This is a genomic window from Brevibacillus brevis (assembly GCF_031583145.1).
Classification (GTDB): Bacteria; Bacillota; Bacilli; order Brevibacillales; family Brevibacillaceae; genus Brevibacillus; species Brevibacillus brevis_E.
In genome coordinates, this window is record NZ_CP134050.1 from 3,743,073 (window position 1) to 3,858,415 (window position 115,343).

Consider the following 115,343-nt stretch of genomic DNA (forward strand, 5'->3'; position numbering starts at 1 on the left):
TTTTCGTTCTGCAAGTAGCTGATGAAAATGGCCTTGTCGGAAACTGCCTTCTGAAACAAGGTAGTGAGCAGCCAAATCCCTATCAAATATTGGAGGGGAAAGACCAGCAAGTGCTCGAGAAGATAGACCGTGACGTGGTCGGGGTGATTCAGATAGAGAATGAGGGAGGGGTGAACGGCGAGAACGAGGCCGGCCAGACATGTGACGAAGGTCTTTCGTCTGGAGATTTTGTGCAGCTCCCGTAAGAGAAGGGACAGGAAAAACGTACACACAAAAATAAACGATCCCGTCCATAAGCCGTCCCCTCCCAAGTACAAGCGGTAGACAAAAAATTCAGAAAGCAGCACGCAACCAGCCCGCACACCGCCAAATAGGACGCCGAAATACATGATGATATGGCGGACATCAAAGAAAAATCCGTCTACCATGCTGCAGGAGAACGTCATGGCCAAAAACAGAGACAAAGCGCTGGAGACGATCACGAATTTCTGGCTGTAATTTCGCAGCTTATCCCGATAATGCACGTTAAAGAGGATGAATGGCAAAAGAGCGATGAAGAGCTGCAACATCACATGCTTGATCAGAATCACCCGTATCGCCTCTTCGTCTTCATTTTGGGGAAATCCCTTTTTGGTACAAATTGGATGTCAGCATCTTCTTCGCTACGCGTTTCCGGGATTCCTTCCAACTGAAGAGGGAGTCTGCGTGCATATTTTTGCATAGGGGGAGCCATTTACGCCGGAACAAACGGCTCCATCGGTCTGTCTGTCAGGAATGCACTACCCTTACGAAGTGACGGTAATCCCTTCAAACAAGAGCACCCGAGCAGGCGAGGCATCCGTTCCGAGCAGCTTCAATGGTGCTGCTACCATGAAGTACTCTCCCTTCGGCACTTCCTGCAGGCGCAAGCCCTCGATAATGATGATTCCGGCGGCAAACAACGACTTGTGCGTCGGATGGCCTTCCTGATTGCGCTCGATCCCCAGTGCGTCCGTTCCGACGCCGCGCACCCCGATGTCAGCCAAATATTCGGCCCCGTCGCTACTCAGGTACACAAAGGTGAAAGAAAATGCCTCATCCCACGAATTTTTAGTCTTGAACAGCACAAAATCGCCGGGCCCGATGTCCAATGGCTCGAGATCAGCGCGGGTAATGCAGTCCTCCACGTGAGTAAGGTCAAGTACCTTGCAACTTCCCACCAATCTCTCCAAATCGATGGTCTCGAATGTTTCGCCCTTCGTCACCATATGGAGAGGGGCGTCTATGTGCGTGCCGGTATGAACGTCCAGCTCGATCCTCGATTCCGTCACATACCCGTTTGTGACAGGCTTGATCCTCGGCTGCTTCTCCGGCTTGTTCTTGTACACCGTCATTCCTTCGAAAATCGCTCCGGTTACATCGTACATCTTCATCGCAACATGACCTCCTCCAGGATTTTTCGGGACAATCGGTGCGACAGCCTGCTTTCTCCAGCTTGCCGCCCTTCCCCTTGATTCCAATCAGCGGGCAGGGAATCCTTCTCTCCCTTCCAGATCCGCAGGAAACACCAACCCCACCTGCCTGCGCGCCTCGTCCATGATCTCCATGGTGATCAAGCTGCTTTCATGCGAGTTTGTGGCGGATTCCAGCGCTCCTGCCTTGGCGAGAGCGAGAAACTCCTCGATCTCGTAAGGCATCAGCTTCGGCTTCTGCGGCCTTGTTACATCTTCCACTCGCCCGTCCCTGTAGCGAATTTCGATCCGGGTGAGGTGATTGATCCTGTCGATGACCATCGTTCCGGTTTCTCCCTGAATTTCGGCCGGCAAATACGAGTCGGTTATCTTCGAATAGATGACGACCGCTTCTTTGTCTTCATATTTCAGGAGGATGCTTCCTTCTCCATCGACGCCAGACTCCAGCAAGACCGCCTCCGCCTTGATAGAAATCGGCTTGCCGAAGAGGACCGCCAGTGGATAGAGACAGTAGATGCCGATATCCATCAAGGCGCCGTTCGAGAAGGCCGGGTCAAACGCATTCAGTATGGTTCCGTTCTTGTAAGCGTCATAGCGTGACGAGTATTGGCAGTTCGCGGCGACATACTTGCGGATTTTGCCCAGCTTGTGGAGGTTGTCGCGGATCGCCTGAAAATTGGGGGCGAGCGTCGACTTGACGGCTTCCATAAGCAGTACGCCATTTTCTCGCGCTGCCGTGATCATGGCCTGCACTTCCTGAGCATGGGAGGCCATCGGCTTTTCGCACAGTACGTGCAGCCCGTGCTCCATGCAGAGGATGGCTTGCCGGGCATGAAAGGAATTGGGACTGGCGATGTAGACCGCATCGATCACGCCGCTCTCCGCCATCCGGGCGACATCCGTAAACACATGCGGCGCTCCGTGTTTTTCTGCGAACTGTTCGGCCCGCTCCCGTGTCCGGGAGTAGACGGCCGCAAGAGAAAAGCCCGATACCTCCCTGCCTGCAGCAATGAATTCTTCGGTGATCCAATTCGTTCCGATGACGCCAAACCGCATCGCGAGTCACTCTCCTCACATCTGTACCTCTGTTCGCCTATGAACGCACTGTCCTGCTGTTACGAATGCACCGGGATCGGCTGACGTTCCGGCTCTTTGTCCAGCCACCACGAAAATCCGTCTGCCGCGAGCAGGTCACGTGCTTGCTTTGGACCATGGGACCCGGCAGTGTATTCGTGCAGCGGCACAAGATTCTCCCGGAATGCCTGCAAAATCGGCTCCACCCATATCCAGGACAGCTCGACCTCTTTCCAGTGGGCAAAGTACGTGGAGTCTCCTCGCAGCGCGTCGAACAGCAGCAGCTCGTACGCCTCAGGGACATCCTCCGTTCCTGCCGAGAAGTCCACGGTCACCGGCTCAATTTTTCCGCGATTGGACGGATTCTTACTATTCACTTGCAGGGCGATTCCTTCATCCGGATTGACACTGATGATCAACAGGTTGGGCGCAGGCTTCTCCCGCTTTTGTCGATACAGCTTTTCCAGCGGATTTTTAAATTCGATGACGATTCTCGTCGATTTCTCTTTCATTCGCTTGCCCGTGCGGATGTAAAACGGGACGCCTTGCCAAAATGGATCGTCAATCCAGACGCGGGCAGCTACGAACGTGTCGGTCTGAGAGTCTGGCCGGACACCCGGCTCCTCGAGATACCCGACCACCTTCTTGCCAAGTACCTCCCCAGCCCCGTACTGACCGCGAACGACATGCTTCCATACATCCTCCGTTTTCAGAGGACGGACGGCTTCCATCACCTTGCGCTTTTCCGCTCGAATATCACTCGCCGTCATTCGCTTCGGCACGTGCATGGCGGTCATCATCAGCATTTGCAGCAGGTGGTTTTGCACCATATCGCGGAGGGCACCAGCCTGATCATAGTATCCGGCCCGCTCCTCCACGCCTACCGTTTCCCCTGCGGTAATTTGTACATTGGCGATATACTGGTTGTTCCACAGCGCCTGAAACACCGGATTGGCAAATTCCAACGCTTCCAGGTTTTGTACCATCGGCTTGCCCAAATAGTGATCGATTCGGTAAATCTCCTCTTCCGAAAACGCAGCGCTCAACTTTTCGTTCAGCTGTCTGGCTGAGTTCAGGTCGTGCCCAAACGGCTTTTCGATAATCAGCCGCTTCCAGCCGGTCGTCTCCCCCAGGCCGCATGCCTTGATATTCGCTGCGATCACGTCGAAAAACTCGGGGGCGACAGACAGGTAAAACATCCGGTTTTCCGGCAGCCCGAGCTCGGTTTCGCGCTGTGTCACGACCGACAGCAGCGGGTGGAAGGCCTCTGGATCCGTCACATCGACAGCACAGTAACGAAACGCAGCGAGAAACGTCTCCAGCTCCGACGGGTCCGGATGGGGACGTCGAGAAAACGTGCGGATGGACTGTGCGATGCTCGCCTGAAACTCTTCGTCGGACCATTCTCTTCTGCCTACGCCTACAATGGAAAAAGCGGGAGGCATTTTCTTGTCGAGATACAAGTTGTACAAGGCAGGGTAAATTTTTCGCTTTGCCAGGTCTCCAGTCGAACCAAAGAGCACAAAGGTCATCGAATCCATGTGCGATCCCGCCTCCTTCCTGCAATTTTTGCTGCGAGTAAGTAGTACATGAGTACATCGTTATTATTAGAGAAAACGCGTCCGTAATCAAGATCGTTCTTTTTTCTGCCTCCGTAGTTTTCCCGAACGAAGAAAGCAGATTCCCTTTCGGCTGCCCGCTGTCGTTTTCTTCCTCCCTGCGCATGGGACGTCAGGGGCGTTTCATATACATGTACAAAGTGGAATTGTTCTTTCCACCATCATCACGATGTTCGGCCGAACGCCACGAAGGCGAAGCACAAAGGAGGTCTTGGCATGCGAATGAGACTGCGTCCCCGGGAACCGATCGACAGCTTCCGAGAAGTGCGGGTGCACCCTGCCACGATTGATTTACATCTGCAAAAATGGCGGTTTCGAATGCGATGAGGTTGCATGTATTCGTAAATAGGAGGAGGACTGTATGCGCGTCGCAATCTTGGGAGTCGGCGGAGTAGGACAAGTAAGCGCATGTGAACTCATGAAGTCTGCGTATGTAGAGAAGCTGGTCCTGGCGGATATTTCGATCGGACCTGCGGAAGAGCTGGCGGCTGAACTGCGCCGGGAAACCGATGTGGAGATTCAGGTCAAGCGCGTGGACGCCCGCGACGTCTCCAGCGTGACAGCTATTTTGGGAGACATAGACGTGTTGCTCCACATCGGCCTTCCTGAAAACAACTTCGCCGTGATGAAAGCGTGCCTGAACACCAGGACGCACTACATTGACACCGCTTCCTGCGGGCCTCGCTGGCTGCGCAAGCAACTGGCATGGAACGATCAATTTCGGGCGGCCGGGATACTCGGAATCATGGGTCTGGGCTGCGATCCCGGTTTTTCCAACATCGCCGCACGCTACGCGGTGGACCAACTGGACGAGGTCGATGAAATCCTCATCCGCGACGGCGACAATTCCGTCGTGGACTACGACGGCTTTTGCTCGTTTTTCAGCCCCCAGACCGCCATCCAGGAGTGTCTGGCGAAGCCGAACTATTGGACCGCGGCGAAAGGCGAGCAGTATTTGCCCACGCCTTTAGCCAACAAGGAAGAATTCGAGTTTCCCGAGCCCATCGGCTGGCTCGATTGCTACCATGTCGAGCACGAGGAAGCGACTACTTTGGGGGAGACCATCGGCAGGGCCAAAGGCTGCAAATACGTCGATTTCAAATACGCCCTGCACCCTGACTTCGTGAACACGTTGAAGGTACTGCGTTATTTGGGGCTGGACAGCGACGAGGAAATCGAGGTGAAGGGCGTGCGGGTAGCCCCTCGCGACGTGGTCGTGACCTCGATGCCCAAGCCCGTGGATCTGGCGGGGAAAATTCACGGCTATTCCAGCGTCGGAGCCCTCGTCAAAGGAAAGAAGGATAACAAGCGAAAAGACATTTACGTCTACACGATCGCGAACCATGACGAGGTATTTTTCAAGACCGAGTTCCAGGCGACGATCTGGCAAACCGGCATCCCGCCGGTCGTCGCTGTCGACATGATCGCCGAGGGGTCCTTGTCGGCCACAGGCTGCATTCCACCGGAGCTGATCGACCCGATTCCGTTTTTAAGCAAGCTGAAGGCGCGCGGCATGGTCTGGGACGTGATCGAAAAAACCTCTCCGCTCCTGCAAATCACGTAAAGACGTAAGTTGAGATACAAAAACCGTTCGGGCCACTCTCGCGCTCGAACGGTTTCTTTGGCATGTGCCTGCATATCGCAGCCATAAGTGATTTCCCTCCGAGATGTCCTGATTGGAGGGGCCTTAAACGGAACGCAGTACGGCCCGCACCGGGCTCCCGTCTGCCTCCGCAAGCGGAAGCGGCAGCGCGATCAATTCGTAATCTCCAGGCTGAACATGGTCCAATTCAAGACCCTCCAAAATGTGGATATCGTGCTCGTGCAGTCCGTGATGAGCGGGCAGCTCCTTGCTGTCCAACGGATCGACAGACGGCACGTCCACACCGATCAGCCGGACTCCTATCTCGGCCAGGTACGGAGCCAGATCGGAGCGTAGATAGCAAATCTTTTCCGGAAAGCGAGTCGGATCCTCCCATGAGCTGGTGCGCAACAGCAGCCGTGTAACTCCTACCAGATCGAATGGCCGCAAGTCTTCCGCTCCTATGCTCGGCTTGCCCGAGACATCGATGAGTCTGGCGGGTCCCACGTACAGCTGAACATCCAGCTCGAGCATTCTTCTCCCGTCGTCTGCAAAATGAAAGGGGGCATCCACATGGGTGCCGGTATGAATGCTCATCGTCAGCTTCCCTACATTGACGGAACCGCTCTCTGCCATCGGCCAGTTCACTTCATACCGGAACTCCGTATCGCCTGGCCATGTCGGAACGCCCGGCAGCAGCGGCCTTGAAATATCGAATATTTTCATGTCTGTCTCTCCTCCGCTTCCATGGATCAGATTCGCTTGTGTGCCGTCAAAAACTGTTCGACTCCGTCGTACAATCCTTCATCATTGGCGTATTTGACGTAATTTTTCGCCGTTCGCAGCCATTCGATCGTCGTCGGACGAGTCGCGGCGATCGATTCCCGCAAGTCGCTCATGCGAATCGGCCGCTCGATCCCTGTCGCCAAGATGTCGTGGAGGACTTGTTCGGTAGCCAATTCGACGACATACTCGATGTCGGCCCCGGAATACAGCTCCGTCCAGCCTGCCAATTGGGCATAGTCGATGGGCTCCGTCGGCCGCCCCTCCAGCTTCAGCCGGAAGATCGCCGCGCGTGCCTCGGAGTCGGGAGGTCCGACAAACACGACCTTGTCAAAGCGCCCCGAGTGAAAAAAGGCAGGATCGACGTCCCACGGCAGATTGGTGGCGCCCAGAAGCAGCAGCCGGTCCAACTGTCTGGCCGCTCGCTCCATCTCCGCCAACAGCTGATCGATCATTCCCCTCATCCACGGCGATGCCGATTTGCCCCGATGATACCCCAGTGCATCCATCTCGTCGAGAAACAGGACAGCAGGCCGATGCTGGCGAGCGGAGGCAAACAGGTCGCGGATGTTTTGCTCGCTGGCACCGACGTACGGATCCAGAATATCCGCCACTTGCACGTGGTAAAGCTTGGCGCTGCACTCGCCGGCAGCCGCTCTGGCCAAAAACGTTTTCCCGCAACCCGGCGGCCCGTACAGGAGCACGCCGCCTCCAGCCCGTTTGCGGAATCGCTCGTACAACTGGGGCGTCAAAACCGGCTGGACCATTTTGATCCGAATCGCTTCTTTTACATCGTGCAATCCACCTACTTCGGAAAAGTCGACGACCTTTTCTGTCAGCGGCTGATCGGAACGGTTTTTTCTGTTTTTGCCTCCCTCGATGACGCGCATTACAGCAGGAGTGTGCTTCCCTTTCGACAGCAAGACCTCCGTTTCCTGCACCTCCGCACCCGTGCTTTGCGGCGCTTCCCGGCTCAGCTTGTTCAATTCCCTGATGACCGACTGCTTCAATTCCTCGTCCCCGTAAGCCAAGGCTTGGGTAAAAGCGAGCAACGCTTCTACGCGGTTATGTTGCTCAGTGTACTCCAGCCCCAGGAGATACCATGCCGCAGCGTTTTTCTGATCGCCGCGGACCATGGATTTCAAGATCTCGATCTTCGTCATCCGTTTCATCCTCTGCGTGCCATTTTGCATGACCATTTGTATAAAAACGGCGAAAGCCAGATGTATCCTCCGATCAGGAGGAAGAGCATGCCAGCGGCAGCGATCGCCGCCTGCCAGCTCGCCTTGCCGAGAGCGAGCACACCGAAAGCCAGTGAGATCCACCACAAGTCGGGGCCCCCCGCCTTCAGCACCAGACGCTTCGGCAATGCCAGAGGGTGGAGCAGTCGATTCAATTGCTCCAGTGCCGTGAGCAGGTGCTCGTTCAACGGCTCCATCTGGTACGCCTGCAAAAAATAGTCCCTCGCTTCCGCGTACGAGCCCCGATCCAGCGCAAGCAGCCCCAGCTTGACCAGCTTGTCTACCCGGTTGCCCGCAAGCTGCAAAACATCGCGAATCGCCTGCCCCTCCCAGCACGGTTCCGCATAGGCCCGTTGAAACACGTAGCCGTAATGCAGGACAGTCTCGTCCCCTGGTCCGAGGCGCTGTGCTTCTGCGAGCAGTCTCCGGGCCTTTTCTTCGTGTCCGGTCCTGAGCATCAAGTACGCGTATTGCGCCAAGATTCCAGCGTTTTCCGGTTGGGCGGCCAGGGCGGCGAGCAGCCACTCCTCCGCTGCCACGTATTGTTCCCTCTCGAGGCAGATGGCGCCCAACAGCGCGTACGTCATTTCCTTGCTGGATTCGCACAGGACTGCTTCCCTGGCGAATGCCTCCGCGATCTCCATCTCTTCCAGATGAAAGGCGCAAGAAGCGAGATAGTATTTGGCGACTCCGTCCGAAGGGTCATGCGCTAAAATGCCCAGAAACTTGGACTTGGCCTTGGCGTATTTGCCCAATTCGTAAAAGTAAAGGGCTTCCTTCCATCTGCCGAGGTCTTTATCCGACCAACAAACCATCATGGAAGACCTCCCCAGCGTGTATTTCCAGCAGCTCCAGAGAAACGCCGGCCGCTGACAGCAGGATGGCAGGCTTGGCCAATGGCTGAAAGCGGCCATTCACGACGGAATGAAGGCGAAAGCGTCTTTTCAGCGTACAGCGGTAAGCGATCGCCAATCCAACAGCCAGGACGCGCGAGCAAAGAAGCGCATCCAGCCAGTTGCCCACGATCCATGTATAGAAAAAGGTCGATGCAATCAGAAGCATTCCCGTCAAAAACAGCCCTGCCGTATGCGACCTTTTCGCTCGCAGCCACAAACAGTTCACGGTGCCCAATGCCAGGACCGGGAGCACTCCTCCAAAGAAACCCGCATAGACGAAGCTACTGATTTGATAGGATTTGGTCTCCTTGACCCCTCCCTTTCGGAGAGAGGGTTGCAGCAATCGTTCGTTCACTGCGTGTGCTCCTTTCCCCTTGGTACAACTCCAACCCCTTCATTATAATGGAATCTCCCAACAAGAAGAATATGGAAATTCACAAAAAATGGGGCAGTCCGCCTACAAAAGAAAACAGCGAAGAAGAGAACGGGGAAATCACGTCCCTGTCTTCGCTGTTCTGTTGGCCCCGCCATTGGGTCTGTCCGCTCATCGCCGTCGTCAGTTCGGATGCGTTTCGTCCTCTCCTTCCCGCGCAATCGGAAGCCCTTGTCTGGTCCACTCATCAAAGCCGCCGGCCAGGTTGGATACCTGTGCAAAGCCGTTTGCACGCAAAATGCTCACGCCTATGGCAGACCTTTTGCCAGTCTTGCATTGTACCAGAATCGGTCTGTCCCGCGGCAATTCCTGAAGTTTCATCGGCAAGTAACCGAGCATGATGTGTTTCGCGCCGGGAATGTATGCCTCCTCCCGCTCTTTTTTATACCGGACATCCAACACGTACATTTGTCCGGACTGGACGGCTTCCTTTCCCTCTTGAGGGGTGATGTCCTCATATTTCGCAAGTCTCGGGTCGTCATCGGGATCGAACACATTCGGATCCATCACGGACGCGACCTGATCCATCCCGATTGACTGCAAATCCTTCAAAACAAGGGGAAGGGACTCCCTTTCCGTCAACAGGTATAGCGGACGATCATAGTCCAGCAGCCATCCGGCCCACGTGACAAAAGACTTCTCGTAGGGGATATTGATCACGCCTGACACATGCTTTTGGGCAAACAGGCGTGCCGGGCGCGTATCCACGACAATGCCTTTTTTCACCCAGCTTTCGACCGTACCTACGGAAGCTTCCGCGTACGACGGGGCTGCTATTTCTCCGACCAACCGCGGTCCTTCCTTGTTCAAACGTTTCATCGTCGAAAAATATGTCGGCGGCTCTGGCTGGCCCTCCAACAGCTTCTGGATGAATTCATCCTCATCCTCATGCCGCAGCGCCCAGTTCGTTCGCTTCTCATAGCCGACGGTGGTTGACTGGACGGCCCCAATCGCCTTGCCGCACGCGCTGCCTGCCCCGTGCCCAGGCCAGACCTGCAGATAGTCGGGCAGCTTTTTGAAGCGCGCTAACGAATGAAACATTTGGCCAGCCAGCTCTTCCGCGGAGCCGCTAAGCCTTGCCACTTTCTCCAGCAGATCCGGACGCCCCACATCCCCTACGAACACGAAGTCCCCCGTAAAGATCCCGATCGGTTCTGCTTGCGATGAGCCGCCATCTGTCAAGAGCAGCGATATGTGCTCCGGTGTGTGCCCCGGTGTATGCAGCACTTCGAAGGTGAGGTTGCCGATCGAAAAGATGTCTTTGTCCCGCAAGAGCTTGTGTTTGTAGTCGCGAGCGTATGGGTAGGCCCAGTCGGTTCCCCCTTCTTCGGACAAATACAGGGTGGCGCCAAACCTCGAAGCGATTTCCCTCGCTCCCGAGAGGAAATCGGCGTGGATATGGGTTTCCGTCACGCCCACAATCTTCAATCCGTTGGCTGCCGCTGCTTTCGCGTACGGCTCGACATCCCGCGCAGGATCGATGACAATGGCCTCGCCCGTTGCCTGGCATCCCACCAAATACGAGGCCTGGGACAATTTGTCATCGTAGAAATACTTGAGTAGCATCCGTCACCCTCCTATTCGCTTCACGTCCATTTTTGCCTCACTGCCTTTTCTTGTACACATCCACCGTCAAGACAGAGTGGCCGCTTTCGATACGGGCGTCACATCCGTCCTTTGAGCATGCCCTTCCAATAAAATAGGGGCAGCACGTCTTTTTTCAGCAAATACATGCTTCTTCGTTCGCGGGATTGGTCGAAGGGAAACGACTCCCGTGGATTCAGCTCATAATCAAATTCCGCCAGAATCAGCTTTCCGTACCCCGTCACGAGCGGGCATGATGTATAGCCATTGTAATGATCGGACAGCGGCTTTCCCTGGATCATGGACATCAGGTTTTGGACGACGATCGGCGCCTGCTTGCGTATCGCAGCGCCTGTCTTTGATGTAGGCAGATTCGTGCAATCGCCTACTCCGAAAACATTGGCAAATCGTTTGTGCTGCAGCGTATGTTTATCAACATCGATCCAACCGTCACCTGCAGCGAGCGGGCTTTTTTTGATAAAATCCGGAGCGCTCATCGGCGGTACCACATGAATCATGTCGTAGGGCATAACCACGTGCTCGTTTGTGTCCAGATTTTCGAAAACCGCCTGCTTCTTTTCTCCGACGATTTCCACGAGATTATGCTTGAACCGGGTCTCGATCTGTTTTCTTTCAATCACCTTCTGCAAGGCGTCCGCATACTTTTTCACGGCGAACAGGGAGGTCCCTCCGGAGACGAAACGTATGGCAGACCGGGAACGAACGTCCGACTTGCGGAAATAGTCGTCGGCGACGTACATGATTTTTTGAGGGGCCCCGCCGCATTTGACCGGCGTGTTGGGGTTCGTAAAGATCGCTTCCCCTCCCTGAAAGTGACGAATGGCATCCCACGTGCTGTCGACAAAGTCATACGAGTAATTGCTGCAGACTCCGTCCTTGCCCATGCTCTCTTTCAGCCCTTTGATCTTTTTCCAATCCACTTGAATGCCTGCTGCAACAACCAGGTAGTCGTAATGCAGTCTGGTCCCGGACGCAGTGACGACGGCATTGTCGTCCGGTTCCAATTCGGTTACGGCATCTTGTACCCATACAGCCCCATGCGGGATTACGGAGGCTTCCTCCCGCTCCGTGGTCTCCTTGCTGACTTCGCCCGCCCCCACAAGCGTCCACAACGGCTGATAGTAGTGCTTGGTCGCGAAATCTACGACGGCGATCCTCCCGAAGAAATCGCGCGACTTGCGCAGGAGTCGCGCCGCAACCGAAATACCCGCAGTTCCTCCGCCTACGATCACGACTTTGTAATGCGCTCCCGACCTGTTCATCCATCCCCTCTCCTTTCCAAGGAGCTTTCACGGAACCAAAGCTCCACATTCCTGAACAGCGTGTACGGGGCTCAAGCCGCACACCTTGAAGCCCCTTTTGCATTACACGAAAATGTATGCAGCAAGCATCGTGCCAAGTCGCTTTTTCCGCTCTTTTTCCCCATTGCTGCCGAAAGCCATCGTCACCTCAGCATTCAGTACCTTTCTCAATGTTCAACCTTGACAAGAAGGAAGCATCGCCATAACAGACAACCTTCACTGGGAAACCTTCGTGTCTAGCCGGCTTTTTTGCTTCAGGGTCATGAACGCGACGATGACCCCCAGCAGCGTGATCCCCGCTGCAAGAATGAAAGCGGTGCGGATCGCCTGGTTGAGATCCGCCGGCATCATCGTTTCCAAGGTCGCGCTGGAACCCAGGCTTGCGGATATCATCGCCATAATTACCGCCAATCCAATGGCCCCCCCGATCTGTTGACCGGTCGAAATGATGGCGGAGGCTACCCCCTGCTCTTTGGGATCAATGCCAGTGCCTCCCGCGATAAACATCGTCGTGAAGACCAGCGCCTGACCGATCCCGATGATGACCGTCCCCGGAATGATCCCCCAAGCGGAACCGGTTGCGGATAGCTGCTGAGTAAGCAGCAGAAAACCGATCAACCCTAGTCCCATCCCGGTTGCGATTGTTCCGGCCACCCCGGTTTTCGTAAGCATTTTTTGAATCAGCTTGGCACCCAGGAACGCACTTATCGTCAAAGGCAAGAAGCTCAAGCCGGATTCGATGGCTGAATAATGCAGTACCCCCTGCGTATAGAGTGTCAAGAAATAGTACAGGGTACCGAACGATGCCGAGAATAAAAAGGCGGTCAGCGTCGCCCCTGTCAGATTGCGATTACGGAAAAGACGGAAGGAAAGCAGCGGTTCCTTCGTACGCTTTTCAATGACAAGGAAGGCGCCAAGCAGTGCGGCACCGATCAGCAGAAAGGGCAGCGTGCTTTTGCTGAGCCAGCCATCGACCGGAGACTGCACGAGATAGTAGACGACGAGAAGCATGCCAGACGTCACCGACACCGTACCTGCTACATCAAAGTGCTTGCTTTGAGAAGACATCCGGCTTTCCACGAGAACGACGGGTGCAAGCACAATGGCCAATAAACCGATGGGGACATTGACGAAGAATGTGGCCTCCCATCCGATGTAGCTGGTCAAGACGCCACCCAACAGCAAGCCAAGCGACAAGCCTACGCCGCCCATTGACGCCCAGATACCCATGGCCCGGTTGCGTTCGCTGCCTTCCTCAAAATTGGACATGATCAGCGACAAAGTGGCCGGGGATAATAAAGCGCCGCCAAGGCCTTGCACCCCTCTGGCAAGGATAAGCAGAAGCTGGGAATGGGCGAGCCCCCCCAATAGCGATCCCAACGCGAAGAGGGTCATGGCGATGACAAACATCCGCCGCCTGCCCAGCAAATCAGACAGCCGTCCGCCTAGTAACAAAAATCCGCCGTAAGCGAGGGAATACGCGCTGACGACCCATTGCAAATGGTTGGCGGAAAACCCTAGCTCGTTTCCGAGTGAGGGCATTGCCACAAAAATAATGGTGTAATCCAGAGCCAAAATTAACTGCGAAACAGCTAGAATGAACAAGGCTAATCCTTTCACTCTGCTAGGATTCATCGGTAATCCTCCTCATTGAAAATGTACGATCCGGCAAAATTCCAGACCATTCGATCTAAAAAGGATAAAAAATGAATGAAGCGGTTGCTGCGCTTCATTTTGCATCGAGTGCAGTAAGAGTCACTTCCATAAATTGTCGTAAAGCGTTCGGGTCCTCGGTCAGTTTCGCCACCTGTGTCAAAGCGTACCGGGCGTGGTACAAATACCCTGCGAGCGCACGCAATTCCTGATCGACCCCAAGCTCGCCTTGCTTTTGGCCTCGCGCCAAAGCCTGGTAAAACGCTTCTTCCAATCGCACCCGATCTTGCTCGAACAGCGCCGCGATCTCGGGATCATGAGGCACCTGGTCGATTGCGCTGTGCAGGATAAAGCATTCCTTTCTCCGCTTTTCGTCCAGCAGTGAAGCGACAATTTCATGAAAAATAGCGGAAACGGCCTTTTTTGCAGACTCTGTTCTCTCCAAGTAGGCGACCACAGCGGAAGACTTCTCATTCACATAGTGCTTCACTGCTTTCACAAAGAGATCTCGTTTCGTTCCATAGGTATCGTACAGGCTTTGGCGAGCGATCCCCAGTCCATCGAGCAACATCTGCAAGGACGTCCCCTCGTAACCGTAATGGCCGAAGATTTGCATGGCCTTGTGCAGGACGACAGTCGTATCGAATTCTTTGGTTCTAGCCATATTGGGTATCCCTCCCTCTTTTCCCATACTACCTTTTTCGGACCGTTCGATCAAGAAGAGGGAGGCTTTCCTCTCCAACGCGATCGGTCGGTGTGTGGCACTCTCGCTTCGCTCCTTCTGGCCGTTCGAACGAAGTTTAAAATAGACCATTCAGTCCGAAATGAACAAAAAAAGTTTCATCAGGATCTACACATTATCCAAGGTCAGCACCTCCTTCGCTTCACGCGTTCATGGTATCATTTCCAGACCGTTCAGTCAATAATATTTATTGCTCTTTCCTACTCGGGCATCCCGTCGTGATCCAATTGAAAACATCGGCAGCATGGGAAAGCGGAAAAGCGGAACGGGGAAAAGCCGTTTCATCATCGCCCCCGAGTCAGCGATGATCAAATGAAATCTCCCCCATTCCCTTTCGTCTCTTCGATTACAGCCCGTATTTTTTCATTTTTTGCAGAACCGCCGTGTGGCTGATGCCGAGTGAGGCAGCGGCTTTTCTGATCGAGGCATGCTCTTTTAGGGCACGAATCAGCAAGCTTTTTTCAAAGGCATCCATCCGTTCTTTCAGAAGTGCGGTTGACGGGTGAGAAGAATCTTGATCTTCGACCGATGAGTTCCGCGGGAAATCCAAATACAAATGCTGCTCCTGAATTTCATCACCCGGACATAAATAGACGGTTCGCTCCATCACATTTTGCAGCTCACGCACGTTTCCGGGCCAAGGGTACGCTTGCAGAGCGCGAATGGCGGAATGCGCGATCGGGATCACCGGCCGATTGGCGGCTCGGCATACTCGTTGCGTGAAATAGTGAGCCAGCATCGGGATATCGCCTTTGCGCTCCCGAAGCGGAGGAATGACGATGGGAATGACGTGCAAGCGATAATAGAGATCATCGCGAAACAGCCCTTTGCTCGTCATATCAGAGAGGTTGCGATTGGTGGCGGCGATGATTCTGACGTCAATGGGAATCGTTCTGCTCCCGCCCACTCTTCGCACGCTTCGCTCTTCCAATACACGGAGGAGCTTCGCTTGCAGATGAAGGGGAATGTCTCCGATTTCATCCAGAAAAAGAGTTCCGCCCTGGGCCATTTCAAACAGCCCGGACTTCCCGCCTTTCAGCGCACCGGTGAACGCCCCCTCTTCATACCCGAAAAGCTCGCTTTCCAGCAAAGCATCCGGTATGGCGGCACAATTGATCGGCACAAAAGGACCCTGGGAGCGATTGCTTTCAAAATGAATGGCCCTCGCAAACAGTTCTTTGCCCGTACCGCTTTCGCCTTGCAAAAAAACGGTCGCTTCGCTTTTGGCAACACGCTTCGCGGTGTCGATGCACTGTCTCATATTGGCGCTCTGTTGAACGATTTCGTCAAAGAGAGAACCATCCTTTTTTTGAACGGTGGAAAGCCATTCCTGTACCTGCCGATCGTCCCGAAGCACGATGACTACGCCTTGTCTTTCGCTCCGGTCCGCAGGGATGATCGGATGATAGCTGCAAAGGTAGCTCACGAGCTTTTTATGCCCGGTCCAAATTCTCACCTGGACGCTGGGCAATTCGATCGCCTCATGCAGACATCGTTTCACCTCGGCCGCCGCTTCTCCCCACCAATTTTCGATAGAGTGATGCAATAGCTGTTCAGGCTCCATTCTCAGCATGGCCTGAGCAGCGCGATTCATCGCAGTGACTCGCAGCTGATCGTCTACTGACAGAATTCCTTCCGAAACGGTGGTCAGAATCGTATGGATGCGATTTTCGCGCTCTTCAGCCGGGAGACAGGGGATCGTCTTTGCATTCTCGATGCCTTTCACCTGCTTGATCATTTCCACGATCCCGCTGAGCTGGCTGGCAGATACAGAGGGGATTTTTACATAAATATAGTGGGGTTTCACTTCCATGCCCACGATGTCGATCTCGCGTGCGGCAAAGCATGCAATGACCTCATGGGTAATTCCGACCCGGTTCACGCCTTTGATCTCCAGAGTAACTCCCGCCAATGCAACCCCACCTCGCCCGGTCTCTTTTCTATCTCCATACTAGCAAAGAAAAGCCCGGTGCGAAATGCGCCTGTCCCAACCGGACTAGGCAAAAGAAAGGGCCGTATCCAAATCATCCAGAATGTCTTCCACATCCTCGATCCCCACAGACAAGCGAATCAGTCCATCCGTGATGCCCATTTTCTCGCGTTCTTCAGGAGGAATGACGGAGTGGGTCATCGTGGCAGGATGCTGGATCAGCGTGTCGACATCCCCCAAACTGACGGCCCTTTTGCACAAGCGCACGTGGTTCATCATGCGACTCCCCGCTTCTCTGCCACCTTTCAGCTCAAACGCGAGCAGCCCCCCGAAGCCATCCATTTGCCTGCATGCCAGCTCGTGTTGAGGAAACTGGGGCAAGCCAGGATAATGCACCCGTGCCACTTTCGGATGTTGGTCCAAAAACTCGGCAACCCTCTGAGCGTTTTCACAATGGCGATCCATGCGCACTCCGAGCGTCTTGAGCCCCCGAATCAATAAATAAGCGTCAAATGGCGCCAGAATGCCTCCAATATCTTTTTGCGAGGTCATGCGAATGGTGTCCATGATGGACTTGGGACCCGCAGCGACACCCGCGATGACATCCCCGTGCCCGCCGATGAACTTGGTAGCGCTATGGATGACGATGTCACAGCCATACTCAATCGGCCTTTGCAAATACGGAGACAGAAAGGTGTTATCCACGACCACGCAGGCGCCAACCTCTCTGGCAATGTTTGCGACCAGCTGTAAATCGACCAGCTCCATGGTCGGATTGATCGGTGTTTCCACGTAAATCACCCGGGTAGTCGGCTGAAGATTTTGACGAATCGAGGCCTCATCCGTCATGTCTGAAAGGGAGTAATCGACGTGAAAGCGGTCTTTCAGCAAATTCAGCAATCCGTATGTGCATCCGTACAACCCTTTTGTGCCGAGAATATGATCGCCTGTCTTTACGAGCGCCATGAGCACGGCAGAGATGGCTGCCATTCCCGATGCAAAGGCAAGAGCAGCCTCCGCCTTTTCCAGCGCAGCGATCTTCTCCTCCAAAACCGTAACCGTAGGATTTCCCAGCCGGGAATAGATGTAGCCCGCTTCCTCGCCGGCAAAGCGTCTCGCTCCTTCTTCCGCGGACGAAAAAACAAAAGTCGAGGTTTGGTAGATGGGAGTGGCCAAAGATCCCGTTTGCGGGTCGCAATGAAAGCCGGCATGAATGGCCGTAGTGGATCGCCCCTGCTTTTTCTCCGTTTTCACTGATTGGTTCTCGTTCATGCAAAGATCACCTCATCCATTCGTTTTAAAGCGCTTTCTTGCATGAATGATGCCAATGAAGGAAGCCGGAAGATCCGAGGGATTTTACGGAAACGGGCCGACACAATCGGTATGAAAAGTTGCCAAATGGAAAGAAAACTTGCCAGTCATGAACTGCCGAGCATTCGTCCTTCGCGGTGCTCCTCTCCCCCTCTCCACTATGGAAACTTTGATTGATAACGATTTTTTCCCTATCCATTTTCTGTCTATTTCCTTGATAATCGTGTTATACGCTCAAAAAGCCCCCTTGCGGAACAGGCCAGGTTGCCTCGAAAACATCTGAGAACAGGAGAGTCTTTATGTCAGTATCCAGTCGAAGAAACGGTTTCATTATTCTTGCCATGGCTTTGGGCCGGTTGATGCCGCCCCTTGACGATACGATCACGTCCGCAAGGGTATCATGATAGCTGGAGAGCTGCTGCAAGGCATGCCCGCCAGCCAATTGGAGAGTCTTTTGAATCCGGAAACGCTCATGCGTGCAACCACGGAAATCGATCCTGCGATTCACTCGTTCCTGAAGGATCCACCGGGAACCGCGATCAAGCATGGATATTTTGTGGGGATCGCTTTTGCCATTATCGGCTTTCTCTCCGTATTAAACACGGGTCCCGACAAAGCAGAACGCCCGAAAAAGAGCGGACATGCATCGTTCAGTCCACGAGGTCAATCCCGGATACAATGGAAGGAATGATTTACTCCGGGGAGGCCATCCATGTGGCTGCGGCGATCGCCAGTTTCGCCCCACTCTCTCATCGATCAGGAGGAATTATTTTTATGGAAATGATCCAAATCGAAACCAAACAATTACGATTGCGTCCAATGGAATTGGATGATGCTCCCGCACTTTTTGCCTTTTGGTCCGATCCGATGGTGACCAGGCATATGAACATTGACACATTTACGGATCTCACCCAGGCCGAACAGATGATTGCCCTCCTTCAGAAGCTCAGCCTGGAGGACGCAGCCTGCCGCTGGACTATTACATTAAAGCAAACCGGTCAGATTGCAGGCTCGTGCGGATTCAATTCTTTTGATTTCGAAAATGAACGGGCGGAAATCGGGTACGACCTCGGGTATCCCTTTTGGGGGAACGGTTATACCCCTGAAGCATTGCGAGCATTGCTTTCTTTTGGCTTTCATGACCTCGGTTTGAACAGGATCGAAGCGAAGGTCGAGCCTGAGAACGCAAACTCGGTCAAGGTCTTGGAAAAATTGCGTTTTGTCGAAGAAGGCACCCTGCGGCAATATGAGAAGGCAAAGGGGAAATTTGTTGACGTGATCATGTTCTCCATACTCCGGGATGATTGGAATAGAGAAACCGTTTAACCTAAAATGGAGGGGAACGCGATGGACTTGGTACCTTTCTCTGCGGAAATGCTTTCCGATGCGGGGAAGCTCTTGGCCATACGGCATCGGAATAATCGAACGGTACAGGCTGGACTGCCAAACCGCTTTGAAAATGAAGGGGATGCATCCTTGGCCATCCGATCTGAATGGGAAAAGCCGAATCCTTCGGGAGTGGCCGCGGTCAAGGACGGCCAGCTGTTGGGCTATCTTCTCGGCCAAAGACACCAGGATTCGCTTCGAGGACGACATATCTGGATCAGCCTCGCCGGACATGCAATCGCGGAAGGCGCCTCCAGCGAACTTTATCGGGAGCTATATGCATTTGCTTCCCAACGCTGGGTGGACGAAGGATACTTTACGCACTATTCTCTGCTGCCCTCGACCGATTCTGGGCTGATCGACGCCTGGTTCCGTCTCGGATTCGGATATGAGCAGGTGCATGGGCTCCTTTCACTGGAAGAGGATCAAGCCCCTCCTCCCCTCCCCGTTTCTGGCGTGGAGATCCGCTTGGCAACACCGTCCGACCGTGATTCGATCCAAGATCTATACGAGATTATCCGATCTCATCAAGCAAAGGCGCCAGTTTTTGCGGTTGCCTTGCCGGAGGATGCGCAGCGCATCCGTGAGGGTTATGCGGCTCTGCTTGACGACCCATCCGTTCATTTTTGGACGGCATGGAAAGAAGGACGAATCATTTCTTTTCAAGCCTATTATCCTTCCAACCACGATACGTCGAGCATCATCACACCTGATAATTGCGTAGAGCTGGGAGTAGCCGCGACACGCTCCGAGTATCGCGGACAGGGAATCAATCGCGCCCTCACTTTGCACGGGCTGTCACATGCGAAAGAAAAAGGCTACGCCTATTGTATGACGGATTGGAGGATGACGAATTTGTCATCCTCACGTTTCTGGCCGCGCCAAGGGTTTCTTCCGGTTGCTTATCGATTGTCCCGTCTGATCGACCACAGGATTTCTTGGGCGAATCTTCCTCGTTTTTGACAATCTCTGGGCACCGGGTGTGCACATTCAAATTCCGGTGTTCCTTATAAAAAAACGCTTCCCGGATATAGTCAAAAGCTTGAATCACTGTTGCCTATTTGGCATTACCAAAACACCGCTGCCGCCGTCAGCCAATCGACGGGACAGCGGTGTTTGATTGTCTGCTTACTTGCAAAGCATTCAGTACCTGTACGCCCAGCGGGGTAATCTGTGTGCCCTGTTTCTTGATCCCTACCTCGACACAGCCGCTGCGATGCAATACGGCCAGCCTGTTGCGCAGCTTTGCATCGGAGAGCGGCGAAGCGAGCATCTTGCCTAAGGTGGAGCGGCCGATCCTCTCGCTTCGTTGATGGCACAGCCACAAATTGGCCAGGATGTCCTCGTACTCATGCAGCGAACCGTGACGTCCCAGCAAAAACACCACCTGCCCAGCTTCGTCGGACAGCGGGGATTGAACAGACAGCGCGCTGCCTGCGACTTGTGGCCTGTTTTGCATCCGCTCAGGAAGATGCTGAAGTCCCACCTGCTCGCCGTCGACGATCACGAGCAGATAATTGATAAAGTTCTCCAGTTCACGGATGTTGCCGGGCCAGTTATAGTGCCGCAGCGCTTCCTGCGCCTCTGGCAGGAAATGAAGATGGCGCCGTTTACCCTTGAGAAAATAGTCGATCAGGATAAACAGATCCTCGCTTCTTTCCCGCAGGCTGGGTATTTGCAGCGGCAGGACGTTCAAGCGATAGTAAAGGTCTTCGCGAAAGCTGCCTCTTTGAATCATCTCCAGAAGGTTGCGGTTGGTCGCCGCGATCACGCGGACATTCACCGGAATGACGCGGTTCCCCCCGACGCGCATGACCTGCCGCTCCTGCAGCACGCGGAGCAGCGCTGCCTGAATGCTCAATGGGGCGTCGCCTATTTCGTCGAGAAAGATCGTTCCGTTGTGCGCCAGCTCGAACAGACCGATCTTGCCGCCTTTGCGTGCTCCAGTAAAAGAGCCTTCTTCGTATCCGAACAGTTCGCTCTCCGCCAGGCTTTCCGTCAAACCGGCGAAGTTAACCGGAACAAACGGACCGTCTTTTCTTGGCGAGTCGTTGTGGATGGCCTGGGCGAACACCTCTTTTCCCGTTCCGTTCTCCCCCGTGATCAGGACGGTAAACTCCTCCTGTGCAAGCTTGATCGCCGTCTGTTTGGCTGCGGCGATCGTCTGGCTGACCCCGATGATGTTGGCAAAGCTGTATTTGGTGGTAAGACCAAGCTGTGTGCTCTTCGTGCGGATTTCCTGTTCGATCTGCTGCACCTTGGTGACATCCTGAAACGTCACCACCACCCCGAGGAACTTGCTGTCCATCAGGATTGGATTTTTGGTGACGAGCAGAAAGCGGCTGCCGATTTCCAGCAATTGGTCAGCAATCACTGTACGGGTGCGAAACACTTCCTCCACATGAAAGTCGGGGATCACCTCGAGATAATGTTTGCCGATACATTTTTCCGCCGCCATATGCAGAATGTTTCCGGCATCGTCGTTGAAAAATGTGACTTCCCCCTGCTCGTCGATGCCGATAATCCCTTCATGAACGGCATTGAGAATGGACTCCAGCTTTTGAATGAGCCGCTTTTCGTTATTGACGGAGATGGAGAGATTCCGGCCAAGCTGGACAAAATCGCGGAAAAATTCCGCCGTGTAAAAATGCCTCTTGTCTACGGATAGATTGAAGAGCTGGGCAATATCAAAAATGGTCGATAAATCGAGCGGCCGATTGTAGAGATTGATCACCTGCTGCACCTGCTTCGGCACCAGCTCGGGAAAGCCAAGCGTAAGCGCCAGATCGATCTGGTCGAGCTCCTCCGGTGACAAGCGGGTTTCCGGATCGAACGGAGTGAACAGGAGATGATCAAAGCCGAGCCGCTTGAGCACTTCCACGGAATCTTCCGCCGTCTCCCTGGCGTTGGTGACGAACAGGCAGCGCGTACCAGGCTCAAGATCCATGATTTTTACCAACTGCGTCATGTGAATGGACCTGCGCGACACAAGGACGGTTTTCCCCTCCGGAACCGGAGGAAGTTCGTTGATGATGTAGTCGTTTGACAGCAGAACCAGCTGCACCTGGTCGAGCGTTTCCGGATCGCACGGATTCCCTTCGTAATGAGTGTAAATGGAGATTTGCGAGCCAAAATAGGCTTGCAGATTGGACGCAAAAGTCTCGCATACTTTTTCGCTTTTGGTTGCCAACAGAATGCTATGCTTGCACATACAGCGTGCTCCTCGCAATTTTTTCAATCATTTTAAAATAACACCTATCGTTTTGCAAAGGGATTGATTTCCGCAGGTACATCGTCCGAACACGCAAAAAAGTACCCCGGACGGTTTGGTCAAGACCCCATTTAGTGGACAGTAAGAAAAAACCCGACCGTTAGACCGACAGCTGACGTCTGAATTCAACAGGCGTCAGCCTTTTTAATTTTCGTTGTGGTCGACTTTGGTTGTAGAATTGAATATATTCCTCAATTCGCCTTTGTGCCTCATCCACACTTCGGATATCATAAGGGTAGAGCCCTTCCGTTTTGAGATGCGAGAAGAAGCTCTCCATCGAGGCATTATCATAACAGTTGCCTCTCCGAGACATGCTGATTTGGGCGCCAACCTTCGGCAACATGTCGTGGTAAGCGTAGGACGTGTACTGGAATCCCTGATCGCTGTGAACGATCAGTCCAGTCACGTCTTTCGTCTTTTTAAAGGCTTTCTCAAAGGTCCGTAGGACCAACTGATTGTCGTTGCGAACTCCAATGTGGTAAGCCACAATCTCATTATTAAACAAATCCTTAATAGCAGACAGGTAGAGCCACGTATCCGCGACACGATACTGTGTGACATCGGTTACCCATTTTCGATTAGGTGCATCCGCTTTGAAATTCCGCTGCATCACATTCTCAGCGACTCGTCCACCTTCGGTTGAAGCATAGTGACCTCGATATTTGCGGCGTATTCGAGAACGGAGCTTCATTTCTTGCATCAGACGTAGTACCTTCTTATGGTTGACCCATACCCCGTGATCTCGTAAGAGAAACAGCTGGGTTTGTCGATACCCATATTTACCATCATACTTCTTATAAACTACTTTGATGAGGTCTTTCACGGGCTTGTCCCGGTCCGCTTGTTGCCGTTTCAAGTATGCATAGTATCCACTTCTTGAGACTCCAAACAGCTTGCAAAGTTCACTAGTCGTATACTCACCAGCTACTTGCTTGATCGCCTCATACTTATGGGCTGCACCTCCCGCATCCAGATTTTCAAACACTTTTTTAGCATCGAGTTCTCTCGTTTTAGCTTTTTAACATATCGATCTTGGTCAACATATTCTTCACGTCTACCTCGTTGATCCATCAACCCAAATTCGCCTAACTGTTTATATTTTTTCATCCATACTTTAAGCCGGTGGCGGTCCGGAATCCCCAGATGCTCCATGATTCGACGGTATGTCCATCCTTCTTCGATATGCAGTCGTATGGCTTCCACCTTTAATTCGTGAGAATAACTTCTAAACGTTTGCCCCTTTTTCACCATAAAAAATGCACCCCTTAAATTTCATCGGATTTACCAGGGGTTTAATCCAATGTCCATTCTAAGGGGTGCACTTCAGTTCATCAGGGGTACTTTTTGCCTCACGAACTTGTTTAAAATGGGCCCCAGCCGATGATGACGCCGATCACCAGGAAGACGATGGCAATGACACACCAGATGCCGATCAACGGCAGGATAAATTTGATCCATTTGCCATAGGGAATTCCCGTCATCGCCAAGATCGCCATCAGTACGCCGGACGTCGGGTTCACGCAGTTGACTACGCCTTCCCCGAACATGACGGCTTGCACAGCGACCTGACGGGTAATGTTCAAAAGATCCGCCAACGGAACGAGAATCGGCACGAGCATGGCTGACTCTCCGGAACCGGAGGAAACGAGGAAATGGATCAGCGCGCTGCCGATAAACATCCCGATCGCTCCGGTGATTGGGGAAAGCGACTCCAGCATTCCGGCCAGTCCGTACACGATCGTATCGAGCAGTTTACCTTCCTCGAGAATGATGATGACGGCTCTGGCCATCCCGACGATCAGCGCGCCATACACCAGCTTGGAGCACCCTTGCATGAAGGTTTTGACAATTTCATTCGCATTCATGCGGGAAATCAGCCCGGCACCGATTGCGATGAAGATAAACAGCGCAGTCATTTCGCTCTCCGACCATTGGAGCAGCAGCGTGCAGATAATGAAGCCGAGCAGGGACAGTCCGGAGAACAGGAGCACTCCTGTTTGTTGTGGCGTCAGTTTGACGCTGGTACTCACCATGTCAGTCTGGTTTGCACCGAGCTCGTTGGGAAAGACGTCCGCCCCCAATGCGCTCTTTCCGATGTCTCGCTGGATGCGGCGGGCATACCAGTACAAAAATAAAATCGTTGCCACAAGAAACACGACATAAATGACCATGCGAAAGCCGAATCCGGAGAGGAGCGGCAATTCGGCGATGCGTTGGGACAGTCCGAGCGTTTGCGGCGCCATCACGGTCGTGTTCCAGCCTGCGTAGGTTCCCAGATAAATCAGTGCGGCGCCAAAGACGGCATCAAGCTTCAAGCCTCTGGCGATGACAATCCCGAGCGGAACAAAGGCGATAACAGAGTTGACGATAATACCAGTCGTTCCCAATATCGAAAATACAACACAGACGGGAATAATCAAGAATAACAGCTTGTCCTTGCTGCTGATGACGATCTTTCGCAAAAAGGCATCGATGGCGCCGGTTTTCTCAAGGATTGCCAGCGCTCCGCTGGTAAACATGATCAGAAAGATCAAGGATGCGCCTTTGGTCATCCCGTCAGCAATCGAGGTGAACAAATCTTTTATGCTTACCGGACTCGCTTCCACCGTATGGTAGCTTCCAGACACGGTTACAGTAATATCGCCGTTTTTCACCCGGTCGTATTCTCCAGCCGGTACGATATACGTCATGATCGTACAGACCACCAAGATACAAAAGATCAGAACATAGGCGTCAATCTTGGGAAACCTGTTCTTCTTCTTTCCATCCTTCTCCACATTCTCTGCTGCCACTTGCATGTGTGCCGCATCCCCCTTGCATACTTTTCTTCTGGTTGTTCCTGGTCATAAACCTGATTCTCTCCTGATCCTTCACTCCTGTCCCCCATGTATCTTCTGTGAAAACGTTTTGAAATCTTTGCAACATTTATGCCAATCATATTTTTGTTCATTTTTCAGTCTGATCAGCAAGAACGAAGTGATCTATTGGGTTGTTTTTAAGAAATAATCATCCTAAAAAATTTTAAAAACAAACCTAAACCGTGTGTCTTACGCGGATTTTTTGGGTTTCTTTTCGTTGGCAAGTGAATTGCATGGCTACACCCTTCGATAGTCATTTTGGATCAGGAGTGAACGAAACATGAACCATGCGAACGATCTACAAGCGTATCTTCGCCAGCATCAGGAGGAGATGCTATTCGACCTAGAACAGTTTGTGCGGAAGGATTCTCCGTCTCAGGACAAGGCGTTGGTCGACGAATGCGGCCTTTTTCTCAGAGAACTGTTCGCCAAACATCTTGCCGCAGAAGCAGAAGTGATCGCACAGAATGAAGTGGGCGATCACTTGAAATTTACCCTCGGGCAGGGAAACGAGCAAATTCTCATCGTCGGCCATTTTGATACAGTCTGGGACAAAGGCCGCCTCCCCTTTCGCATTGAGGGCAACAAAGCGCACGGCCCGGGCATTCTCGACATGAAGGGCGGCATCATCCAGGCACTTTGGGCGTTGAAGGCGATCAAGGAGCGTGGACTTTCCCTGAACAAAAAAGTGGTCTTCCTCTGCAACTCCGACGAAGAGATCGGTTCGATCCATTCCCGGAAGCTCATTGAAGAGGAAGCGGCAAAAAGCGTTTGCGTCCTCGTGGCCGAGCCAGCGGAAGCAAGTACGGGAGCGCTGAAAACGAGCCGGAAAGGGGTCGGCATCTACGATCTGAAGCTGTACGGACACTCAGCCCACGCCGGCAACCACCACGAAGACGGGATCAACGCGCTGGAGGAATTGGCGCGGCAGATTATCGCGCTCCAGGAGCTGACCGACTACGAAAAAGGAACCACGGTCAACGTAGGCACGGCCAAGGGGGGCAGCAAACGAAACGTCGTTCCGGATTATGCCGAGGCGCAGATCGATGTGCGAATCAGCTCGCTTGCAGAAGCGGAGCGCATCAACGAAAAAATCCTCGGTCTGCGCCCGCAGGTAACAGGAGCCAAAATCGAAGTGACAGGCGGAATCAACCGTCCGCCCATGGAGCGAACCGAAAAGACCGCTAGTCTGTTTGCGGTTGCCCAAGCCGCAGCCGGCGAACTTGGTCTGACCCTGGGAGAAGCGAGCGTCGGCGGCGGCAGTGACGGCAACTTTTGCGCAGCGCTCGGCATTCCGACGCTGGACGGATTAGGTGCTTCGGGCGAAGGGCTGCATGCGGAGCACGAGCATATTCTCATCGACTCCCTCGCCATTCGCGCCGCCTTATTGGCCAATTTGCTCGTAAAATTGTAGGAAAATCACTGGAACAGGGGTGGGGGCTCCTCCCTTTATTCCCGCGTACGCCTTGCGGGGACAAGCTAATGAAGCCGGAACCGAATTTGTACACCTGCACATTCATACGGAATTCAGCCTGTTGGAGGCTGCACCTCGCAAAAAAACGCTTCCCCATTGATCTGGAGGAAGCGTTTCTTTTCATGATGAATCTCGGGCACAGAGGAGCACCTTAGCCGACCTTCACTCTTCCGACATGACCTTCCAGCTCGATTGTGGTCCCGTACGGCTCGCTCAGTCGCTGCACATGCTCCAGAATCGTCACCTGATTGGACAGACGCGGCCATCCTCTACTGTAGCGCGGTGTGCCGTAACCGAGCTCAATCGGATACAGGAGCAGTTCCGTAAGCTTTCCTTCCTCGATCCGCCACAGAGGTACGACCGATTCCCATACGCGCGGATTCACTCCCAGCCCCTTCTTGTTGTGATCGGTTCGCGTATCGAAGGCATCTGCCACGTTGGACTCGTGTCCCAGGCTGTATTTTTCGTAAAAATCGGCCGGAAGACGACTGACCGTCTCGTTTTGGAAAATGAAGTTGCCCAGACTGTAAAAGATCGGCCGATTTCGGTAAATCTCGATCCCGCGCAAAATGTGCGGCCCATGTCCGATCACAGCGTCGGCTCCGCCATCGATGCAGGCCCGCGCCATTTCCTCGAAGAACGCTGCGGCACGCGCCTTGTCCTCCCCCTCCATCTCGTGGGAGTGAATGCTGACGACGACGTAGTCCGCCTGTCGCCTTGCCTCGGAAATCGAGCGCAGGATCCGCTTCTTGTCCGCTTTCTTCGGTACGGTACGGCAAGCAGCCGCTTCTCCTGCCGAAAAACGGTGGGTGCCGAATCGGACGGAACCTTCCTCCACGGCGACGGCGAAGCCTTCTTTCACATCCAGATTGTAGCTGGCGTTGATCGGAATTTCGCGGCTGATTCGCTCAAGGCAGGCCAGGTCTTCCTGCGGCAGCACGTACGTCGTTTCGTAGCGCAGGGGATTGACGCCGGGACGTCCCGGCATGTCTGGCCGCTGTTCCCCCGCCGCCCACGACTCGTGAAAGGTCGACGTCGCGGCCACAAGACCTACGCGTCCGGACGGGCAATCCAGGTACACGGGCCCGCTGGCCTCTGCGAGATTCATCCCCACTCCGGCATGGACGAAGCCGTACTGATTGAGGTACCTTCTCGTCGCTTCCAGACCGCCGTACGCGTAATCCATCGTGTGGTTATTCGCCCACGCCACGGTGTTGAAGCCATACTCCTGCAGATCCTCCAGCACTTCCGGCTGGGCCATCGCCCACGTGCCTCCGCTAAAGGCAAACGGGAAGCCCTCCTGCCTGTGGGTGGTCACTTCCAGGTTGGTAAATCGGAATTCGGCTCGTCCGATCAGGCCAGCGAGCTCCCGAAACGATTCGGACGATACGCTTGGCAACCGCCGGGTAATAAAGCTGTCGCCTGTCGCAATGAACGTCATCCTGCTTCCCATTCGCGCCCCCTCCTGCTCCTCTTCTCCTCGTTCTCTCGTGATTTCTATCTAGGTCAGACGCATTCCCTGCTCTTTGATGAACGGTGTGACATGCGCCCTGCGCGGCTTGCTCACGTAGTCCGCCATTTGCATGGTCCAACCTTCCGTACGCTTTCCCTGGCTGCGCCGGGAGTAGTACTCGGACGATGCGCGCTCGTACTCCTCCAGCGCATCCGGAATGGTTTCGGTCTGATACCGTTCTTCATGGATGACGGCCCGCTTCGGCATCCGCGGCTTTTGCTCGACATCCTGGGCCGGATACCCCAGGCACATGCCCATGATCGGGATGGTCAGCTTGGGCAGCCCCAATACGGTCGCTACGTCCCGCGGGTTGTTGCGGATGCCTCCGATCATGACGCCGCCGAGTCCATGGGAACGAGCGGCCAGCAATACGTTTTCCGCCGCCAGCGCCGTGTCCACCGCCCCTACCAAGAGGCTCTCCACCTCGTCGGCAGCCAGCGTCTGGCCGTGCATTTCGCACGCTTTTTCCAGCCGGTAATAATCGGCGCAAAACACGAGGAATACCGGGCACTCCGCTACCCAGCGCTGGTTGCCGGCCAGGGCCGAGAGCGTCTGCTTCGTCTCGGGAGAGCGTACGACGATCACGCTGTACGCCTGCACGTTGTGCGACGACGGCGCCCACTGCGCGCAGCTCAAAATCTCCTCCAGCAGCTCATTTGCGATCGGCTGGTCGGTAAACTTGCGGATGGAGCGATGGGATAAAATCAATTTCGTCACTTCTGTCGGCATGACGGCCTCCCTCATCATCGTTGTTTTCTTTTCAGCATGCCCTTTTCTTCAATCCTTTTTGCCGGGACTGATCCATTTGCCGATCGGACCGCTGACGATTTTCCCGTCTTTCATGACCGTCTGTCCCCGCACGATCGCGGCGATCGGACTGCCTACTCCCGTCCAGCCGTCATAGGCCGTCACTTTGCTCTTGCTGTGCAATTGCTCTCGCTTGATGGTAAAAGGCCGCTCCATATCGACGATCGTCAAGTCGGCGTCCGTGCCCACCTGCAGGGAGCCTTTTTGCGGATAGATGCCAAATTGTTTGGCCGGATTCTCCGAAAGCACGGCAGCGACTTGCTGGAGCGTCAGCCTGTTTTGCGAAGCCGCATTCAGCATGAGCGGGGCCAGCGTCTCCACGCCGCACATTCCCGCCGGAATCGACCAGAGATCGCCGTCCTTTTCCTCTTCCGTGTGGGGCGCGTGGTCCGAGCAGACGATGGAGATGACGCCTTCTTCGATCCCTTTCCACAGCCGCTCCTGGTCCTTTTTGTACTTCACCGGCGGGTACACTTTCATCGCAGGCCCGATCGTCGCAAAGTCCTCGTTGCTCAAGAACAGGTAATGCGGGCAGGTCTCCGCCGTGATCGGGTAGCCTTCCTCCTGCGCCTGACGGATCAAGTCAACAGCTTCCCCTGTACTGACGTGCAGGATGTGCAGACGCGCTCCCGTCTCCTTGGCGAAGGCGATGCCGGTCTGCACCGTCACGATCTCTGCCAGATTGGGGCGTCCTTCGAGCAGCGCCTCATAGTCCCGGCGTCCGCTCTCCTCCACCTTTCGGGTCAAGTGCTGGATTAGGTCGCTGCTTTCCGCGTGGATGGCAAACACTTGGCCCGTCTTTGCCACCTCGCGAAACATATCCAGCACTTCGCCGTCTTCAAACGGAGGAATGACGTCTTCGTCCCCTTCCTTGTAGTTGTACAAGAGCTGGAACGTCTTGCCGTGCACCGCGTACCCCCAGAAAAACTTGAAGCCGATGACACCCGCCTCGTGCAAGGCAGAAAGCTCGCTTTGATTGAGATGCCCCAGGCAGATCGCCCAGATCCCGTAGTCGACATGCGCCTTCTGCTGCAGGTTTTGCACTTGCTTTTGCAGGTTTTCCACGTTGTTGATCGGCGGGTTCGTGTTGGGCATTTCAAAGACGGTCGTGATGCCCCCCGCTGCAGCGGCCATGGTGGAATGGGCAAAGTCCTCCTTGTAGGTCGCCCCGGGGTCCCGGGAGTGCACGTGCACATCGATGAAGCCGGGGAAAATGTGGCAGCCTGACGCATCAGTCTCTTCCCTTGCTTCTCCCGGCAGGCGTTCCTTGGAAATCGCGGCGATTTTGCCTTCCCGGATGTAGATGTCCGCTTCCAGCATTTCTTGCGGTGTGACGATTTTCCCGCCACGAATGACGTGATCCCATACCATTTACGATTCCCCCTCGTTATGTTTCCCCGTGACGACCTGCCCCACGAGGGACTGGATGTCCGCAATCCCGTACTGCATCATGTACTGCTTGATCTCCTCCAAAATATCGAGCATCGCTGTCGGCTGCACGAAGCTGGCGGTACCGACTTGTACGGCGGTGGCCCCTGCCAGAATCATCTCGAGCGCGTCTTCCCCGTTCATCACGCCACCGCAGCCGATGATCGGGAGGGAGGTGACCTGATGGACCTGGTAAATCATCCGTACAATGATGGGCTTCACGGCCGGTCCTGACAAACCGCCCAGGACGTTGCCGATGCGCGGCTTTCGGCTGTGGATGTCGATGGCCATCGCCAGGATCGTATTGGCCACGTTCAGTCCGTCCGCGCCCCCTTCCTCCGCCGCCAGCGCAATTTCCTGGATGCTGGTGACATTCGGCGTGAGCTTCGCGATCAGCGGTTTTTTCGTCACCTGACGGACTTCCCGGATCAAATCCCGCGTCGCCTGCGCGTCCATCCCGAATGCAGCGCCGTTTCCTTTCAGGTTCGGGCAGGAAATATTCAGCTCGAGTGCGGCCACTTCCTTTGCTCCCGCGATGATCGCCGACATTTCCGCAAATTCCTCAATGGACTCCGCCGAGATGCTCGAAATGAGCGGCACTTGGTAACGGCGGTAGTACGGAATGACGTGCTCCATGTAGTACTCGATGCCTTTGCTCTGGATCCCGATGGAGTTGATCATGCCGGATGGCGTCTCGCAGACGCGGGGAGTCGCATTGCCTTTTCGCGGATGCTTGGTGATGCTCTTCGGCACGACTGCTCCCAGACGGTTGAAGTCGATGATCGCTTCCATGTCTTCCCCGAACGCTCCCGAGGCAGGCATGATCGGACACGGCAAGGTGAGACTTCCGATATTCACCTGCAAGTTCAGCTCATCCGCCATCATAGCACCACCTTTTCCAATGGGAATACCGGACCTTCTTTGCATACCCGTACCGTCTTCAGCTGCCCGCCTTCGCGAACGTCGCAGACGCAGGCAAAGCATACTCCCATCGCGCAGCCCATGTGCTCTTCCAAAGCGATTTGGGCCGGAATGCCGTGAGTCGCGGCGAGCTCCTGAAGCAGCTTGGACAGGCGCTTGGAGCCGCAGGTGAAGGCAGCCTGGATCGGGTCCTCACGAAGCAATCCTTCCAACAAGCGACGCACTGCAGAAACGTCGCTCGTACCCTCCTCGTCCGTGACGTACAGCACCTTGGCGCCAAACCCTTGCAGCGTTTCGGCCGCCAGCAGGTCATTGCGCGATCGTGCGCTGAGAATCGCCACGGCTTGCACCCCTTTTTCCGCCGCATCCTGGGCCAAGGCAGCCAAAGTCGCAATTCCTACCCCTCGGGCGAGCAGCAGGATCGTCTTCCATTCGTCTTGCAGCACAAAGGGCGTGCCCAACGGCCCAAATACGTCCACGTACTCCCCTGCCTTCATCTGTGTCAGCCGCTTGGTCCCCGCCCCTTTGACCAAATACAAAAACTCCAGTGTCCGCTCCCGCCTGTTGATCCGGTAGATGCTGAACGGCCGCCGCAGGAGAGGATTCAGATCGTGCCCGCAGCGCAGCTGGAAGAACTGCCCTGGCGAGACCTCGGCGTCCAGCTCGCTCGCATCGACCTTCATGTGCCAGTAGCGTTCGCTTACCTGCTGGTTGGCGGTCACTTTCATCGGAATGGATTTCATGCGCTCTCCCCCATTTGATTTGGCTGGCTTCCCTCTTCCTCTTCGTTTAGCGGACGGCCATCTGCATCCAGAACGACGGCCCATTTTTTGATCTCCTCTTCCAACAGCCTTGCGCCGACCCCGATTTGTTCCCAGGACGTATACTCCTCCCGGTGGTGGCTCACACCGTCCTTGGAAGGGACGAAGATCAGCCCGGTCGGCCAGCGCCGTGCCATGTTCATTGCGTCGTGGCCGGCGCCGCTCGCCATCTTCAGGTACGAGATCCCCAGCGATCGGCAGCTGCGTTCCAAAGAATCCAGGACGTCTTCACTCAGAAGGACCGGCTGCTCGTCGCTCAGCATCGTCCACTCGACTTTCACGCCGCGCTTTTCTTCCACATAGCGAAAAGCGGCGTACAATTTGTTCAGCACCGTCGCCTTGGAAGTGACGTCGGTACCGCGAATATCAATCTTGAGCTCGGCGGTGTCGGGGACGACATTCATCGCTCCCGGCTTGACGACGCATGCCCCTACTGTGCCGACCGTCCCGTGTGCCTTCTCCGCGAGAGCCGCTTCCTCCAACAGCAGGCCGATTTCAGCCGCCGCCAAAAACGCATCGTGCCGCTGGTCCATCGGCGTCGTACCAGTGTGCGATGCCTTTCCCTGCACGCGCACCTGCAAGCGCGTCGGTGCCGCGATGCCGTGGACGATCCCTACCTGGATGCCGGCGCTCTCCAGGACCGGACCTTGCTCGATGTGCATCTCCAAAAATACTTTCAGATCTTTCGCCGAGCGGGCAGCTTCAGTCAACGGCCACCCGTTCAAGGAGCATTCCGCCAGCGCCTCGCGAAATGTCTTGCCGTCCCGATCCTGCAGACCCGATACTCCGTCTATGTCCAGCTCCCCAATCATCGCCTTGCTGCCGACAGTTGACACGCCGAAGCGGGAAGACTCCTCGCACGCGAAGCAGATCAGCTCGATCGGATGCTTCGTGGCAATGCCCTGGTCGTCCAGCGAGCAGATCGCTTCGAACGCGGCGACCACTCCGATGATGCCGTCGTAGGACCCGCCTTCGAATACCGCATCCAGATGGGAACCGCTCGCGACCGCCGGAAGATGGGGCTCCTTCCCTTCCCTGCGGGCGATCAGATTGCCGCTCGCATCCATTCGGACGCTCATCCCTCTCGCTTCGCACATCGCCGCCAGCCGGCGGACCGCCTGACGTTCTTGGGGCGTATAGGCAAGCCTCATGACCCCTTTGTCGGAATAGGCAATTTGGTTCAATTCCCGCCACGTTTGCTCCAGTCGTTCCAGATTCATTGCAATCCCCCACATTCCTACTATCTCTACTGGTGTACGAAGAGGATTCTTGGATGATGATCCAAAAACCTTTGTCCAAACCAACAAAAAAAGAGGTGAAACGTTATCGATAACGATAAGTGTCACCCATCAGATCCGCCAGCAAAAGCCCAATGTGCAGCATGACCTTTCCTTTTGACTGCTGCAGGCTGTATCCGGTCAATTTTTCGATCCGCCGCAAGCGGTATTTCAGCGTGTTCACGTGCAAATAGAGCGCGGCTGCGGTGTCGTTCAGCTTTTCGTCGTGCTGAAAGTAGAGCCGCAGCGTTTTGACGAGCTGCAAGTCGCTGCTCTGATCGTGCTCGAACAGCTTGCCGACCGTCTCGTCGAAAAAGCTTTTCATCTCCGTCTTGTCTTGGATGTGGGCCAACAGCCGGTAGATGCCGAGCTCGTTGTATCGGACGACTGTTCCTGACTTGCCCAGCGAGCTGCCAAGCAAGATCGACTGTTGTGCCTCGCGCAAGCTCTCTCGCAGTCCGGCCAGCCCAGCCCCGTGGTTGCGGCCGATCCCGATGCGCAGTTCCCCAGGCAGAGCCATCTGTTTTTTCCACTTTTCTGCAAGAGACTCGGCCCGCCGCTTTACCTCCTCTTCGGCATCTCCCTGTTTTGCAGGAAATAGACAGACCACGGACTGGCGGAAGTAGCAAGTGATGACACTCGGCGAAGAATCCCGCAAAAGCCGTTCGATCCGATCGGCCAAATCAAACGGATTCTCGTGCAGTTCCCCGCCTTCCGCCCGCACCATCATGCAAATGTAAGGCTCGTCCAGGGAAAAGCCGTACGGCCGCCCTCTTTCCCGGACATCTTCCAGCGTCAGATGCTCGCTGATCAAGACATCCCGCAGAAACTCGTTTTTGAATTGCTGTTCGGTATCGAAGCGGACCTTCAAGCGCAGAAACTCCAGAGCAAGCAGCGTGGACGCCTTCTCCAAGATCGCCAGGTCCATTTCCAGATGATCCATCTCGAACGCCCAGCAGGTAATGTTTCCGTACACCTTTCCGTCCAGCAATATCGGTGCGACGATGCAGTCGATCTCCCCCCTCTCGCACTTCCTCTGCAACCGGACAGGCCGTCTGATGATGGCCAGCTCGCGCACCTGCTCCGCAGACAAAGGAACGGCGGCAAATGGCAGCGGCGGCACCTCCATGTAAGAGAGCATGCTCTCCACGGTGATCGTATTTTTCGTCAGCATCCGAAGCGTCTCGATCAGAGGTTCCATGCCTTGCTCGCTCTGCGAGATTTCATTCAGTACCGCGCTCGCTTGCTCCAAGTCCTCTTGCAGCACGACTTTCCGGTCAAAAATCGCATGGCTGACCGGAGGCAGGATTTCCAGATAGCTGATTTCCTCCGGGATTTCAATGACGGGAAAGTCGTACCGATTCGCTTCGTCCAGCAAGGACTGCGGGATTTCGTCAATGAACCGGTGCGGTTTGATTGCCAGCGCCGCCGTCCCTCGCTCGTGCAGCTGCTGGATCAGGAGCTTTTGCGCCTCCGCGTCGTCTTTGATCGCAAACAGGCTGGAGAGAATCAGCTCGTCTCCCTTCAGCCATTTGACGATGTCGGGAACCTCCATGATCGTGACGTATTTGACCGGCCGCGAAAGGCCCCTGTGACCCGCCACGACCCGGCAGTCCCGCAACCCGCCTACGCGCATGAGCTGCCCAACAGAAATCGCCATCGCCCTCACCATCCCTTCCAAGACTGTTACCGTCATTGTACAGGTTTGAGCCCGGACTGCCCACATGGTTTTGCCTCGGCACCGAAACAAAAAAAGGCCGCGAGTCTTCTCGCAAGCCTTTTCTCCCCAAATCAGTCCAGTTCCACATCTTTCGTTTCCGGCACCATGGCAAGCATGACCAACAGGCCGATCGGATATACGAGGAAGACCAGTGACATGGCACCCATAATGTTGCCGCCGACTGTCAGCATCCCGATGATGGCGGGGCCGAATCCGGCCAACCCGCGCCCCGTCCCGAAAATGAAGTTTTCCGCAGTCGAGCGGGCTTCCGCCGGATAGTTTTCCGCCAGCACCGCTCCGAATCCGCCCATCATTCCGTTGACAAAAAAGCCGAGCATCGCGCTGCCCCAAAGCAGTACGTTTTGATCCGTGAAGACAAAAAAGTACAGAATGCAGGCGATCGTTCCGCCGATGTAGTAGATCGCAAACGTCTTTTTCCGGCCGATTCGGTCAGCCAGGATCCCGAAGAGCATGATCCCGATCAGCATGCCGACGGTAGAAATGAGCATCCATCCGCTCGCTTTGGCCAGACTGTATCCGTACTTTTCCGAAAGCACGGTCGGCATCCAGGAAAAAATGCCGTAGTAGCCGAAGTTTTGAATGAAGGACATGATCGTGAGGCCGATTGTGGCGATTGTCAGCTTTTTGGTCGCGAACAGCTTTGCCAAAGGGAAACCGATCATCTGCTTCAACGCTTGCCGTTCATCCTGCGTCAGCGTCCCTTGTTTTTCTTTCTGCAGCAGATGCTTTTTGTACTCGTTTTTGCTCTTCCAAATCTCCGGTTCCTTCAAGCCAAAACGCACGTACGCTGCCAGTAGCGCCGGCAGCAACCCGAACAGGAATACGGTACGCCAGCCCATGGTTGGCACGACCAAAGCGGCCAGAACCGAAGCGCCGAGAACCCCCAACTGCCAGCCGAGCGCCACGCCGGACGTCGCTTTTGCCCGCTTGTTTTTCGACCAGGTCTCCGTCACGACGGCCATCCCGATCCCGAACTCTCCACCTACACCCAGGCCGACGATGAAACGCAAAATGGCCAGATGAGAATAGTCGGAAGCAAAGTAGATCAAGGCAGTCCCCACAGAGTAGAGCAAGATGGTGAGGGTAAACACTTTGATGCGCCCGTACATGTCGGCCAAGAAGCCGAACAGATACGATCCGATCAGGGTACCGATGGTGGTGACCAGCGTCAGGTTGCCCGCCTCTGCGGGAGATAGCCCGAACTCCTTGATGATAAACACGAGGACGAACGACAGGAGCAGCATGTCCAGTCCATCGGCCGCATAGCCCAGAATGGAGCCAACCAGGGTCTTGATCTGCGTCGCTTTGCTTTCCTCCACTTTTCCATGTGGTGTCACTGTTTGTTGCACGTAAGGATTCCCCCTTCCAAATTTACAGGAAAATTTGAATGATTTCACAATGAAGAATTATGGGAATGTTGGGTGAATCCCTTTGTCCAACAAGACCATTATGATCTGCATGATTTGTTCCTTTCGACAAGGTTGGCGTCAGAAAGCCTCTCATGAGAGATCCGTTTTGACAAAAGAAACGAAAGTTACGTAAGGTTTTCTTACACAAGAAACAGGAGGAGAGAACATGGCTCACATGTCCTCTTCTCCTATCCATCTGTTCAGCCGTTCTTATGCAAAGAACGTTCGCGGAGATTTGCGCCATTCGCCCAAGATTTTCTCTTGCTCCGCCGTGATCACGCCGCGTTCGGCAGCGGATTCGAGCAGAGCGGTATATTGGGAGAGCGTGGTGCAAGGGATGCCCGCATCCGCAAACAGTGCGTCCGCTTCGGGGAACTGGTAGCTGAAAATGGCAACCACGCCCAGCACTTTGCCGCCTTCCGCCTGAACAGCCTGCGCGGCTTTCAGCGAGCTGCCACCGGTGGAGATCAAGTCTTCGACGACTACCACTTTCTGCCCGGCCGTCAGCTGGCCTTCGATCTGGTTTTGGCGGCCGTGCCCCTTTGCCTTGTCGCGGACGTAGATCATCGGCAGATCAAGCAATTCCGCTACCCACGCCGCATGCGGTATCCCTGCCGTCGCAGTGCCCGCTACGACCTCGACATCCGGGAATTGTGCACGGATGGTATCGGCAAATGAACGGGCGATCTGGCGCCGCACCTGCGGATGGGACATGGTGATCCGGTTGTCGCAGTAAATCGGCGACTTGATTCCGGACGTCCAGGTGAATGGCTGATCGGGACGCAGGTGAACGGCTCCAATCTCCAGCAGGTTTGCCGCAATTTCTTTGGCAGTTGTCATCGTCATCATTTCTTTTCCCTCCAGGTTCGATTATTGCCGACGATCGGCTTCCACAGCAGCCACGATGCTCTCCCAGGTCGCAGCCGGATCTTTCGCGCCTGTAATCGCACGACCGATCACAAGGTAGTCGCTGCCCAGCCGGAACGCTTGCTCAGGTGTCGTGATGCGGGTTTGGTCCCCTTTATCCGAACCGATCGGTCGAATCCCCGGTGTCACGGTCAAAAACGATTCTCCGGCCGCTTTCTTGATCATCGGTACTTCCAGCGGGGAAGCCACGACGCCATCCAGTCCAGCCTGCTTCGTCATTTTGGCGTAATGGACGACTACATCTTCCACATCTCCCGGAATGGCGAGCTGCTCGTTCATGGTCTGTGCACTGGTCGAGGTGAGCATGGTGACCCCGATCAGGATCGGGCGGGGTGTGCCTGCAGCCGTCCCCTGCTCCAATCCTTCGCGAGCCGCTTCCATCATCGCCACTCCGCCTGCTGCGTGGACGTTGACCATATCCGCTCCGAGTCGGGCTAGACTCTTCATGGCACCTCTGGCCGTATTCGGAATGTCGTGCACTTTCAGGTCGAGGAACACTTTCAGCCCTCTCTCTTTCAGGTAGTGGACGATCGCAGGCCCTTCCGCGTAGGAAAGCTCCATCCCGACTTTCACATAGCGAATGCGTCCTTCCAGCGGCGCCAGGCACTGCTTGATCTCTTCCAGCGTGGAAAAGTCGAGCGCGATGATCATCCGTTCTCTTGCATCAATAGCTGTTTGCACACGTCTCTCCTCTTTTCTATCCCGATCTCGCTTTTTTGTTTGGGGGTGCGTTATACCGTCACGGCTACTTTCGCTCCGGAGCGCTGCGCCGGCATCGCCTCAGTCGAGAAGGTAATCGTCTCCAGCACGTGCAGCAGGGCTGTTGCCGTATCCAGCGAAGTCAAGCAAACCGCACCGTTTTCCACAGCTTCGCGGCGGATGCGGAAGCCGTCGCGCTGCGGCGTTTTGCCCTTGGTCAGGGTGTTGAGCACGATGTTGGCCTCGCCTTTGTGGATCATATCCAGGAGGTTCGGCGTGCCTTCCGACAGCTTGTTTACGCGAGTCACCGGCAAGCCGGCCTGCTCCAGGTAATCCGCGGTGCCGGAAGTCGCGAGCAGCTTGAAGCCCAGGTGGCGGAAGCGTTTGACGATGCCCAGCGCTTCCTCCTTGTCTTTGTCCGCTACGGTCACGAGCAGCGCACCTTTGGTCGGAATGTTCATGCCCGCTGCCACCAGACCTTTGTACAAGGCCTTCGCCAGTGTGCTCTCGCGCCCCATGACCTCGCCTGTCGACTTCATTTCCGGTCCGAGCGTGATATCCACACGACGCAGCTTGGCGAAGGAGAACACCGGCACTTTCACGGACACCATTTCCTCTTCCGGGTGGTAGCCGGGCGTGAAGCCCTGGTCGATGATCGAGTGGCCGAGAATCGCCTTGGTCGCGATGTTCGCCATCGGAATGCCCGTTACCTTCGAGAGGAACGGCACGGTCCGGGACGAGCGCGGGTTGACTTCGATCACGTACGGACGGTCTTTGTAGATGACGAACTGGATGTTGAGCAGTCCTTTGATTTGCAGGGCACGCGCCAGCTTCGTCGTCATCTCCACCAGCTCATCCTTGATGGCCGCAGAGAGAGATTGCGGCGGGTATACTGCAATCGAGTCGCCGGAGTGGACCCCTGCGCGTTCGATGTGCTCCATGATTCCCGGAATCAGGACGTTTTCGCCGTCGCAGATCGCATCGACCTCCGCCTCGACCCCGACCATGTAGCGGTCTACCAGGACCGGGTGATCCGGATTCACTTTCACGGCCTTTTCCATGTATTCCAGCAGTTCATCCTGGTTGTAGACGATTTCCATCGCGCGGCCGCCAAGTACATAGGACGGGCGCACCAAAACCGGGAAGCCCAGGCTTTCCGCCGCTCCCACTGCTTGCTCTACGGAGGTGACCGTTTTGCCTGGAGGCTGGGCGATGTTCAGACCGCGCAGCAGCGCTTCGAACTTCTCGCGGTTTTCTGCCGCATCGATGTTTTCCAGGCTCGTTCCGAGGATCTTGATCCCGCGAGCCGCCAATTTGTCTGCCAGATTGATCGCGGTCTGTCCGCCGAACTGGACGATGACGCCTTCCGGTTTTTCCGCATCCAGGATGTTCATCACGTCTTCGATGTACAGCGGTTCGAAGTACAGGCGGTCCGAGGTGTTGAAGTCCGTCGACACCGTCTCCGGGTTGTTGTTGATGATGATCGCTTCATAGCCTGCTTCTTTCAGCGCCCAGACAGCGTGCACGGTCGCATAGTCGAACTCGATGCCCTGACCGATGCGGATCGGGCCGGAGCCCAGTACGACAACCCGCTTTTTGCCTGTCTCCATGCGCTCGTCTTCGGTTTCGTAGCTGGAGTAGTAGTACGGCGTCTGCGCCTCGAACTCGGCGGCGCAGGTGTCTACCATTTTGTAAACCGGTACGAACCCGTGCTTTTTGCGCTCGTCGCGAACAGCCTCTTCCGTCAGGCCGGTCAGCTCGCCGATTTTCCGGTCGGTAAAGCCCATGCGCTTCGCTGCATGCAGCTTTTCGGTTGTGAGGCCCTGTGCCAGCTCCGCTTCAAAGGCAACCATCCGATGAATCTTGTACAGGAAGAACAGGTCGATCTTCGTCAGCTCGTGCAGCTGCTCGATCGTCCAACCGCGGCGCAGCGCTTCCGCCACGAGGAACAGCCGCTCGTCGTCTGCCGCCACCAGGCGGGCCTTCAGCTCATCCGCTTCGATCTCGGATGCTCCTTTGATCTCCAGATGGTACGTGCCGATCTCCAGGGAACGGATCGCTTTCATGATCGACTCTTCAAATGTACGGCCGATCGCCATGACTTCCCCCGTCGCCTTCATCTGGGTGCCCAGCTTGCGGTTCGCCGACTGGAACTTGTCGAACGGCCAGCGCGGAATTTTGCTTACCACGTAGTCGAGTGTAGGCTCGAAGCACGCGTACGTCTGGCCCGTTACCGGGTTCTTCAGCTCGTCGAGCGTGTAGCCGATGGCAATTTTCGCAGCCATTTTCGCAATCGGATAGCCGGTTGCTTTGGAAGCCAGTGCGGAAGAGCGGCTCACGCGCGGGTTCACTTCAATGACGTAATATTGGAAGCTGTGCGGGTCGAGCGCGTATTGCACGTTGCAGCCGCCCTCGATGCCCAGCGCGCGGATGATGTTCAGCGCGGAGGAACGCAGCATTTGATATTCGCGGTCCGAGAGCGTCTGGCTCGGCGCCACAACGATGGAGTCTCCCGTGTGTACGCCGACCGGATCAATGTTCTCCATGTTGCAGACCACGATACAGTTGTCGTTGGCGTCGCGCATCACTTCGTACTCGATTTCCTTCATGCCCGCAATGCTCTTTTCGATCAGGCACTGGGTGATCGGGGAGTATTTCAATCCGCTCGCAACGATCTCGCGCAGGCTTTCTTCGTCGTCGCAAATCCCGCCGCCGGTGCCCCCGAGAGTGTAGGCAGGGCGGACGATGATCGGGTAGCCGATCTCATTGGCAAAGTCAACGGCTTCTTCGACGGTACTGACGATGACGGATTCCGGAACCGGTTCGCCCAATTCCTTCATCAAGGCGCGGAACAGCTCGCGGTCTTCGGCCTGCTTGATCGAATCCAGCTTGGTACCGAGCAGCTTCACGTTTTCTTGCTCCAGCACGCCTTGCTCTGCCAGGGCTACCGCCATGTTCAGTCCCGTTTGGCCGCCGAGAGTCGGCAGGAGGCCATCCGGCTTTTCCTGACGGATGACCCGGGATACGAATTCAGGCGTAATCGGCTCGATGTACACTTTGTCTGCCATGTTCGTATCCGTCATGATCGTCGCCGGGTTGGAGTTGATCAGGACGACTTCCATGCCCTCTTCCTTTAATGCTTCGCAAGCTTGCGTCCCTGCATAGTCGAACTCGGCAGCTTGCCCGATCACGATCGGACCGGAACCGATTACGAGGATTTTTTTGAGATCAGCGTGTTTTGGCATAGTTTTTCTCCTCCTTGGCGGTTTCGAGCATGGCTAGAAATTGGTCGAACAAGTATCCGGAGTCGTACGGGCCAGGGGCCGCTTCCGGGTGGTATTGCACGGAGAACGCCTGCTTCGCTGCGTTGCGCAGCCCTTCTACCGTTCCGTCGTTCAAGGCGATGTGGGTGATTTCCAGCTCCGTGCCCTGGAGCGATTCTTCCTTCACCGCGTAGCTGTGGTTTTGCGATGTAATATAGGTGCGTCCGGTCGGCAGCTCTTTCACCGGGTGGTTTCCGCCGCGATGGCCGAACTTCATTTTCATGGTGTCTGCGCCCGACGCCAGTGCGAACAGCTGGTGCCCCAGGCAGATTCCGAAAAGTGGGTACTCGCCCAGGATTCCTTTGATCATCTCGATCGCTTCCGGCACGTCCTTTGGATCCCCTGGGCCGTTGGACAAGAGGATGCCGTCCGGTTGAATCCGGCGAATCTCCTCCGCTGTGACGTTGTACGGCAGCACGACGACGTCGCAATTGCGCTTGGTCAGCTCGCGCAAAATCCCGTGCTTCGCGCCGAAATCGACGAGTGCCACTCTGTATCCGGTACCCGGACAGCTGAACACGCTCTTGGTCGATACGCGCGACACTTGATCAGTCATGAGGGACGTAGATTGGAGTGCTGCCACCAGTTCTGCGAGCGGAGCCTCACTTGTGGTGATCATCCCCTTCATCGTGCCGTGGTAGCGGATCTTTCTCGTCAGCATCCGCGTGTCCACGCCGCTGATTCCCGGGATGTCGTACGTCTTCAGCAGTTCATCGAGTGTCTGGGTATTGCGCCAGTTGCTCGGCGCTTCGCAATGCTCGCGCACAACGAAGCCGTGAATGTACGGCCGGACGGCTTCAAAGTCATCCCGGTTGATTCCGTAGTTCCCGATCAGCGGGTAGGTCATGGTCACGATCTGTCCGCAGTAGGACGGGTCGGACAATACCTCCTGATAGCCTGTCAATCCGGTATTGAACACGACCTCGCCGTAGGTCTCCTTCGTCGCACCAAACGCCGTGCCGATAAACTCTGTTCCGTCTTCCAAGATCAGTCTTGCTCGCATCCTCACGTTCCTCCTTCTTTGTTGCGCCCGATACTCTCGTGATTTGATCAGGCCTTGCGTTCCTACGCTTCTTGATGTACGATCCTGCCCTCTACCAAGGTGAGAATGGGCCAGCCTTTGCATGCCCAACCTGCGAATGGCGTGTTGGTTCCTTTGCTGGCAAATGCCGCCGGATCGATTTTCTTCTCCGTTTCCAGATCGATGACGGTCAGGTCAGCCGGAGCGCCCACTTCCAGGCGTCCGTAGGGCAGTCCAAATGCTGCAGCCGGTTTGATGGTCAACAGCTCCACCAGTTCTTTCAAGGTCAGCTCCCCCGTTTGCACGAAGTGCGTGTAGAGCAGCGGGAATGCCGTTTCGGAGCCGACGATTCCGAATGGCGCGCGGTTGATTCCGTTCGCTTTCTCTTCCGCCGTATGCGGCGCGTGGTCGGTCGCGATCATGTCGATCGTGCCGTCTTTCAGACCCGCGATCAGTGCCGCCCGGTCTTCGCGGGAGCGCAGCGGCGGATTCATTTTCCAGTTGGTATCCAGATTTTCTGGAATGTCTTCGTCACACAAAAGCAGGTGGTGCGGCGTTACTTCGCATGTCACGTTGACTCCGGCGCGCTTCCCGTCCCGCACCAGGCGTACGGATTCTTTCGCGCTGATGTGGCAGACGTGATAGTGGACGCCTGTTTGCTCCGCCAGCAAAATGTCGCGGCCGACGTGAATCGATTCGGACTCGGACGGAATGCCCGGCAATCCGTGGCGCTTTGCCACTTCTCCATCGTGCAAGGCGGCGCCCGGGATCAGGAGGTCATCATCCTCGCAGTGCGCGACGATAGAGATGCCCAGTTCTTTCGCCGCTTGCATCGCTTTTTTCATCATGGCGGTCGACTGTACGCCTACGCCGTCATCTGTCAGGGCGAAAATGCCCGCTTCTTTGAGCCCGGCGAAGTCGGTCAGCTCTTTCCCCAGCTGTCTGACGGTTATCGCACCGTACGGAATCACGCGGGCCATGCCTGCTTCACGCGCTTTTTCCAGGATGTATGTCACCGTTTCGACGCTGTCGATAGAAGGACGAGTGTTCGGCATGCAGCAAATGGTTGTGAAGCCGCCGCGCACCGCCGCCTTCGCTCCTGTCTCGATCGTTTCTTTATGTTCGAAGCCCGGCTCGCGCAAATGCACATGGACATCGATGAGTCCGGCGCTGATCAGGCCGTCTTTGCAGTCTACCCACTCATGGCCGTCACGCGGGATGGACTCTCCCATCGCTGTGACGCGTCCGTCTTCCACCAGCACTTCCGCCGGGATCAATTCTCCTGTTTGATTTAGTAGTTTGCCGTTGCCAAGGATGGTTCCCATTGTCCTTCGCTCCCTTTCAGTAGAGTTTCTAGCACTGCCATTCTCGTTGCCACGCCATTGGTCACTTGCTTTTGGATCAAGGAGGTTGCACTTTCGACCAGATCCGTATGGATTTCGACTCCGCGGTTGACTGGTGCCGGGTGCATGATAACCGCGCCTGGCTTCATCGATCTTGCCCGCTCCAGCGTCAAGCCGTGAGCCTGGTGGTACTCTTCCTTGGAAATGTACAGCGACTCGGTGTGACGCTCGAGCTGGACGCGCAGCATCATGACGACATCCGCCGTCTGGACCGCTTCGTCCATCCCGACGACCTTCACCCCGCTTGGAATTTGCGCGGGCTGCGGCATCATGCTCGCCGGCCCGGAGAGGAGCAGCTTCACGCCCAGCTTGGGCAGTGCGTGCAGATGCGAGCCCAGCACCCGGCTGTGGCGCAGGTCGCCGATGATCGACACCGTCAGCCCCTCTAGTCGGCCAAATTGCTGCTTCATGGTCAACAGATCAAGCAGGCACTGGGTTGGGTGCTCATTCGTGCCGTCGCCCGCATTGATGAGGCGCAGGTCCACGCTTGCAGCCAGCTCTTGCAGGAGCCCTTCTTTTTTGGTGCGGATAACGGCTGCCTCCACCCCCATCGCTTCCAGCGTGCGGATCGTGTCGTAGACCGTCTCGCCCTTCACTGCCGAGGAGGTTTCCGGTATGAAGTTTAACACGTGTGCCCCCAGCCGCTTTTGGGCGACTTCAAAGGAGAAGCGCGTCCGGGTGCTGGCCTCGAAAAACAGGTTGGCGACAAAGCGTCCGCGCAGGATGTCCGCCTGCTCTCCCGGGCGATCCGCCCAGTACGCCGCTCTGTCCAGCAGCCGTTCAATCTGCTCTCTGGTCATCTCTTTCAAACCAATCAGGTGACCCGTGTTGTTCATCGTGAATCCCTCCGTTTAATCTGATGTGATGAAAGAAAAAGCTTCTTGCCTTCGCGTGGCCGTCATGGCTGGCGAGACAAGAAGCTGCTAGTAGTTCTCCCTTTTCGGGCAGGGGAAACAGCGTTCTATGCCTTGCCAGCCTCTCGGGACTGGATTTAAAGGAATCAGGAACGTTACGTTTTCGTTTATGCTTGTTCGTTTTGCGCTTCGCCCATCGCGGATTCCTTGCCCGGCAGAATGACGTGCAGGATGATCCCGAGGAAGGTGGCGAACGCAATATTGTCGATGGTCAGATCATTCAGGAAAGGAATGCCTGTGCCTGCGAAGCTGATTTTGTACCCGCCGATGCCCGTCACGAGAATGGCTGCCGCGAGCACCATGTTGCGCTTGTTGGCAAAGTCCACTTTGTTCTCCACGTACATCCGCAGACCTTGGGCCGCGATGATCCCGAACAGGATGATGGAGACGCCGCCCAACACCGGCGTTGGGATGCTCATGAGGAGCGTGCTGATTTTTCCGATGAAGGCGAACAGAATGGCCAGGACGGCAGCCAGACCGATAACCACGCGGCTGAATACCCGGGTGATCGCCAGTACGCCGATGTTTTCGCCGTACGTAGTCGCAGGCGGCCCGCCGATGAAAGCCGCGAGCGAGGTGGCGATCCCGTCGCCGAGCAAGCTGCGGTGCAGCCCGGGATCTTTCATCAGATCGCGGTCCATGACTTTGCTCGTGACCAGCAGGTGCCCCAGATGCTCGGCCAGCGTAACGAACGCGACTGGCGCGATCACCAGTGCCGCTACCCATGCCGAGGGATTTCCCATGACTGCTGTGATTTCGCCAAACTTGAAGTGCGTGGTGAACATCGCTCCAAAACCGACTAGCCACGGCGCTTCCGCTACCTTCTGAAGGTCGATCAAGTCCGGGTGGCGCAGCAGGGTGTAGACATAGCCTGCGATGATGCCGATCAGGATCGGGATCAGACCCAGGAAGCCTCGCAGAAGAACTGCTGCCAGAATGGTGACGATCATGGTCACCAGGGAAATTTCGATCGAGGTCAAGGACAGCTGCGATTGTCCGTCTACCGTTACCTTTGTCGCCATGTCTACGGCCACACCGGCGAGGCTCAGCCCGATGACGACGATGACAGATGCGATGACCACCGGTGGCAGTACTTTATCGATCCATTTGACACCGGCCTGTTTGACGATGGCCGCCACGATGATGTAGACCAGACCGGAGAGAAAGCACCCGAGCAAGGCGGTCCCTACGCCATGGGAGGCGGTCACCGCGATGATCGGTCCGATGAAGGCGAATGAGGAGCCCAGGTAGTTGGGAATCTTCCCTTTTGTAATCCACAGGAACAAGAGGGTACCGATCCCGCTTGTAAACAGTGCTGTGGCTGGATCCAGTCCGGTCAGGATCGGTACGAGCACCGTCGAGCCAAACATGGCGAATAAATGCTGGATGGATAATGGCAACAGCTTTTTCAGTTCGGGTGTTTCGTGAACATCGATGAAAGAATTCCGGCTCATAGCTTTTGCTTCCCCCTGTGTGTATTTCTTCCTTGTCTCTCCCATGGCGACGCAAACAAAAAGCCTCTTTGCGCAGGCACAAAGAGGCTACCTTCTCCATGGACATGGGAAGTTTCTTGCCTCTTGTCGACCTCACGGGATCGCAGTTAAAGAGGTATATTTCGTTTTCGTCAGAGAAGCTGGCGGATGGATACGATATCCATCATGTCCACTTCTGCCAGTTGCACATCTACAATTTCCGTTCGTGCGGTCGGAACGTTTTTTCCGACGAAGTCCGGCCGAATCGGCAGCTCGCGATGTCCGCGATCTACGAGCACTGCCAGCTGGATCATGCGCGGCCGTCCGCTGTCGATGAGAGCGTCCAGTGCAGCCCGCACCGTACGCCCGGTGTAGAGCACGTCATCCACCAGGATGACCGTCTTGCCCGTGATCTGTTCCGGCAGCTGCGAGCCTTGCAGAACCGCATCCTCCGATTTGTGCTGCAAATCGTCCCGATAAAACGTGATGTCCAGCTCGCCGACCGGCACCTTCACGTTCTCGATCAGTTCGATCCGCTCCACCAGGCGCTGTGCGAGGTAAATCCCCCGCGTCTTGATGCCGACGATGATGCAGTCTTCCACACCCTTGTTTCGCTCGATGATTTCGTGAGCGATCCGTGTGAGCGCGCGGCGAATCGCCGCTTCATCCATGATGACACTTTTGTTGATCATCTTCGTACCCCCCTTGACGGGAACTTGTGGACTTGGACTCAAGAAAAAAAGGCTTCTTGTCAGGAGACAAGAAGCCGCTGGACATGGCTGCATGCGCGGCGATATAGCTTGCCCGATCGTGCAGTCGTGTCGATTCCGTGCCCTTGCCAGCCTCACAGGACTGGATTTAAAGGTTCCATTCGTCATGTAGGATTATGTCACGAATCGAGGCGACTGTCAACGAAAAAAGGGATATTTCCTCTGAAAATATTTATCCTACCTGCTCCTTTTGTTTAATCCAAGTAAAATTGCAACCTCATGGCCATGGCAGCAGCCCCTGATTGCCTATGGTTGTGGCTGCGGCTTCCCTTCCCAATAGACACTGATCCACTGCGGCGTGTAGTTGGCATAAAAGCCGATCTCGCCTGTCACGTGGCGCAGCACTTCGCTCTCTTTCCCTTGCGCTGACAGGAATAGAGAGCCACGCTCCGGGGTGTCCAAGCGCACAAAGAGAACCTCATCGCCCGCTGGCGATGGGTGCGGGAAATAGTCCGCCGTGCTTTCGCTGCCTTGGGTGACTGGTTTGGCTGCGGCATCGCCCGCCTGCTGCCAGATGCGCTGGCCGGGAACCATGACTTTTTTCGGATCGTAATGGTATTCCGTCCCCTTTCCACGGGTGAAAAACAGGGAGTAAGGAGCAGACCGTGTCCATGCTGGCGCACCGTCCACCATGTCCGGCTGGCTGATCGAAATGACCTTGCCGCTTGGATCGGCCAGCTTCAGGTGCTTTCCAGAGGTGGCCATCCGGTCCGTTCCCTCGATAAACGCCAGCTTCTTGCCGTCCGGCGACCATGTGAGCCAATCCGGGTTGATGAGTCCGGTCCCCAATTCAGTCGACTTCTTTTTCGGATGGCTGAGGTCAAAGAGCTGGATTGGGACTCCATCAGCAGACAAGGAGCCGGAGTTATACTGCACGTAGTAACCGACGTGCGCCCCGTCAGGCGAAACCGCCATCGCCCGCGGTGCCCAGGCGTAGATCCCTTCATCCACGTTTGGCGGCGCCGCGATCGGGTACGACGCCGCTTGCTTGCCCGAAAGGTCGCGCAGGCTCAGTGCCATGGCCCGGTTTCTCTCGGCTGCAGTCGATACCAGCAGCTGTTTTCCGTCAGGCATCCAGGAAAAATCCACGAAGTCTGGCGCTGTGCTGAGCACCTCTTTTGCCTGGCTGTCCTGCAGCTCCTTTACCAGGAAGAGCTGCTTGGGATTATCAACGCTGCCCGTGTTCACGAAGTAGGCGACCTGCCGGGCAACCGGGGACCATTTTGGCTGGTCCATGACGGGGCGATCATCCACTTGGAACGCTCCCGTGCCGTTCTCCCTTACCGCCCAAAGGTAGCCAGGTGTAGCGTACGTATCCTCTCCGCTGTGCTTCACATACAACAGCCATTTCCCGTCCGCTGACCAGCCGACGATCTCGGATACACCGTCCGTTGTCAGTTGCTTGGGCAAAGCGCCGCTATCCCGTCCGTCCAGCAGCCAGAGATGGCCTTGATTGGTAAAGGCGATCTTCGCCGGGACTGCCTCCTTTCCCACCCGCAGCGGTTGCTGTGTCCTTTGCTGCTCCTGCGCCTGCACTTGACCGGCACTAGCTGCGAGCGCAGCGGCAATCGTCACTGCCCACATCCACCCGCTCCATTTTTTCCTCATGGGAACCTCTCCTTTCTCCGAATGAAAAAACGCCAGAGACGATGGCATACCTATCTTCCCTAGCGTTTTCCAATCCCCCATCGTTTATGTAGCGGCTACACAGATGCAGGCTGAAGAAGCAAATATGGATTTCCGTAAAGATCGGTAAATACCGCCTCGGTCCCGTACATCACATCGCGAGGCTCGGACAAGAACGTCACGCCTCTCTGGCGGAACACCTCATACGTTCCATGGAGGTCGTCCGTATGCCACACCCACATCGGGTTTTTCCCGACCTGTGCGAGCATTTGCTCGGCCACGTCTTCCCTGTGCCAATGCGTCGGATCGTGGAGGACGATTTCCAGCTCCTGATCCGGCAGCCCGATCGTCAGCCAGCGCGAACCGTTGTCCATCCGCGAGTCCATCCGCTTTTCAAATCCGAGCTTTTCCGTGTAAAAGCGCAGCGCCTCTTCGCAATCGCGCACATACAACGTCAGATGCGCCAATTTTTTTAACATCCGGACACCCCGTCCCTACGATTGTTTGAGCAATGAAATGACATCGACCATGTCCTGCGGCAGCGGCGCTTCAAATTCCAGGTGCTCCCCTGTCCGCGGATGCACGAACCCGAGCGTCTTGGCGTGCAAGGCCTGACCGCCAAGCTCCAGCGTGTTTTTCGGACCGTATTTGGGATCGCCCGCCAGCGGATACCCGATGTACTTCATGTGCACGCGGATTTGATGAGTACGCCCCGTCTCCAGCTTGAGCTCTACCAACGTGTACTCCTTGAAGCGATCGAGGACGATGAAGTGCGTCACCGCCGGCTTGCTGTTCTCAAAGACGACCGCCATCTGCTGGCGGTTCTTCGGATCGCGTCCAATAGGGGCATCGATCGTGCCCATTTCGTGCGGAATCACACCGTGCACGATCGCCACGTACTTGCGGTTGACGGTGTGCTCCTTCAATTGTTCGGCCAGCCCCATGTGCGCCTTGTCGTTTTTGGCGACCATCAAAAGACCGGACGTATCCTTGTCGATCCGGTGCACGATGCCCGGACGAAGCACGCCGTTGATCCCCGACAAATCTTTGCAGTGGGCGAGGAGGCCGTTGACCAGCGTCCCGCTGTAATGTCCCGGTGCTGGATGCACGACCAGCCCGCGCGGCTTGTTGACCACGACGACATCCGCGTCTTCGTACACGATATCCAAAGGCATCGACTCGGGCTTGATCGCCATTTCTTTCGGCGGCGGCACCCGCAAAGTCACCTCGTCATCCGCTTGCAGCTTGTAGTTGCTCTTTACGGCTTCCCCGTTGACGGTTACCCGTCCTTCCTTGATCCATGCCTGTACCTGCGACCGGGACCAGTCTTCATTTTGCAACGTAATGTATTTGTCGATCCGTTCGCTGATGTCCGTGGAATCAGCCGTCCAATCGTAACGTTCAAACAATTGCGTGTCGTTCATGTAAGTCTCCTCGTCAAATTTCTGTCCAGGCTACCGCTAGTATCATCGAAAACGGCTGTTTCCATTACCGGCCCTGTTTTTTCCCCTCGAGCAATACATCCAGCAAGAGCAGCACAACCCCGATCGTAATGGCCATGTCCGCCACGTTGAAAATCGGGAAGTTGATCAGCGTGAAGTCAAGGAAATCCACGACTTGGCCCGTAGTCGCACGGTCGATGAAATTGCCCACTGCGCCGCCCAGCACGAGCGAGAGGGCAAACGATACGCGGGGCTGCTTTTTGCCGATGCGGATCAGGGAATAGATGATGCCGATGACAACTGCCAGCGTGATGACGATGAACAGCCAGCGTTGATTTTGCAAGATGCCGAATGCTGCTCCCATGTTGCGGTGGGAGGTGAGATGAAACACGTTTGCGATGAGGGGAATCGACTCTCCCCGCTCCATATAGGTCAAAACCAGATGCTTGGTCCACTGATCAAGCGCGATAATGATGACAGCAATGAGATAATACAACAATGGAAATCCTCCTTCGTCTGACTCGATCAGCCTATCTTCCCAACGTCAAATGTACATTTTACCACAGGGCCCCTACCCGAACAAGCGGCGTGCCTTTTTGTACAGCCGATACCCTTTGCGCACGGCATCCAGCACCCACAGCGGGAATTTCCAGCCGCGGTCCTTTAAGAACGGAAGATAGATGCGGTAATAGGCCTTGCGCAAATCTTTCCACTTGCTGTCCGGAATGTTTTTGTAATAGTCCGAGACGTCAATCAAATAGCCGCGACCTTGATCCATGAGTACGTTTTTTCCGTGGACATCGTGGGGATACAGCCCTCTCTTCCTCGCTTCCGCAAGTGCCGCCTCCACATCTTCAATCACCTGGGGCGGAATCGGTATGCCGTAGCGCACGCAATCGAACAGAGGGATGCCCTGGATCCGCTTCAGCACCAAGTACCCTTCCCCATAATGGTAGCAGGCGGGAAAAGAAGGCGTCTCTCCCAGCTTCCGATACACCTCGACCTCCTGCTCCCAGCCCGGGCGTCCGGGTGCGTACAGCTTGAGCACCAGTCTCGGGTAGTCGGGATGGGCGAAAACTGCAGCGTAATTGCCGGTGCCGACCACCTCCCACGGGTAAGGGGTATGCAGGACGACAACGGGATCATCCGGAGAGCGGCTTTCGATTTTGACCTCTTGCAAAAAGCTATCCAGCACGTGTTGATCGATACGCATAGGACCTCATCTCTTTTTCGTCAGCGACTTCTACTCCTTGATTCTAGCAAAAGACCTTCCCGAAAAAAAGAAAAGAACCGCGTCGTCATGACGGGCCCTCTCCTTCGCTTACACATTGACCTCCAAAAACCAGTCGCGAATCGCTTCTTTCAGCTTTTCCAGCGCCGCTTTGTTCGTCGCCTCGCAGTAGATGCGGACGAGCGGCTCCGTCCCCGAAGTTCGGATCAGCACCCAATGACCGTCGTCTAGCATCAGCTTGATTCCGTCCAGCCGGTTGACATCCTGCACGAAATAAGCGCCGACACTCCTCGGCGGGGAGGACAGCATCTCTTCGATCCATTTGTCTTTGTGGGGTAGGCGCATATCGAGACGCTCATGGAACAGCTCGCCAAACTCGTCGTGGACATCCCGCAAGATCTGGTCGATCCCTTTTCCCTCCACCGCGCACATCTCCGCCAGCAGCAGGTTGATCAGGACGCCATCCTTCTCCGGGATATGGCCGAGAATGCTGGCTCCCCCGCTCTCCTCCCCGCCGATCAGCACGTCTCCTTTCAGCATGTGCTCACCGATGTACTTGAACCCTACCGGCGTCTCTACCAGTTCAAGCCCGTACGCTTCCGCCATTCTGTCGAGCAATGCGTTGTCGCCACCGTGCGGACGATTTTGCCGGACAGCTTGCGGTTTTTGACGAGATGATAGGTCAAGAGCACAAGCACATCGTTGGGCGGAATGTACTGGCCGAAGCGGTCCACGACACCGAAACGGTCGGCGTCTCCGTCATTCGCCAGACCGAGAGTGGCTCGCCTGTCGACGACTTCTTTTTTCAGCAGGGCGAGATGCTTGTCGTTTGGCTCAGGCAGGTCTCCGCCAAACGTTGCGTCCGGCGTCTCCCGTATGCCCACGGCCCTTACTCCCGCTTCACACAAGAGGCCGGTTACGTACCCCGTCCCTGCGCCGTGCATCGCATCGACAACGACTTCCAGGGAGGAACGCTTCAACGCTTCCATGTTGACCAGCCTGCGCAGATGCGCCTCGTAGTGCGGGCGCAGCACAATGATCTGGAGGAGCTTGGCTGCCGCCGCTTCTTTCAAGGGCATGGTCCGCACGTCGCCTGATCGCTGGATCTCGGCTATCCACTGCTCCAATCGCTTCGTAATCGCAGGTGTGGCAGGCCCCGCGTAATCGGGGATGTACTTCATCCCGTTGTATTCCGGAGGGTTGTGGCTCGCGGTGATCATCACGGCTCCGCTCGCCGCGAAGTGCTTGACTCCGAAGGCAACAGCAGGAGTCGGCGCCGCTTCGTTGACCAGATAGGTGCGAATCCGGTTAGCCGTGAGGACGCGTACGACCTCCTCCGCAAAGCGGCCGCCCAGAAAACGGGTGTCGTGGCCGACGAGAATAGCCTGCTCCTGTCGGCCTGTCTCTATCGTATAGCTGGCGATCGCCTGAGCGACGATCCGCACATTTTCCATCGTGAAGTCCTCTGCCACGATGGCACGCCAACCGTCCGTACCGAATCGGATCGCACTCTTCATTTTCTCTCTCCTCTCCCTTACGTCAGCTCTTTCACCTTCTCCAAATAGCGCAGCACGGTCGCGACAAACGTCGCATGCGACCAGGTCAGGGGAGCGACTGACACCGGTGCTCCTGTGTACGGATCGAGCTGCTCGGACAGCACTCCGCTTTGCAGCGCATGACGAACGACCCAGCTCAGCCTGCTCTTCGGCTCCTGCAGCTCTTCAATCGTCCGCGCCTTGGCGATCTCATAGTCGGCCACCCACAGCGTGCAGATGATCCACGGATTTCCCGGCACCCTTTCCGTGTCGTGCGACTTTTTGAAATAGGCATCGCCCTGGTAGCGTGCAAACCCACCCACTTCGGTGTCCACCCGAAGACTGCGCTTTACCGCCTCCATCGTGCTTAGGACGCGAGGATCATCCACGGGCAACACGCCAAGCGCATAAACGGAAAACAAACTGCTCTCCACGGTAAAATCTTTGTCGATACGGCCGTCCTTGCGCAGGTAAATGCCGCGCAAAAACCTGCCCAGCCCGGGGTCGTACAGATGGGTCAGCATGGCTTCCCGGATGCGCTCGGCTCCTTCATCGTACCGCCTGTAGCGACGGTCGTCGCCGAACAGCTGCGCAAAGCGGGCAGCAGCCTTTAGCCCGGCAAACACCGTCGCGCTGGTAAACGTAAAAATCCCTCTGCGTTCCTCCCACAGGTCGTAGCTCGGCTTCGGCAGCTGCAGAGTCGGCTCGATGTACTGGAGCAGAAACCGCGCTGCCGGACGTACGAGCGTCGGGTACAGCGCCTGGCAATCCTCGATCTGCTTCCCGCATTTGTATTGCTCCCACAAGGCGTACAAAACCAAGGCCGTCTCATCCTCCTGGATAGGCAGCTGGATTTCTCCGTCGGACAAATACGGGTGCCAGCTCGATCCCACAGAGCCGTCCGGGTTGTACTTGTGCAGCAAATAGCCTTCTTCGTTCAGGGCGTCCGCGCAAAAGCGGAAGAAAGGGGCGACTACGCCGGTATAGCCTGCCTTTGCCATGGCGCACGCGATCAGAGCGCCGTCCCGCGGCCACATGTAGCTGTAATGGTCGCGGTTGAACTGGAGGATGTCAGAGTCGTTGGCCGCCAGGATCGCTCCGTGCTGGTCGATCTGGGTACGGACCAAGAGCAGGCTGGTTTTGTACAGCTGGACGACCTCCGGCGGCAAGTCGGCGAAATCCCGCTCTTCCTTGTTCACCCATCGCTGCCAGTAGACGGCCACCCGGTTCAATAGACGCTCCGGATCGCTTTCCAGTACGTATTGGTTCAACGTCTTGACCGCCTCGTACGATTCGCCGATGCACATCCAGTAATCCAGTGAGGCTTCGCCCTGCGGCGGCAGCATCAGGTGAAAAGAAATGGTGCTGTCGACCGAGCCTTGGGCGATCGGATTGCCGGAGAGGATTCCGTCCTCCGCATCCCGCCACGTCCCTTCGGCGTAGTTGAAACGTTTGATGCCGAGGCTGTACTGGTCGATGCCGGCCTCATGCGTCTTCCCGTTGACCATGATGTACACGTTGCGTTTATAGTGATAGACGGTGCGCAGCACGGGATCGTACACGGCGGTGTCTCCCACCTCGGTTTCGTTGAGGCTAAAGTCATGGTTGAAAAACAGCCGCACTTCCCTGGCCTCGCTGGCCAGATTGCGCACCCGGATCTTCTTCAGATAGATCGGATCCCGCTGGTGTACGCCATCCGCGATCCGCAGCGAGAGGCCCAGATGATCGTGCCGGGCGTGCACGTCGGTGACGAGAGACTCTTTTCCGTAGCCGAGCGAGCGTCTCCATCCGTCCTCATCCAGCCAGGAAAAGCGACCCTGCACCCACACCCCCAGCTTGCTGAAATGCCCTCCCACGTGATTCAGCTGCCCCACATAAGGGAAGTAGAGATCGCGCATGTGAAGCCTGTCGTCAAAGTTGATCAGCAGTCTTCCGTTTCCGACCACGAGCGGTCTCGGCATGCCTTCACTTCCTTTATTGATATTCCGCGATGCGCCTCGCATAGGTGGTTGCGAGTGTCGCTGCAGTCTCCGCTGTCGCGCCTTGCGTTATCACTTTTACATGGGAATCTTCCGTGTCAGGCAGGATCAGGACCCAGCCCCCCGCATCGTACACCTTGATCCCGTCCACCAGCTCCAGCAGCTTCCCTTTGTTTTCTTCCAGCATCTTTCGCATGACCTTTCCTTTGGAGGTCCATGGGCAGAATACCGTCTTTTTCTCCATGTGGCAGGATGGCAAGAGCTCTGTGAGCACGCTGAGCGGCTTTTCCTCCTTGGCCAGGTAAGAGAGGATGCGCAGGAGGCTGTATACCGCGTCAAACATGGGGTGGAAGCGTTCGCCCAAAGAGACTTCCATCATCGCCCGCGGGGACACCTTGGTACGAACGACTTCCAGCTGGAGCAGCTGGGCGAGATGCTCCAGCTCCATCGGGGCGCTGACGGGCAGCCCGATCTTGCTGTGGATGCCGCTGCACGACAGCAGCTGCAGGGCGATGAGCTGTTCCGCTGTCAGCTTTTCCCCGCGCTCGGTAAACAGCGAGAAGTGCTCGCCGTTTTTGTCGAGCCGCACGCCAAGGTCGGCTTCGTGCTTCATGACACCTTCCTGGATCGCTCCGTATTGCACGTTCACCCCGAGCGTGTCAAAGAGCGGGGCCAAAAACGCTGGCGTGAACCGTGGCTCGCACTCGACGAGCAGCCGGAACCGCTGCCGCCGAATGCCCGCTGTATCGATCCGCTGGGAGAGCGCACGCAAATAGGCCTCCTGCACCTGATGCTCCACGTGCAATTGTCCCAAGTGGTGGAGACTTCGCACATACGTCTCTTGCCAATAGGCATTTTCAATCTTCCGCTCCACGTCGCGGGAGACCGGGAGTCCGTCCTGGTCGACGAACTGGATGACGATCTCCTTGTCTTCAAGCGGTTCTGTCATGAAAATATGGATGCCGCCTGCGCATTGCAGGCTGGACACGCCGAATCTCATCAACGGCGAATTGCCGATGCCGAGGTCGACGGTATCGATTCCGGAGGAGCACAGGCTCGTCATGACGCTGTGCTTGAGCAGCTGGGCAAATGGATGCGCGCATGCCGAAAGGGCGATCCGGCTTCCTGCCTGAAGCAAATAAGCGTACGACGCAGCGAGGCGGGTGACGAACTCGGGCGTAATTTCCACATTTCCCATTCCCTTGATGCCATTCGTGCCGAACAAATTTTTCGTCTGTTTCGTGCCGTAGATCAGGGAAGTCGTGACGATCGCGCTCTCTCCCACATCTTTGTCCGGCCAGATCTTGACCCCGGCCTTCACCACGGACTTGGAGGCAATCCGGCAGTTGTCCCCGATCACTGCTCCTTCGCCCAGCATGACGGAATCGGCGATCTGCACCTTGCGGCAAAGCGTCGTTCCGTTTATTTCCGTCTTCTTGCCGACGATCGTGTTTTCCCACACAATCGCCTGAGAGAGCCTGGTCCCGGAAGCGACTACCGTATTGGTGCCCAGGATGGAATAAGGGCCGATTGCGACGCCGGACTGCAGATGGACGTTTTCCCCGATGTAGACGGGTCCTTCCAGCCGCACGGACGAGTCGATCCGCACGTGATTTTCCAGATAGATGCGCGGTGCGATTTCTTTCGCTTTGATCTCCAGGTGGACTTTGCCGTCGAGCAGGTCGAACTGCGCCTGGCGGTAGACCTCCAGCGATCCGATGTCCGACCAGTACCCGTCTGCCGCATAGCCGTACATCGGTTTTCCTTCCCGCAAAAAGAAGGGGAACACTTCCTTGCTGAAATCGACTTCCCTTTCGTCCTCGATGTACGAGAGGACTTCCGGCTCGAAGATGTACATGCCCGTATTGACGGTATCGCTGAACACTTCCGCCCAGGTCGGCTTCTCCAAAAAACGGATGATCCGCCCGCTTTCGTCGGTCATGACCACACCGAATTCAAGCGGTGTCTCCACCTTTGTCAAGATCAGCGTCGCGAGGGATTGCTTCTGTTCGTGAAAGCGGATGGCCGCCGTAAGATCGATGTCCGTCAACGTATCGCCGCTGATGACGATAAACCGTTCGTCAAGGAAGTCTGCGCAGTTTTTCACGCTGCCTGCCGTTCCGAGCGGCGTCGTCTCCTCAAAGTAGACCAACGATACGCCATAGCGGGAACCGTCGCCAAACTCGCTCTTGATCGCATCCGGCAAATACTGCAGGGTAACGGCAATCTCCGTAATGCCGTGCTTTTTTAAGAGATCAATCGTGTACTCCATGCACGGACGGTTCAACAGAGGGACCATCGGTTTGGGGGTATGGGACGTTAACGGACGCAGACGGGTTCCTTTGCCGCCAGCCATGATTACTGCCTTCATCAATTCTTCCTCCTTCGTGGGTGCTGACACCTCATCACAACTGACAGACTGTTTCGTATCTATGATATTTTGGGGAAACGACATCCAGCATCTGGTATTGCTCGGATGTTTGCCGTGCCAGATCGGCCCAGTCGTATTTGATCCGGACGTCCTCCAGCGCTCGCTGCGCCAATTGCCGCCGGACATCGGGGGCCCCCAGCAACCATCGCAGCTGATTGGCCAACGATTCCACATCGCCGGTATACATCATCGCTCCGTTTTCTCCGTGTCGGACGATCTCGCGCAGCCCGCCAGTATCCGCGACGAGCAGCGGAGTGCCGTGAGCCATAGCTTCCAGGGCGACGATGCCGAACGGCTCATACAGACTGGGAAATACCGCTACGTCCGCCATCCGGAACAACTCGTTTCTCTGCTCATCGGAGACAAAGCCGAGAAAACGCACCTTTTTTGCAATCCCCAAACGCTCAGCCATCCCTTTTAGTTCATCTGCCTGCGGTCCCTTTCCCGCGATCAACAGCTTCGCTTCGGGAAACTCCCATCCAATTCGCGCCAATGCCTCCAGCAGCAGATGCACGCCTTTCTCGCGCACCAGCCTTCCGACGAAAAAGAGCAACGGGCCAGTTCCTACGCCCAGCTCCCTACGCAGCTCCTCACTCGCTGTCGGAACCGAATCAGGCATTTCTACCCCGTTGAAGACCACACTGACTTTTTCCTGCGGGACTCCGAAGAGCCTCCTCACTTCCCCTTCCATATAGCGGCTGCACACGATGACGCGGTCAGAAGCAGCAATCAGCGCGCGCTCGCACTCGTGAATCCTTTGCTGCAGCGGGGTGTGGATGCCTTGATGGCGGCCGTGCTCCAAAGCGTGGATCGTCGTGATGAGCGGAACGGACAGCCGCTGCTTGAGCTCCATCGCAGCCCAGCCTACGAGCCAGTCATGGGCGTGAATCACGTCAGCCTCCAGTCCTTGGCTCTCCAGTCGCTCCGCTGCATCGACGATCGCCAGGTTCAGCTGAAAGACCCATTGCATGAAGTCTTCCTGCTGCCATGGCTGATAGCTGTACAGACGATGCACATGAATGCCGTCTACGATTTCCTGTCCCGCAGATGCACCCGTCGCTGCTGTGAGGACGTGCACCTCTGTCCCCTGGCACACGAGCTGCCGTGCCAATTCGTAGACCGCCCGCCCCAACCCGCCGACGACGTGTGGAGGAAATTCCCAACTGAGCATCCATACCTTGCGTCCTGCTTGCCGGGATTGGCTTGCCGCGACCATTTGATGCGATACGTTCACTCTATGCGAACGAAGCGGCAAATAGTACGTCTCATCCAGCGTCGGGAACAGCGGGTACGCCGCTTCCAGCTCGGCAAGCCTCCCTTCCTCGATCGATCCCGTCCGTACCATCTCCAAGAGTTCGCCAAAGCGCACGAGATGATCGTGAAACCGGCGTACGGCGTAATCCACCACCGTCTGACCGTCCAGGATGAAAGCCCAGTCGCTGCTTTGCGCCAGCATCAGCTCGCGCGCGGCCTGCCTGAGACACCTGCTTCTGAGAGCGGTCTCGGACCCGCCTGACGCACTCGCCATCTGGCAGCTGTGCACCGCTGCAATCAGATCTCGCTCGGCCTGATGCAAATGGCGATACATCCACCCATTGCGCTCGTTCAACCAGACTTCACCGTAGCCGTTTCGTCCCCAGGTGGACATCGGCAGACGGGCACGGTCCTGTTCGGGATACAGCGTCAAATATTCCGAAGGGGTGATCAATTGCACTTGCTTCGAATCGCACACCGTCTTGCGCAGGAAAAAATCGAGGAATTGGGGGCCTTCATACCACCAATGTCCGAACAGCTCTGCATCGTAAGTGGCGACGACCAGCGGCTTGCGGTCCAGCCACGCCGCTGCCTCCTCGACCTGCCGCTCCCGGTGGTACAGGAAATGCCCCGCGTGAACGGCGGCTTTTTCCCGTGCCCATGTCGGCTCGTACCAGTCCTTTTGCGAGTCCTTTCCCGTGATTCGATAGTATTTCAGTCCGGTATTGACGCGTATGCCATCCGGATGTATGTATGGCGCGATGTAGGCCATTTCCCGATCAAAGCCGATATCGCGGTAATATTCCCGATAGTCGTAATCGCCCGGATACCCGTCAAAAGAGCTCCAGACTTGCCTTGCAGCCTGGTCGTCCCGGGCAAACGCAGCGACGTCGTGAGGTGTAAAAAGCGGTGCGTACAAGCCGCGCATCGGCGTGGGTGTCGCATGCCGAATCGTATGGCTGTCGACGAAGAAATAGCGGAGGTCCGCTTCCTTCAGCAGACGGTCAAGTCCGGGCGTGTAGGCGCACTCCGGCAGCCAAATCCCTTGCGGACGCCTCCCGAGAATCCGCTTGTGCGTGTCGATGCCCACCTGCAGCTGAGCCCGAATGGCTTCCTCCGTTTCCACAAACGGAAGAAAAGCGTGAGTCGCGGCGCAAGTAATCAGTTCGACGCATCCGCTCTGCTGCACGCGTTTCAGCCCTTCGACAAGCTGAAAGTCTAGCTTCCGGCAGTAGGCCGTGATCTCGCGGAAGCGCTCCAGGTACATTTTTGCCAGGCGATGCTCCCTTGGTTCCGAAGCCGTCCGTTTCACTTCTTTTCCGGCCAGCTCCACCGTCCTCGCCAAATGGGCCTGGAAACGCGAGATCACGAGCTCGTCTGTCAGCATGGACAGGAGGGTAGGGGAAACAGCAAGCGTCATGCGAAAATCGATGCCGTCCGCGAGCAGCTTGTCGAACACCATCAGCAGCGGGATGTACGACTCCAGCATGGCTTCGTACACCCATCGCTCTTCCAGGCAATCGTCCCGGTCCCCGTGCCGGACGTACGGCAGATGGGCGTGCAGCACGAGGGAGAGATAACCGTTGTGCACCGAATACACCTCACTTAATCGTTTGATTTCGAGTAGAGGGAGTACGAGGAAAAATTCTCAAACCACGCTGGCGAAGAGGGGTCGCGAGCAGGTTCGACCAGCGGCTCTCCCCAGGCGGCATTTGTATTTCGCGGCGTTTCCACCGGCTCGGAGCGCAGGATCGGACAAAAGCGTCCCTGCTCGAACAAGCCGAAGTCAACGATGTACGTGCGCCCAGGCTGCACCTCGCGCACATACCAGGAATGGGAGTCCTCCAGCACGTGGACGTCCCTTGTGGAATGGGCGTTGTGACCATCAAAGATTCGCTCGGTCACATCGTATATCCGCAGCCCCTTTTGGATCTGGCGGTAATCGCTCTGCAGGTACGAGGCGACCATGCGCATTCGTGGCCACGTGATCTCCCAGTACACAAACAGGACAGTTGGACCTTGTGCCATGACCTTGACGACATCTCGCCCGTAAAACGCCGGAAGACGCCATTCGTGCTGCGGACGCTTGGGGGCACCCTGACGTTCTGCAGCACCGGCGTTCCGGTCCGCCTCCGCTCTGGCCCTGTCCTTTTGCAGCTGGTACTTGACTTGCCCGACTGTCAGCCCGCATTCTTTGGCAATTTGTGCAATCGATTTTGACTCTGACCGAAGTTCGCGAATTTTTTCCAGCATCGTCGAGCGCTCCTTTCCGCCACTTTCCTGTCTGCTGCTTGCTGGCGATTCATTTTTGTATTAACCCACTGCCATCATAGCCAATGCCTGCAACAAAGGCTGTCGAATGCTGGATGCACTTCCCTTCTTCTTTTGTCGATAAACGGTCATGTTTTCGTCACTGAAGAACAAAAGTCGAGGGCACCAAAACAAAGATCGTTTTCGCGCGTCGAACAACCGCCTATTCTCATCTTACATACGGGTTCTGGCTTCGATTCATTCCTTTATGAAATAGGCTTCCGGCTTTTTCAAAAAGCCCATGAATGCAAGCGTTATCAACATCTCACGGCTTCCGAGCCCGTTTCCCCGATTAGAAAACCCGGCTACGCGATGTTTTTTGACGGTGCCGCTGTCGCCCTTATACTGGATCGGAATTTTATACATGCCGATCTGTGCAAAAAAGCCGATACCCGCTCTTGGAATGCGGGCATCGGCTTTTCGTTACCAATTATGTTATGACCAGGCGTGCTGTCAGTTGACCAGTCTGTCTTTCTCCTGCCAAAACGGCTGCCGCAGCTCGACCTTTCGTATCTTTCCGGATGCGGTTTTGGGCAGCTCGGGTGCGAAGCTGAATCCTTTCGGGCATTTGAAGGCCGCCATTCTTTCCCGGCAGAAACGATCCAGCTCCACTTCATCCGCCTCCATGCCTGGCCGCAGCACGATAACGGCATGAGGCACTTCTCCCCACTTTTCATGGGGAACGGAAACCACGGCAGCCTCCAGCACCGCCGGATGCTCGTACAAAATCCCTTCCACCTCGATCGAGGAGATGTTTTCTCCTCCACTGATGATGATGTCCTTTTTGCGGTCTACAATGTCGATGTAGCCCTCTGCATCGATCGTCGCCATGTCTCCAGTCCGGTACCAACCGTTTACAATGGCCGCTGCTGTGGCCTCCGGCTGTTTCCAGTAGCCTTCCATGACCATGTTTCCACGGGCGATCACTTCCCCGATGCTTCGACCGTCGCAAGGCACATCCTTGTCCTCGTCGTCGACGACACGAACTTCCACATTGAGCATAGGGACGCCGGCCTTGGCCTTCAGGCGGAAGCGGGTCTCTTCGCTTTCGTTGGCCAGATGGTGCTTGATGGGCGATACCGTGATGAGCGGAGCGCATTCCGTCATGCCGTACACCTGCAGGAACTCCCAGCCGAGCTGCTGCTCCACCGTCCGCACAAAAGCGGTAGGCGGTGCCGATCCGGCGATGACCACCCGCATCGGGCCAGTCGTCTTGTCTTCGTGAAAACGCGGCTCGTTGATGAGCATGTTCAGTACTGTCGGGGCCATGCAGGCTACCGTCACGCCTTCTCTTTTGATCAAGGAATGAATCAGCGGCGGGTCGATTTTGCGCAGCATGACGTGCTTGGCACCTACCGCCGTATAGGAGAACGGGGTTCCCCAACCGTTCACGTGAAACATCGGCAACGTGTGCAGCAAAACATCGCTGTCGCTGGCCCGGGTATGGAACATCGTGTTTTGCATGTTGAAAAACAGCGTGCGATGCGAGTGCATGACGCCTTTCGGTTTGCCCGTCGTGCCGCTGGTGTAGAGGATTGTCGCCAAGTCTGTCTCCTCCACTTCATCAACGCACGGCTCGGTGCTCTCCTCGCCCAAGAGCTCCGGATACGAATCCCAGTCCGCCCGCTTGCCCGAAGTCCCCCGGACAGGAATCGCCACGAACCGGGATACCGTCGTGAGCGAAGAGAGGATGGGTTCTACGAGGGGAATGAGCTCATCGTCCGCAAAAAACAGCTTGGCCTCGGCGTGCTCGATGATGTACAAATAGTCGTGCGGCAACAGTCTCGTGTTCAGCGGTACGACCACCGCCCCCAGCTGAAAGCAGGCGTAAAAGAGCTGAAGCATGGCAGCCGTATTGGGAGACAGGACGGCCACCCGATCCCCTTTCACCACCCCCATTCGCTTCATCGCCCGAGCCAACTGGTGGACTTCCTGCTGAAACTGGCGATACGTCCAGCGTCTGTCCCCTTCCACAATCGATTCGACATCCGGATAAAGCAAGACGGCGCGTCGCAGTGTATCATCCATGCGCAAAGCAACATGCATCGCTATCGATCCCTTCGCCTGGTATTTTACCCATAGACTAGCAAGTTGCCGTACAGCCGTCAATTCACTTTTCAGAATATGCAGACAAAGGTTGAAAATGTCCTACACGGTTTGACTCGCTTGCCCCGTTTTCGAGGCATTCCCTTTCATTTTGGCGAACCGGCGGCGGTAGAAGAACAGGATCGCCGCCTGCAATACCGCGAGGACGAAGAAGATGTTGCTGAAAATGACCCCGTCCGGGTATCCGTTTGCCACATTCCATTTCACAATGGCGCCAAGGTCCAACAGACTGCTGTACACGGCCGATCCGACGGCGAACATGATGAAGTTCGTCATCTGCAGGATTCCCATGCCAATGCCGGCATGTTCCTGCGGTAGCGTCCATGAGATCGTGTTCGACATGGCGATGAATACTCCCATTTGCCCTACGTTTCCCACGATCAGAAAGGCGGAGACTAACAAGGGGGAGCTGCCAATGAAAGTGGACATCAAGGCGAAACTGCACAAAAGCAAGCAGGAAGCGATCGTAAACACATAGGCGCTGCCTCTTTGGTCGACCAGTTTCCCCGTCCTTTTTCCCAGGAAGGCCTGCGCCGCTGCCGCGGGAACCATCGCCAAGCCGACCCATGCCGGATCGATCCTCTGTACCTGGGTCAAAAGCAAGGGAGAAAGAAAACTGAGGGAAACCACGCTGCCGCTCATCAAGATCATGATGAAAAGCCCCAACGAATAACCCTTGTTGCGGAACAGCTCCGGTCGGATAAACGGATCGTCTGCCGTTCGAATCCAGCGCAGAAACACTCCCAGTGCCAACATGCCTGCAGCCAGCATCCATCCGCTGCGGTTGGTCAGACTGAGCACGAGCAGCACGACAGCCGCACTCAACAGCCCCCCGCCCATCCAGTCCACGTGCGCGGAAGCACTCGACTCATTTCCCAAATACTTCCGGTAAAAAGGCAGCAAGACGAGCACGAGCAAGGGAATGGCAAACAGCCAGCGCCAATGAGCGAACTGGAGGAGAAGGGCCGATACGATCGGTCCGAGCACTCCCCCCAACGCCAGACCAACCATCACGGTTCCGATTGCGGAGCCCCTGCGCTCGGGCGACATATAGCGGATGGGGATCAATCCGGCTGTTGCGGGAATCGCGGCTGCTCCCATCGCCTGCACACATCTCCCCAGTAGCACCATCCAGTACGCTTGCGAAAACAGACCCGCAACCGACCCGGCAACAAACAGCACCAGCCCGAAGGTGACCAGCGACTTCAGCCTGACGGTGTCGGCCAGCTTTCCGTAAACGACTGTCCCGATTGCGTAAATGACCATATAAGCGGAGGTCACCCAGCTCGTCTCTCCCAGTGTGAGATGAAACTGCTCGCGGATGGGGGGAATCGCCAAATTGAACATCATGGCGCTCATCGAGGAGAGCGTCATGGTCAACATCAAGACAAGAATGAGCTTTTGCCCGTCTGCATCCGGGCCTTTCTTCGTCGTATCCACTGCCTTCTTCACCCTTTCGGAACATGTATGGTTCCTGCATTTCGAGGCCTTTCAGCTGAGCATGACCTCCATTCAAAACGCCAAGCTACCAGGCAAACGCAAGCTTGACCGTCAGTACTGACTGACATTATGCCGGTAAAAAAACTAGGGTGCCAACGCCCTAGCAAATATCGCTACGCTCTCTTGCAGCACTTCCTCCAGCGTCATGTCCGGAAAGTTTCCTTCCGCTTCCAGGTTGTTCATAAAGATCCCGAAATTCAGCATCAAAAACGTGAAGGCCTGCAGCTTGGGATTGGTTGGGAGCAGTTTGCCCTTTTCGGCCATATCCGTGAAATAGTGGGTCAAAATCTCCATCAACTGCTGCGGATGCTTTTGCGTCCTCTCCCGAAAACCGGGCAGGCTTCCTTCTTCCTTGATGCTGATCATGATCATTTTCCGATTCCGGTTCATGATGCCGTGGTACATCCGACTGATCAAGAGGAGGTCTGCATGCAGGTCAAAGGTCAGCTTTTCGCTGAACAGCTTCTTCATCTCTTCCGTATAGTGAAAACGGTCGAAAGCTGCCTCGAGAAGGTTTTGCTTGCTCCCGAAATGCCGAAACAGCGTCTTCTCGCTCAATCCGGCAGCCGTGGCGATTTCCTGCGTCGTCACCCCGTTGTAGCCTCTCTCGGAGACCAAATCGATGGCAGCTAGCAGAAGCCTGTCACTGCTGCTCGCCTTGTCCTGGCTGCTCATGCCCCTGTTGCCTCCTATCTGGTTTGACTGTCAGTACTTACTGACATCATCATAGGAGAGTTTGTTCCTTTTGTCAACCGTTTGGAAAAATGGTTGGACGTACAGAGATTAGACAGGAGCGCTCGGCCCCCTCCTTTTCGGCCAAGCTGACGCATCCAAAAAGACACGGCATCGGTTTTCACCGGAACCGTGTCTCTCCCCGAAGTCGCTATCTTCGCTTGGTAATTCGCCCGAACCCGCCGGCTTTCGTGCGCGGGGGCGAGTTGCTCTTCGGCGACGAAAAGATCGACGACCGTTTGCTTGAAAACGAGCCACTGGAGCTGGACGAGCTGCTGCCGGAGTTGCGGATGATTTTTCCGCTGCTGCTCTTGGATGGCTCCACCTGTTTTTTCAGAATATCGCCGCTCGAACCGACGGACCCGTCCGTATTCTTGGAGGTGCTGCCACGCTTGATGATGCTCCCTTTGCCTGCCGTCGTGATGGGGGGCGACGCTTTTTTCTCCTCGGTTGTCGGCACATGGTACGTGCCCGAAGGCTTGTAGATGTCCTTGCTCGAATAACCGCGGTAGCCGCCCTTCGTTTTCATGCCGTCGAACAGATCGTCGAGAACACTCGCTAAAATGTACCCTTGCAAAAACGAGGAATCATAATTATTGCGCACATATTCCTTGGAGTCTACTTCGATGAGCGTATCGGTCGGTTTGGCGGAGTCTTGCTGGAGGTGATACAGCTTGTCGGGATAGACGAGAAACATGTGCTGTGTATCTTCCTTGGAAATCTCGTCGGGCTGGTTTTGATCCGCCAGTTCTTTCGCCACTTCCGGCACCGTTTTGTTGGCGGCCCGGTAAACTTTCGACGTCTCTGTGGCGCCCTTGGAAGAAACTGATTCCAGCGGGTACGTATCCGCTACGGACGGACTGCCGCATCCGGCCAAAGCCAGCATGAGCAAGGCGGGAACCAGCATGAGCTTGATTGATTTGAACCAATGATGTGGCATTTTCCTCTCCCTCCTTACGTCCCGCGTAAGACCTGCACGTCCGCCGGAAGGACGATCTCTCCTTCGTACAGCATGAAACGGCCATCCTGCCACTCGATCCGGAGCAGCTGGCGCTGATCGGACTGGAACTGCCAGATGTACTGATCTCCGGACGCGTTGAACGGCGTCTTTCCCATGACATTGACTTTTCCGTTGTACTGCTCCTCCAAATGATAGGTGATGTCATCCATTTCGATCGTGCTGGGCACTTCCTCCACCGAGTCCAGGCGCCCGTCTATGACGCTGTACAAGTGAAAAACAGTCTTTTCCCGCTCTTCGATGTAGAGGTAACGGATGGTGCTGCCGTCCTGGAGTGTCAGCATGGTGGCTTGCCTTCCATGGTTCACCGCTTTTCCCGTCACCTGGTACGTTACGAGCGATACTTCCACGACATCCCCTGGTCCGACTGTCAGTATGCTTTTCTCCTGAACGGGCGGTTCAGGTTTGGCAAAGATGTTTTGTATCCGTTTGAGCAAACTCATCCTGGTACTCCCTTCCGGACTGATATTACAAGCATGCCGCCAAGATCAAGGCGCCTACGATATGAAACGAGCCTGCGAGCAAGGCATGGGCGACTTTCCCCTGTTTGACCCCTTCCTCCAGGTCGAGCCCCGCTCCTGCGCGAAATGCGATTTCCACGATTCTTTCCAGGAAAAACAAGATAATGAATGAGACCACCGAAACCAGCAAAGCTGTCCACAAATCATTGGAATTCAGAATCGACTGGGACAAAATGTATCCTTGTGCGAACAGCTTCATCACGAAACGGGTGGTCACGGCCATATTCCCGTTCTTGATTTCCTGGATGTCCTTGTACTTGGTAAACAGCGAGTCTACCCACATCAGGACAAACAGCAAAACTCCACCGGCACCTGTCCATACCAGCATGGCTAAAATTTCTACCCACGTCACAGACGAATCCCCTCACATTCATAAAGTAACTCTCGATCGAGGCCCGCTCGCGATTGAGCGGCCGCGTTCGCATCCACTGCCGTTCTTCTCGTGCACCTTCGTGCCGAAAAAAAGGGGGACCGCCCAAGGCGGTTTACCCCTCGTATTTTTTCAACAATGCTGCCAGTTCGTCTTCGACCTGTTGATCCTTGTTGAGCTTGGCGATTTCCTCGTCCAGCGATTTTTCCTTCTTGTACACTTCGCCGCTGGCTTCCGCTTCCGCCTCGAGCTGAAGCGCCTTGTCTTCCATCCGCTTCAGGCCTGCCATCGCGGAGTTGGAGTCGAAGCCGGCCATTGCCTGGTTGATCGTCTTTTGCGCTTTGGCTGCGTTCACGCGGGCCACCAGCGTCTCGCGCTTGTTTTTCAGCTCGGTCACTTGCTTTTTCATCTCTGCCAGTTTGTCTCGGAGAGCGTCGGCAGCGGCTCTGTTTTTCTCATACGCGTCCTTGTACTCGTTCATTTTTTGCTCGGCCGCTTTCTTTTCTTCGAGAGCGCGGCGAGCCAGGTCGATATTTTTCGCCTGAGCAGCTACGTGCGCCTGTTCATCGCGTTTTTTCACCAGTGCTTCCTGCTCTTCATACAGCACCTTGAATTTCTTCTCCAAAGCGATTTGAGCGGCGACCGCTTTTTCCGCTTCTTCCAGATCTTCCTGCATGTCGCGCAAATACTGGTCGGTCATCTTGATTGGATCCTCTGCCTTTTCAATCAGGGCATACAGATTGGACATGGTCAAATCGCGCAGTCGTTTAAAAATGGACATGTAGTTTTCCTCCTTGGATACGTGAGCTGGATGGTCCGACTGTGCTTGCCAGCCGACCACTCTATACATGTATCTACGTTACTTATTCAAGTAAGTTTCAACATCGTGCCTTCGGTTTCAAAAAATCCCTGGCACAGTGCCCACCCCTTGTCAGTCGCGGTGCACCTTTGCCTTTTTTTCCTGCTCCTCCCACACGAGATAGGCGTCGAATTTTTCTTTGCCCTTTTGAAACCCTTTGATCAGATTGCTTTTGCCCGTCTCCATGACCTTCTTGACCATGGCTGCCGATATTTTTTTGCCGAGGATCGTCTTGGACACCGTTACGCTGCACTGGCCCTTCTTGTAGTTGGAACAGCCGTAGAAGTCTCCCTTGTCGACCAGATCGCCTCCACAAGCCTTGCAGACCGCCACTTTGGCACCGAGCGTGAATTTCGACTTTTGTTTGGGCATGGAGTCGACATCATAGCTTTCCAGTTTCCATTCGCGCGACTGCTCGACGGCATCCTCGACGATCTTCTGGGACAGCTTTCGCACTTGCTCCATAAACGCCTGCGCGGACGCCTCCCCTTGTCCAATCTCGCCCAGCCTTTGCTCCCAGCGAGCCGTCATCTCCGGCGACGCGAGAATCTTGTCGCCGATGACATCGATCAGGAGCATGCCTTTTTGCGTCGCGAACACCTGGTTTTTGCGCACCTCGATGTACTTGCGATCCTTGAGCATGCCGATGATTCCCGCCCGGGTCGCTTCCGTGCCGAGGCCTTCCGTCTTCATCAGCACCTTTTCCAGTTCCTGGTTGTCCAAATGCTTGCCGGCCGTCTTCATCAGCGTGATCAGCTGCCCCTCCGTGTAACGCTTGGGCGGCTGCGTCTTGCTTTCCTTCGCCTCCACTTTGCGCACTTTTCCGGTATCGCCCTCGGACAGCGGAGGAAGAATGGACTCCTTGTCGTCCTTGTCTTCGTCAAACAGCACGTCCCGCCAGCCCGCCCGGATCTGCACCTTTCCTTTGCTGAGAAAAACAGCCCGGCCATCGACGAGCGTGGTCACTGTCGTGTAGTCGAACAAGGCGCTCTCGCCATGCGCGGCAATGAGCCGTCTGGCCACGAGGTCGTAGATTTTCCGCTCGCTCTCCTCCAGCTTTGCGATGTTGGGCACCTGCTCCGTCGGGATGATCGCGTAATGGTCCGTCACTTTCTTTTGGTTGACGTACCGGCGATCTTGCGAAATCGAAGCTTTGGGCGTCGGAAAATAGGCCTGGTAATCCGGCTGCCGGGACAGCTTGGCCAAAATCTCGGGAAACGTCTTCGCTTCTTCCGGCGTGACGAACGAGGAATCCGATCGCGGATAGGACAAGAGCCCTTTTACGTACAGCTTTTGCGCAATTTCCAGCGTCTTTTGCGGTGAAAATTTGAACATCTTGTTGGCCGTCGCCTGCAGGGAGGACAGATTGAACAAATACGGGGGCAAAAACTCCTTCCGCTCCGTTTCTACTTGGTGCACCTGTGCAGGCTTGTCTTTGCAAAACGCAGCGATTTTCTCCGCCATTGCCGGGTCGTTCAGCCGCGACTCCCCATCCTTGTGCCAGACTCCTTCATAGCGCTTCTTATCCACCTCGAAGGTCGCCTTGACCTCCCAAAACGGCTCGGGCTTAAATGCCGCGATCTCTTTTTCCCGCTTGACGACAAGCGCGAGTGTCGGAGTTTGTACCCTTCCCGCCGAAAAGACATCGCTGATCCCTTTCTGTTTCAGCAAAAGCGTGTAGACGCGCGAGGCGTTCATCCCGACGAGCCAGTCGGCGCAGGAGCGGCTGTACGCCTCGTAATAGAGATTTCGGGTCTCGGCCTCGTCAAGCAGAGACTCGAAGCCTGCCGTCACGGCCTTCTCCGTCAGCGACGAGATCCACAGACGCTTCATTGGCTTGTGGACCCCGCTCTGCTCCACGATGGTCCGGATAATCAGTTCCCCTTCTCGCCCGGCGTCGCCTGCGTGGATGATTTCTTTAACGTCCGAGCGCCTGAGCAGTTGCTTGATGATCCCGAACTGTTTCGCCTTGGAGCGCATCACCTGATGGCGAAACGTCGGCGGAATGAGCGGCAGCGTTTGCAGCGACCATTTTTTCCACGCAGGGTTGTATGCCTCCGGGGGAACAAGCTCGCAAATGTGGCCGACTGCCCAGGTAAAAAAAGCTCCATTCGGAAACAGCCGATTCGGGCGAACCTCGAGATAGCCTTGCTGTTTTTTATGTGGAAACGGACTGGCCAGCTTCATCGCCTGGTCCGGTTTTTCCGCGATGACGACTTTCATAGATTTCCTTCTCCCTATCTATTGCAAGTATTGCTTCGATTGGCGGGATACGAAACGTTCGTTCCCTTCCCTATTTTACTATAACCGGCTGCGAAAGAAGAGGGAATCCTTTCCTCAGGACTGCCGCGATCCGAAAATCGCGCCGCGCGCGATGACAGCCAGCTCGATTTTGTCGAGGGTCTTGCAGTATGCCTCCTGCACATCACGGCTCGCGGGCTGCTCTCTGATGCGCAAGAGCGGCAGAACATCGAGGCCGCGATACCAGTCGAGCTGTGCCGGGGGCTCCTGCGCGACGCGCTTCCAAGCCTGCGAGAGCGCGGGGGAAAAAATGCGTGTCCCTCCTGGCACGAGCTGGCATCCCGCCAGTTTCTTCCGGTACGGCTGTCCGGGGACACCCTCGTGAATATCGTGGAAAATTTGCGGCCAAAAGTCTTTCCGCGATCCGGTATGAGGCTGCTTCAATGCCCAGCCGAGCACCTCCTCCAGCAGCTTCGAATCGCGAAACAGCAGAGCGTACAGCCGTTTCCCCAGTGCGATTCGCTCCGTTGCCGAAGCGAAGTGCGAAACCGTCTCTCCCGCCAGGTGCAAACGCCGGCCGTCGCCCCGATACGGAAACAGGATCTGGTTGAGCGAAAGCAGCTCCTGCATGGCAAAAGGCAACGTATCGAGCACCGTCTTGCGGTAGCTCTCGTCCTGCATGACCTGCTCCTCCAGGTGGCGCTGCTCGTTGACGATGAGACAAACAGCCAAGAGCTCGCGGTCCTGCTCCGACCAGAAACGGTTCCAGGCCGCTTGCATAAACACCGACACGTGAAAGTGGGGGAGCAGGTGAAAAAGGTTGGTCTGTCGCTTCACGCTTTCCTCATACAGTAGCAATTGAGGGTAGGCGTCATGAAAAATCAGCCAGTTGGCCCTCTCGAGAAAATGAAAGTAATGTTCCTGCACTCTTTCGGACAACAGACGGGTAAGCAGCTCCCCCCGCAAATCCGTCATGCTCCAGCCCGCATTCCTGGATACGAGATGAGCGAGCAGCGCCCAATGGATTTCGGTGTGCTGCCGGAAGTAGTCCAGATATGCACGGGTTCTTTCGACGTTGTCCCCGTTGTGCTCCACCGTCTTTGCCCTAATCCTCTCCACGAGCTCGATCTCTGTGGCTGAGAGCTCCACTGCCCTCTCTCTCGCCGCGGTCTGCTTCAATTCTCTGGCAAGGGAGCGAAGTGGCGGATCCATCAGCCAGGATACCCCCATGTGGCTCCCTCCTCTCTCGCGTAGTCAGTACCTTTTGGAGGTGTATGGAATGATCGACGTACGGCCGACGATCCGTCGCATGCAGCAGTTCCTCGTGCAGAAGCAGGAAGCGGACGGGTCCTGGCGATTTTGTCTGGAAAGCGGCACCTTGACGGATACCCATATGATCATCCTACTGCGCACACTCGGGATTCATGATGAGGAATTGGTGGACGGCCTCGCGCGGCGAATCGCCAGCCGCCAACTGCCGGACGGCTCCTGGAAGCTGTACGCAGACGAGCCAATCGGCAATCTTACGGCTACAGTAGATTCCTACTACGCCTTGCTGTTTTCCGGGCGGTACGCCAAAAACAACCCGCGGATGGCAGAGGCGCGGGCGTTTATCCGGGCTCATGGCGGGCTGACCCGTGCCGGCCTGCTGACCAAGATCACCGCTTCTGTGACCGGCCAATACCAGTGGCCTCGGCATTTTCTCGTGCCCGTCGAGCTCGCCCTGCTTCCCCCTGCTTTTCCCCTCAGCTTTTACGATTTTGTCGGATACGCCCGCGTCCATCTCGCGCCGATGATGATACTGGCCGACCGCAAGTACGTCCACCCAACTTCTGCGGTACCGGATTTGTCCGATCTGTTTGCCACTCCCCCGATTTCTCCCGGTGTGTACCCGCACCGCCTGGTGGAGCGGTTCTTCCAAGACGCCCAAGGCTTCCTCGGGTCGATCCACGACTATGTGAAGCGTCTTCCGTTTCTCCCCCGCCAGCTGCGGGAAGTGGCTTTGCGCCGCCTGGAAAACTACATGCTGAAGCGCATCGAAGCGGACGGCACTCTGTACACCTACTCGACCTCCACCTATCTGATGATCTTCGCCTTGCTGGCGCAAGGCTATCCCCCGCAGCATCCCCGTATCGTACGTGCCATTCAGGGATTGAAGGCTGCCGTCTATCAGACACCCGAGGGGGCACACCTTCAGCTTGCCACCTCGGCCGTATGGGACACGGCGCTGCTCGCGGGTTCCTTGCAAGCGTCCGGCATGGCCCCTTCCCATCCGGCCATCCAGCGTGCAAACCGTTACTTGCTGGGCAAACAACAGACTACCAGAGGCGACTGGACGGTCCGCAATCCGGGAGGGGCACCCGGAGGCTGGGGATTTTCGGACCAAAACACGATGAACCCGGATACCGATGACACCACTGCCGCGCTTCGGGCCATCCAGCTGCAGGCCCTGACCGACCCGCTCGCAGCAGAAGCCAGGAAACGGGGCATCGCCTGGCTATTGTCCATGCAGAACGTCGATGGCGGGTGGCCCGCCTTCGAGAAAAACACGGATTCTCCGATTATCCGCCAGCTGCCCATCGAAGGCGCGGACACCATCAGCACCGATCCTTCTTCAGCCGATCTGACAGGCCGCGCATTGGAGTTTCTCGGAAAATATGCGGGCTTGCGCCAATCCGCCCCCCCGATCCGGAAGGCAACTCGCTGGCTGCTTGACAATCAGCGCCCTGACGGCTCCTGGTACGGAAGGTGGGGCATTGCATTCCTTTACGGCACCTGGGCTGCTCTCACCGGTCTCATGGCAACAGGCTTTCCCGCTGACAGCCCGTCCGTCCAAAAGGCTGTGAACTGGCTGCTTCGCATGCAAAATGCGGATGGCGGATGGGGAGAATCGTGCCTGAGTGACGAGCGGCAAAAGTACGTCGCTCTGGGGGCCAGCACCCCCTCCCAGACCGCATGGGCGGTCGACGCGCTCGTCTCCGTCTTTCCCGAGCCCCCGCCGGCCGTTGAACGCGGCATCGCCTACCTGCTGTCGTCCGCTTTCACGGAAGATTGGACGACCGCCTATCCGACGGGCGGCGGTCGTCCGGGCGGCGTCTATTTCGCTTATCACAGCTACCGCTGGATTTGGCCCCTGCTCGCCCTGGCCCACTATCAGGAAAAATACGTGAATAGCCCTCTCTAGTCGATCTTGCGCCGAATCGGCACCTCCTTTCCGATAAGCAATGAGTCGGCGGGTGTATCAAACACTGTCGAACTGCAGATTTCTTCCGTATCGCCAATCAGGACGACGGAGGATTGGGAAACACCGTCTACGCCTATTTCCCCTATCTCCAGTTTTTTGTTGTTCACGGTCATTTTCAGTTCCATTGCGGTCGATCCCCTTTTCCGTTATTCGCTTCTCGCCAGCATGGGCTGACTGGTTCATCCTATGCCCGCAGCCCCCAAGAGGTGGCGAAAAACAGGATGAACACCCAGTGCCCGCCGACATACAATACAAAAAGGGTTTCTCCGGAAGGGTGAAGATGGGATGCCAGCAGTCGTCGGAGTCATCAACGTGAACAGCATGACGGGCGTCTTCAACGTGGGAGATGTCCGAAAGATCAATCCCGTGAGCTACACGAAAACCTTCGCTGGCGGAGGATCCTTCAATTCGGGTACGACTCTGAACTTCAAGATTCCGCGCAGCGTCATCTATGTAAACGATACAAAAGACGATGATTGGCCTGCATTTGTCGAGGATTTGCGCGAGTCTTCGACCAAGGGACGGGATTAGGCATGAACTTTTTCATTCATCAAAAGATCGTCATCCATAACTTGAAAATTGATGGCCTGACCAACTCGTCGGTGTGTCAAATCGGGAGCGCAGGCATGATCAAGCCGCTCGCCCAGCTGTACAACACCGGCGGATTCACCGCACCAGCTCCGGAAGCCCGATTGGTGCCGGAAGAACCATTGGTACCGGAAAGGTCCGACATGTTCGTTCCTCTTGTACCGTTGGTCGAGCCACGTTAGGTCTCAGAAAATCTCAATCGAGAAGCCTTGTTCACGCTCCGGAACGGTAGGCGTTTTTGCTTGCCCGTTCCTATACGTTACGTAAGGATGGTCTGTATGTACATGAGTCCGGAAATGATGCAGTACTTACACCAGCTGCATGAATATTTGCACGTGCAAAACCAGCATATGGAAGCGATGAGAACACTGATTGAAAAGCTGAAGCAGGATGTGGATGAGCTGAAAGAAAAGCAGGCACCGGCGCCTGTGATCAAGCATGAGTACAAGTTTGATTTGTTGAAGGTCGAACGCTTGGAAGGAACCTTGAACATCGGGCTCAATCCAAACGGTGCCGAGGGCGGCATGGGAGAGGTTTCCGTCCCTCCAAGGACCGAAGGAGGCACACAACCGTCCTCCCGAAATGGCGATACCCCGGCCTTCAGCCGCGTGCAAAAAGAAATTCACGACTTCCTGGGGCACGAGGCGTACGACGTGCTGAAGCGGATCGAAGAAGCGGAGGACTATCCGCTGGACGATACGTACCGGGCCTTCATCATAGATGATATCAAGAAGCAAATCGATCCGCGCATTCGCCATTATTTGAACCAGTCCCAGGCCGAAGATTGGGAGCCCGAGCAATTGGATGCTTTGTGCCACAATACCGTGGAGAAAGTGAAGCGGGACATCGAGCGGACATGCGAAACGTTTGTCAAAAATTTACCGCGAGGAGTAGACTGACTTGATTTTCCATGTGATCAATGGGGAACTGCACGTAGGCAAGGTCAACATCATCAACCTCGCTTCAGCCGCCTCCCTTTTTATCGGGGACAGCAGATCGGTCGTTCTCGCCACCATCAACGAGACACCACCGGAAAAGCTGATCGTCGGCGTGGAACAGCCGCGGGAAGCACCTGAGCCCACACCATGACGGCACCCTTTTGGGAAAGGCTGATTCGCTGCAGACACTGCACCGCCCTTACGGCTTCCCGACCCCCACATGAAAAAGGAGTTCGTCACCCATGCCGAGCAGAACGACCTATGTTCATACGCTGACCAATTTATCAATAGACGCTTCGTCGGTCCTGCAAATCGGGGATTCCGAAACCGTCGATGCCATCGCCTACATCCTTGCCGTCCAGCGCGAAAGGGCGATCTTTTTTGAAAAAGAGTTCCAGTTCAAGGACTATTCCGCCTTTTTCGAACCCCTCCCCCTGCCTGAGGACCAGGAGTGCTTGTGTATGAGTACGTTTCATGAAACTCCCGCCATCCGAGTCGACAAAGTGAACGTCTCCTTCGCTGCCGCGTCGGCGGTCATTCACATCGGATCGGGCGATTGCATAGAAATGGAGACACGCGTCAAAAATATTCGGCACCTCTTGCGTGACAAGCGCTAGGCGAAGGGTGGCGAATGTGGAGGGAGGAGATATCGTTGCCTTCAATCGTAGGCGCAGTCAATATCAACACCAACTCGGGAACGGTCAATTTTGGAGACACGCTCAACATATCTCCAAAAAGCGCGACCAAAACATTTTCCGGCTCGGGCGGCAGCAATACGGGGAACCTTGTCAATACCGTAAACGGTCCCAGTGCGACGAACACGCTGGATCCGAGCGTTGTGGATCAGCCACTCGTAGGCAATGTGTAAAGCAGTGTTAATGGAAGCATTAACACTGCTTTTGTCTGGAAGTCGGACAAGCGGCCAGCCAGGCAAAAAACAAGAGGAGCCTTCGCTCCCCTACAAACTCGCCCGAAATGTCGTCCTTCTTTCGTTCGGCTCGCCTTCCCGCGGCAAATACAACTCCAATAGGCCATCCTGGTACTGCGCCTTCATTCCTTTGGAGCTGACCGTGACAGGAAGCTCGATCTGCCTGGAGAATGTCCCGTGCGACCGCTCCCGGTGAATGCAGAAGCGGGATTTCGGATGCTCCCGGATCTTCCCTTTCAACTCCAGCGTCCGTTGTTCCGTCAGGGTGACCTCCAAGCTGTCACGGTCAAAACCGGGCAGTTCGCAGCAGACAATCACCATGTGCTCTGTCTGGTAAATATCTGTGACAGGAAACGAATCCGGATCGCTCTGCAGAATGGCATGCGGCATCGTTTTCGCCTGATTTTTCGCCTTGTGCACCGTGGGTACCGCTTCACTGGCGCCGGTTGTCGCCTGCACTGCGGAATGACCCGTCAGACTCATCAGGTTTTCCCAAAAATTCGAGTCGAGGAGTTGGTTCATCTGGCTCAATGCCTTCCACGGGTGCTCCTGATCAAAGCTCAGCTTGGACAGACTCTCGGAAGCTTTTTGCAGCTGCTTCATCGTCTCCTGCAAGTTTCTCACGCCCTGGCTCCCCCTTTCTGCTTGCCTAAGGAATCCATTGCAGTGTCATTCTCTCCTGCAGTATATGTACGTCTGCCCAGTAAAGGTGCGACAAATCCTTACCCGTTGCCGAGATTCTCCACGGGAGCCGGTGGAGCCAGGATGTCGGGCGGAGGCATGTCAGACGCATCAGGAAGCGGCTCCTGACCTGCTTGACCATTGCTCGGGTCGGTGGACTGTGGCGTAGTGTCCGGCGGATTTTCCGGAGATTCGGACGGCTGCTTGCCTGGGCTGGGAGCCGCTGTTTCTTTCGCGGGTTGCTTCGGCTTGGACTGTTCTTTCGTCCGCGTCGGCTCCTGCTGTTTTGCCGCCGGCTTCGGTCGCGTCTTCATTTCCGCCTGCGCTACCTCATAGATCGCCGCGTCGCTCAACCCTTGCCCGGCAGCGGCATCCGTCCCGAGCTCCGTTTGGAGAGTCGTGCGCACCGCCTCCATTTTGTCACGCGGCCAGAGCGAATAGGGGGAACTCCAGACGGCACCGTTGTCGAGCGAGACCATATTTTGCGACGAAACGGTACCGAAGTCCATCGCCAAACCTTTGATCTGTTCCTTGGACAAATCCGTTCGGATGTGCTGGCCGACAGTCTCCAGCACGGAGGTGAGTTTCGTGATTCCATCGATGGAAGCGACTTTGTCCGCCACCGCCTTGATGACCTGCTGCTGGCGTCTGTTGCGATCGAAGTCGCTCGAATTGTACGCGGATCCCCGCCTGTCCAGACGGTGACGGACAAAGCCCAGCGCCTGCTCGCCGTTCAGCACCTGCGTCCCTTTTTTCAAGCTGCGGTACACGCCTTCCTGCGGCAGTTCGTAGACCAGGTCCTTGTCTACCTCCACTTGTACGCCGCCGAGCTTGTCGATCACTGCCGTGAAACCTTCGAAATCGAGCTGGACGTAATGGCCGACCGATACGCCCAGCATGTGCTCGAGCGTTTTTTTCAGCAGTGTCATCCCGTTTTCCGTCACGGGCTGTCCCTTGCTCTCCGCGCGCTTCTTGATTTCTTCCCCCAAGGCGAACACTTCATTGATTTTGTGATAGCCCGGGTATCCCGGGATCTGCACGCGCGTATCCCGCGGCAGGGAGACCATCGTCAGCTTGTGCGTCACCGGATTGGCGACTGCCACTACAAGAACGTCGGTATTCAGCATACCGATATTTTTACGAGTGTCCAGGCCCACGATCACAAACGAAAGCGACTTTTTTTCTTCATAAGGCGGTTCCGCTTTCGGCTGATCGGGGAGCTTGTACGGATCGTCGGTTACCATATTCAATGTATCGTCCACTCTGCTGAGAGCGAAGCCTACTCCGACTGCCAAGAGACAGAGCAGAAGGCAGCTCGCGAGCAAAATGTACCACGCTTTGTTTCGGCGGCTTCGCCGTTTCTTTTTGTTCGCCGGCCCAAAAGGAGCTTGCGGTTTTTCCATCATTGCGGGCACATGGGTCAACTCCTTTTTTCGTCGGATTTCTCCATCAAGTTCAAAAGAATGGTACCATTCTGGAAAATCATGTCCCATTTTACCACATTCTCCCGGTTATTGCGACGGACAGGCAGGGGAATTCAGGCGGGCGTTCTTGCGCTGTGCTCAGGAAACAGGTAGTCTAACACTAAGGAATGTATCAGAAAGAAAACGGGAATCGGGGGGACTGTGAGTGGAACACGTACAGGTGCTGATCGCGGGCGGTGGCATCGGAGGACTGTCCGCGGCTATTTGGTGCCAACGATTGGGATTATCCTGTCTTCTCGTAGAAAAAGCGGATCGTCTCGGCGGGCAATTGCTGCATATTCACAATGAACTGTGGGACTTCCCTCCCCGAGTCTATTCGCAAGGGTCCGAGCTGTTGGATGAGCTATTGCACCACCCCGCCATCCACAGACTTGACCCCCGCTTGGAGGAAGCCGTCGTTGCCATTGATCCGCACGAGCGAATCATCACGACCACCAAAACAAGCTATCGGGCCGACTATTTGATTATCGCGACCGGAGTGAGCCCGAACCATATCCCTGCCTTGGACGGATGCCCTTGTGTCTTGCCCACCTCTTTTTCCACCACGGCGCAGGCAGCCCGTGTGACGGGACAGGAAATCGCTGTCGTCGGCGGGGGAGACAGAGCGCTGGAGAGCGCAGTCAACCTGAGCAAGTATGCCAGCCATGTGCATCTGCTTGTCCGCAAGAACCAGCTTCGCGCCCGCTCCCAATGGAAGAGCCGCGCTGAAGCCTTGCCAAACCTGAGCATTTGGTGGGAGACGGAAATCGCCGCATACGAGGCTCGATCGGGCAAAATTGCGCTCATGCTGCAGGCTGGCCGTCCCGACTCCCCGTCCGAGATCACTGTCGATTGGATTTTGCCCCGCATCGGGGTGCATGGCAACAGCGACGCCTTTCCAATGCTCGGTACCTTCGGGGACAGCTACCTGCAGACAGACGGATTCCAGCGAGCAGGCTCCCCCTGGATCTATGCGCTAGGCGACGTTTGCAATGGCGCTCCCTACGCCAGCCTCTCCTTGGCGGTCGGCCAGGCGATGAAAGCCGTCAAGCACATCTCGCTTCAAATTCAGCAGCCATAGACGTTCTACACCCGACAAAGGAGAAACAGGTCATGCATGCCTTTCAAGATGATTTCGGCTTGCCCGTCAAACTGACTTTTGACCCAGCAGAATACGCCCGCCATGAAGCCCGCCACGTCCTCGTCTTCGCATTTTGCAAAGGCAAACTGTTGTTTACCCGGCACCGCACTCGCGGCATCGAACTTCCGGGCGGAAAGATCGAACCGGGCGAGAGCAGTCTGGCGGCGGCTGTCCGGGAAGCGTACGAGGAGACCGGAGCCATTTTGGATGGAATCGAGCGAATCGGACAGTATACGATCGACGGCTCCATGTGCAAAGATATTTATGTAGCTCGCGCCTTGCAATACGCCGACACTCCGACCGGGAGCGACGTAGCGGGCACGGTTGTATTCGATGATATTCCCCTTCACGTAAAAGGGAATCCGGCGTTCAGCCGTCTTCTTTACGACGACGTCTATCCGCTTGCTCTCGCAAAGGTCAGATCGCATCCATACTCCCAGCTTGGGTGAAACGATGAAACAGGCGCCCCCTGATCCTTCCCGTTGTATGGCGGAAGGACCTGGGAGAGCCTGTTAGCTTTTTCCTTTCTCTTTCTTCCCCGACAACAGCTGTTTGATCAGATCGTCTGGATCAAAGCCGTATTTCTCGACTGCCGCCTCTTTTCTTTTCTCATCGGGCGTCTGCGGTTCGATTCCCAGCAGCTCGGATACTTGCCGCCACGCTTTCGTCTCTTTCGTCGCCTGGTCCTGTTGCCCCGCAGCTTGCCCCTGCTGCTGGGCTTGTTTGGGCTTCAAGAGGAAGATCGCCACCACACCGAAAACGAGGGACAAGCCGGCTATCGACCAGAACATGACGTTTCGGGATATGCCCAACAGCCAGGTGAAAATGGGGGGACCGATTGCCACGCCGATAAAGCGGACACCGCTGTACAAGGAGGTGATCATCCCCCGTTCCGCTTTTTGCACGGCACCGACAATCATGCTGTTCAGGCAAGGCAGGATCATCCCCGTCCCCAGGCTTCCGATGACGAGAATGCCGATCAGCGCGTACGCACCCTGAACGAAGCTGGCGAGGACGTACGATGCCGAGAGCAGGAACATGCCCACGATGACAAACAAGCGCATAAGTGTCAGCTTTTTTTTGATGATCAGCCCTGTCAGGTAGGCGGCGATGCTCATCACGAGGAGCGGAATCGCCAAGAAGCCGCCTTTGATGACTCCGTCGATCTTGTACTTTTCTTCCAGCAAATCCGACAGATAGAACAGCACGCCGAACAACGTAAACAGACAGATGCTCCCGATGAAAAAGGCGGGAATCAGCCATTTTCCATGCTGCTTGAACACTTGTCCAATGGAATGCAAGTACTGCTTCACAGGAACCGGCTGTTTTTCCTGCTTTTTCTCTTTCGTCAAAAACAGGAACAACAGCAGAATGGCTCCGCAAATGATCGGAAATGCCAGGAACACCATGTACCAAGAGATCAAGGCCAAGAGAGAGCCGAAAATCGGGCTTAGCACCTTCCCCAGTCCGTTGGATGTCTCCATCAGCCCCAGCGCCTTGCTCTCCGATGCGCCATCGAACAGATCGCCAACCAGCGCCATCGCGATCGGTGCCGTACCGGCTGCCCCTATCCCTTGCAGGACCCGGCCGATCATGATGATTCCATACGGCTTGTCCCACCATAAGGCGGCCAGGCCTGCCACAAGTCCGCCGACTCCGTACAACGCGAGGGAAAGAATGATCACGATCTTCCTGCCGAATCGGTCGGACAAATACCCTGCAAACGGGATGACAATGCCTGCGGCAATGGAAAAAGCGGTAATCAAAAGGCTGGTCTGCAGCGAGGTCAGATCCATTTTCGCTTTCATGGTCGGCAAGACGGGAATCAGCATCGAGTTCCCCAGTACCATGACGAGAGGAATCCCCGTTAGACCAATCAGGTTTTTTGCATTCTGCGCCATACGCCACTCCTTCTTTCACGCATAAGCGCTGCCATCCCAGCGCATTGCATTAATCAGTTCCCAGTCCGGCTCCATGCCGATTCCCGGCCCGTCGGGAATGCGGACCTTCCCGTTTGCGGGCATTAGCGGGAACACCCGGGAAAAGGGATTTTCCATCGCGTCCCACTCTACCGGCTCGATCGGATCCGCGTCCATTTTCGACCATGCAGGCAAACAGGCCTGGGCAAACAGGGTGTATAGCCGTGCCAAGCTGCCGTCAAATGAGTGCGGAGACACCCGATAGCCGAACTGACGTGCCATTTCCAAGTGTGTCCGATATGCATCCAACCCTTCGGTATGCTGCAAATCCGGCTGGGCGACATCAAGGGCTCCTTTCTGGTACAACGGCAAGAATTGAGCGCAGCGAACCAGATTTTCTCCCCCGGCCAGCGGTACCGAGATGGATGCCCGCAGCTTGACGTACTCATCCGTCCGGTCCATCGGCATCGGCTCTTCCAGCCACATCCAGTTGGGATAACGGGAGAAGAGGCGCTCCCAGAGACGGGAGTGGGACAAATCGTAGCTCTGATTGGCATCGACTGCCACCAGTACGTCAGCGGGCAAGGTTTTCAGCAGTTTCTCAATATGCTCCTGGTCTTCGCGAACCGAACGTCCCCCGATTTTTACCTTGACCCGTTTGTGTCCTTGCTCGACGTGTTCGGTTACTTGTCGGATGGACTGCTCCGCCCAATCCTCCTGCTCCCGGTATGATTGGAAAGAGGCGTATACAGGGATTTGCTGGTGGAACTTACCTCCCCACAGCTCGCATACGGACAGTCCCGCATGCTTGGCCGCGATTTCTGTCAGCGCCATGCTTACCCCCGCAGCCGAGCGCTGATGCCATTTGCCGATGACATCCACGATGGAAAGTCTGTCCGTTGCCTGCTTGCCCAGCAGATACGGGATGATTCGCTCTCGAAAGCCTTTGTCCAGAGTCGGCAGCCAATCGATGACTTCCCCCCACCCATCGATGCCGGACCGGGTCAGAATCCGGATCAAATAAGAAGTGCGGTAGCGCTTGTAGCCGTTCGCATCGCCGTAAGCCTGAGGGAGACGGTAGAGCAGCGGGTAGGTTTCTACGCGTTCGATTCGCATGTCTCGCATGTCTCCCCTTCGTTACAGCAAATCATTGCGCCCTTCCCGCTCGGCCCGTTCTTCTTCATAGTCGTCGTAATTCAGGAAGTTGCCTTTTCCCTCGCCCTTGCGCATGTATTCTTCGTACGTGCCGCTGCGCATGAATTGGACGCTGTCTGGCCCGTGATAACCGTCAATTCCCGTATACCCGATTTCTTCCACCGCCTCGACAAAACCGTCTGGTTCATCGCTTTCCATATACATTTCCTTGTAATCGGTCTTGTCGTTGTCCAAAAAAGAAAACGGTGTACTGGAGGTACCCCACGCCTCGACGATTTGCCACGCGTCTTCTCCGTCAAACCCGTTCTGGCCTTCTTTCTCATCCAAGGACGTACGGCCAAAGGGCGGCTGCAAAAACTCCTCCTCGATCGGACGGGAATCGTTGATCATCGGGGCGGGTGCGTGCTCCCTGCAGGTCTGCGCTTGGGGCAACGCCTCCAGCCGCTCTTCAGGAATCGCCCCTCCACAGACGGTACAGGTGCCATACGTCCCTTCGTCCATGCGGGTCAACGCCTGATCGATTTCCTTCAGCGTCTCTCTGTCCAGACTGTCCAGCGCCAAATCTTTCTCCCGCTCGAACATTTCACTGCCGATGTCGGCGGGATGGTTATCATACATGGAAAACTCCTGCAGGGAGGTCGTCATCGGTTCTCTCATGCCGTAATGATCCTGCACGCGATCTTCCAGCTCTTTCTTCTGCTCGAGCAGCTTCACCCGAAAACGTGCCAGCATATCTTGGTCCACGTCGGACACCACCCTTCGTTTGGTTTCCTCACCAGCTAGTATGTCTTGCTCTCGCCGAATTAACCTGACCATGAGTTGGCTGCTTCACGTGGAAAGACAGGCTGCCCAGACAAAAAAGCCTGCCATCTACCAAGAGATGACAGGCTTCGCTCGTTTGTTCCTATTCCGTTACATGTGCGTAATGCTTTTCCACGATATCCGCGCAGCGTCCGCAGATGGTCGGCAAGGACGGACGAGAGCCTACGTCGAGCTTGACGACGCGGCAGCGCTCGCACTTGACGCCGGCAGCGGCCGAGACCACTGCAGAAATGCCTTCCAGAGCGGCAGCCTCCGCTGGTGCCGCCGTTCCTTGCGGATGCAGCTCGACGTCCGCCACGATGAACAGGTCTGCCAAATCGTCCATGGCAGCAAGTGTCTTCGCGACTTCCTCCGTTTGCGGATAGAGGTCGAGCTTGGCGTCCACGGAGTTCCCGAACACCTTTTTGCGACGCGCTTCTTCCATCGCTTTGAGCACCTCGTCGCGAACGGCAAGGAAGGCATCCCATTTGCTTTCTTCCTCGGAAGAGAAGCCCAGATGCTGTTCGGACGCTTCCGGCATATCGGTGAGCTGGACGCTCTTCTCCGTCACCCCAGGAATGAAGCCCCACACTTCGTCAGCCGTATGCGGCAGCAGCGGCGCCACGAGCTTGACGAGATTCAGGAGGCAATCGTACATGACAGTTTGCGCTGCACGGCGTTTGAGACTGTTCGGAGCTTCCACGTACAGGCGGTCTTTGCAAATGTCCAGATAAAACGCGGACAGGTCGATGACGCAGAAGTTGTGCACAGAATGGAATACCGTATGGAACTGGTATTCATCGTACGCCTTGCGCACGCGTTTCACCATTTTCGCCGCTTTCGCGAGCACGTAACGATCGAGCTCACCCAGCTGTTCGTACGCCACGCGGTCTGTAGCAGGATCGAAACCATCCAGGTTGCCCAGGAGGAAGCGGAATGTATTGCGGATTTTCCGATACACTTCCGCGATCTGGCTGAGGATCGCGTCCGAGATGCGCTGGTCGGCTTGATAGTCGACAGATGCTACCCACAGGCGCAAAATGTCTGCGCCCAGTTTATTGATGACATCCAGCGGCACGATCGTGTTGCCGAGCGACTTGGACATCTTGCGCCCTTCCCCGTCCAGGGTAAAACCGTGGCTCAGCACGCTCTTGTAGGGAGCAGTGCCAAACACAGCGACGCTGGTCGACAGCGAAGAGTTGAACCAGCCGCGGTACTGGTCGGAGCCTTCCAGATACATATCGGCCGGCCAGCTGATGCCGCGCTCTCTCAGGACGGCTACATGGCTGGAACCGGAGTCGAACCACACGTCCATGATGTCCGTCTCTTTACGGAAGTCTGTGCAGCTGCATTTGGAGCAAGACAGCCCTTCCGGCACGAGCTCGTTTGCCTCGCGGGCAAACCAGACGGAGGAGCCTTCTTTGCGGAACAGCTCGGCGATGTGGTTGATCGTCGTGTCGTTGATGATCGGCTCGTTGCACGATTTGCAGTAGAAGATCGGGATCGGCACTCCCCATACACGTTGACGGGAGATGCACCAGTCGCCGCGGTCCGCGATCATGTTGGCCAGACGAGTCTCGCCCCAGTGCGGGATCCATTTCACATTTTTGATCGCTTCGAGCATTTGCTCGCGGAAGCCGTCGATGGATGCAAACCATTGCTCGGTTGCACGGTAGATGACCGGCTTTTTCGTCCGCCAGTCGTGCGGATACGAGTGAGTCAGGAAGCTGAGCTTGAGCAGGGCGCCTTTTTCTTGCAGCTTCTCGGTGATGACTTTGTTCGCATCTTCGTAGAACAGGCCCTCAAAGCCGGGAGCCTCGCTGGTCATTTTCCCTTCATGGTCGACCGGACACAGCACGCCGAGATTGTATTTCTGTCCGACGTTGAAGTCGTCTTCCCCGTGGCCAGGAGCCGTATGGACACAGCCGGTACCCGCGTCCAGCGTGACGTGCTCGCCCAAAATGAGCGGCGATGGACGATCGTAGAACGGATGCTGGGTCACTACGCCTTCCAGGTCCGCGCCTTTGTGTGTGGACAGCACTTCCACACTCTCCCAGCCGATCTCCTTGCTGGCGCTTTCGATCAGTCCGCTGGCGACGAGGAATTTTCGTCCATCGGCTTTGATGACGCTGTACTCGAGCTCCGGATGCAGCGTGATCGCCAGGTTGGCCGGAATGGTCCACGGCGTGGTGGTCCAGATGACGACCCCGGTTTCATGGTCCAGTCTGCCTTTGCCGTCTACCACCTGGAAGCTCACGTAGATGGAAGGAGAGCGCTTGTCCTTGTACTCGATTTCCGCGTCGGCCAGAGCGGTTTCCGAAGACGGCGACCAGTACACGCAGCGAAGTCCTTTGTAGATGTATCCTTTCTTCGCCATCTCCCCGAATACGCGAATCTGGTTCGCTTCGTATTCAGGCAGCAGCGTCACATACGGGTTTTCCCAGTCGCCGCGGATGCCCAGCCGCTTGAATTGGTCGCGCTGCTTGTTGATGTACGACCACGCATACTCCTCACAGCGCTTGCGGAAGTCGTTGACCTCGATGCTGCGGCGGTCCAGCCCCTGAGCGTTGACAATCGCCTGCTCGATGGGAAGCCCGTGCGTATCCCAACCCGGGATGTACGGTGCACAGAAGCCCGCCATCGACTTGTAGCGTACGATGAAGTCCTTCAAAATTTTGTTCAGCGCGTGACCGATGTGAATGTCCCCGTTTGCATAAGGAGGGCCGTCATGCAGAACAAAAGACGGACGCCCCGCCGTACGTTCCTGGACAAGTTTGTAAATGTCCATCTCTTCCCAAGCCGCCTGCATGTCCGGCTCGCGGCTCGGCAAGTTGCCGCGCATCGGAAAATCGGTTTTTGGCAGCGATAGCGTTTTGCTGAAATCCATGGCTACACTCACTCCTAGAAAAATATAAAAGCCTTCGCTCATCCCGATTGGGACGAGAGAAGGCTCCCGTGGTACCACCCAGATTGAACGTCTGCCTCGGCCTGCTGGCCCAAAGCAAAAAACGTTCCACTTGACTCATTCGTAACGGGAATGACGCGCTCACTTACTCCCTCGCCGGCTTGACATCCAGGCAAGATTTCGGCTATTGAACTCCCGGGTGATATTCTGTAAGTGCGACTGGCCGGGCTCCCACCTAACCCCGACTCTCTAGAAACAGTGCTCGCTCACATACTCGTCCCGATCATCGTCTGTTTGACCTATTTCATTAGAAAAAGTTGTTTTTCATTATAGTACCATCTTCAACCGAACGTCAATGTTTTATTCAACGGCGACAGCGGAATCTGCTTGCTCGATATCGTCCCAAGCGCCGTTTTCCAGCATTTCCAGCTGGGCTTCCAGAAGCGTACGAAAGCGCATGCGATACACCGAAGCCCGCTTTTTCAGCTCTTCGATTTCGATGGCGATCTTGCGGGACTTCGCCAACGCCTCGTTGACGATCCTGTCGGCATTTTTCTCGGCTTCCTTCAGGATGAGCTGCGCTTCCTTGCGGGCGTTGGACTTGACGTCCTCTGCCGTCTCCTGTGCCACCAGAATGGATTTGCTAAGGTTTTCTTCCAGGCTCTTATAATGATCCACGCGCTCGTTCAAAATGGCGATGCGCTCTTCCATTTCTTTCTTTTCCTTAATCAGGAGTTCAAAATCTTTAATCACCTGATCCAGAAATTCATTTACTTCGTCAATGTTGTATCCGCGAAAGCCAGTACTGAATTCTTTATTGTGTATATCCAACGGCGTTAAAGACACATGAACCCCCCACTTTTCCCGATAATCATTGTCTACGATTTCGACAGGTCGAGCTGCATTTCCTGCCGGATTTTGCAAATTTTTGAGCCCTTCCCCATCTTAGGTGACCAGTCCGACGATCATGCGAAGCCTGCCGCTTCGGGTCGGCCCCGATACTTCCAGCACTTTGAACCGGCCAAACCCCGCCATCGACACCATATCGCCCGACTGCAGCTGACAGGAGGGATCCTCGGTTACTCTCCAGTTTACTTTTACCTTTCCCCCGCGGATCGGGACCAATGCTTTCGCCCGCGACAAATGGTGCACCTCCCCGATGACGGCATCCAGCCGCGGCGAAGGCACGGTGATCGTCTTTTCCGCGAAACGGGGAGCCGGCGGGGAAAATGCCTCCCAGCCGATTCGTTCGAACTGGACCGAGGTGCGGTGAATCTGCGTCACCTGGCTGCAGACAAAATCGGCCACTTCCTCCGCCACGATGGCGTAAGAGGCGCTTTCATCCGTCAGCATATCGCCGAATTTGTCACGCTTGAGCCCGGCATTCAGCAGCGCTCCCATCACGTCGCGGTGCTCCAGCACGTGAAACCGTTGATCCGCCTGGATACGCAGCAAGGCCAGCCGGTAATCGTCCGGCTCCACGCCCATGTAATCCGGATGCAGAATGGCGCGAACACGCTCGGCGCCCTCGTAGCCCCCGCTTGCCGATACGGTAACATCCTGCACTTGTGAGGACAGGCTTTGGACGATCGCCAACTGCCTCGGATCCAGAAAATCAGTAAGGCGCATGGCCTGCTTCCGCTCTACCAGCGAAAGCATTTCCAGCGCCCGTTCTGCAAAGGGACGTTCTTCTTTTCCAAAATGATCGAATACGCTCATACACATTCACACGCCTACATCAGTTTATACAGGATGGAAATTAGCCCGCTATAGGCCAAACGCAGCACGATGAGTGCGACGATCGGCGAGATGTCGATAAAGCCGAGCGTCGGAATGATCCGGCGAAACGGTGCCAAATACGGCTCCACGAGTCTTTCCAGGAGCTGGCCGATCCCCGTGTCCCGCATTTGCGGCACCCACGACATCAGTATGTACGCGATGATCATGAATTGATAAACGGTAAACGCAAAATCCAGTACCGTAAACAGGTAACCCATTCCCTCACCCTTTTTGTCCGTTGTGTCCTTACTCTTCCATTACGCTGGAAATCGTACCCTGAATGTCCACGTGATCAGGCGTGCAAACAAAAATGGTGTCCCCCACTTTTTGGATATCTCCGTTTAGGGCGTATACGGTCCCGCTCAAAAAGTCGATAATCCGTTTGGCCTGATCTTTTTCCACGCGATGCAAATTCACCACGACAGGTCTCCGATGGCGAAGGTTGTCCGCTATGTCTTGGGCATCGCTGTAATGACGGGGTTCGCAGAGGATCAAACGAATCCCCTCCTTTTCCCGTGCTTGAAACGGCACCACATTGCTTGCTCTCGTGGCAGGCTGCCGTCTGGCGGAGGAGTCCTGTTCCTCGTGTTCCTCTTCCACTGTCTCTTCGATGTATTCTTCGTTTTCCAACCCCAAGAACCCCATCAGCTTGTTCATTACACCCATCCTTTTCTCCTCCTCTCTTGCGTCGCCTCGATTGACCGGTTTTCCGGGTCATGGCTTGACCAGTACGGATCCCAGTCGGATATATGTAGCTCCTTCTTCAATCGCCACTTCAAAGTCGCTCGACATGCCCATGGATAGCTCCTCCACGTGCGCATGGGGAAACGCCCACTCATTGATGCGCTCTTTCCATTCATGAAGGCCGCGGAAAACAGGACGAGCTTCCTCCACATTTTCGACAACAGGCGCCATTGTCATTAATCCTACGATCTTTATATGTTTCATATTACTGGTTTCGCGTAAAAAAGCCAATACATCATTGGGACTAAGCCCAAATTTTGTCTCTTCTCCGGAAATATTCAGCTGCAAGAAACAAGAAACGACCTGATTCAACGCTTCTCCCCTCTTGTTCAGCTCTTCGGCAAGCGACAGACGATCCAGGGAATGGATGTACGGAAAACGTCCTACGACTTCTTTTGCTTTGTTCGTCTGCAAATGGCCGATGAAGTGCCACGTGCCGCGGTCCCCGTGCTGCGCATGCTTGGGCAAGGCGTCCTGGACACGGTTTTCCCCGATATGTTCAATGCCGGCGTCGAGAAGCACGCCGATCGCGTCAGCATCCACGTATTTGGTCACCGCGATGATCTTTACCTCTTCGCGCTTGCGACCCGCCCTTTGGCACGCCGCCTGGATTCTCGCTTCGATCTCCTGCATTCTCTCTTGCAAACGTTCTTTATCCATACTCATGAGACGCTACCTTCTCCCTTCTTGTTTTTCCATGCGATAAAGGAAGCCATCCGTCCGGTTGTACCTGCTGCAGCCGCTTCTTTCCGGTGAGAAAAAAACAAATCGGTCCGACAGCTCGTACACCAGCCAGTAGCCAGAATGTTCGTTTCGGAAATGCCTGCCTCCAGCAATATCCGCGTATTGAGCGTCCGCAGATCGAGCATATATCGCCCGTTTTTCGAGGGCTGTACGGCATCTTCCCAGCGCTTTGCGCTGACACGCACGTGAGCCACGATTCGCTCGTCTACCTCATAGCAGCAGCCGCCGATGGAAGGCCCGATCGCCACCAGGAGCTCCTCTTTCTTCGCCTGAAACTGCTTCTCAAGCGCGTGCACCATTTCCTCGGCAATACGGCCTACGGTGCCTTTCCAGCCGGCATGCGCCAGCCCGATTGCTCCCGAGGCCGGATCCAGGAAAAAGAGAGGAACACAATCCGCGTAAAAAGAAGCCAGCAAAACGCCCTCTTGGTCTGTGTACAGACCGTCTGTCGCTTGAATGACGTTTTCAAGACTCTCCCTGCCTGCTCCACCTGCCATCACCTGGCATACCTGTGTCCCGTGCACCTGATCCGCGCACGTCCACGACTCGAAGGGCAGCTCCAGCTGCTGCGCCAGCAATTGCCGATTGGCCACGACGTGTGCCGGGTCGTCGCCCACATGCAAGCCCATATTCAAAGATCCGTACGGTTGTTCACTTACCCCACCCGTGCGAATCGTAAACCCCGCTACCAGGCCGGGAAAGCGCTCTTCCCATTCCCACAAGTGTAACAGTGGCTTCTCCTTTGCCATTACAAACGGTTCTCCCATGTTGTCACCTTCCTCATATGGCTTATCATACCATAGCCGAAAAGAAAAAAAAGGCGACCGATCGCCTTTCCTTCCTCAGTCCCGGTAATCCTCCGTCCCAGATGTCCGCGCATCGACCTTCAGCGCTTCTTCCACGCGCACGAGCACCACGTCTTTCCCGATTTTCACAATATTTCGCCACGGAATCACAAAATCGTTTCCGGATGAGAAAAAGCCCAGGAACTTTCCCGGTCCCGGTACGACGATCGCTTCCACACGGCCGTGGCGCAAGTCGATTTCCAGATCGGATATTTGGCCAAGCCGCTTCCCGTCCAAAATGTTCACTACTTCTTTGGTCTGGAAGTCAGAGATTTTCACCATTCTCCCTCACCCACTTTTTCTCCGTTACTTGTAGTATATGAGTCAGGTGCGGAATATGTCCTCCTGAGCGCTTAGAAAACTTGGCGCTGATACGCTTTTTGCACCCAACGGGCGCGGCAAACGAACAAAAAACCCGGTCGGCACCTCTGCCGCCGGGTCTGCTATGTAAGATTGGCATTACGATTGCACGTGCTTCTGCATATGGGCGATTGCCGCTTTTTCCAACCGGGACACCTGTGCTTGCGATATTCCGATTTCCTCTGCGACCTCCATTTGGGTTTTTCCCTCGTAAAAGCGCATGGATAAAATCATTTTTTCCCTGTCTCCCAGACGCTGCATGCCTTCTCGCAGTGCGATTTCCTCCACCCACGTCACGTCCTTGTTCTTTTCGTCGCTGATCTGGTCCATGACGTAGATCGGATCGCCTCCGTCCTGGTAGATCGGTTCAAACAGGGAGACAGGATCCTGAATCGCATCGAGAGCAAACACGACATCTTCCTTGGCCACATTCAGCTCTTTGGAGATCTCCGTAATGGTGGGTTCGCGCGAATGCTTGTTGGTCAGGTTGTCGCGCACCTGCAGAGCCTTGTAGGCGATATCCCGCAAAGATCTGGAGACGCGGATGGGGTTGTTGTCCCGCAGATAGCGGCGGATCTCGCCGATGATCATCGGGACGGCGTAGGTGGAAAACTTCACGTTTTGCCCGAGATCGAAGTTGTCAATCGCTTTCATCAGCCCGATGCAGCCCACCTGGAACAGATCGTCCACATACTCACCGCGATTGTTGAAGCGTTGGATAACGCTGAGCACCAGCCGCAGGTTGCCGTTGACCAGCTTTTCTCTGGCGGCCAGCTCGCCGCTCTGGAGGCGCTCAAATAACTCTCTCATCTCTTTGTTGGTCAGCACAGGAAGCTTGGAGGTATCTACCCCGCATATCTCTACCTTATTTCGCGTCACGTCTTTCCCTCCTCGAAGCAAGAAAAAAGTCCCTAACCCGGTTGTCTTGAAGGCCGCGTACTGACGCGTATCCGTTTGGCAAGTGGCAAAAGCCACCATCCGTTTCGGTTAGGAACAGTATCTCCTGAGGCTGGGAAAATATGCGTTAGACCATCTTGTTGAACTCTTTTCGCAACCGTTTTATAATTCGCTTTTCCAGACGGGAAATGTACGATTGGGAGATGCCCAAAAGATCCGCGACATCCTTTTGCGTCTTCTCTTCTTCCCCCGCCAGCCCGAAGCGCAGCTCCATGATGATGCGTTCGCGTTCGGACAATTTGTCCAGAGCTTTTTTCAACAGCTTGCGGTCGACCTGGTCCTCGATATTTTTATAGATCGTGTCATTTTCCGTACCCAGCACATCCGAGAGGAGCAGCTCATTTCCATCCCAATCGATGTTCAGCGGTTCGTCAAAAGACACCTCCGAGCGAATTTTGTTGTTGCGCCGCAGGTACATCAGGATCTCATTTTCAATGCAGCGGGACGCGTACGTCGCCAGCTTGATGTTCTTGTCGGGATCAAACGTGTTGACTGCCTTGATGAGTCCGATCGTCCCGATGCTGACCAGATCCTCGATATTGATTCCCGTATTCTCGAATTTGCGCGCGATGTAGACGACGAGCCGCAGATTCCGCTCGATCAGCATCCCGCGCACCGCCGGATCACCAGAGGGGAGCCGTCCCAGCAAGATCTCCTCTTCTTCTCTGGTCAGTGGTGGAGGCAAGGCTTCACTCCCGCCGATATAATAGACTTCTTCAGCGCGTGCACCGATCCACAGCAGGAAACGATACCAGGTCAACTGGAGTTGTAGGCGAAGTTTTACGTACATGATTAGCCCTCCTGTTCGAGAATAAAGGTCGATTCTTGAGAATAAGTCTCCATCATGGCAGGATGCACGATGGCCTGATACTGCCCGTCAGCGGCCAAAGCAATGGGGTTGAGTCCGATCAGCACCTTGTGGGTCTCATACCGGGCATTCCCTTGCAAGACGGTGACATGGTCCGGTTTGACCGCCAGCAAAAAGTCCATCCCTCTCGACACGCTGCGGTAGGGGATCAGCCTGACACGCGTCTGCCACTCCGATGGCAGGTCACCCCACGATCCGTCCAGTTTCTCCCACGCGCCGCCTCCATTATCGGCTGGCCCAAGCAAGGCTGATGGAAGCAAATGGGAAAGCATGCGACTCTCCATGATCATGACCGGTATGCGCGTGATCGGCTCGTGCAGTTGGTTGCCCGTATCCACGAGGCCGCGGCAGATGACCTTCTCCCCAGCAAGTGTCACGACGATGTCGACGAGGAAGGCATCCAGCTTTCGCGGCTCCTGGATTGCACGGTAGCTCCTTCTCCCCAGGAACCACATCATGGCAAATCCAGTGAGGACAATGGCGAGCGTCGGTTTGAAGCCGACCCCGAAACCGTCATTGTGCGTCACCACAAGGCCGCCCAGAATTTCGTTTTGCGGGGCGAGAAAGTACTGGAGGCCGAACACGCCTCCGCCGAACACAAACGCGACGAAGTAAAAAATAATCAAATTCTGGGTAAAAGCCAGCAGCCTTTTGTTCCCAAAAGCGATCCACAGCATGAGAATGGAAAAGATCAGCTTGACCCACCACTGATACATCGCGGAAAGCGCCGGAAAAAAGAAAAAGGCGATATACGTGGAGCCGAACAACGAGGCGATCAGGAGTCTCCACCACACCAGGCGCTCTTTGCGAAAATAAGCGGTAAACCAGAGCAACAAGGTATCAATCGCAATGTTCAGGAGTAGAATGATATCAAGATACACAACCACCAGTCTTCACCTCCCGACTGCCCCCTTCTCTGGTCGCCAAGCGAGCTGTCCAGACGCCGCTGCAGGAATCACCTAGCTTTAAATGGACTGAAACGGTTACTTGCACGTGCTAGTAAATGCAGTATATATCAATGTGTATGTAAAATCTGTCAGTTCTTGACGGTATATTTTTGGATTTTTTGTAGAAGTTTTTTTCGTTTTCATTTCAAATAAGTTCATTTAAAGTAAAATTTTCATATGGTAGATCCGGTTTCCTCCCAAGCCTCCGCTCTTGATCTTTGCCATAAGTGGTTGGATAAAAAAAAGACCTTGTTCCCGTACGGGAGACAAGGTCTTTTCGCTCTGCTTCTTGCTTACAAACCGCTACTTCTTGTTGCGTCGGCGGTTGCGCAAGAACGCTGGAATATCCAAATTGTCGAGATTGCTCATCGAGAAGAAAGATTTGTCCTCTTCTTCCTCCTTGGAGCGGAGATTGTTCGTGTTCGATACCGGCGTTGGTCTGCTTCCTGCCGGGTTGACCTGCTGCTGCTGACGGCGAGGAATCTCCTGACGCTGTGTATGTTCGAAGCCCGTCGCAATAACGGTCACGAGCAGTTCGTTTTTCAAATCCTCGTTGATCACGGCACCGAAGATCATGTTTACGTCCGGATCCGCTGCCGAGGATACGATGTCGGCGGCTTCGTTTACTTCATACAGGCTCAGGTTTGTTCCGCCTGTAATATTCAGCAGGACGCCGCGAGCACCGTCGATGGATGTTTCCAGCAGCGGGCTGGAAATGGCCCGACGTGCTGCTTCCGCCGCCCGGTTTTCCCCGCTGCTGATCCCGATCCCCATCAAAGCCGAGCCTCTCTCGGTCATGATCGTCTTCACGTCTGCGAAGTCAAGGTTGATCAGACCCGGGGTGGCAATCAGGTCGGAAATGCCCTGTACCCCTTGACGCAAAATATTGTCTGCCTCGCGGAATGCTTCCAGCATCGGCGTGTTTTTATCGACGATTTCCAACAGACGGTCATTCGGAATCACGATCAGGGTATCTACCTTTTCTTTCAATGCGGCAATCCCTGCTTCCCCGTGCATAGACCGTTTGCGTCCCTCAAACGAAAAAGGCCGGGTGACGACCCCTACCGTAAGGGCGCCCAGTTCCTTGGCTACTTCCGCGACAACAGGCGCGGCACCCGTACCCGTTCCGCCGCCCATCCCGGCAGTGACGAATACCATGTCCGCTCCACGCAGGGCGTTTTCAATCATATCACGGCTCTCTTCCGCAGCCTTTTTTCCGATCTCGGGATTGGCACCTGCTCCGAGGCCGCGCGTCAGTTTCTCCCCGATTTGCAGCTTGATGTCCGCTTTGGACAGTTGAAGCGCTTGTGCATCCGTGTTCAAGGTGATAAATTCTACGCCTCTCACACCGCCCTCGATCATACGGTTCACGGCGTTGCTTCCGCCGCCTCCGCAGCCAATTACCTTAATTCGCGCAAAGGATTCCATATCCATATCAAATTCCAGCATAGTGCTAGTCCTCCCCAATTCAACATAAGAAAGCTCCGTGTCTGTTCAAGCCGCTAGCGAAACAGAGGAACATTTCGCTTTTTCCCACCTTTCGGGGAAAACGAAACATTCCAATATTCGCCATCGTCTGTACAGCAGCAAGCCGCAAGAAAAACGTAAGATTCGTTACAGGCTCACACCAATCATTCGGCTCGTTAAATAAATTCGCTGAACCAGTTTTTCACTTTTTCCATCAAACCCGCGCCGTCTTTCGGCTTTGACACGGTTTGCTTCTGGGTGCCTTTGAATGAGGGGGTCACGCGGGTACTGCGGCGCTCCATCAACTGCAAGGCATATTGAATCAAACCTACCCCAGTGGTGTAGGCAGGATCACGTACCCCAATATAATCCGGAATCGCGATTCGGACAGGCGCATCCAGCTCTTCCTTGGCAAGCTCGAGCATGCCTGGCATCGCCACCGTGCCTCCTGTGAGTACATAACCTCCGGCAATCTCATCGCGGTAGCCCAATTTGTAGACAGCGTCTTCTACCAGTTGGAAAATTTCCGCTGCACGAGGCTCGATGATATTGGCCAGATCGACTTGCGTAAACTGCTTTTCCACTTCACTGCCAATCCGGTTCACCTTGAACTTCACGTCCTCGGACGCTTCGTCGATCAAGGCGCAGCCATTTTTCGTCTTTACCCTGTCCGCTACATCCGTGTGGGTGCGCAGCCCCAGCGCAATATCGCTGGTGATGTGGTCGCCACCGATGCCGATTACGGTGGTCGCTGCCAGTTTCCCTTGTTCGAATACACCGATCGTGGTAGAACCCGCACCGATGTCGACTAGAACAACACCCATGTTTTTGTCATCCTTGGAAAGAGCGACGGTACTAGCCGCAAGCGGTTGCAAGAAAATTCCAGCAACCCGCAAATTGGTCCTTTGGGCGCAACGAACAATGTTATGTACAACCGTTTTCAACCCGGTCACAATGGTTCCTTCCATTTCCAACCGGACGCCGATCATTCCTCTTGGGTCTTTTATACTGCCTTGCCCATCTACGATGTACTCCTTTGGAACGACCTCGATGATCTCGCGGTCCGGCGGGATGGCAACAACCTTTGCTGCCTGAATAACGCGTTGGATGTCTTCTTCTCGTATCTCACGGTCTTCGCTGGATACAGCGACAACCCCTTGTGTTTCATGCAGCTCGATATGATTCCCAGTGATACCGACATACACTTCTTCGATCGAAACGCCAACCATGCGCTCTGCATGATCAACCGCTTCCCGGATGGCATGCACGGTTTGGTCGATGTCGACAATCACGCCCTTCTTGATCCCTTCCGAGTGCGATTGGCCGACGCCGATGATGTTGATGGAACCGTTGTTGATTTCGCCGATCATGACGCGTACTTTCGATGTTCCAATATCTAGGCTGACGATGAGTTCGTTGCTTACCAAACCTGTGACACCTCCCCTGCTACGACTTTGCTTTTGCTAAAGTGAGAACACCTGCATAAATTATTCCACACAGGATAACCATTCCCTTTTTTTCATCTAGAATTTTTGTAAAAATATGACCATCTTCCCATTTTTGTTCTAGTCCTGCTGATTTATCCACCTGGATAGAACGATTCTCCTAATTACCGCCAGATTATTGAACAAACGCACACCAAAAGCAACGATTGCTGCCAGGTAGAGATCGATCCCCAAAAATCCGCCGATAAAAGCGAGACCAGCCGCAAAGAGCGTATTGAAAAAGAATCCGGACATGAAAATCCGAACATTGAAGGTGCGCTCCAAAAACGATCGAATCCCGCCAAAGATGGTGTCCAATCCGGCCAGCAAGGCAATGGAGAGATAGCTGCTATATTCCTGAGGCACACGCCAATCCAGCAAAAAGCCGACAGCGAGACCGACGATCAGTCCGAAAAGCGGGAGCCACATGGTTACGAATCTCCTTTTTCTTTCACAGGTTTCATGTATTGGATGACGCGTTTTTCGTTATTGGCAGAAATCAACAGCTTGTCCTTTTTTTCCGCCAGCACCTTTTTGTTCGCCAGCTGGAAGTTCTCTTCCACTCCTTCCAGCTTCAGTGCTGACAGCAGAACATCCGGGTCTCCCAACGCTTTTAGCTCATAAGGAGGCTGGATCGGCCGGGTGTCGATCTGAATCACGTCCCCGACATTGCGGATCGCCGTCGTCGAAATGAGACGATGATCGTTGATCGATACCGCTTGCGCTCCATTTGCAAACAAAATATTGACCAGCCACCGCAAATCTTCGTCATCGATCGTATAGTCGCCAACCACCGGCGCAGTCATGTTTTCATCCAGAACCGGCTCGTCTTGCAAGTGTGCATCTACCACTTCCAATACGATGCCAGCTCCCTCCACCGGGACCATGCCCGCCATCTTGCGGTTGCGCGCCAATTCCTCTTTCATGACGGAGATGCTTTCATCCTCACTCAGCGAGGTTTCGTACTGGTAGTAGAGCTGATTGTACTTCGAAATATCAGCCAGCAGGTTTTTGTGCTTCTCCAGTTCTTTTTGCAGCGTCGTCCGCAGCTCTGCTATGCTCCGGGACTCCTTGTGCACGGGATGAAGATTGCTCCGCAGCTGCACGGTCAACATCACACCTATGATAGCACTAATGATGGCAAGAATAAATGTGATTTTACGGCTTTTTTGTAACATGGGTAAACGCATCCTTCAACTAGGAGTGTTTGGTTTTGGCGTCACCGACAAAAGCGGGTAACTGTACGTGGTCCTTCTTGGCTACATCGATCTGAACGAAGTCCTGCAGGGAGTGCAGTACGCCGCCTGGAAGATTCAGGGCGCTCTCCATCGTGTTGGGATCGCCGATGGCGGTTACGACAAATGGCGCCGCGGACTTGATGCCATTGACAATGATCGTCGGCCCCACACAGCGGATGGAAGAATTGCTGACCAACCGCTGGCCGTTGATGCTGATCGCTTCTGCACCCGCAGCCCGCAGCTCATTGACGACCAGCCTCACGTCCTGCTCGTGGACGATGTAGTTGGCGATATCCGCATTGTTCGCCGCATTTTGGTTGTCTTGCATCGTGATGACGATGCCAGGTCCTTCTACGGCGACCACACCCGCCAGCATCCGCGCCGCTTCCAGCTGGCTGAGCGTATCTGCCGCTTCCGACTTGCGCTCGGCCATCGCTTCCTCCACCTTTCCGACTTGACGCTGAAGGTCGAGGAGTTGATTTTCCAGATGCTGATTCTGCTCTTTCTCGGATAAGATCCGATCGTTCAGCTGTGTCTCTTGCTGAAACTGCTGATCGTTGAACCGCTCCTTGCGCGTCAGCTTGGTGGTCTCGATCGACGTTGCCACCAGAAATCCGGTACAAAACGTCACGACAGCTAAATAGAAATGAAACTTGCGACGTCGACTCATGGTCTGCACTTTCCCCTTTTTCTTTACTGCGGCTTTTGGGACTGCTCTTCTGAACTTTGCAGCGGCACGGCCTGCCCCCCTGCTCCGTACGGGATGAACCAAGGCTGCTCAAACAGGGAAAGCACGCCCTTCGAGCCCTTAGGCAATTCTTTGACAATCGCCGGATACCAGTTCAGCATCTTGTCCAGCTTGTAGACGACACTGCGGACTTCATTGCCGTCCCGCATGAACAGCGTGACCCTTTGCTTGTCGTAAATCGTCGGGGTCAGCGTGATGTCCGATATTTCCCCGAGAACGGAAGGAGATAGCTTGGACAGTGCCTTGGCGAGGTTTGGCAGCAGCTCAGGCGACGCCCAGGAGCTGATCAGCGGCCTGTCCACCACGCGATCGGCAAAGTTCACTTTTTTGAGCACCATCCCGTTTTCCAAGAGCGGATAGCGCGTGCCGTCCTGCCCGCTCCAAAAGGCTACCCTCTTCTGCTCTGTCACATGCAGCTGGATGACTCCGGGAAACGAGCGGCTCACCGTCACTTCCTTGATTCCTTCCAATGGCTCCAGATTTTTTTGCACGCTGCTTTCCCATACGTTCAAGAATTGCATACCTTTGGTAAGGCCCGATTGGCTGACAATTTGCTCCGCCGGATAGATATCGTTGCCAAACACTTGAATTTCCTGCACCTTGCTGTAAGGAGAACGAATGAACACGATGATAAGTACAATCAAAAAGAACAGCACGAGCAGAAAGAGCAATTTGCGGTTTCCCCGCCTCCGGGGGCGCTGCTGTTTGACTTGCGGAATGCGTTCCTCGTATACCGCCATGACCCTATCCTTCCTCATCCTTGCTAGGCGTTGCGCCTGCGGGTAATCTTCACTGACATCTAGAAAATTCTGGATTCATTTGGAATATATGTAATAACACAAAACAGGGAAAGCGGCATAGCACTATGCCGCTTGACTTCCCCGATCATACCGACAGCCGCGTGATATTGGCGCCGAGCTGCCGCAACTGTTGCTCGAGCCGTTCATAGCCTCTGTCGATATGATGGATCTGGTTAACTGTCGTAGTCCCTTCCGCAGCGAGTCCAGCGAGTACCAGTGCCGCTCCTGCCCGGAGATCTGAAGCTTCCACGTTCGTTCCTGTCAGCTTGCTGACGCCGCGAATGATCGCCGAGCCCAGATCTACGTATATGGAGGCGCCCATTCGCGCCAATTCATTCACATGTTTGAATCTTCCCTCGAATATGGTTTCCTTGATAACGCTCGTTCCCCTGGCCTGTGACAAAAATACCATCAGCTGCGCCTGTAAATCGGTAGGAAATCCCGGAAACGGCGAGGTGATGATCCGGTCGTAGGCGCGTGGACGCGAGGTGCTTTTGATCTCCATTATATCATGGCGGGTCTTGATTTCAACACCGCAGCTACGGGCTACTTCGATCAAAGCTGTGAGATGTTCCGGCAATGTGTTGGTCAGTTCGACATGGCCTTGCGCCACACCGACTGCCAGCACATAGGTGCCTGTGACAATCCTGTCCGGTATGATCCGGTAGCTGACGGAACGCAATTTGGGTACGCCGGTGATTTCGATCGTATCGGTACCGGCTCCGCGGATGCGCGCGCCCATTGCATTCAAAAAGTTTTGCAAATCCACGATTTCCGGTTCTCTCGCAGCATTGCAAATGCGGGTCGTTCCTTTCGCCAAGACGGCCGCCATCATAATGTTTTCCGTCGCACCCACACTGGGGAAGGAAAGAAAGATATTGGTCCCGCGCAGTTGCTTGGCACGAAATGTAATGTAGCCTTCCGATTCTTCGATTTTGGCTCCCAGTGCCGTCAACCCGGACAGATGCAAGTCAATCCTGCGCTCTCCGATATCGCAGCCGCCCGGCCTGGATATAGTGACTTCGCCCAGTCTCGCCAGGAGCGGGCCAGCTAGAAAAATAGAAGATCGCATCTGGCTCATCAAATTGTCTGGTACCAGCGGGACGGAGACAGACGCTGTGTCCAGAGCGACACATCCGTCCTCGTGCTTCGTTCTCGCCCCCAAAGAGTCCAAGATTTCCAGCATCACCTTGATATCTTTCAAATGGGGGACATCGTAGATATAGAATTGCCCTTCCGCCAGCACAGCGGCAGCAAGTATGGGAAGAGCAGCGTTCTTGGCTCCTTGGATCCGAAGCGAACCGGACAGAGGTCTTCCGCCTTCGATCGCAAAAGTCTCCAAACTTTCACCTCCGTGTTACCCCTCGCCCACCACCAGGACTTCCGGATGCAAGTCAATCCCGAATTTGCTCATGATTGTGCTCCGAATGTAATTGATCAAGGTGAGGACGTCGGTAGCCGTGGCCCCTCCGCAATTGACAATGAAGTTTGAGTGTTTTTCCGAAACTTGAGCTCCACCGATTTGGTAGCCTTTCAGACCGGCTGCCTCGATCAGGCGACCTGCGTGATCCCCTGGCGGATTGCGAAACACGCTTCCGGCACACGGCATCTGCAGAGGCTGCGTCAGGCGCCGCCGCTCTTTGTTGGCAGCGAGCGTCGCCGCTATCTCTTTGCGATCGCCTTTGCGCAGTTGAAACCGCGCCTCGAGCGCGATTCCCCGTCTCTTCTGCAAAAGAGACGTCCGATAAGTAAAGCTCATTTCTTCGTTCGTCAACACTTTCGTTTCACCGTTTTCAAAGAGGATCTCGGCATCAATAAGAATACGTGAAAGATCAGATCCGTGAGCACCCGCATTCATATAGACGGCTCCGCCTACCGTACCAGGAATTCCGCCTGCGAACTCCATCCCTGTCAGTCCCATCTTGCCCGTCTCCATCGCCAGGCGGATCATGGAATATCCGGCACCCACACACACCTCTTCGCCCCTGAACTCGCAGTGACTCAAACCCTCAGCCACCTTTAGCACGGCTCCTCGTATCCCTCCGTCCCTCACCAGAAGGTTGGAACCGCGCCCGATTACACTCCAAGGAATTTCATGACGATGGATAATTTGCAAGGCTGCCTTTAAGGACTCTTTATCCTTCGGCTGGATGAACAGGTCAGCAGGACCCCCGATCCGCCAAGTCGTATGATTGGCGAGAGGTTCGTTGGTCCACACTTTTTCGATTCCGGCCTGCCTCAACTCATCTGCGATTTGTTTCATCTGTGAACCTCCTGATACACATGCTAGGTCGGACCTAGGTCTCATCACGTGTTTGCTCCATACTATGCTCCCGCCCAGATCGGCGTGACAATCGCCCAGTCGTTCATTTTCCCCTGGCCAGCTCCGTCAGCTGGGCAACGATCTCGGTCGCTGCCTTGGGCATGCCGAGAGCCAACGAGCTTTTGCGCATCTGCTCCCAACGGTTCTGGTCGCGAAGCAGGGCTGTCAACGATTCCAGCAGGCTTTGTCCGGTCAGGTCCCGTTCGACGATGACCTCTGCGGCACCGGCCTTCTCCAGACCGCGGGCATTCTTTTCCTGGTGGTTGTTCGTCACATACGGTGACGGAATCAGAATGGACGGCACCCCAAGCGCCGTCACCTCCGCCAGCGTCGAAGCTCCCGCACGGCTGACGAGCACATGCGTCGCAGCGAGAACATCCGGCATATTGTGGACGAATGAAAGAACGGAAAGGTTGCCGGGAAGATCACCCATCTGACGCAGCGAAGCCGAGATTTTCTCGTAATGGACATCTCCTGTCACATAGACGAAATGGGTACCCGCAAAATCGGACACGTGCGGCACCATGGAAAGCACAGCCTCGTTGATCGCACGAGCCCCACGGCTTCCCCCGAAAATGAGCACGATTTTTTTCCCTGCATCTACACCCAGAAAACGGCGTCCCGCCTCCGCATCTCCATGCATCACTTCCGTTGCTCGCGGGTTTCCTGTCAACACGGTTTTGGCTGGCGGGAAAAAGGAAAGCGACTCGGAAAACGAAACGGCGATCTTGCTCGCCGAACGCGACAAAAACTTGTTCGTAAGGCCTGGGACGACATTTTGCTCATGGACGAGCGTCGGGATCCCCAGCTTTGCTGCCGCATACATGACAGGTCCGCACACGTACCCGCCTGTCCCGACCACTACATCCGGCTTGAACTCACGGAGCATGCGCTTCGATTCCGCTACCGCGCGGATAAACTTCCAAACGGTCTTTACATTGTCCAGACTGAGCTTTCGTTTCAAGCCACTGATTTCGACGGATTGAAAGGGAAAGCCTGCCCGCGGAACGAGCTGCGCCTCCAAACCGTGCTTACTGCCGATATACAAAAAGGCAGCCTGCGGATGTTGGCGGGAAACTTCCCTCGCCACCGCAAGCGCCGGATAAATATGTCCACCTGTGCCACCGCCTGTCAAGACGACGCGCATACAATCACATCCTTATCTGGAAAAACGGGAAATATTGAGCAGGACTCCCACCCCTGTCAGCATCAGCGTAAGGGACGAGCCCCCGTAGCTGAGAAACGGGAGTGTAATGCCGGTCACGGGAAACATCCCTGTCACTACGCCAATGTTGATAACAACCTGTATGGCGATCATGCCGATGATACCCAGTGCCAATAAGCTTCCAAACAAATCCGGAGCCGTGATTGCCGTTCTCATCCCCCGCCACAGCAGGAGAAGAAACAGGAGCAGAATCAAGGTGCCTCCGATGAACCCCAGCTCCTCTGCCACGATGGAAAAAATGAAGTCGTTGTACGGCTCGGGCAGGTACAGATGCTTTTGCCTGCTCTGACCGAGTCCGAGTCCGAGCAGTCCGCCCGGCCCGATCGCGTACAGGGACTGGATGATCTGGTACCCGGTGTTAAGGGGATCCGACCACGGATCGAGGAAGGACGTAATCCTCTTGATCCGGTAAGGCGCGGACAAAATCAAACCGACAAAACCGGCTGCGCCGATCAGGCCGAGAGTCGCAAAGTGGCTGATACGCGCTCCTGAAGCAAAAATCATCACGATCGCTGTTCCCATCAGCACTGTACCCGTCCCCAGATCGGGCTGCAGCATGATTAGCGCAAAGCAGGCAAGCGGAATGCCCAATGCCGGGACGAGACCTTTTCGAAACAGGACAATTTGCTTTTGGTTGTCGGACAGCCAGCGGGCCAAAAACGCGACGACGCCCAGCTTGGCGAATTCGCCCGGCTGGATCCCGAACGCGCCAAAGCCGAGCCAGCTTTTCGAACCGTTGACTTCAATCCCCACGATCAACACCAGGACCAGCAGACCAAGGCTCGCCAAAAAGCCGGCTTTGGCCCATTGCTTCCATACCCAATAATCGATATTCATCGTAACGTACATCGCCGTGATGCCGAGCAGGGCAAAAATCAGCTGCCGTTTGGCGAAGAAATACGGGTCGTTGAACGGGGGCTTCTGGGCGACGATCGCACTGGCGCTATACACCATCACGATGCCAATTCCCAATAAAAAAAGTGTTGCAAAAATAATTACGAAGTCGGGAGCAGAGCGAACCTTGCTCATAGTGCCAGGTCATCCTTTCTCACGCGTCCCGAATCTTGCTGTCAACCAAAGCTGTGCGGGGACGATATGCTAGGCTTGTTTACAGTCTATGCACGCCGTCCTTAAACATGCTCCCCCTCACTTCGAACGAAGGAAACATGTCCCAGCTCGCACACGCCGGGCTGAGCAATACAACGTCACCCGAGTCGGCCAACCGGGAAGCAGCAAGAACGGCTTTTTCCACAGTATCGACATGGATGCGCTCGTTAATCCCTGCTTCTTTGGCCCGTTCGAGCAAAATCGGAGCTGTCTGTCCGAGAGCGACCACCGCCTTTACCCTGCCCTGGATGACAGGAACCAGCTCGCGGAAGTCAATGCCCCGATCCAGCCCTCCGCAGATCCAGACCACCTTTTCCTTGCACGCCTGAAGCGCTCTGGAAGCTGCCTCCGGATTGGTCGCCTTCGAATCGTTAAAGTACTTTACCCCGTTTTTGACAGCGACAAACTCCATCCGATGCTCCACTCCCGGGAAGGTGGCGAGCACCTGTGCGATGGATCGCTTGTCCGCTCCCGCCAGCCTGGTAACGATGACGGCGGCCAGGGCGTTGTCCAGATGAGGCACGGTGATGTCCTTCACTTGGACGATCTCTTCCCGCTGTCCATCTCCGTCCACGAACACGATCGTCCCCTGGTCCACGTACGCTCCGCGCGGTACGGCCCGGGTCTTGCTGAAGTAATAGGCACGCGCGGAGAGCTCTCCGCATTTTTCCAGCACTTCCGGCTGATCGTACGGAAGAACCGCAGCGTCCTGATCCGTTTGGTTCGCAAACATCTTGCACTTCGCCGAGAGGTATTCGTCCATCGTGTGATGGTAGTCCAGATGGGCCGGATACAAATTCAACAGCACCCCGATGCGCGGGCGAAACTCCCTCGTGCCCATCAATTGAAAGCTGCTCAGCTCCGCTACCAGCCATTCGTCTTCCTTGGCCACTTCGGCCAAACCGCACAGAACGGTGCCGATATTTCCCCCGACCATGGCCGGGATCCCCGCTTCCTGGAGGATGAGTCCTACCAAGGTAGTAGTGGTCGTCTTCCCGTTTGAGCCGGTGATCCCGATGAGAGGGGCTTTCGCGATCTGATAGGCCAGTTCGACTTCGGTCACGACCGGAATGCCGAGCTCCATCGCTTTTGCAACAGGCGGAGCTTCGTAAGGAATTCCCGGGTTTTTGACGACGAGTGAAATCCCCGGATGGATGAGGTCTTCCGGATGGGATCCGCAGATGACCGGCATGCCGAGCTCCTCCAGCTCTTCGCAGCCGACGGCCTCCTCCCGCGGTTTTTTATCATTGACGACGACATTCGCACCAAAGCGGTGGAGCAGTTTTGCCACTGCCACACCGCTTTTCGCCATACCGATTACAACAACCTTTTGATTATGATAGCGGTTCATCGGATTGTCACCACCTCGAGGTATACGCCAAGTCCGGCAAAGATCATGCCGACCAGCCAAAACGTCACGACGACGCGCCACTCCGACCAGCCCGTCAGCTCAAAATGGTGATGGAGAGGACTCATCCGGAAGATGCGTTTTCCTCTCGTTTTAAACGACACGACCTGCATGATGACCGAGAGTGTCTCGACGACGAATACGCCGCCGATAATGGCGAGCAACAGCTCCGTTTTGGTCATGATGGCAATCCCCGCCAACGCTCCGCCCAAGCCGAGAGAACCGGTGTCGCCCATGAAGACGCGCGCCGGATGGGCGTTGAAGACGAGAAATCCGAGTACAGCCCCTACGACAGCCGCACTGAAAATCGCGGTATCGTAATCCTGTCCGAACCAGGCGATGATGGCGTACGCGCCGAACGCAATCGCGCCGGTACCCGCGAGAAGTCCGTCCAATCCGTCCGTAATGTTGACGGCATTGGTGGTTCCCACGAGCAGGAACAAGAGGAACGGGAAATAGAAATAGCCAAGCTCCAGCTTCCACGGAGTTCCAGGCAGATGCAGGGACGTATCGTGGCCCATGAGCAAGAGCAGAATGTAAGCCAAAATCCCCAGCACAATTTGTCCCGCGAACTTTTGCCTCGCGGTCAGTCCCAAATTGCGTTTCTTTCTGATTTTAATAAAGTCATCCAGAAAACCGATGAGTCCGTATCCAAGCGTCACCAGCAGCAGGAAGTAGACTTCCATGTTGGCATTGGCAAACTTTAACACGGTAAAAATGAGTGCCAAAAGAATGATGGTTCCGCCCATCGTTGGGGTACCAGCCTTCTTTTGATGGGATTGCGGACCTTCTTCCCGGATCGCCTGCCCGAATTTGAGGCGGCGAAGGACCGGGATAAACAGAGGACCGATGAGTACGGCGATGAGAAACGCGGCGACGATCGTGACGATGAGTACGTTGTCAGCGAACATGCCCGAACCTCCTTTCTTGCGATGCATCTAGGAATCGCATCTGTCTCTATTCTTGGTTGTACGTGGCGATCGCTTCCCGCGCAACTTCACGGTCGTCAAACGGCAGTACTTGATCTTTGATGATTTGGTATGTCTCGTGGCCTTTTCCGGCAATCAGGATGACGTCGCCGGGTTGCGCCTTCGAAACGGCGAAATGGATGGCTTCTCGCCGGTCGACTACGGCCGTGTAGCGCTCCTGCTCGACTTCATCGAGCCCAGCAAGCATATCGTCAATGATCGCTTGCGGATCCTCGGAGCGCGGATTATCTGACGTTAAGACGGAGTGGTCCGCGTACTTCGTTGCGATCCTGGCCATAATCGGGCGCTTGGTTCGGTCGCGGTCCCCGCCGCAGCCCACGATGCAAAAAATGCGCTGCTTGGCGAATTCCTTGACGGTTGCGAGGGCGTTCTCCAGACTGTCTGGCGTATGGGAATAGTCCACCAAGACAGCAAACGGCTGCCCCGCATCTACCGCTTCGAAACGTCCATTGACTCCGGGCACCGACTCCAGACTGTTTTTGATTGCCTCGAGCGGGACGTTTTCCGCGAGTGCCACTGCGGTCGCCGCCAACGCGTTGTACACGTTGAACTTGCCCATCAGCTTCAGATTCATCCGCACGCTTCCGGCGAAAGTCTGCGCGGTAAAGGAAGTGCCCTTGCTTGTAATTTCGATGTCCGTCGCACGCACATCCGCCTCTTGATCGATCCCGTACGTGATGACGCGGGCGGGCGTCACCGTGGCGTACAGCTTCGACGCATCGTCGTCGGCATTCAACACAGCCGTCTTCAGCCGATCGGGATCATAGCTATTGCCCAATTGGGAAAACAGCAGGGATTTGGCGTAGCGGTAGTTTTCCATCGTCTTGTGGTAATCCAGGTGATCCTGCGTCAAATTGGTGAAGACTGCCGTATGTACATCGCAGCCCCGTACGCGCCCCATTTCCAACGCGTGAGAGGAGACTTCGATGATAGCGTATTCCGTGTTCACGTCGCGCATACGGCGGAAGCTTTTTTGCAAATCCAGCGCATCCGGGGTCGTATTTTTGACGTCTTCCGTGACATCCCCGATCCGCATGTGGATCGTGCCGATCAGCCCGGTCACCCGCTGCCTATCGCGCAAAATCTTGTCGATCAGGTGCGTGGTCGTGGTTTTTCCGTTCGTCCCAGTCACACCGATCAGCTTCAGTTCACGCGTGGGAGAGCCGTAAAAACGGTCAGCCAGCATGGCCATTGCCCGCCGTGTATCCGGCACTTTGACAACAGTCGCTGGCACGTCCAAATCTCTTTCGGATAGTACGGCGACGGCTCCTTGTTGAACCGCTTGGGCCGCAAACGAATGTCCATCCACGGTATATCCAGTCAGACAGACAAACAAACAGCCGGGTTGAACCTGGCGCGAGTCTGCTGTCAAACCTGTAATCTCCATGCTGTCATCCCCTGTGATCGTTACCGGCAACAGAGGCATGAGCAGATCCCGTAGAAACATGAAACAGGCACCCCATTCTCCAACTAGTATAGACAAAAATTTGGCGATTTGTTCAAAGGCGGAGGTAGAGATGCTCGTAGAAAAGCCTACCCCCTCCGCCTTCGAAATCTCATTTTATAGCTAATTGCTCAATTTGTCACCAAGGTAGATACGAATTTTTCCGCCTTCGTCGATTTTCACGCCAGGTGCCGGAGACTGCTGGATGACGTACTTTCCTTTGCCCGAGACGACCAGCGGCAGAGTCTCGTACGTGGTGGCGACGTCCTGCATCGTTTGGCCCACCATGTTGGGAACTTCAATCGGGCTTTTCTCCCCGAGCGCCTTGTTGATTTCTTTGGATATGCCGTCTTTCCGCTTGGGCACGCCCAGATGCTGCAGGGATGACTCGATGATGCTCTTGACGCTCGGTGCGGCGATGAGCCCCCCAAACGCCAGCGCCTTCGGGTTGTCGACGGCAAAGTAGACCAGAATCTGCGGGTCGTCGGCAGGAGCGAATCCGATAAAAGAAACGATGTACTCTCCATCGACGTAACGTCCGTTCTTGACCTTCTGGGCGGTCCCGGTCTTTCCTCCCACCCTGTATCCTTCGATGTACGCCTTGTTTCCCGTGCCTTGAGCGACGACGCTCTCGAGCGCGTAGCGGACCTTCGCTGATGTCTCCGGCGTGATGACCTGCCTGACCTCTGTCGGCAATGTCCTGCCTATTACGTCGTGCGTCACGCTGTCGCGCCATTCCTTCGCGACGAACGGCTTCATCAGCTTGCCCCCGTTGATCGCGGCAGATACCGCCGCCATCTGCTGGATCGGCGTGACGGAGACGCCCTGTCCGAAAGAAGTGGTTCCCAGCTCGACCGGCCCGACGCGGTTCAGATTGAACAGCAGCCCGTTCTCCTCCCCGATCAAATCGATGCCAGTCTTCTGGCCAAAGCCGAACTTCTTGATGTAGTCAAAGAGACGTTCCTTCTGAAGCCGCTGCCCCATCGTCACGAAGCCGGGGTTGCAGGAGTTCTCCACGACCTCAAGCATCGTTTCCTGGCCGTGTCCTTGCCGCTTCCAGCAGCGCAGCCGCTTCCCTGCGACGGTAATATACCCGGGGTCGTAAAACCCTTCATTCAGATTGACGACCCCTTCATTCAGCGCCGCCGCCAATGTGACGATCTTGAATGTCGAACCGGGCTCGTACGTCTTCCAGATCGGCAAATTGCGGTTGTACACTTCAGAGGGATAATTTCTGTACTGATCAGGCTGGAAGGTGGGGCGGCTGCCCATCCCCAGTATTTCCCCTGTCTTCGGATTCATCGCGATGGCAAGAACGTCGTCGGGCTGATAGGCCACTACTGCCTGGTCCAGCTCCCGCTCGATGAAGGACTGGATGCTGCTGTCCAGGGTCAAGTACATGTCCATCCCGTTCACCGGCGCCACGTATTCTTCCGAGCCGCCCGGCATCACACGGCCTTTTGCGTCAGACGGGAAGGAAATATGGCCTTCCGTTCCTTTCAAAAACGGGTCGTAAATTCGCTCAAGTCCGGTCAATCCCTGATTGTCGATTCCAGTGAAGCCGAGGATGTGCGCCGCCATCGAGCCGTTCGGATAAAACCGCTTGGTATCCCCTGCCAGATAGATGCCCGGCAGATTCAGCTCCTGAATCTTTTGCGCCTTCTCCACCGAGAGCTTTTTGCCGCCGGGGATCTGGTCGTTGCTCATGCCTTTTTTCGTGATCGCTTTGTATACTTCATCCTCCGGCTGCTCCAGAATGACGGCCAGCTGCCTCGCTGTCTCCTTGGCATCCTTCAACTGTGCGGGCACGGATACGAGCGTGGGCACGCTGATGTTGGTCACGAGCTCATTTCCGTCCCGGTCGAGGATCCTCCCGCGATTCGGCTTGAATTTGATTTCCCGATCAAGCAGATCGTCCGCCATCTGCGCCAGTTTCGGACCTTCTATCAACTGCACGTACCCCAGGCGGGTAATGAGGGCAGTATACATCACAATCCCGATGATCATTGCCACAAAAATGCGTCGGCGTACGGTAGCATTGGATACCCGCAAAGCGAGTCCCCCCTCGAATAGGTTGTCTGATTTACCCTATTCGTCGGGGGGACGACTTAGAACTATGGTGGTTTTTCCTGCGGCCACATGAGCTTATTGCACCGTGTTTTCCTGGCCGCTCTGGTCCGTTTCGTTTTTGGACTGCCCGGCATGGCCCTGAGCACCAGTTGTGCCGTTAGTGCCGGTGGCGCCTGTCGTACCGGCGGCGCCCCCTGTTCCTGCCGAATTCGTCGTTCCTGCCTGTGTTCCTGTGGCGCTGCCAGCGGACGTCGTTCCTGTGGTCGTTGTACCAGGCGGAATGCCAGCCTGTCCATCTGGCGGCGGAGCGCCCGTCTGGCCGGTCGGCGGCGGCGGTGGTTCGGATTCGGATCGCAAGGTGACCAGCAATTGCTCGGACCCTGTCAGCACCGTGCCCGGGGCAATATTTTGCGAGACGACGAAACCAGAGCCTGTCGCCCGCACCGGAATGCCTGCCAACGAGCCGAATTCCAGGACATCACGCATGGACTTTCCGGTGAAGTCCGGCATTTTCGAGCCTTTGACGCGGTCCGTCACCAGGACGACCTGGGTGCCCGTGACTACTTTTTCATAAGGTTTCGGATATTGATCGACGATTTTGGTGCCCGTGCCAATGACGGAAACCGTCAGATTGTCTTGCTTGGCCCGAAGCTGCGCAGCCGTGTTGGACATCCCTACGAACTTCGGCAGCGTCACTTCCTGCAGGGGAACCGATGCCGCTGCCTGTGCCGAAGCTGTCGTTTTTCCCGCTTTGGAACCAGTCGACTGGGTCAGCTTGGCGTCAGGCTGCTGCTGCAAGTATTGCAGACTGCGTTCCATGACGGATTTGAAGATTGGCGAGATGATCAGCTTGCTCCATGTTCCGTACCACTCGTCGGTCGACGGATCATCCACCACGATATACACGAGCAGACGGGGATTGTCTTTCGGCGCAAATCCGATGAAGGAGGCGATGTAGTGCCCTTCCATGATTTTTCCGGTATTCGGATCATACTTTTGCGCAGTACCGGTTTTCCCCGCCACATGGTACCCTTCGATTTGGTAGGATCGCCCAGTACCGGCCTCCCCTTCCACCACCGACTCCAGAATGTCCCGCGTCTTCTTGGCAGTGGACTCACTCACCACGCGTCTCACCACTTCGCGCCCTGTCCGTTCGATGACGGCGTTCGTATGCGGATCTCGCAACTCTTTTACGATGTGCGGCTTCAGCAGCTCCCCGCCGTTTGCGATTGCGCCCACGGCCGCGATCTGTTGAACGGCGGTCACCGTCACCCCTTGTCCGAACGTCGTAACTGCCCAGTCGCGAGGGGACCGCGGATTTTCGAGGTTGATCAGGTTTCCTTTTTTCTCGTACGGCAGCTCGATCCCGGTAGTCGCGCCCATCCCGAATTTGTCGAAATACTGTTTGAGCCTTTCGAGCTTGAGCTTTTCATACCCGAGAATGACAAAGAGAACGTTACTGGAGCGCTGCACGCCCTCCAGGTAGCTGATGCGTCCCCATCCAAGCCCGTTGTTGTGGTCGCGGATCGGAATCTGGCCCTTGATCGTATACGTACCGGAATTGTACGTATCGTTCGGATTGAACAAGCCTTCCTCGATGGCCGCAGCCAGTGTGATAATTTTGAACGTAGACCCCGGTTCAAACATCGTAGTCACCGCGTGGTTCGTATAGTTCGTGATGCCGGTGTAGTACGTGTTTGGATTGAATTGCGGGCGGTTGCCCATCGCCAGAATCTCGCCTGTTTGCGGATCGGACACCACGACTGTCAGCGCTTTTGGCTTGAAGTCACGCTCCGCCTTGTCCAAGGCCTGTTCGACATAGTCCTGGATCTGCCTGTCGATTGTCAGGTAGACGTTGTCCCCGTCCTTGGCTGGCTTGTACTTGCGTTCGCCGTCGGGAAGCTGGTAGCCCGCCCCGTCCATCATGATCTCCATTTCGCCCTTTTCTCCCCGCAGCTCCTTGTCCAGCTGCAGCTCGATTCCCATCTTGGGCTCTCCATCGATATCAAGGTACCCCAGGACGTGGGCGGCGAAGCTGTTGTTCGGATAGAAACGGCGGGTCGTCTCCGTCAAGTAAATCCCTGGCAATTGATTCGTGTCGACTTGCTGGCCGCTGGGCAGCTTGGGAAACTGGGCCGCATGGATCTGTTCCTTTTGCTCCTCCGTAATCTGCATGCCCGGTCGCCCGAGCAGAACGACCTTGGACTTCGGATTGGTCAGCGGTCCCAGCAATTGCTCCACCGGCGCATTCAGAATTTTGGACAGCGTCTGTGCCGTATAGTACGGATCTTTGACGAAATCCTGATCTTTATCGTTCAAGGGCTTCAACCGGGCGTTGACCGTATACGCCTTGCCCTCGTAGGCGAGTATTTCCCCATTGCGGTCCAGGATCGCTCCTCGTTTGGGCTTGAGCGTCTTCTCCCAATCCCATTGCCCGCTTGCGTACTCCATGATTTTCGCCGCTTCCACCGTCTGAATCCACCATACCCGGAAGCTCAAACCGGAGAAGATCAGAATCGTACACAGGGCGAGTACCAAGATCCGCCAGTTCACGCGTCGTTTTGCTTCCACGTCGTCTCACTCCATTACCCCTATAATCGTCGCCCTCTCCAAGCGACTTGGCTGCCATCTCTTCTGATGCCGAAAAGGGAACGGTCCGCCATGCGCGGTTTCCGAAAGAAAAACTGATTCCGCTAAGAAAAAATGTTACCCGCGATGAACGCCAGTAACATTCTGATTAAGGTTGTTTTGATTGTGCCTGCGCAGAGGTTCCTGGCTGCGCATTGGAATGTCCCAGCACGTGCACCGCGTCCGGGTTGAATACCATGCCCTGACGCTCCGCTTCGCTTTGGATTCGATCGCGGCTGCTCATCTGTTCGATCTGAAGTTTGACAGCCGAATTTTTTTCCGCCATGAGCCGATTTTCTTTCTTGGTGCTCTGAATGTCGTAGTTGTACTGAGATATTTGCGAGTAGCGCATACCGACCAGACCCAATCCAATGACCGTGATCGAGATGAAAAGCAGGTACAGCAGCTTTTCCCCCGTCGGAATCGTAGGCTTGATCCGGATGGTCCGTTTGGTTTTCGTTACGGTCCGTGACTGTTGTTCAACTTCGACAGCCAGGTTGCCGCGATAGTAGTAGCTCATCGCTTTCTCTCTCTCCTTTTCCCAATGCTCTTCGCGTACCTAGAGCTTTTCGGCCACACGCAGCTTGGCGGATCGTGCACGCGGATTGGCTTCCAGCTCTTCTTCGGAAGGCAGGACCGGCTTGCGGGTGATTACTTTTACGGTTGCGGTGTTTCCGCACGCACAGATGGGAAACGACGGCGGGCATGTACACCCTTTGGACTTGTCTTGAAACACTTGCTTGCAGATGCGGTCCTCCAGCGAATGGAAGGTGATGACACTGACTCTGCCCCCCGGACGGAGGACGTCGATGGCATCGATGACTGCTTCTTTAAACGCATTCAACTCGTCATTGACTGCGATTCGGATGGCCTGGAAGGTGCGCTTCGCCGGATGTGGACCCGTACGCCGTGCGGCAGCCGGAATTCCTTCCTTGATCAGCTCGACCAGCTCACCTGTCGTCTTGACGGGCTGTTTTGCCCGGTACTGAACGATTTGCCGGGCAATTCGCCGGGAAAATTTCTCTTCCCCGTATTCCCAGATGATTTTGGCGATCTCCTCTTCGCCCCACTCGTTGACGATGTCATAGGCGGTCAAAGGCGCTTGCTGGTCCATCCGCATGTCCAGCGGCGCATCGGCGTTGTAGCTGAAGCCGCGCTCCCCCTCATCCAGTTGAGGAGATGACACCCCCAAGTCGAACAGTACGCCGTCGACTCCGTCCAGCCCGAGGTCGCTTACTATATCTTTGATATGGCGAAAATTGCTTTTCACCAGCGTGACTCTATCCATGACAGAGGACAAGCGCTCGCGGGCATTGTCCAGCGCCCAGTCGTCCTGATCGATGGCAATCAGACGACCGCCTTCTGTCAGTCTGGATGCGATCAGGCTGCTGTGTCCGGCTCCGCCCAACGTACAATCCACGTAAATTCCGCCCGGCCGGATGTTCAGCCCGTCGACGGCTTCGTCTCTCAGTACGGTTACATGATGAAACGACAAGATCGTCACTCCCGTTCTTCTTGCTGCTACAATTGAAAATCGACCAGCTTCTCGGCGATGTCGCCGAAAGAGCTTTCAGACTGGGCAAAGTAATCCTCCCAGCGCTCCTTGCTCCATACCTCTACGCGATTGGATACCCCGATGACGACGCATTCCTTTTGCAGGCCTGCATGCTCGCGCAGGTTGGGCGGTATGTTTACCCTTCCCTGCTTGTCCCACTCGCATTCGGTCGCACCGGAAAAGAAGAATCGCGTAAACGCACGCGCATCCGCTTTTGTAAAGGGAAGTGTTTTCAGTCGTTCCTCGAGCTGCTTCCATTCTTCCATCGGGTAGGCAAACAAACATTGGTCCAATCCGCGGGTGATGACGAAGGCTGTACCGAGCCCTTCGCGGAACTTGGCTGGGATCGTCAGGCGGCCTTTTTCGTCGATGCTATGCTGGAATTCCCCCATGAACACGCCCTGGTCCCCCACTTTCCTGTCGATCAGCTCCACTTTCCCCCACTTTTCCCCACTTTGCTGCCTACTTGCTATTATAAAAAAAAATCCTGCATTTGTAAGCAGGATTTTTTCGTTACTTTTTTTGCCGGGAAAGGACGTAATTCGAGGGCTATTCGACCCAGCTGTCCAGGTATGCTTTTTGTTCGTCGGTCAATTTGTCGATGCCGATTCCGAGTGCTTCGAGTTTGTACTGAGCCACCATCGAATCCAGCTCGTACGGCACGTTCAGCACTTTTTTCCCGATCGCTTTGTACTGCTCGTTCACGTAAGCCAGAGAAACGGCTTGCAGGGCGAACGTCATGTCCATGATTTCCGCCGGGTGTCCGTCTCCGGCAGCCAGGTTCACCAGTCTGCCTTCTGCGAGGAGGTACACTTTTCGACCGTCCGCCATGACAAATTCTTCGATGTCTTTGCGAACGATGCGACGGGAAGTCGACAGGGCAGCGAGCTCCACTTTGTTCACTTCGACATCAAAGTGGCCGGCATTGGACAGGATCGCGCCGTCTTTCATCACTTCGAAGTGCTCTTTGCGGATGACGTCGCGGTTTCCGGTAACGGTGACGAAGTAGTCGCCGTGTTTCGCCGCTTCGCTCATCGGCATGACTTCAAAGCCATCCATGTACGCTTCCACCGCTTTGATCGCGTCGATCTCCGTCACGATGACTTTCGCACCAAGACCTTTGGCACGCATCGCAACGCCCTTGCCGCACCAGCCGTAGCCGACGACCACGACGGTCTTCCCTGCCACTACCAGGTTCGTCGTACGGTTGATGCCATCCCATACGGATTGGCCGGTACCGTAGCGATTGTCGAACAAGTATTTGCAGAACGCGTCGTTTACCGCGACCATCGGGAATTCCAGCTTGCCTTCCTTCTCGAGCGCTTTGAGGCGCAGGATCCCTGTCGTGGTTTCCTCAGCGCCGCCGCGCACTTGGGACAAAAGGTCGCGACGCTCGCTGTGCAGGATCGTCACCAGATCTCCGCCGTCGTCGATGATCAGGTCAGGGCGAGTTTCCAAGGTCTTGATCAGATGCTCCTTGTACTCGGCTGGATCCGGATTGTATTTGGCAAAGACGCGAATGCCGTCTTCCACGAGAGCTGCGCAGACATCATCCTGCGTAGACAGCGGATTGGAGCCTGTGATGGTCACTTCTGCGCCGCCGGCTTGCACGACTTTCGCCAGATAAGCTGTCTTCGCT

103 protein-coding genes, 1 pseudogene and 1 other annotated feature (2 of these 105 cut by a window edge) are annotated in these 115,343 nt (G+C 55.5%); of the genes and pseudogenes, 14 read left to right on the plus strand and 90 right to left on the minus strand.

Annotation, left to right across the window (positions count from 1 at the left end):
* The 4 genes from RGB73_RS18605 to zwf form a co-directional block, all read right to left on the minus strand.
* Nucleotides 1-590, minus strand: the start of a protein-coding gene (locus tag RGB73_RS18605; protein WP_310764254.1) for an ATP-binding protein. Its footprint begins 697 nt before the window's first position; 590 of the gene's 1,287 nt are visible here — the first part of the coding sequence; its start codon is at nt 588-590; its stop codon lies beyond the left edge, outside the window.
* Nucleotides 591-785: 195 nt separating this feature from the next.
* On the minus strand, nt 786-1,412 hold the full coding sequence (locus RGB73_RS18610) for a cyclase family protein (protein ID WP_310764255.1): 627 nt from the start codon (nt 1,410-1,412) through the stop codon (nt 786-788).
* An 87-nt stretch (nt 1,413-1,499) separates the two neighbouring features.
* Nucleotides 1,500-2,507 carry a Gfo/Idh/MocA family protein gene (locus RGB73_RS18615; RefSeq protein ID WP_310764256.1) on the minus strand — a complete coding sequence of 336 codons (1,008 nt, stop codon included), beginning with the start codon at nt 2,505-2,507 and terminating at the stop codon, nt 1,500-1,502.
* A 59-nt stretch (nt 2,508-2,566) separates the two neighbouring features.
* Complete coding sequence (gene zwf, locus RGB73_RS18620; protein WP_310764257.1) at nt 2,567-4,066, minus strand: glucose-6-phosphate dehydrogenase; 1,500 nt, start codon at nt 4,064-4,066, stop codon at nt 2,567-2,569.
* 439 nt (nt 4,067-4,505) lie between these two features.
* Between zwf and RGB73_RS18625 the strand changes: the two genes are divergently transcribed.
* Entirely contained in the window at nt 4,506-5,708 is a 1,203-nt protein-coding gene (locus RGB73_RS18625) for a saccharopine dehydrogenase family protein (protein WP_310764258.1), read from the plus strand.
* A gap of 123 nt (nt 5,709-5,831) precedes the next feature.
* On the opposite strand, the gene kynB is transcribed toward RGB73_RS18625, so the two are convergent.
* The 10 genes from kynB to megL form a co-directional block, all read right to left on the minus strand.
* Nucleotides 5,832-6,452 (minus strand): arylformamidase, encoded by a 621-nt coding sequence (gene kynB, locus RGB73_RS18630; RefSeq protein ID WP_310764259.1) that lies wholly within the window; start codon nt 6,450-6,452, stop codon nt 5,832-5,834.
* A 26-nt stretch (nt 6,453-6,478) separates the two neighbouring features.
* Nucleotides 6,479-7,672 carry an ATP-binding protein gene (locus tag RGB73_RS18635; RefSeq protein ID WP_310764260.1) on the minus strand — a complete coding sequence of 398 codons (1,194 nt, stop codon included), beginning with the start codon at nt 7,670-7,672 and terminating at the stop codon, nt 6,479-6,481.
* 5 nt (nt 7,673-7,677) lie between these two features.
* Nucleotides 7,678-8,568 carry a tetratricopeptide repeat protein gene (locus RGB73_RS18640; RefSeq protein ID WP_310764261.1) on the minus strand — a complete coding sequence of 297 codons (891 nt, stop codon included), beginning with the start codon at nt 8,566-8,568 and terminating at the stop codon, nt 7,678-7,680.
* Nucleotides 8,546-9,001, minus strand: coding sequence for a hypothetical protein (locus RGB73_RS18645; RefSeq protein ID WP_310764262.1), 456 nt, complete (start codon nt 8,999-9,001; stop codon nt 8,546-8,548). The genes RGB73_RS18640 and RGB73_RS18645 overlap by 23 nt, the downstream gene beginning before the upstream one ends.
* Before the next feature lie 201 nt (nt 9,002-9,202).
* Nucleotides 9,203-10,645: an MBL fold metallo-hydrolase gene (locus tag RGB73_RS18650; protein ID WP_310764263.1), complete on the minus strand. Its 1,443-nt coding sequence runs from the start codon at nt 10,643-10,645 to the stop codon at nt 9,203-9,205.
* 98 nt (nt 10,646-10,743) lie between these two features.
* Entirely contained in the window at nt 10,744-11,946 is a 1,203-nt protein-coding gene (locus tag RGB73_RS18655; protein WP_310764264.1) for an NAD(P)/FAD-dependent oxidoreductase, read from the minus strand.
* A gap of 255 nt (nt 11,947-12,201) precedes the next feature.
* Nucleotides 12,202-13,620, minus strand: a complete 1,419-nt coding sequence (locus RGB73_RS18660; protein ID WP_310764265.1) for an MFS transporter — start codon at nt 13,618-13,620, stop codon at nt 12,202-12,204.
* A 94-nt stretch (nt 13,621-13,714) separates the two neighbouring features.
* The gene (locus RGB73_RS18665; RefSeq protein ID WP_310764266.1) at nt 13,715-14,302 is read right to left on the minus strand and encodes a TetR/AcrR family transcriptional regulator; all 588 of its coding nucleotides are present in this window, start codon (nt 14,300-14,302) and stop codon (nt 13,715-13,717) included.
* 424 nt (nt 14,303-14,726) lie between these two features.
* Entirely contained in the window at nt 14,727-16,292 is a 1,566-nt protein-coding gene (locus RGB73_RS18670) for a sigma 54-interacting transcriptional regulator (protein ID WP_310764267.1), read from the minus strand.
* Between the two features lie 84 nt (nt 16,293-16,376).
* Nucleotides 16,377-17,582 carry a methionine gamma-lyase gene (gene megL, locus RGB73_RS18675; RefSeq protein WP_310764268.1) on the minus strand — a complete coding sequence of 402 codons (1,206 nt, stop codon included), beginning with the start codon at nt 17,580-17,582 and terminating at the stop codon, nt 16,377-16,379.
* Nucleotides 17,583-18,021: 439 nt separating this feature from the next.
* Between megL and RGB73_RS18680 the strand changes: the two genes are divergently transcribed.
* From RGB73_RS18680 to RGB73_RS18690, 3 genes are all read left to right on the plus strand, one after another.
* A complete protein-coding gene (locus RGB73_RS18680; protein WP_310764269.1) occupies nt 18,022-18,312 on the plus strand; it encodes a hypothetical protein in 291 nt (96 codons plus the stop codon).
* A gap of 89 nt (nt 18,313-18,401) precedes the next feature.
* Entirely contained in the window at nt 18,402-18,947 is a 546-nt protein-coding gene (locus RGB73_RS18685) for a GNAT family N-acetyltransferase (protein ID WP_310774426.1), read from the plus strand.
* Nucleotides 18,948-18,968: 21 nt separating this feature from the next.
* Nucleotides 18,969-19,970: a GNAT family N-acetyltransferase gene (locus tag RGB73_RS18690; RefSeq protein ID WP_310764270.1), complete on the plus strand. Its 1,002-nt coding sequence runs from the start codon at nt 18,969-18,971 to the stop codon at nt 19,968-19,970.
* A gap of 127 nt (nt 19,971-20,097) precedes the next feature.
* On the opposite strand, the gene RGB73_RS18695 is transcribed toward RGB73_RS18690, so the two are convergent.
* The 4 genes from RGB73_RS18695 to RGB73_RS18710 form a co-directional block, all read right to left on the minus strand.
* Nucleotides 20,098-22,218 (minus strand): sigma-54 interaction domain-containing protein, encoded by a 2,121-nt coding sequence (locus RGB73_RS18695; protein ID WP_310764271.1) that lies wholly within the window; start codon nt 22,216-22,218, stop codon nt 20,098-20,100.
* 160 nt (nt 22,219-22,378) lie between these two features.
* Nucleotides 22,379-23,263 carry an IS3 family transposase gene (locus RGB73_RS18700; protein ID WP_155808033.1) on the minus strand — a complete coding sequence of 295 codons (885 nt, stop codon included), beginning with the start codon at nt 23,261-23,263 and terminating at the stop codon, nt 22,379-22,381.
* Nucleotides 23,203-23,529 (minus strand): helix-turn-helix domain-containing protein, encoded by a 327-nt coding sequence (locus RGB73_RS18705; RefSeq protein WP_024985204.1) that lies wholly within the window; start codon nt 23,527-23,529, stop codon nt 23,203-23,205. Before RGB73_RS18705 ends, RGB73_RS18700 begins: the two co-directional genes overlap by 61 nt.
* Nucleotides 23,530-23,639: 110 nt before the next feature.
* Nucleotides 23,640-25,076 carry a YfcC family protein gene (locus RGB73_RS18710; protein ID WP_310764272.1) on the minus strand — a complete coding sequence of 479 codons (1,437 nt, stop codon included), beginning with the start codon at nt 25,074-25,076 and terminating at the stop codon, nt 23,640-23,642.
* Between the two features lie 340 nt (nt 25,077-25,416).
* Between RGB73_RS18710 and RGB73_RS18715 the strand changes: the two genes are divergently transcribed.
* Nucleotides 25,417-26,550: a M20 family metallopeptidase gene (locus RGB73_RS18715; RefSeq protein ID WP_310764273.1), complete on the plus strand. Its 1,134-nt coding sequence runs from the start codon at nt 25,417-25,419 to the stop codon at nt 26,548-26,550.
* A gap of 211 nt (nt 26,551-26,761) precedes the next feature.
* Here the strand turns inward: RGB73_RS18715 and RGB73_RS18720 are convergent, their stop codons facing one another.
* From RGB73_RS18720 to RGB73_RS18890, 35 genes and pseudogenes are all read right to left on the minus strand, one after another.
* Complete coding sequence (locus tag RGB73_RS18720) at nt 26,762-28,063, minus strand: CapA family protein (protein WP_310764274.1); 1,302 nt, start codon at nt 28,061-28,063, stop codon at nt 26,762-26,764.
* A 48-nt stretch (nt 28,064-28,111) separates the two neighbouring features.
* Nucleotides 28,112-28,852 (minus strand): oxygen-insensitive NADPH nitroreductase, encoded by a 741-nt coding sequence (gene nfsA / locus RGB73_RS18725; RefSeq protein WP_310764275.1) that lies wholly within the window; start codon nt 28,850-28,852, stop codon nt 28,112-28,114.
* Between the two features lie 48 nt (nt 28,853-28,900).
* Nucleotides 28,901-30,301: an allantoinase AllB gene (gene allB, locus RGB73_RS18730; protein WP_310764276.1), complete on the minus strand. Its 1,401-nt coding sequence runs from the start codon at nt 30,299-30,301 to the stop codon at nt 28,901-28,903.
* Nucleotides 30,302-31,243 carry a dihydroorotate dehydrogenase gene (locus RGB73_RS18735; protein ID WP_310764277.1) on the minus strand — a complete coding sequence of 314 codons (942 nt, stop codon included), beginning with the start codon at nt 31,241-31,243 and terminating at the stop codon, nt 30,302-30,304.
* Complete coding sequence (locus RGB73_RS18740) at nt 31,240-32,022, minus strand: dihydroorotate dehydrogenase electron transfer subunit (RefSeq protein WP_310764278.1); 783 nt, start codon at nt 32,020-32,022, stop codon at nt 31,240-31,242. Before RGB73_RS18740 ends, RGB73_RS18735 begins: the two co-directional genes overlap by 4 nt.
* Complete coding sequence (locus RGB73_RS18745) at nt 32,019-33,320, minus strand: Zn-dependent hydrolase (RefSeq protein WP_310764279.1); 1,302 nt, start codon at nt 33,318-33,320, stop codon at nt 32,019-32,021. Before RGB73_RS18745 ends, RGB73_RS18740 begins: the two co-directional genes overlap by 4 nt.
* 103 nt (nt 33,321-33,423) lie before the next feature.
* Entirely contained in the window at nt 33,424-35,037 is a 1,614-nt protein-coding gene (locus tag RGB73_RS18750; RefSeq protein ID WP_310764280.1) for a PucR family transcriptional regulator, read from the minus strand.
* Nucleotides 35,038-35,168: 131 nt separating this feature from the next.
* Nucleotides 35,169-36,467: an MFS transporter gene (locus RGB73_RS18755; RefSeq protein ID WP_310764281.1), complete on the minus strand. Its 1,299-nt coding sequence runs from the start codon at nt 36,465-36,467 to the stop codon at nt 35,169-35,171.
* A 270-nt stretch (nt 36,468-36,737) separates the two neighbouring features.
* On the minus strand, nt 36,738-37,376 hold the full coding sequence (pyrE, locus tag RGB73_RS18760) for an orotate phosphoribosyltransferase (protein ID WP_310764282.1): 639 nt from the start codon (nt 37,374-37,376) through the stop codon (nt 36,738-36,740).
* A gap of 21 nt (nt 37,377-37,397) precedes the next feature.
* A complete protein-coding gene (gene pyrF, locus RGB73_RS18765) occupies nt 37,398-38,105 on the minus strand; it encodes an orotidine-5'-phosphate decarboxylase (RefSeq protein ID WP_310774428.1) in 708 nt (235 codons plus the stop codon).
* A gap of 80 nt (nt 38,106-38,185) precedes the next feature.
* The gene (carB, locus tag RGB73_RS18770; protein WP_310764283.1) at nt 38,186-41,398 is read right to left on the minus strand and encodes a carbamoyl-phosphate synthase large subunit; all 3,213 of its coding nucleotides are present in this window, start codon (nt 41,396-41,398) and stop codon (nt 38,186-38,188) included.
* On the minus strand, nt 41,382-42,479 hold the full coding sequence (locus tag RGB73_RS18775; RefSeq protein ID WP_310764284.1) for a carbamoyl phosphate synthase small subunit: 1,098 nt from the start codon (nt 42,477-42,479) through the stop codon (nt 41,382-41,384). Before RGB73_RS18775 ends, carB begins: the two co-directional genes overlap by 17 nt.
* A gap of 62 nt (nt 42,480-42,541) precedes the next feature.
* Nucleotides 42,542-43,822, minus strand: coding sequence for a dihydroorotase (locus tag RGB73_RS18780; protein ID WP_310764285.1), 1,281 nt, complete (start codon nt 43,820-43,822; stop codon nt 42,542-42,544).
* The gene (locus tag RGB73_RS18785) at nt 43,789-44,736 is read right to left on the minus strand and encodes an aspartate carbamoyltransferase catalytic subunit (protein WP_310764286.1); all 948 of its coding nucleotides are present in this window, start codon (nt 44,734-44,736) and stop codon (nt 43,789-43,791) included. The genes RGB73_RS18780 and RGB73_RS18785 overlap by 34 nt, the downstream gene beginning before the upstream one ends.
* Nucleotides 44,737-44,921: 185 nt before the next feature.
* Nucleotides 44,922-46,268, minus strand: coding sequence for a solute carrier family 23 protein (locus RGB73_RS18790; RefSeq protein WP_310764287.1), 1,347 nt, complete (start codon nt 46,266-46,268; stop codon nt 44,922-44,924).
* Nucleotides 46,269-46,438: 170 nt separating this feature from the next.
* Complete coding sequence (gene pyrR, locus RGB73_RS18795) at nt 46,439-46,978, minus strand: bifunctional pyr operon transcriptional regulator/uracil phosphoribosyltransferase PyrR (RefSeq protein WP_310764288.1); 540 nt, start codon at nt 46,976-46,978, stop codon at nt 46,439-46,441.
* Between the two features lie 324 nt (nt 46,979-47,302).
* On the minus strand, nt 47,303-48,664 hold the full coding sequence (locus RGB73_RS18800; RefSeq protein WP_310764289.1) for a TolB family protein: 1,362 nt from the start codon (nt 48,662-48,664) through the stop codon (nt 47,303-47,305).
* A gap of 95 nt (nt 48,665-48,759) precedes the next feature.
* A complete protein-coding gene (locus RGB73_RS18805) occupies nt 48,760-49,161 on the minus strand; it encodes a VOC family protein (protein ID WP_310764290.1) in 402 nt (133 codons plus the stop codon).
* A gap of 15 nt (nt 49,162-49,176) precedes the next feature.
* Nucleotides 49,177-50,106 (minus strand): RluA family pseudouridine synthase, encoded by a 930-nt coding sequence (locus RGB73_RS18810; protein ID WP_310764291.1) that lies wholly within the window; start codon nt 50,104-50,106, stop codon nt 49,177-49,179.
* Nucleotides 50,107-50,170: 64 nt separating this feature from the next.
* Nucleotides 50,171-50,623, minus strand: a complete 453-nt coding sequence (lspA, locus tag RGB73_RS18815) for a signal peptidase II (RefSeq protein ID WP_310764292.1) — start codon at nt 50,621-50,623, stop codon at nt 50,171-50,173.
* Nucleotides 50,624-50,695: 72 nt separating this feature from the next.
* Complete coding sequence (locus RGB73_RS18820; RefSeq protein ID WP_310764293.1) at nt 50,696-51,337, minus strand: serine/threonine protein kinase; 642 nt, start codon at nt 51,335-51,337, stop codon at nt 50,696-50,698.
* A 108-nt stretch (nt 51,338-51,445) separates the two neighbouring features.
* A pseudogene (locus tag RGB73_RS18825) lies at nt 51,446-52,872 on the minus strand (phosphoglucomutase/phosphomannomutase family protein).
* Between the two features lie 17 nt (nt 52,873-52,889).
* Nucleotides 52,890-54,851, minus strand: coding sequence for a glycoside hydrolase family 15 protein (locus RGB73_RS18830; protein ID WP_310764294.1), 1,962 nt, complete (start codon nt 54,849-54,851; stop codon nt 52,890-52,892).
* A 13-nt stretch (nt 54,852-54,864) separates the two neighbouring features.
* Complete coding sequence (locus RGB73_RS18835; RefSeq protein ID WP_310764295.1) at nt 54,865-57,240, minus strand: sugar phosphate nucleotidyltransferase; 2,376 nt, start codon at nt 57,238-57,240, stop codon at nt 54,865-54,867.
* Between the two features lie 34 nt (nt 57,241-57,274).
* Entirely contained in the window at nt 57,275-60,145 is a 2,871-nt protein-coding gene (locus RGB73_RS18840; RefSeq protein ID WP_310764296.1) for a 1,4-alpha-glucan branching protein domain-containing protein, read from the minus strand.
* Nucleotides 60,146-60,159: 14 nt separating this feature from the next.
* Nucleotides 60,160-60,807: a DUF4912 domain-containing protein gene (locus tag RGB73_RS18845; RefSeq protein ID WP_310764297.1), complete on the minus strand. Its 648-nt coding sequence runs from the start codon at nt 60,805-60,807 to the stop codon at nt 60,160-60,162.
* Between the two features lie 510 nt (nt 60,808-61,317).
* On the minus strand, nt 61,318-62,910 hold the full coding sequence (locus RGB73_RS18850) for a long-chain-fatty-acid--CoA ligase (RefSeq protein WP_310764298.1): 1,593 nt from the start codon (nt 62,908-62,910) through the stop codon (nt 61,318-61,320).
* Between the two features lie 102 nt (nt 62,911-63,012).
* Nucleotides 63,013-64,410, minus strand: coding sequence for an MFS transporter (locus RGB73_RS18855; protein ID WP_310764299.1), 1,398 nt, complete (start codon nt 64,408-64,410; stop codon nt 63,013-63,015).
* A 144-nt stretch (nt 64,411-64,554) separates the two neighbouring features.
* Nucleotides 64,555-65,145 (minus strand): TetR/AcrR family transcriptional regulator, encoded by a 591-nt coding sequence (locus RGB73_RS18860; protein WP_310764300.1) that lies wholly within the window; start codon nt 65,143-65,145, stop codon nt 64,555-64,557.
* Nucleotides 65,146-65,353: 208 nt separating this feature from the next.
* A complete protein-coding gene (locus RGB73_RS18865; protein ID WP_310764301.1) occupies nt 65,354-66,142 on the minus strand; it encodes a DUF4247 domain-containing protein in 789 nt (262 codons plus the stop codon).
* Between the two features lie 14 nt (nt 66,143-66,156).
* Complete coding sequence (locus tag RGB73_RS18870) at nt 66,157-66,663, minus strand: DUF4178 domain-containing protein (protein WP_310764302.1); 507 nt, start codon at nt 66,661-66,663, stop codon at nt 66,157-66,159.
* A gap of 25 nt (nt 66,664-66,688) precedes the next feature.
* A complete protein-coding gene (locus RGB73_RS18875; protein ID WP_310764303.1) occupies nt 66,689-67,093 on the minus strand; it encodes a DUF350 domain-containing protein in 405 nt (134 codons plus the stop codon).
* A 133-nt stretch (nt 67,094-67,226) separates the two neighbouring features.
* Complete coding sequence (locus RGB73_RS18880) at nt 67,227-67,892, minus strand: PspA/IM30 family protein (protein ID WP_310764304.1); 666 nt, start codon at nt 67,890-67,892, stop codon at nt 67,227-67,229.
* A gap of 150 nt (nt 67,893-68,042) precedes the next feature.
* The gene (locus RGB73_RS18885; protein WP_310764305.1) at nt 68,043-70,193 is read right to left on the minus strand and encodes a DNA topoisomerase III; all 2,151 of its coding nucleotides are present in this window, start codon (nt 70,191-70,193) and stop codon (nt 68,043-68,045) included.
* 114 nt (nt 70,194-70,307) lie between these two features.
* Nucleotides 70,308-71,441 (minus strand): DUF2515 domain-containing protein, encoded by a 1,134-nt coding sequence (locus RGB73_RS18890; RefSeq protein ID WP_310764306.1) that lies wholly within the window; start codon nt 71,439-71,441, stop codon nt 70,308-70,310.
* Nucleotides 71,442-71,490: 49 nt separating this feature from the next.
* Here RGB73_RS18890 and shc point away from each other — a divergent pair, with 49 nt between their 5' ends.
* The gene (shc, locus tag RGB73_RS18895; protein WP_310764307.1) at nt 71,491-73,395 is read left to right on the plus strand and encodes a squalene--hopene cyclase; all 1,905 of its coding nucleotides are present in this window, start codon (nt 71,491-71,493) and stop codon (nt 73,393-73,395) included.
* On the opposite strand, the gene RGB73_RS18900 is transcribed toward shc, so the two are convergent.
* Complete coding sequence (locus RGB73_RS18900) at nt 73,392-73,580, minus strand: hypothetical protein (protein WP_396136117.1); 189 nt, start codon at nt 73,578-73,580, stop codon at nt 73,392-73,394. The two genes, shc and RGB73_RS18900, sit on opposite strands and share 4 nt — an antisense overlap.
* 160 nt (nt 73,581-73,740) lie before the next feature.
* On the opposite strand from RGB73_RS18900, the gene RGB73_RS18905 reads away from it, so the two are divergent.
* The 6 genes from RGB73_RS18905 to RGB73_RS18930 all read left to right on the plus strand — a co-directional run bounded on the left by RGB73_RS18905 (nt 73,741) and on the right by RGB73_RS18930 (nt 75,849).
* Nucleotides 73,741-73,986 (plus strand): spore germination protein, encoded by a 246-nt coding sequence (locus RGB73_RS18905; protein WP_310764308.1) that lies wholly within the window; start codon nt 73,741-73,743, stop codon nt 73,984-73,986.
* A gap of 2 nt (nt 73,987-73,988) precedes the next feature.
* Nucleotides 73,989-74,225, plus strand: coding sequence for a spore germination protein GerPB (locus tag RGB73_RS18910; protein WP_310764309.1), 237 nt, complete (start codon nt 73,989-73,991; stop codon nt 74,223-74,225).
* A gap of 96 nt (nt 74,226-74,321) precedes the next feature.
* Nucleotides 74,322-74,942, plus strand: coding sequence for a spore germination protein GerPC (gene gerPC / locus RGB73_RS18915; protein WP_310764310.1), 621 nt, complete (start codon nt 74,322-74,324; stop codon nt 74,940-74,942).
* Nucleotide 74,943: 1 nt separating this feature from the next.
* The gene (locus RGB73_RS18920; RefSeq protein WP_310764311.1) at nt 74,944-75,132 is read left to right on the plus strand and encodes a spore gernimation protein; all 189 of its coding nucleotides are present in this window, start codon (nt 74,944-74,946) and stop codon (nt 75,130-75,132) included.
* A gap of 91 nt (nt 75,133-75,223) precedes the next feature.
* On the plus strand, nt 75,224-75,598 hold the full coding sequence (locus RGB73_RS18925; RefSeq protein ID WP_310764312.1) for a spore germination protein GerPE: 375 nt from the start codon (nt 75,224-75,226) through the stop codon (nt 75,596-75,598).
* 35 nt (nt 75,599-75,633) lie between these two features.
* Entirely contained in the window at nt 75,634-75,849 is a 216-nt protein-coding gene (locus RGB73_RS18930; RefSeq protein WP_310764313.1) for a spore germination protein, read from the plus strand.
* Nucleotides 75,850-75,939: 90 nt separating this feature from the next.
* Here RGB73_RS18930 and RGB73_RS18935 read toward each other — a convergent pair whose 3' ends face one another.
* Nucleotides 75,940-76,533: an Hsp20/alpha crystallin family protein gene (locus RGB73_RS18935; RefSeq protein ID WP_310764314.1), complete on the minus strand. Its 594-nt coding sequence runs from the start codon at nt 76,531-76,533 to the stop codon at nt 75,940-75,942.
* Nucleotides 76,534-76,631: 98 nt separating this feature from the next.
* Nucleotides 76,632-77,996, minus strand: a complete 1,365-nt coding sequence (locus RGB73_RS18940) for an LCP family protein (RefSeq protein ID WP_310774431.1) — start codon at nt 77,994-77,996, stop codon at nt 76,632-76,634.
* 223 nt (nt 77,997-78,219) lie between these two features.
* Between RGB73_RS18940 and RGB73_RS18945 the strand changes: the two genes are divergently transcribed.
* Complete coding sequence (locus RGB73_RS18945; RefSeq protein ID WP_310764315.1) at nt 78,220-79,134, plus strand: NAD(P)/FAD-dependent oxidoreductase; 915 nt, start codon at nt 78,220-78,222, stop codon at nt 79,132-79,134.
* 32 nt (nt 79,135-79,166) lie between these two features.
* Nucleotides 79,167-79,643, plus strand: a complete 477-nt coding sequence (locus RGB73_RS18950) for an NUDIX domain-containing protein (protein WP_310764316.1) — start codon at nt 79,167-79,169, stop codon at nt 79,641-79,643.
* A gap of 63 nt (nt 79,644-79,706) precedes the next feature.
* Here RGB73_RS18950 and RGB73_RS18955 read toward each other — a convergent pair whose 3' ends face one another.
* The 34 genes from RGB73_RS18955 to RGB73_RS19120 form a co-directional block, all read right to left on the minus strand.
* Nucleotides 79,707-81,095: an MFS transporter gene (locus RGB73_RS18955; RefSeq protein ID WP_310764317.1), complete on the minus strand. Its 1,389-nt coding sequence runs from the start codon at nt 81,093-81,095 to the stop codon at nt 79,707-79,709.
* Nucleotides 81,096-81,110: 15 nt separating this feature from the next.
* Nucleotides 81,111-82,229 carry a mandelate racemase/muconate lactonizing enzyme family protein gene (locus RGB73_RS18960; RefSeq protein WP_310764318.1) on the minus strand — a complete coding sequence of 373 codons (1,119 nt, stop codon included), beginning with the start codon at nt 82,227-82,229 and terminating at the stop codon, nt 81,111-81,113.
* 21 nt (nt 82,230-82,250) lie between these two features.
* Nucleotides 82,251-83,012 carry a TraR/DksA C4-type zinc finger protein gene (locus RGB73_RS18965; RefSeq protein ID WP_310764319.1) on the minus strand — a complete coding sequence of 254 codons (762 nt, stop codon included), beginning with the start codon at nt 83,010-83,012 and terminating at the stop codon, nt 82,251-82,253.
* Between the two features lie 160 nt (nt 83,013-83,172).
* Complete coding sequence (gene ileS / locus RGB73_RS18970; protein ID WP_310764320.1) at nt 83,173-85,956, minus strand: isoleucine--tRNA ligase; 2,784 nt, start codon at nt 85,954-85,956, stop codon at nt 83,173-83,175.
* Between the two features lie 45 nt (nt 85,957-86,001).
* Nucleotides 86,002-86,270 (minus strand) — a binding site (T-box leader).
* Nucleotides 86,271-86,334: 64 nt separating this feature from the next.
* Nucleotides 86,335-86,820 (minus strand): DivIVA domain-containing protein, encoded by a 486-nt coding sequence (locus tag RGB73_RS18975; RefSeq protein WP_310764321.1) that lies wholly within the window; start codon nt 86,818-86,820, stop codon nt 86,335-86,337.
* A gap of 99 nt (nt 86,821-86,919) precedes the next feature.
* Nucleotides 86,920-87,693: a YlmH family RNA-binding protein gene (locus RGB73_RS18980; protein WP_310764322.1), complete on the minus strand. Its 774-nt coding sequence runs from the start codon at nt 87,691-87,693 to the stop codon at nt 86,920-86,922.
* 14 nt (nt 87,694-87,707) lie between these two features.
* Entirely contained in the window at nt 87,708-87,971 is a 264-nt protein-coding gene (locus tag RGB73_RS18985) for a YggT family protein (protein WP_310764323.1), read from the minus strand.
* 28 nt (nt 87,972-87,999) lie between these two features.
* Nucleotides 88,000-88,419: a cell division protein SepF gene (locus RGB73_RS18990; protein ID WP_310764324.1), complete on the minus strand. Its 420-nt coding sequence runs from the start codon at nt 88,417-88,419 to the stop codon at nt 88,000-88,002.
* A 48-nt stretch (nt 88,420-88,467) separates the two neighbouring features.
* Nucleotides 88,468-89,163 (minus strand): YggS family pyridoxal phosphate-dependent enzyme, encoded by a 696-nt coding sequence (locus tag RGB73_RS18995; RefSeq protein ID WP_310764325.1) that lies wholly within the window; start codon nt 89,161-89,163, stop codon nt 88,468-88,470.
* On the minus strand, nt 89,160-90,008 hold the full coding sequence (gene pgeF, locus RGB73_RS19000) for a peptidoglycan editing factor PgeF (protein ID WP_310764326.1): 849 nt from the start codon (nt 90,006-90,008) through the stop codon (nt 89,160-89,162). The genes RGB73_RS18995 and pgeF overlap by 4 nt, the downstream gene beginning before the upstream one ends.
* A 75-nt stretch (nt 90,009-90,083) precedes the next feature.
* Nucleotides 90,084-90,368 carry a YlmC/YmxH family sporulation protein gene (locus RGB73_RS19005; RefSeq protein ID WP_310764327.1) on the minus strand — a complete coding sequence of 95 codons (285 nt, stop codon included), beginning with the start codon at nt 90,366-90,368 and terminating at the stop codon, nt 90,084-90,086.
* A gap of 177 nt (nt 90,369-90,545) precedes the next feature.
* Nucleotides 90,546-91,325: an RNA polymerase sporulation sigma factor SigG gene (gene sigG, locus RGB73_RS19010; RefSeq protein WP_310764328.1), complete on the minus strand. Its 780-nt coding sequence runs from the start codon at nt 91,323-91,325 to the stop codon at nt 90,546-90,548.
* A gap of 145 nt (nt 91,326-91,470) precedes the next feature.
* Nucleotides 91,471-92,193, minus strand: coding sequence for an RNA polymerase sporulation sigma factor SigE (sigE, locus tag RGB73_RS19015; protein ID WP_092267773.1), 723 nt, complete (start codon nt 92,191-92,193; stop codon nt 91,471-91,473).
* 2 nt (nt 92,194-92,195) lie between these two features.
* Nucleotides 92,196-93,158, minus strand: coding sequence for a sigma-E processing peptidase SpoIIGA (spoIIGA, locus tag RGB73_RS19020; RefSeq protein ID WP_310764329.1), 963 nt, complete (start codon nt 93,156-93,158; stop codon nt 92,196-92,198).
* A 363-nt stretch (nt 93,159-93,521) separates the two neighbouring features.
* On the minus strand, nt 93,522-94,667 hold the full coding sequence (gene ftsZ / locus RGB73_RS19025) for a cell division protein FtsZ (RefSeq protein ID WP_310764330.1): 1,146 nt from the start codon (nt 94,665-94,667) through the stop codon (nt 93,522-93,524).
* Between the two features lie 194 nt (nt 94,668-94,861).
* Nucleotides 94,862-96,112 (minus strand): cell division protein FtsA, encoded by a 1,251-nt coding sequence (ftsA, locus tag RGB73_RS19030; protein ID WP_310764331.1) that lies wholly within the window; start codon nt 96,110-96,112, stop codon nt 94,862-94,864.
* Nucleotides 96,113-96,131: 19 nt separating this feature from the next.
* Complete coding sequence (locus tag RGB73_RS19035; RefSeq protein WP_310764332.1) at nt 96,132-96,272, minus strand: hypothetical protein; 141 nt, start codon at nt 96,270-96,272, stop codon at nt 96,132-96,134.
* The gene (locus tag RGB73_RS19040) at nt 96,251-96,598 is read right to left on the minus strand and encodes a small basic family protein (RefSeq protein WP_310764333.1); all 348 of its coding nucleotides are present in this window, start codon (nt 96,596-96,598) and stop codon (nt 96,251-96,253) included. Before RGB73_RS19040 ends, RGB73_RS19035 begins: the two co-directional genes overlap by 22 nt.
* Nucleotides 96,599-96,600: 2 nt before the next feature.
* Nucleotides 96,601-97,347, minus strand: coding sequence for a DUF881 domain-containing protein (locus RGB73_RS19045; protein ID WP_310764334.1), 747 nt, complete (start codon nt 97,345-97,347; stop codon nt 96,601-96,603).
* Between the two features lie 19 nt (nt 97,348-97,366).
* Nucleotides 97,367-98,077: a DUF881 domain-containing protein gene (locus tag RGB73_RS19050; RefSeq protein WP_310764335.1), complete on the minus strand. Its 711-nt coding sequence runs from the start codon at nt 98,075-98,077 to the stop codon at nt 97,367-97,369.
* 23 nt (nt 98,078-98,100) lie between these two features.
* Entirely contained in the window at nt 98,101-98,895 is a 795-nt protein-coding gene (locus RGB73_RS19055; protein ID WP_310764336.1) for a cell division protein FtsQ/DivIB, read from the minus strand.
* 145 nt (nt 98,896-99,040) lie between these two features.
* Nucleotides 99,041-100,297, minus strand: a complete 1,257-nt coding sequence (murA, locus tag RGB73_RS19060; RefSeq protein ID WP_310764337.1) for a UDP-N-acetylglucosamine 1-carboxyvinyltransferase — start codon at nt 100,295-100,297, stop codon at nt 99,041-99,043.
* 15 nt (nt 100,298-100,312) lie between these two features.
* Nucleotides 100,313-101,218, minus strand: coding sequence for a UDP-N-acetylmuramate dehydrogenase (murB, locus tag RGB73_RS19065; protein ID WP_310764338.1), 906 nt, complete (start codon nt 101,216-101,218; stop codon nt 100,313-100,315).
* Nucleotides 101,219-101,321: 103 nt separating this feature from the next.
* Complete coding sequence (gene murG, locus RGB73_RS19070) at nt 101,322-102,425, minus strand: undecaprenyldiphospho-muramoylpentapeptide beta-N-acetylglucosaminyltransferase (protein WP_310764339.1); 1,104 nt, start codon at nt 102,423-102,425, stop codon at nt 101,322-101,324.
* Between the two features lie 12 nt (nt 102,426-102,437).
* The gene (gene spoVE, locus RGB73_RS19075; RefSeq protein ID WP_310764340.1) at nt 102,438-103,532 is read right to left on the minus strand and encodes a stage V sporulation protein E; all 1,095 of its coding nucleotides are present in this window, start codon (nt 103,530-103,532) and stop codon (nt 102,438-102,440) included.
* A gap of 79 nt (nt 103,533-103,611) precedes the next feature.
* Nucleotides 103,612-104,961, minus strand: coding sequence for a UDP-N-acetylmuramoyl-L-alanine--D-glutamate ligase (murD, locus tag RGB73_RS19080; protein ID WP_310764341.1), 1,350 nt, complete (start codon nt 104,959-104,961; stop codon nt 103,612-103,614).
* Entirely contained in the window at nt 104,958-105,929 is a 972-nt protein-coding gene (mraY, locus tag RGB73_RS19085; RefSeq protein ID WP_310764342.1) for a phospho-N-acetylmuramoyl-pentapeptide-transferase, read from the minus strand. The genes murD and mraY overlap by 4 nt, the downstream gene beginning before the upstream one ends.
* A 46-nt stretch (nt 105,930-105,975) precedes the next feature.
* On the minus strand, nt 105,976-107,454 hold the full coding sequence (locus RGB73_RS19090; protein WP_310764343.1) for a UDP-N-acetylmuramoyl-L-alanyl-D-glutamate--2,6-diaminopimelate ligase: 1,479 nt from the start codon (nt 107,452-107,454) through the stop codon (nt 105,976-105,978).
* A gap of 120 nt (nt 107,455-107,574) precedes the next feature.
* Complete coding sequence (locus RGB73_RS19095; RefSeq protein ID WP_310764344.1) at nt 107,575-109,503, minus strand: stage V sporulation protein D; 1,929 nt, start codon at nt 109,501-109,503, stop codon at nt 107,575-107,577.
* 93 nt (nt 109,504-109,596) lie between these two features.
* A complete protein-coding gene (locus RGB73_RS19100) occupies nt 109,597-112,092 on the minus strand; it encodes a penicillin-binding protein (RefSeq protein WP_310764345.1) in 2,496 nt (831 codons plus the stop codon).
* Nucleotides 112,093-112,258: 166 nt separating this feature from the next.
* Complete coding sequence (gene ftsL2 / locus RGB73_RS19105; protein WP_310764346.1) at nt 112,259-112,669, minus strand: cell division protein FtsL; 411 nt, start codon at nt 112,667-112,669, stop codon at nt 112,259-112,261.
* A gap of 39 nt (nt 112,670-112,708) precedes the next feature.
* On the minus strand, nt 112,709-113,653 hold the full coding sequence (gene rsmH, locus RGB73_RS19110) for a 16S rRNA (cytosine(1402)-N(4))-methyltransferase RsmH (protein WP_310764347.1): 945 nt from the start codon (nt 113,651-113,653) through the stop codon (nt 112,709-112,711).
* 17 nt (nt 113,654-113,670) lie between these two features.
* Entirely contained in the window at nt 113,671-114,102 is a 432-nt protein-coding gene (gene mraZ, locus RGB73_RS19115; protein ID WP_310774433.1) for a division/cell wall cluster transcriptional repressor MraZ, read from the minus strand.
* A gap of 151 nt (nt 114,103-114,253) precedes the next feature.
* A protein-coding gene (locus RGB73_RS19120) for an adenosylhomocysteinase (RefSeq protein WP_310764348.1) crosses the window boundary here: on the minus strand, nt 114,254-115,343 show its 3' portion. It continues 170 nt past the right edge of the window; 1,090 of the gene's 1,260 nt are visible here — the last part of the coding sequence; its start codon lies off the right edge, out of view; the stop codon is at nt 114,254-114,256.

Excerpts from the sequence above, each read along its gene's own strand:
- RGB73_RS18635 (WP_310764260.1), bottom strand. The coding sequence starts at position 7,672 with ATGACGAAGATCGAGATCTTGAAATCCATGGTCCGCGGCGATCAGAAA.
- RGB73_RS18925 (WP_310764312.1), top strand. The coding sequence starts at position 75,224 with ATGCCGAGCAGAACGACCTATGTTCATACGCTGACCAATTTATCAATA.
- RGB73_RS18820 (WP_310764293.1), bottom strand. The coding sequence starts at position 51,337 with ATGCGTATCGATCAACACGTGCTGGATAGCTTTTTGCAAGAGGTCAAA.
- allB (WP_310764276.1), bottom strand. The coding sequence starts at position 30,301 with ATGGTATGGGATCACGTCATTCGTGGCGGGAAAATCGTCACACCGCAA.
- RGB73_RS18680 (WP_310764269.1), top strand. The coding sequence starts at position 18,022 with ATGATAGCTGGAGAGCTGCTGCAAGGCATGCCCGCCAGCCAATTGGAG.
- RGB73_RS18750 (WP_310764280.1), bottom strand. The coding sequence starts at position 35,037 with ATGGCGATTTCTGTTGGGCAGCTCATGCGCGTAGGCGGGTTGCGGGAC.
- RGB73_RS18655 (WP_310764264.1), bottom strand. The coding sequence starts at position 11,946 with ATGAACAGGTCGGGAGCGCATTACAAAGTCGTGATCGTAGGCGGAGGA.
- murG (WP_310764339.1), bottom strand. The coding sequence starts at position 102,425 with ATGCGCGTCGTCTTGACAGGCGGTGGCACAGGTGGACATATTTATCCG.
- RGB73_RS18905 (WP_310764308.1), top strand. The coding sequence starts at position 73,741 with ATGCCAGCAGTCGTCGGAGTCATCAACGTGAACAGCATGACGGGCGTC.
- RGB73_RS18715 (WP_310764273.1), top strand. The coding sequence starts at position 25,417 with ATGAACCATGCGAACGATCTACAAGCGTATCTTCGCCAGCATCAGGAG.
- ftsL2 (WP_310764346.1), bottom strand. The coding sequence starts at position 112,669 with ATGAGCTACTACTATCGCGGCAACCTGGCTGTCGAAGTTGAACAACAG.
- mraY (WP_310764342.1), bottom strand. The coding sequence starts at position 105,929 with ATGTTCGCTGACAACGTACTCATCGTCACGATCGTCGCCGCGTTTCTC.
- RGB73_RS18845 (WP_310764297.1), bottom strand. The coding sequence starts at position 60,807 with ATGCTGGAAAAAATTCGCGAACTTCGGTCAGAGTCAAAATCGATTGCA.
- RGB73_RS18735 (WP_310764277.1), bottom strand. The coding sequence starts at position 31,243 with ATGATGGCGGATGAGCTGAACTTGCAGGTGAATATCGGAAGTCTCACC.
- RGB73_RS18690 (WP_310764270.1), top strand. The coding sequence starts at position 18,969 with ATGGACTTGGTACCTTTCTCTGCGGAAATGCTTTCCGATGCGGGGAAG.
- RGB73_RS18695 (WP_310764271.1), bottom strand. The coding sequence starts at position 22,218 with ATGTGCAAGCATAGCATTCTGTTGGCAACCAAAAGCGAAAAAGTATGC.
- pyrE (WP_310764282.1), bottom strand. The coding sequence starts at position 37,376 with ATGATGACGATGACAACTGCCAAAGAAATTGCGGCAAACCTGCTGGAG.
- RGB73_RS18990 (WP_310764324.1), bottom strand. The coding sequence starts at position 88,419 with ATGGGTGTAATGAACAAGCTGATGGGGTTCTTGGGGTTGGAAAACGAA.
- RGB73_RS18870 (WP_310764302.1), bottom strand. The coding sequence starts at position 66,663 with ATGAGTTTGCTCAAACGGATACAAAACATCTTTGCCAAACCTGAACCG.
- ileS (WP_310764320.1), bottom strand. The coding sequence starts at position 85,956 with ATGGATTTCAGCAAAACGCTATCGCTGCCAAAAACCGATTTTCCGATG.
- shc (WP_310764307.1), top strand. The coding sequence starts at position 71,491 with ATGATCGACGTACGGCCGACGATCCGTCGCATGCAGCAGTTCCTCGTG.
- RGB73_RS18660 (WP_310764265.1), bottom strand. The coding sequence starts at position 13,620 with ATGAATCCTAGCAGAGTGAAAGGATTAGCCTTGTTCATTCTAGCTGTT.
- kynB (WP_310764259.1), bottom strand. The coding sequence starts at position 6,452 with ATGAAAATATTCGATATTTCAAGGCCGCTGCTGCCGGGCGTTCCGACA.
- RGB73_RS18685 (WP_310774426.1), top strand. The coding sequence starts at position 18,402 with ATGATCCAAATCGAAACCAAACAATTACGATTGCGTCCAATGGAATTG.
- RGB73_RS19090 (WP_310764343.1), bottom strand. The coding sequence starts at position 107,454 with ATGTTTCTACGGGATCTGCTCATGCCTCTGTTGCCGGTAACGATCACA.
- murB (WP_310764338.1), bottom strand. The coding sequence starts at position 101,218 with ATGAAACAAATCGCAGATGAGTTGAGGCAGGCCGGAATCGAAAAAGTG.
- pyrR (WP_310764288.1), bottom strand. The coding sequence starts at position 46,978 with ATGATCAACAAAAGTGTCATCATGGATGAAGCGGCGATTCGCCGCGCG.
- pgeF (WP_310764326.1), bottom strand. The coding sequence starts at position 90,008 with ATGGGAGAACCGTTTGTAATGGCAAAGGAGAAGCCACTGTTACACTTG.
- nfsA (WP_310764275.1), bottom strand. The coding sequence starts at position 28,852 with ATGCCGACAGAAGTGACGAAATTGATTTTATCCCATCGCTCCATCCGC.
- ftsZ (WP_310764330.1), bottom strand. The coding sequence starts at position 94,667 with ATGCTGGAATTTGATATGGATATGGAATCCTTTGCGCGAATTAAGGTA.
- RGB73_RS18625 (WP_310764258.1), top strand. The coding sequence starts at position 4,506 with ATGCGCGTCGCAATCTTGGGAGTCGGCGGAGTAGGACAAGTAAGCGCA.
- zwf (WP_310764257.1), bottom strand. The coding sequence starts at position 4,066 with ATGGATTCGATGACCTTTGTGCTCTTTGGTTCGACTGGAGACCTGGCA.
- RGB73_RS18720 (WP_310764274.1), bottom strand. The coding sequence starts at position 28,063 with ATGGGAAGCAGGATGACGTTCATTGCGACAGGCGACAGCTTTATTACC.
- RGB73_RS18865 (WP_310764301.1), bottom strand. The coding sequence starts at position 66,142 with ATGCCACATCATTGGTTCAAATCAATCAAGCTCATGCTGGTTCCCGCC.
- RGB73_RS18665 (WP_310764266.1), bottom strand. The coding sequence starts at position 14,302 with ATGGCTAGAACCAAAGAATTCGATACGACTGTCGTCCTGCACAAGGCC.
- RGB73_RS18950 (WP_310764316.1), top strand. The coding sequence starts at position 79,167 with ATGCATGCCTTTCAAGATGATTTCGGCTTGCCCGTCAAACTGACTTTT.
- RGB73_RS18810 (WP_310764291.1), bottom strand. The coding sequence starts at position 50,106 with ATGAACGACACGCAATTGTTTGAACGTTACGATTGGACGGCTGATTCC.
- spoVE (WP_310764340.1), bottom strand. The coding sequence starts at position 103,532 with ATGAGCAAGGTTCGCTCTGCTCCCGACTTCGTAATTATTTTTGCAACA.
- RGB73_RS19055 (WP_310764336.1), bottom strand. The coding sequence starts at position 98,895 with ATGGCGGTATACGAGGAACGCATTCCGCAAGTCAAACAGCAGCGCCCC.
- RGB73_RS18745 (WP_310764279.1), bottom strand. The coding sequence starts at position 33,320 with ATGAATCTGGAACGACTGGAGCAAACGTGGCGGGAATTGAACCAAATT.
- sigE (WP_092267773.1), bottom strand. The coding sequence starts at position 92,193 with ATGTACGTAAAACTTCGCCTACAACTCCAGTTGACCTGGTATCGTTTC.
- RGB73_RS18805 (WP_310764290.1), bottom strand. The coding sequence starts at position 49,161 with ATGTTAAAAAAATTGGCGCATCTGACGTTGTATGTGCGCGATTGCGAA.
- gerPC (WP_310764310.1), top strand. The coding sequence starts at position 74,322 with ATGTACATGAGTCCGGAAATGATGCAGTACTTACACCAGCTGCATGAA.
- megL (WP_310764268.1), bottom strand. The coding sequence starts at position 17,582 with ATGAACGAGAACCAATCAGTGAAAACGGAGAAAAAGCAGGGGCGATCC.
- RGB73_RS18955 (WP_310764317.1), bottom strand. The coding sequence starts at position 81,095 with ATGGCGCAGAATGCAAAAAACCTGATTGGTCTAACGGGGATTCCTCTC.
- pyrF (WP_310774428.1), bottom strand. The coding sequence starts at position 38,105 with ATGATCATCGCGCTCGACTTTTCCACGCTGGAAGAGATCAAGCAGTGC.
- RGB73_RS18880 (WP_310764304.1), bottom strand. The coding sequence starts at position 67,892 with ATGTCCATTTTTAAACGACTGCGCGATTTGACCATGTCCAATCTGTAT.
- RGB73_RS18890 (WP_310764306.1), bottom strand. The coding sequence starts at position 71,441 with ATGGGGGTATCCTGGCTGATGGATCCGCCACTTCGCTCCCTTGCCAGA.
- RGB73_RS18780 (WP_310764285.1), bottom strand. The coding sequence starts at position 43,822 with ATGGGAACCATCCTTGGCAACGGCAAACTACTAAATCAAACAGGAGAA.
- murD (WP_310764341.1), bottom strand. The coding sequence starts at position 104,961 with ATGAACCGCTATCATAATCAAAAGGTTGTTGTAATCGGTATGGCGAAA.
- RGB73_RS19040 (WP_310764333.1), bottom strand. The coding sequence starts at position 96,598 with ATGTGGCTCCCGCTTTTCGGACTGATCGTCGGTCTCGCTGTCGGCTTT.
- RGB73_RS18850 (WP_310764298.1), bottom strand. The coding sequence starts at position 62,910 with ATGCATGTTGCTTTGCGCATGGATGATACACTGCGACGCGCCGTCTTG.
- RGB73_RS18985 (WP_310764323.1), bottom strand. The coding sequence starts at position 87,971 with ATGGGTTACCTGTTTACGGTACTGGATTTTGCGTTTACCGTTTATCAA.
- RGB73_RS18995 (WP_310764325.1), bottom strand. The coding sequence starts at position 89,163 with ATGAGTATGGATAAAGAACGTTTGCAAGAGAGAATGCAGGAGATCGAA.
- RGB73_RS18940 (WP_310774431.1), bottom strand. The coding sequence starts at position 77,996 with ATGATGGAAAAACCGCAAGCTCCTTTTGGGCCGGCGAACAAAAAGAAA.
- RGB73_RS18775 (WP_310764284.1), bottom strand. The coding sequence starts at position 42,479 with ATGCGAGCAAGACTGATCTTGGAAGACGGAACAGAGTTTATCGGCACG.
- RGB73_RS18615 (WP_310764256.1), bottom strand. The coding sequence starts at position 2,507 with ATGCGGTTTGGCGTCATCGGAACGAATTGGATCACCGAAGAATTCATT.
- carB (WP_310764283.1), bottom strand. The coding sequence starts at position 41,398 with ATGCCAAAACACGCTGATCTCAAAAAAATCCTCGTAATCGGTTCCGGT.
- RGB73_RS18960 (WP_310764318.1), bottom strand. The coding sequence starts at position 82,229 with ATGCGAATCGAACGCGTAGAAACCTACCCGCTGCTCTACCGTCTCCCT.
- RGB73_RS18650 (WP_310764263.1), bottom strand. The coding sequence starts at position 10,645 with ATGCTACTCAAGTATTTCTACGATGACAAATTGTCCCAGGCCTCGTAT.
- RGB73_RS19050 (WP_310764335.1), bottom strand. The coding sequence starts at position 98,077 with ATGAGTCGACGTCGCAAGTTTCATTTCTATTTAGCTGTCGTGACGTTT.
- RGB73_RS18790 (WP_310764287.1), bottom strand. The coding sequence starts at position 46,268 with ATGAGCCGGAATTCTTTCATCGATGTTCACGAAACACCCGAACTGAAA.
- RGB73_RS19005 (WP_310764327.1), bottom strand. The coding sequence starts at position 90,368 with ATGGTGAAAATCTCTGACTTCCAGACCAAAGAAGTAGTGAACATTTTG.
- RGB73_RS18740 (WP_310764278.1), bottom strand. The coding sequence starts at position 32,022 with ATGAAATCCATTCCGATGAAAGTGACCGCCAACCAGCAGGTAAGCGAA.
- RGB73_RS19045 (WP_310764334.1), bottom strand. The coding sequence starts at position 97,347 with ATGTTACAAAAAAGCCGTAAAATCACATTTATTCTTGCCATCATTAGT.
- RGB73_RS18640 (WP_310764261.1), bottom strand. The coding sequence starts at position 8,568 with ATGATGGTTTGTTGGTCGGATAAAGACCTCGGCAGATGGAAGGAAGCC.
- RGB73_RS18980 (WP_310764322.1), bottom strand. The coding sequence starts at position 87,693 with ATGAGCGTATTCGATCATTTTGGAAAAGAAGAACGTCCCTTTGCAGAA.
- RGB73_RS18610 (WP_310764255.1), bottom strand. The coding sequence starts at position 1,412 with ATGAAGATGTACGATGTAACCGGAGCGATTTTCGAAGGAATGACGGTG.
- RGB73_RS18860 (WP_310764300.1), bottom strand. The coding sequence starts at position 65,145 with ATGAGCAGCCAGGACAAGGCGAGCAGCAGTGACAGGCTTCTGCTAGCT.
- RGB73_RS18835 (WP_310764295.1), bottom strand. The coding sequence starts at position 57,240 with ATGAAGGCAGTAATCATGGCTGGCGGCAAAGGAACCCGTCTGCGTCCG.
- RGB73_RS18900 (WP_396136117.1), bottom strand. The coding sequence starts at position 73,580 with ATGGAACTGAAAATGACCGTGAACAACAAAAAACTGGAGATAGGGGAA.
- RGB73_RS18705 (WP_024985204.1), bottom strand. The coding sequence starts at position 23,529 with ATGGTGAAAAAGGGGCAAACGTTTAGAAGTTATTCTCACGAATTAAAG.
- RGB73_RS18710 (WP_310764272.1), bottom strand. The coding sequence starts at position 25,076 with ATGCAAGTGGCAGCAGAGAATGTGGAGAAGGATGGAAAGAAGAAGAAC.
- RGB73_RS18885 (WP_310764305.1), bottom strand. The coding sequence starts at position 70,193 with ATGAAAGTCGTCATCGCGGAAAAACCGGACCAGGCGATGAAGCTGGCC.
- RGB73_RS18910 (WP_310764309.1), top strand. The coding sequence starts at position 73,989 with ATGAACTTTTTCATTCATCAAAAGATCGTCATCCATAACTTGAAAATT.
- RGB73_RS18785 (WP_310764286.1), bottom strand. The coding sequence starts at position 44,736 with ATGAACAACACGGGTCACCTGATTGGTTTGAAAGAGATGACCAGAGAG.
- RGB73_RS18800 (WP_310764289.1), bottom strand. The coding sequence starts at position 48,664 with ATGAGGAAAAAATGGAGCGGGTGGATGTGGGCAGTGACGATTGCCGCT.
- RGB73_RS18830 (WP_310764294.1), bottom strand. The coding sequence starts at position 54,851 with ATGCCGAGACCGCTCGTGGTCGGAAACGGAAGACTGCTGATCAACTTT.